105 protein-coding genes, 2 tRNA genes and 2 pseudogenes (2 of these 109 only partly in view) are annotated in these 111956 nt (G+C 67.7%); 73 read left to right on the top strand and 36 right to left on the bottom strand.

Annotated features, from left to right (window positions below; all coding sequences use genetic code 11):
- The 3 genes from dnaA to mutM all read right to left on the bottom strand — a co-directional run.
- Positions 1-446, bottom strand: the start of a protein-coding gene (gene dnaA, locus ACP7C5_RS16335) for a chromosomal replication initiator protein DnaA (RefSeq protein WP_426265050.1). 955 nt of this gene lie to the left of the window's left edge; the window shows 446 of its 1401 coding nt (coding positions 1-446); the start codon lies at positions 444-446; its stop codon lies beyond the left edge, outside the window.
- A 499-nt stretch (positions 447-945) separates the two neighbouring features.
- Positions 946-1209: a 30S ribosomal protein S20 gene (gene rpsT, locus ACP7C5_RS16330; protein ID WP_133191840.1), complete on the bottom strand. Its 264-nt coding sequence runs from the start codon at positions 1207-1209 to the stop codon at positions 946-948.
- Positions 1210-1300: 91 nt separating this feature from the next.
- A complete protein-coding gene (gene mutM / locus ACP7C5_RS16325) occupies positions 1301-2110 on the bottom strand; it encodes a bifunctional DNA-formamidopyrimidine glycosylase/DNA-(apurinic or apyrimidinic site) lyase (RefSeq protein ID WP_426265036.1) in 810 nt (269 codons plus the stop codon).
- A gap of 264 nt (positions 2111-2374) precedes the next feature.
- Between mutM and ACP7C5_RS16320 the strand changes: the two genes are divergently transcribed.
- The 4 genes and pseudogenes from ACP7C5_RS16320 to coaBC all read left to right on the top strand — a co-directional run bounded on the left by ACP7C5_RS16320 (position 2375) and on the right by coaBC (position 7105).
- Positions 2375-3118, top strand: coding sequence for a class I SAM-dependent methyltransferase (locus ACP7C5_RS16320; protein ID WP_189675979.1), 744 nt, complete (start codon positions 2375-2377; stop codon positions 3116-3118).
- A gap of 124 nt (positions 3119-3242) precedes the next feature.
- Positions 3243-4778 (top strand): 2-polyprenylphenol 6-hydroxylase, encoded by a 1536-nt coding sequence (gene ubiB, locus ACP7C5_RS16315; protein WP_322162308.1) that lies wholly within the window; start codon positions 3243-3245, stop codon positions 4776-4778.
- 37 nt (positions 4779-4815) lie between these two features.
- A complete protein-coding gene (locus ACP7C5_RS16310; RefSeq protein WP_426265035.1) occupies positions 4816-5934 on the top strand; it encodes a hypothetical protein in 1119 nt (372 codons plus the stop codon).
- Positions 5931-7105: pseudogene (gene coaBC / locus ACP7C5_RS16305) on the top strand (bifunctional phosphopantothenoylcysteine decarboxylase/phosphopantothenate--cysteine ligase CoaBC). Before ACP7C5_RS16310 ends, coaBC begins: the two are co-directional and overlap by 4 nt.
- 142 nt (positions 7106-7247) lie before the next feature.
- On the opposite strand, the gene ACP7C5_RS16300 reads toward coaBC, so the two are convergent.
- A complete protein-coding gene (locus ACP7C5_RS16300) occupies positions 7248-7472 on the bottom strand; it encodes a DUF3072 domain-containing protein (RefSeq protein ID WP_133191834.1) in 225 nt (74 codons plus the stop codon).
- A gap of 108 nt (positions 7473-7580) precedes the next feature.
- On the opposite strand from ACP7C5_RS16300, the gene dut reads away from it, so the two are divergent.
- The 6 genes from dut (at position 7581) to ACP7C5_RS16270 (ending at position 12516) form a co-directional block, all read left to right on the top strand.
- Positions 7581-8039, top strand: a complete 459-nt coding sequence (gene dut, locus ACP7C5_RS16295; RefSeq protein WP_426265034.1) for a dUTP diphosphatase — start codon at positions 7581-7583, stop codon at positions 8037-8039.
- Positions 8036-8416, top strand: a complete 381-nt coding sequence (locus ACP7C5_RS16290) for a hypothetical protein (RefSeq protein ID WP_426265033.1) — start codon at positions 8036-8038, stop codon at positions 8414-8416. The genes dut and ACP7C5_RS16290 overlap by 4 nt, the downstream gene beginning before the upstream one ends.
- Complete coding sequence (locus ACP7C5_RS16285) at positions 8413-9162, top strand: HesA/MoeB/ThiF family protein (protein WP_426265032.1); 750 nt, start codon at positions 8413-8415, stop codon at positions 9160-9162. The genes ACP7C5_RS16290 and ACP7C5_RS16285 overlap by 4 nt, the downstream gene beginning before the upstream one ends.
- Positions 9163-9196: 34 nt before the next feature.
- Positions 9197-10336, top strand: coding sequence for a non-hydrolyzing UDP-N-acetylglucosamine 2-epimerase (gene wecB / locus ACP7C5_RS16280; protein WP_426265031.1), 1140 nt, complete (start codon positions 9197-9199; stop codon positions 10334-10336).
- Between the two features lie 76 nt (positions 10337-10412).
- Positions 10413-11714, top strand: a complete 1302-nt coding sequence (wecC, locus tag ACP7C5_RS16275) for a UDP-N-acetyl-D-mannosamine dehydrogenase (protein ID WP_426265030.1) — start codon at positions 10413-10415, stop codon at positions 11712-11714.
- Between the two features lie 61 nt (positions 11715-11775).
- Positions 11776-12516, top strand: a complete 741-nt coding sequence (locus tag ACP7C5_RS16270; RefSeq protein WP_426265029.1) for a metallophosphoesterase family protein — start codon at positions 11776-11778, stop codon at positions 12514-12516.
- 157 nt (positions 12517-12673) lie between these two features.
- Here the strand turns inward: ACP7C5_RS16270 and galU are convergent, their stop codons facing one another.
- The 4 genes from galU to rpsU all read right to left on the bottom strand — a co-directional run bounded on the left by galU (position 12674) and on the right by rpsU (position 15067).
- Positions 12674-13543, bottom strand: a complete 870-nt coding sequence (galU, locus tag ACP7C5_RS16265) for a UTP--glucose-1-phosphate uridylyltransferase GalU (RefSeq protein WP_426265028.1) — start codon at positions 13541-13543, stop codon at positions 12674-12676.
- A 91-nt stretch (positions 13544-13634) separates the two neighbouring features.
- Entirely contained in the window at positions 13635-14192 is a 558-nt protein-coding gene (locus ACP7C5_RS16260; protein WP_426265027.1) for an FKBP-type peptidyl-prolyl cis-trans isomerase, read from the bottom strand.
- A 1-nt stretch (position 14193) separates the two neighbouring features.
- A complete protein-coding gene (locus ACP7C5_RS16255) occupies positions 14194-14781 on the bottom strand; it encodes an FKBP-type peptidyl-prolyl cis-trans isomerase (protein WP_322162291.1) in 588 nt (195 codons plus the stop codon).
- Positions 14782-14860: 79 nt separating this feature from the next.
- A complete protein-coding gene (gene rpsU / locus ACP7C5_RS16250; protein WP_010162663.1) occupies positions 14861-15067 on the bottom strand; it encodes a 30S ribosomal protein S21 in 207 nt (68 codons plus the stop codon).
- A gap of 153 nt (positions 15068-15220) precedes the next feature.
- Here rpsU and cysS point away from each other — a divergent pair, with 153 nt between their 5' ends.
- Complete coding sequence (gene cysS / locus ACP7C5_RS16245; RefSeq protein ID WP_426265026.1) at positions 15221-16648, top strand: cysteine--tRNA ligase; 1428 nt, start codon at positions 15221-15223, stop codon at positions 16646-16648.
- Between the two features lie 203 nt (positions 16649-16851).
- Positions 16852-17787, top strand: coding sequence for a D-2-hydroxyacid dehydrogenase (locus tag ACP7C5_RS16240; RefSeq protein WP_426265025.1), 936 nt, complete (start codon positions 16852-16854; stop codon positions 17785-17787).
- 42 nt (positions 17788-17829) lie between these two features.
- Here ACP7C5_RS16240 and ACP7C5_RS16235 read toward each other — a convergent pair whose 3' ends face one another.
- Both ACP7C5_RS16235 and ACP7C5_RS16230 read right to left on the bottom strand, forming a co-directional pair.
- A complete protein-coding gene (locus tag ACP7C5_RS16235) occupies positions 17830-18135 on the bottom strand; it encodes a hypothetical protein (protein WP_354289219.1) in 306 nt (101 codons plus the stop codon).
- A 237-nt stretch (positions 18136-18372) separates the two neighbouring features.
- The gene (locus tag ACP7C5_RS16230) at positions 18373-19659 is read right to left on the bottom strand and encodes a hypothetical protein (RefSeq protein WP_426265024.1); all 1287 of its coding nucleotides are present in this window, start codon (positions 19657-19659) and stop codon (positions 18373-18375) included.
- Positions 19660-19819: 160 nt separating this feature from the next.
- Here ACP7C5_RS16230 and ACP7C5_RS16225 point away from each other — a divergent pair, with 160 nt between their 5' ends.
- Positions 19820-21406, top strand: a complete 1587-nt coding sequence (locus tag ACP7C5_RS16225; protein ID WP_426265023.1) for a class II 3-deoxy-7-phosphoheptulonate synthase — start codon at positions 19820-19822, stop codon at positions 21404-21406.
- Between the two features lie 21 nt (positions 21407-21427).
- Here the strand turns inward: ACP7C5_RS16225 and ACP7C5_RS16220 are convergent, their stop codons facing one another.
- Complete coding sequence (locus ACP7C5_RS16220) at positions 21428-21574, bottom strand: lmo0937 family membrane protein (protein ID WP_426265022.1); 147 nt, start codon at positions 21572-21574, stop codon at positions 21428-21430.
- A 159-nt stretch (positions 21575-21733) separates the two neighbouring features.
- Between ACP7C5_RS16220 and ACP7C5_RS16215 the strand changes: the two genes are divergently transcribed.
- The 3 genes and pseudogenes from ACP7C5_RS16215 to ACP7C5_RS16205 all read left to right on the top strand — a co-directional run bounded on the left by ACP7C5_RS16215 (position 21734) and on the right by ACP7C5_RS16205 (position 23382).
- A tRNA-Glu gene (locus ACP7C5_RS16215) sits at positions 21734-21808 on the top strand.
- A 129-nt stretch (positions 21809-21937) separates the two neighbouring features.
- A pseudogene (locus ACP7C5_RS16210) lies at positions 21938-22162 on the top strand (MFS transporter); the annotation flags it as partial.
- Positions 22162-23382 (top strand): alginate export family protein, encoded by a 1221-nt coding sequence (locus ACP7C5_RS16205; protein ID WP_426265049.1) that lies wholly within the window; start codon positions 22162-22164, stop codon positions 23380-23382. The pseudogene ACP7C5_RS16210 and the gene ACP7C5_RS16205, both read left to right, overlap by 1 nt.
- A gap of 240 nt (positions 23383-23622) precedes the next feature.
- Here the strand turns inward: ACP7C5_RS16205 and ACP7C5_RS16200 are convergent, their stop codons facing one another.
- The 3 genes from ACP7C5_RS16200 to ACP7C5_RS16190 are packed head-to-tail and all read right to left on the bottom strand — an operon-like array spanning position 23623 to position 25422.
- Positions 23623-24768 carry a glutathionylspermidine synthase family protein gene (locus ACP7C5_RS16200; protein WP_426265021.1) on the bottom strand — a complete coding sequence of 382 codons (1146 nt, stop codon included), beginning with the start codon at positions 24766-24768 and terminating at the stop codon, positions 23623-23625.
- The gene (locus ACP7C5_RS16195; protein WP_426265020.1) at positions 24765-25175 is read right to left on the bottom strand and encodes a hypothetical protein; all 411 of its coding nucleotides are present in this window, start codon (positions 25173-25175) and stop codon (positions 24765-24767) included. Before ACP7C5_RS16195 ends, ACP7C5_RS16200 begins: the two co-directional genes overlap by 4 nt.
- A 43-nt stretch (positions 25176-25218) precedes the next feature.
- Complete coding sequence (locus tag ACP7C5_RS16190; protein WP_426265019.1) at positions 25219-25422, bottom strand: hypothetical protein; 204 nt, start codon at positions 25420-25422, stop codon at positions 25219-25221.
- Between the two features lie 220 nt (positions 25423-25642).
- Between ACP7C5_RS16190 and ACP7C5_RS16185 the strand changes: the two genes are divergently transcribed.
- The 6 genes from ACP7C5_RS16185 to ACP7C5_RS16160 all read left to right on the top strand — a co-directional run bounded on the left by ACP7C5_RS16185 (position 25643) and on the right by ACP7C5_RS16160 (position 33578).
- Positions 25643-25732, top strand: a complete 90-nt coding sequence (locus ACP7C5_RS16185) for a potassium-transporting ATPase subunit F (protein ID WP_081476845.1) — start codon at positions 25643-25645, stop codon at positions 25730-25732.
- 13 nt (positions 25733-25745) lie between these two features.
- Positions 25746-27437, top strand: coding sequence for a potassium-transporting ATPase subunit KdpA (gene kdpA, locus ACP7C5_RS16180; RefSeq protein WP_426265018.1), 1692 nt, complete (start codon positions 25746-25748; stop codon positions 27435-27437).
- Positions 27438-27451: 14 nt separating this feature from the next.
- Positions 27452-29479, top strand: a complete 2028-nt coding sequence (gene kdpB, locus ACP7C5_RS16175; RefSeq protein ID WP_426265017.1) for a potassium-transporting ATPase subunit KdpB — start codon at positions 27452-27454, stop codon at positions 29477-29479.
- 11 nt (positions 29480-29490) lie between these two features.
- Positions 29491-30090 carry a potassium-transporting ATPase subunit KdpC gene (kdpC, locus tag ACP7C5_RS16170; RefSeq protein WP_426265016.1) on the top strand — a complete coding sequence of 200 codons (600 nt, stop codon included), beginning with the start codon at positions 29491-29493 and terminating at the stop codon, positions 30088-30090.
- Positions 30091-30223: 133 nt separating this feature from the next.
- Positions 30224-32863: a DUF4118 domain-containing protein gene (locus ACP7C5_RS16165; protein WP_426265015.1), complete on the top strand. Its 2640-nt coding sequence runs from the start codon at positions 30224-30226 to the stop codon at positions 32861-32863.
- A gap of 37 nt (positions 32864-32900) precedes the next feature.
- A complete protein-coding gene (locus ACP7C5_RS16160) occupies positions 32901-33578 on the top strand; it encodes a response regulator (RefSeq protein WP_426265014.1) in 678 nt (225 codons plus the stop codon).
- Between the two features lie 48 nt (positions 33579-33626).
- Here the strand turns inward: ACP7C5_RS16160 and ACP7C5_RS16155 are convergent, their stop codons facing one another.
- From ACP7C5_RS16155 to ACP7C5_RS16145, 3 genes are all read right to left on the bottom strand, one after another.
- Positions 33627-34841 carry an outer membrane beta-barrel protein gene (locus ACP7C5_RS16155; RefSeq protein ID WP_426265013.1) on the bottom strand — a complete coding sequence of 405 codons (1215 nt, stop codon included), beginning with the start codon at positions 34839-34841 and terminating at the stop codon, positions 33627-33629.
- Positions 34842-34983: 142 nt separating this feature from the next.
- Positions 34984-35658 carry an anti-sigma factor family protein gene (locus ACP7C5_RS16150; RefSeq protein ID WP_426265012.1) on the bottom strand — a complete coding sequence of 225 codons (675 nt, stop codon included), beginning with the start codon at positions 35656-35658 and terminating at the stop codon, positions 34984-34986.
- The gene (locus tag ACP7C5_RS16145) at positions 35655-36140 is read right to left on the bottom strand and encodes a sigma-70 family RNA polymerase sigma factor (protein WP_426265011.1); all 486 of its coding nucleotides are present in this window, start codon (positions 36138-36140) and stop codon (positions 35655-35657) included. The genes ACP7C5_RS16150 and ACP7C5_RS16145 overlap by 4 nt, the downstream gene beginning before the upstream one ends.
- A gap of 87 nt (positions 36141-36227) precedes the next feature.
- Here ACP7C5_RS16145 and ACP7C5_RS16140 point away from each other — a divergent pair, with 87 nt between their 5' ends.
- Together ACP7C5_RS16140 and ACP7C5_RS16135 are read left to right on the top strand one after the other, a co-directional pair.
- Positions 36228-37469 (top strand): S8 family serine peptidase, encoded by a 1242-nt coding sequence (locus ACP7C5_RS16140; protein WP_426265010.1) that lies wholly within the window; start codon positions 36228-36230, stop codon positions 37467-37469.
- A gap of 69 nt (positions 37470-37538) precedes the next feature.
- Positions 37539-38429 (top strand): hypothetical protein, encoded by an 891-nt coding sequence (locus tag ACP7C5_RS16135; protein ID WP_426265009.1) that lies wholly within the window; start codon positions 37539-37541, stop codon positions 38427-38429.
- Positions 38430-38811: 382 nt separating this feature from the next.
- Here the strand turns inward: ACP7C5_RS16135 and ACP7C5_RS16130 are convergent, their stop codons facing one another.
- From ACP7C5_RS16130 to ACP7C5_RS16100, 7 genes are all read right to left on the bottom strand, one after another.
- Positions 38812-39591, bottom strand: coding sequence for an enoyl-CoA hydratase-related protein (locus ACP7C5_RS16130; RefSeq protein ID WP_426265008.1), 780 nt, complete (start codon positions 39589-39591; stop codon positions 38812-38814).
- Complete coding sequence (locus ACP7C5_RS16125; protein WP_426265007.1) at positions 39588-39875, bottom strand: type II toxin-antitoxin system RelE/ParE family toxin; 288 nt, start codon at positions 39873-39875, stop codon at positions 39588-39590. The genes ACP7C5_RS16130 and ACP7C5_RS16125 overlap by 4 nt, the downstream gene beginning before the upstream one ends.
- Entirely contained in the window at positions 39875-40123 is a 249-nt protein-coding gene (locus tag ACP7C5_RS16120) for a hypothetical protein (RefSeq protein WP_426265006.1), read from the bottom strand. Before ACP7C5_RS16120 ends, ACP7C5_RS16125 begins: the two co-directional genes overlap by 1 nt.
- Positions 40124-40140: 17 nt before the next feature.
- Complete coding sequence (gene mce / locus ACP7C5_RS16115) at positions 40141-40584, bottom strand: methylmalonyl-CoA epimerase (protein ID WP_426265005.1); 444 nt, start codon at positions 40582-40584, stop codon at positions 40141-40143.
- Between the two features lie 10 nt (positions 40585-40594).
- The gene (locus tag ACP7C5_RS16110) at positions 40595-41149 is read right to left on the bottom strand and encodes a hypothetical protein (protein WP_426265004.1); all 555 of its coding nucleotides are present in this window, start codon (positions 41147-41149) and stop codon (positions 40595-40597) included.
- Positions 41149-42171: a cobaltochelatase subunit CobS gene (gene cobS / locus ACP7C5_RS16105; protein ID WP_133191799.1), complete on the bottom strand. Its 1023-nt coding sequence runs from the start codon at positions 42169-42171 to the stop codon at positions 41149-41151. Before cobS ends, ACP7C5_RS16110 begins: the two co-directional genes overlap by 1 nt.
- Before the next feature lie 70 nt (positions 42172-42241).
- Positions 42242-42919, bottom strand: coding sequence for a winged helix-turn-helix transcriptional regulator (locus ACP7C5_RS16100; RefSeq protein ID WP_426265003.1), 678 nt, complete (start codon positions 42917-42919; stop codon positions 42242-42244).
- Between the two features lie 80 nt (positions 42920-42999).
- Between ACP7C5_RS16100 and ACP7C5_RS16095 the strand changes: the two genes are divergently transcribed.
- Genes ACP7C5_RS16095 through ACP7C5_RS16080 form a run of 4 tightly spaced genes read left to right on the top strand, consistent with a single transcriptional unit; the run spans position 43000 to position 44900 of the window.
- On the top strand, positions 43000-43431 hold the full coding sequence (locus ACP7C5_RS16095; RefSeq protein WP_426265002.1) for a VOC family protein: 432 nt from the start codon (positions 43000-43002) through the stop codon (positions 43429-43431).
- Positions 43432-43456: 25 nt separating this feature from the next.
- The gene (locus tag ACP7C5_RS16090) at positions 43457-44110 is read left to right on the top strand and encodes a glutathione S-transferase family protein (RefSeq protein WP_426265001.1); all 654 of its coding nucleotides are present in this window, start codon (positions 43457-43459) and stop codon (positions 44108-44110) included.
- Positions 44111-44123: 13 nt separating this feature from the next.
- On the top strand, positions 44124-44351 hold the full coding sequence (locus tag ACP7C5_RS16085) for a hypothetical protein (RefSeq protein WP_426265000.1): 228 nt from the start codon (positions 44124-44126) through the stop codon (positions 44349-44351).
- A 57-nt stretch (positions 44352-44408) separates the two neighbouring features.
- Positions 44409-44900 (top strand): VOC family protein, encoded by a 492-nt coding sequence (locus tag ACP7C5_RS16080; protein ID WP_426265048.1) that lies wholly within the window; start codon positions 44409-44411, stop codon positions 44898-44900.
- Positions 44901-44924: 24 nt separating this feature from the next.
- Here ACP7C5_RS16080 and ACP7C5_RS16075 read toward each other — a convergent pair whose 3' ends face one another.
- Entirely contained in the window at positions 44925-45545 is a 621-nt protein-coding gene (locus tag ACP7C5_RS16075; RefSeq protein ID WP_426264999.1) for a J domain-containing protein, read from the bottom strand.
- Positions 45546-45585: 40 nt separating this feature from the next.
- Between ACP7C5_RS16075 and ACP7C5_RS16070 the strand changes: the two genes are divergently transcribed.
- The 5 genes from ACP7C5_RS16070 to ACP7C5_RS16050 all read left to right on the top strand — a co-directional run bounded on the left by ACP7C5_RS16070 (position 45586) and on the right by ACP7C5_RS16050 (position 48976).
- On the top strand, positions 45586-45900 hold the full coding sequence (locus ACP7C5_RS16070) for a BolA family protein (protein WP_426264998.1): 315 nt from the start codon (positions 45586-45588) through the stop codon (positions 45898-45900).
- Positions 45897-46628 (top strand): glutathione S-transferase, encoded by a 732-nt coding sequence (locus ACP7C5_RS16065; protein WP_426264997.1) that lies wholly within the window; start codon positions 45897-45899, stop codon positions 46626-46628. The genes ACP7C5_RS16070 and ACP7C5_RS16065 overlap by 4 nt, the downstream gene beginning before the upstream one ends.
- Positions 46625-47068, top strand: coding sequence for an NUDIX hydrolase (locus ACP7C5_RS16060; RefSeq protein ID WP_426264996.1), 444 nt, complete (start codon positions 46625-46627; stop codon positions 47066-47068). The genes ACP7C5_RS16065 and ACP7C5_RS16060 overlap by 4 nt, the downstream gene beginning before the upstream one ends.
- Entirely contained in the window at positions 47065-47967 is a 903-nt protein-coding gene (locus ACP7C5_RS16055) for a pirin family protein (protein WP_426264995.1), read from the top strand. Before ACP7C5_RS16060 ends, ACP7C5_RS16055 begins: the two co-directional genes overlap by 4 nt.
- A 121-nt stretch (positions 47968-48088) precedes the next feature.
- Positions 48089-48976 carry an alpha/beta fold hydrolase gene (locus ACP7C5_RS16050; protein WP_426264994.1) on the top strand — a complete coding sequence of 296 codons (888 nt, stop codon included), beginning with the start codon at positions 48089-48091 and terminating at the stop codon, positions 48974-48976.
- 22 nt (positions 48977-48998) lie between these two features.
- On the opposite strand, the gene ACP7C5_RS16045 is transcribed toward ACP7C5_RS16050, so the two are convergent.
- The gene (locus tag ACP7C5_RS16045; RefSeq protein WP_426264993.1) at positions 48999-50099 is read right to left on the bottom strand and encodes a DUF2332 domain-containing protein; all 1101 of its coding nucleotides are present in this window, start codon (positions 50097-50099) and stop codon (positions 48999-49001) included.
- Between the two features lie 63 nt (positions 50100-50162).
- On the opposite strand from ACP7C5_RS16045, the gene hisG reads away from it, so the two are divergent.
- The 5 genes from hisG to ACP7C5_RS16020 all read left to right on the top strand — a co-directional run bounded on the left by hisG (position 50163) and on the right by ACP7C5_RS16020 (position 54577).
- A complete protein-coding gene (gene hisG / locus ACP7C5_RS16040) occupies positions 50163-50825 on the top strand; it encodes an ATP phosphoribosyltransferase (protein WP_133191786.1) in 663 nt (220 codons plus the stop codon).
- A 46-nt stretch (positions 50826-50871) separates the two neighbouring features.
- Positions 50872-52158 carry a histidinol dehydrogenase gene (gene hisD, locus ACP7C5_RS16035; RefSeq protein WP_426264992.1) on the top strand — a complete coding sequence of 429 codons (1287 nt, stop codon included), beginning with the start codon at positions 50872-50874 and terminating at the stop codon, positions 52156-52158.
- Between the two features lie 243 nt (positions 52159-52401).
- Positions 52402-52872 carry a transcription antitermination factor NusB gene (gene nusB, locus ACP7C5_RS16030; RefSeq protein ID WP_133191784.1) on the top strand — a complete coding sequence of 157 codons (471 nt, stop codon included), beginning with the start codon at positions 52402-52404 and terminating at the stop codon, positions 52870-52872.
- A gap of 2 nt (positions 52873-52874) precedes the next feature.
- A complete protein-coding gene (locus ACP7C5_RS16025) occupies positions 52875-53051 on the top strand; it encodes a DUF4169 family protein (RefSeq protein WP_133191783.1) in 177 nt (58 codons plus the stop codon).
- 164 nt (positions 53052-53215) lie between these two features.
- A complete protein-coding gene (locus ACP7C5_RS16020; protein ID WP_426264991.1) occupies positions 53216-54577 on the top strand; it encodes a S41 family peptidase in 1362 nt (453 codons plus the stop codon).
- A gap of 272 nt (positions 54578-54849) precedes the next feature.
- Here the strand turns inward: ACP7C5_RS16020 and ACP7C5_RS16015 are convergent, their stop codons facing one another.
- Positions 54850-56361: a hypothetical protein gene (locus ACP7C5_RS16015; protein ID WP_426264990.1), complete on the bottom strand. Its 1512-nt coding sequence runs from the start codon at positions 56359-56361 to the stop codon at positions 54850-54852.
- Between the two features lie 300 nt (positions 56362-56661).
- On the opposite strand from ACP7C5_RS16015, the gene ACP7C5_RS16010 reads away from it, so the two are divergent.
- The 14 genes from ACP7C5_RS16010 (at position 56662) to ACP7C5_RS15945 (ending at position 70417) form a co-directional block, all read left to right on the top strand.
- Positions 56662-56961 carry a hypothetical protein gene (locus ACP7C5_RS16010; RefSeq protein WP_426264989.1) on the top strand — a complete coding sequence of 100 codons (300 nt, stop codon included), beginning with the start codon at positions 56662-56664 and terminating at the stop codon, positions 56959-56961.
- Between the two features lie 60 nt (positions 56962-57021).
- Entirely contained in the window at positions 57022-57372 is a 351-nt protein-coding gene (locus tag ACP7C5_RS16005) for a hypothetical protein (protein ID WP_426264988.1), read from the top strand.
- Between the two features lie 60 nt (positions 57373-57432).
- Positions 57433-58383: a thiamine-phosphate kinase gene (gene thiL / locus ACP7C5_RS16000; RefSeq protein WP_426264987.1), complete on the top strand. Its 951-nt coding sequence runs from the start codon at positions 57433-57435 to the stop codon at positions 58381-58383.
- 112 nt (positions 58384-58495) lie between these two features.
- Positions 58496-60652: a sodium-translocating pyrophosphatase gene (locus ACP7C5_RS15995; RefSeq protein ID WP_426264986.1), complete on the top strand. Its 2157-nt coding sequence runs from the start codon at positions 58496-58498 to the stop codon at positions 60650-60652.
- A gap of 357 nt (positions 60653-61009) precedes the next feature.
- Positions 61010-61474, top strand: a complete 465-nt coding sequence (locus ACP7C5_RS15990) for a hypothetical protein (protein ID WP_189676027.1) — start codon at positions 61010-61012, stop codon at positions 61472-61474.
- Between the two features lie 91 nt (positions 61475-61565).
- Complete coding sequence (locus ACP7C5_RS15985) at positions 61566-63518, top strand: alpha/beta hydrolase family protein (RefSeq protein WP_426264985.1); 1953 nt, start codon at positions 61566-61568, stop codon at positions 63516-63518.
- A 299-nt stretch (positions 63519-63817) separates the two neighbouring features.
- Positions 63818-64036, top strand: a complete 219-nt coding sequence (gene infA, locus ACP7C5_RS15980; protein WP_010162480.1) for a translation initiation factor IF-1 — start codon at positions 63818-63820, stop codon at positions 64034-64036.
- 136 nt (positions 64037-64172) lie between these two features.
- The gene (locus ACP7C5_RS15975; protein WP_189676029.1) at positions 64173-64742 is read left to right on the top strand and encodes a Maf family protein; all 570 of its coding nucleotides are present in this window, start codon (positions 64173-64175) and stop codon (positions 64740-64742) included.
- A gap of 6 nt (positions 64743-64748) precedes the next feature.
- Positions 64749-65705, top strand: a complete 957-nt coding sequence (locus tag ACP7C5_RS15970; protein WP_426264984.1) for a ribonuclease — start codon at positions 64749-64751, stop codon at positions 65703-65705.
- Complete coding sequence (locus ACP7C5_RS15965) at positions 65705-65893, top strand: DNA gyrase inhibitor YacG (protein ID WP_133190620.1); 189 nt, start codon at positions 65705-65707, stop codon at positions 65891-65893. The genes ACP7C5_RS15970 and ACP7C5_RS15965 overlap by 1 nt, the downstream gene beginning before the upstream one ends.
- Before the next feature lie 30 nt (positions 65894-65923).
- Positions 65924-65999: transfer RNA gene (locus ACP7C5_RS15960), tRNA-Phe, on the top strand.
- 22 nt (positions 66000-66021) lie between these two features.
- Entirely contained in the window at positions 66022-66780 is a 759-nt protein-coding gene (locus ACP7C5_RS15955) for an SDR family NAD(P)-dependent oxidoreductase (RefSeq protein WP_426264983.1), read from the top strand.
- Between the two features lie 113 nt (positions 66781-66893).
- Positions 66894-69365 (top strand): DegT/DnrJ/EryC1/StrS family aminotransferase, encoded by a 2472-nt coding sequence (locus ACP7C5_RS15950; RefSeq protein ID WP_426264982.1) that lies wholly within the window; start codon positions 66894-66896, stop codon positions 69363-69365.
- Positions 69362-70417 (top strand): glycosyltransferase family A protein, encoded by a 1056-nt coding sequence (locus tag ACP7C5_RS15945; RefSeq protein WP_322161166.1) that lies wholly within the window; start codon positions 69362-69364, stop codon positions 70415-70417. Before ACP7C5_RS15950 ends, ACP7C5_RS15945 begins: the two co-directional genes overlap by 4 nt.
- 12 nt (positions 70418-70429) lie before the next feature.
- On the opposite strand, the gene ACP7C5_RS15940 is transcribed toward ACP7C5_RS15945, so the two are convergent.
- The 4 genes from ACP7C5_RS15940 to ACP7C5_RS15925 form a co-directional block, all read right to left on the bottom strand.
- Positions 70430-71794 (bottom strand): cation:proton antiporter, encoded by a 1365-nt coding sequence (locus ACP7C5_RS15940; RefSeq protein ID WP_322161168.1) that lies wholly within the window; start codon positions 71792-71794, stop codon positions 70430-70432.
- 60 nt (positions 71795-71854) lie between these two features.
- The gene (locus ACP7C5_RS15935; RefSeq protein ID WP_426264981.1) at positions 71855-75442 is read right to left on the bottom strand and encodes a M1 family aminopeptidase; all 3588 of its coding nucleotides are present in this window, start codon (positions 75440-75442) and stop codon (positions 71855-71857) included.
- A 12-nt stretch (positions 75443-75454) separates the two neighbouring features.
- Entirely contained in the window at positions 75455-76366 is a 912-nt protein-coding gene (locus ACP7C5_RS15930; RefSeq protein ID WP_426264980.1) for an ABC transporter ATP-binding protein, read from the bottom strand.
- 95 nt (positions 76367-76461) lie between these two features.
- A complete protein-coding gene (locus ACP7C5_RS15925; protein WP_426264979.1) occupies positions 76462-77874 on the bottom strand; it encodes an alpha-amylase family glycosyl hydrolase in 1413 nt (470 codons plus the stop codon).
- Positions 77875-78117: 243 nt separating this feature from the next.
- Between ACP7C5_RS15925 and ACP7C5_RS15920 the strand changes: the two genes are divergently transcribed.
- From ACP7C5_RS15920 to guaD, 4 genes are read left to right on the top strand one after another with little or no spacing between them, the layout of a single operon-like run.
- Positions 78118-78609 carry a bile acid:sodium symporter gene (locus ACP7C5_RS15920; RefSeq protein ID WP_426264978.1) on the top strand — a complete coding sequence of 164 codons (492 nt, stop codon included), beginning with the start codon at positions 78118-78120 and terminating at the stop codon, positions 78607-78609.
- Positions 78606-79982 carry an NCS2 family permease gene (locus tag ACP7C5_RS15915; protein ID WP_426264977.1) on the top strand — a complete coding sequence of 459 codons (1377 nt, stop codon included), beginning with the start codon at positions 78606-78608 and terminating at the stop codon, positions 79980-79982. The genes ACP7C5_RS15920 and ACP7C5_RS15915 overlap by 4 nt, the downstream gene beginning before the upstream one ends.
- Positions 79983-79986: 4 nt before the next feature.
- The gene (locus ACP7C5_RS15910) at positions 79987-80286 is read left to right on the top strand and encodes a hypothetical protein (protein ID WP_426264976.1); all 300 of its coding nucleotides are present in this window, start codon (positions 79987-79989) and stop codon (positions 80284-80286) included.
- Positions 80283-81575, top strand: coding sequence for a guanine deaminase (guaD, locus tag ACP7C5_RS15905; RefSeq protein ID WP_426264975.1), 1293 nt, complete (start codon positions 80283-80285; stop codon positions 81573-81575). The genes ACP7C5_RS15910 and guaD overlap by 4 nt, the downstream gene beginning before the upstream one ends.
- A 10-nt stretch (positions 81576-81585) precedes the next feature.
- Here the strand turns inward: guaD and ACP7C5_RS15900 are convergent, their stop codons facing one another.
- Positions 81586-82116 carry a phosphoribosyltransferase gene (locus ACP7C5_RS15900; RefSeq protein WP_426264974.1) on the bottom strand — a complete coding sequence of 177 codons (531 nt, stop codon included), beginning with the start codon at positions 82114-82116 and terminating at the stop codon, positions 81586-81588.
- A gap of 245 nt (positions 82117-82361) precedes the next feature.
- On the opposite strand from ACP7C5_RS15900, the gene ACP7C5_RS15895 reads away from it, so the two are divergent.
- A complete protein-coding gene (locus ACP7C5_RS15895) occupies positions 82362-82844 on the top strand; it encodes a c-type cytochrome (RefSeq protein WP_426264973.1) in 483 nt (160 codons plus the stop codon).
- Between the two features lie 634 nt (positions 82845-83478).
- On the top strand, positions 83479-84315 hold the full coding sequence (locus ACP7C5_RS15890; protein WP_426264972.1) for an alpha/beta fold hydrolase: 837 nt from the start codon (positions 83479-83481) through the stop codon (positions 84313-84315).
- An 89-nt stretch (positions 84316-84404) separates the two neighbouring features.
- On the opposite strand, the gene ACP7C5_RS15885 is transcribed toward ACP7C5_RS15890, so the two are convergent.
- Positions 84405-85334: a LysR family transcriptional regulator gene (locus tag ACP7C5_RS15885; RefSeq protein ID WP_189676042.1), complete on the bottom strand. Its 930-nt coding sequence runs from the start codon at positions 85332-85334 to the stop codon at positions 84405-84407.
- A 92-nt stretch (positions 85335-85426) separates the two neighbouring features.
- Between ACP7C5_RS15885 and ACP7C5_RS15880 the strand changes: the two genes are divergently transcribed.
- Positions 85427-86125, top strand: a complete 699-nt coding sequence (locus ACP7C5_RS15880) for a pirin family protein (protein WP_426264971.1) — start codon at positions 85427-85429, stop codon at positions 86123-86125.
- A 62-nt stretch (positions 86126-86187) separates the two neighbouring features.
- Here the strand turns inward: ACP7C5_RS15880 and ACP7C5_RS15875 are convergent, their stop codons facing one another.
- Together ACP7C5_RS15875 and ACP7C5_RS15870 are read right to left on the bottom strand one after the other, a co-directional pair.
- Complete coding sequence (locus tag ACP7C5_RS15875; RefSeq protein ID WP_426264970.1) at positions 86188-88908, bottom strand: Tat pathway signal sequence domain protein; 2721 nt, start codon at positions 88906-88908, stop codon at positions 86188-86190.
- 11 nt (positions 88909-88919) lie between these two features.
- Complete coding sequence (locus ACP7C5_RS15870; protein WP_426264969.1) at positions 88920-89570, bottom strand: DUF6250 domain-containing protein; 651 nt, start codon at positions 89568-89570, stop codon at positions 88920-88922.
- A gap of 191 nt (positions 89571-89761) precedes the next feature.
- Between ACP7C5_RS15870 and ACP7C5_RS15865 the strand changes: the two genes are divergently transcribed.
- From ACP7C5_RS15865 to ACP7C5_RS15850, 4 genes are read left to right on the top strand one after another with little or no spacing between them, the layout of a single operon-like run.
- Entirely contained in the window at positions 89762-90562 is an 801-nt protein-coding gene (locus tag ACP7C5_RS15865; RefSeq protein WP_426264968.1) for a rhamnogalacturonan acetylesterase, read from the top strand.
- Entirely contained in the window at positions 90553-91779 is a 1227-nt protein-coding gene (locus ACP7C5_RS15860) for a rhamnogalacturonan acetylesterase (protein WP_426264967.1), read from the top strand. Before ACP7C5_RS15865 ends, ACP7C5_RS15860 begins: the two co-directional genes overlap by 10 nt.
- A 1-nt stretch (position 91780) precedes the next feature.
- Entirely contained in the window at positions 91781-92770 is a 990-nt protein-coding gene (locus tag ACP7C5_RS15855) for an alpha/beta hydrolase (RefSeq protein WP_426264966.1), read from the top strand.
- Positions 92771-92797: 27 nt separating this feature from the next.
- Complete coding sequence (locus ACP7C5_RS15850) at positions 92798-94102, top strand: oligogalacturonate lyase family protein (protein WP_426264965.1); 1305 nt, start codon at positions 92798-92800, stop codon at positions 94100-94102.
- A 41-nt stretch (positions 94103-94143) separates the two neighbouring features.
- Here ACP7C5_RS15850 and ACP7C5_RS15845 read toward each other — a convergent pair whose 3' ends face one another.
- A complete protein-coding gene (locus ACP7C5_RS15845) occupies positions 94144-96051 on the bottom strand; it encodes a rhamnogalacturonan lyase (protein ID WP_426264964.1) in 1908 nt (635 codons plus the stop codon).
- Positions 96052-96363: 312 nt separating this feature from the next.
- Between ACP7C5_RS15845 and ACP7C5_RS15840 the strand changes: the two genes are divergently transcribed.
- From ACP7C5_RS15840 to ACP7C5_RS15795, 10 genes are all read left to right on the top strand, one after another.
- Positions 96364-99624 carry a TonB-dependent receptor gene (locus tag ACP7C5_RS15840; protein ID WP_426264963.1) on the top strand — a complete coding sequence of 1087 codons (3261 nt, stop codon included), beginning with the start codon at positions 96364-96366 and terminating at the stop codon, positions 99622-99624.
- 137 nt (positions 99625-99761) lie between these two features.
- Complete coding sequence (locus ACP7C5_RS15835) at positions 99762-100565, top strand: IclR family transcriptional regulator (protein ID WP_133190658.1); 804 nt, start codon at positions 99762-99764, stop codon at positions 100563-100565.
- Between the two features lie 29 nt (positions 100566-100594).
- Complete coding sequence (locus tag ACP7C5_RS15830; protein WP_426264962.1) at positions 100595-101356, top strand: SDR family NAD(P)-dependent oxidoreductase; 762 nt, start codon at positions 100595-100597, stop codon at positions 101354-101356.
- Position 101357: 1 nt separating this feature from the next.
- Entirely contained in the window at positions 101358-102863 is a 1506-nt protein-coding gene (locus ACP7C5_RS15825) for a rhamnogalacturonidase (RefSeq protein ID WP_426264961.1), read from the top strand.
- Between the two features lie 86 nt (positions 102864-102949).
- A complete protein-coding gene (locus ACP7C5_RS15820) occupies positions 102950-103264 on the top strand; it encodes an L-rhamnose mutarotase (RefSeq protein ID WP_426264960.1) in 315 nt (104 codons plus the stop codon).
- Positions 103257-106274: a beta-galactosidase gene (locus tag ACP7C5_RS15815; RefSeq protein ID WP_426264959.1), complete on the top strand. Its 3018-nt coding sequence runs from the start codon at positions 103257-103259 to the stop codon at positions 106272-106274. The genes ACP7C5_RS15820 and ACP7C5_RS15815 overlap by 8 nt, the downstream gene beginning before the upstream one ends.
- Entirely contained in the window at positions 106271-107500 is a 1230-nt protein-coding gene (locus ACP7C5_RS15810; protein ID WP_426264958.1) for a glycosyl hydrolase 53 family protein, read from the top strand. The genes ACP7C5_RS15815 and ACP7C5_RS15810 overlap by 4 nt, the downstream gene beginning before the upstream one ends.
- Positions 107501-108616, top strand: coding sequence for a glycoside hydrolase family 88/105 protein (locus ACP7C5_RS15805; protein ID WP_133190668.1), 1116 nt, complete (start codon positions 107501-107503; stop codon positions 108614-108616). It begins immediately after the preceding gene.
- 116 nt (positions 108617-108732) lie between these two features.
- Positions 108733-111120 carry a glycosyl hydrolase 115 family protein gene (locus ACP7C5_RS15800; RefSeq protein WP_426264957.1) on the top strand — a complete coding sequence of 796 codons (2388 nt, stop codon included), beginning with the start codon at positions 108733-108735 and terminating at the stop codon, positions 111118-111120.
- Positions 111121-111125: 5 nt separating this feature from the next.
- A protein-coding gene (locus tag ACP7C5_RS15795; RefSeq protein ID WP_426264956.1) for an MFS transporter crosses the window boundary here: on the top strand, positions 111126-111956 show its 5' portion. The gene runs 714 nt beyond the window's last position; only the first 831 of its 1545 coding nucleotides appear in the window; it begins with the start codon at positions 111126-111128; its stop codon lies off the right edge, out of view.

Below are 111956 nucleotides of genomic sequence, written 5' to 3'. Positions count from 1 at the left end.
AACGCGACCCGGTTCGACGCATCGACGACGAAGCGGTCGAAGGTGAAGCGCGGGTCGAGCGTCGGACGGTCGGCGATGACCACGGGCTCGGCCGGCGCGACGGGCGCGAGCGCTGGCTCGGCCTTGAGCACGGGCGTCGGCGCCGCCGCCATCCCGGTCTCGATCGCCACGCTGCGGACGCTCGGCACCAGCGCGCGGAATTCCTGCAGCAGCCGGTCGCCGTAATGGTTGCGCACCCAGTTCGTCATGAACGCCGACGGCAGCGTCAGCCGTACCGTCTCGCCGTCTCCACCCGCGACAAGCGCGATCGGCTTGAGCCATTGATCGAACAACCGCACCCCGGCCGATTCGCGCAGATGCGTCCGCACCGTGTTCCAGGCGCGCGCGACCGTATCGGCCTGCCCGCCGGCAAAGTCGGTATCGTGCGCGTCACCCCCCCTGTTCACCGTCAAGACCACGCCAAAACCTTTGCATTGCGAGCTGCGGGAGACCCCGCACCGCTGAAATTACGACAGACAAACATCCCCCCAGGCGGAATCACGATCCGTCTGACGCTTGCCATTCAAAGTAGGTCGCGAGCCAGAAACACCGCTCGCGGCGGAGGGCCATTTATGAAGATCGCAGCGAGTCGAGCAAGGCCCCGACCTGTCACATTTTCTAAATATACCCGGTTGACTCGGATTGAGCGAAGGTTTCGCGTCGAAAATCTCACAAGCCTATGAAATCAGGACGTTTCGTCAGTGACACTTTGATGAAGGTTCTGCGAATCGCGGTAAACTGCGCCTTTGCCGTTTGGACGGTCAAAAGCGTTCGCGCAACGTTCCTTGATGGGGGTTAAGTCGACACTGCGAGACCCATCGCCGCGTCGAAAAACGTAGACCACGACAAAAAGCCCGCCGGACCTGTGTCCAGCGGGCGATCAGCCGTTGCGTAACCCGATTGGGATTAAGCGAGCGCGGTGAGGCGCTTGGTCAGGCGCGAGAACTTGCGGCTCGCGGTGTTCTTGTGCAGCACGCCCTTGGCGACGCCGCGCATCAGCTCGGGCTGAACCATCGCCATCGCGGCGGTTGCAGCAGCCTTGTCGCCCGCTTCGAGCGCAGTCTCGGCCTTCTTGACGAAGGTGCGGATGCGGCCGGTACGGTTGCCGTTCACGATGGTCCGCGCGGCGTTACGACGGATGCGCTTTTTCGCCTGTGGCGTGTTCGCCATGAAGCCCTCTGATCTGTAAATAAGAAAGGGCGGGAGATCGCTCCCGGCCCCGGAAGCCGTGCGCCTTACGCAGAACGGGGGGGTCGGTCAATCATTTCTGGCATTTCGGGCACCAGAAAGTCGAGCGGCCGCCTTCGGCATAGCGCTCGACGGTGCCGCCGCAGCTGCACGGCTCACCCTCGCGGCCATAGACGGCGAATTGCTTGGAGAAATAGCCGAGCTCGCCGTCGGGGCGGGCATAATCGCGCAACGACGAGCCGCCTGCGTCGATCGCCGCGAGCAGCACCTCGCGAATCGCCGGCACGAGTCGCGCGAGCTTGGCGCGCGAGACGGTCCCGGCGGCGCGCTTGGGCGAGATTCGCGCGGCGAACAGCGCTTCGCACACATAGATATTGCCGAGCCCCGCAACGAGTCGCTGGTCGAGCAGCATCAGCTTGATCGAGGCGATTCGCCCGGCGAGTTTGGCGTGGAGGTAGGGGACGGTCAGTTCGGGGCCGAGCGGTTCGGGGCCGAGGGCCTTGAACGCGGGGAAATCGGCAAGCGATTCGGTCGGCAGCAGATCGACCGAGCCGAAGCGCCGCGGATCGTTGAGCGCGAGGCGCTGAGTCGCGGTTTCGAGAATCAAATGATCGTGCGGCAGCAGCTCGGACGGATCGACTCGCCAGCGCCCCGACATGCCGAGGTGGAAGATCATCGTGTCGCCGCGATCGGTCTCGATCAGCCCGTATTTCGCGCGGCGCGACAGGCCCGTCACGGTCGCGCCGGTCAGCCGCTGCCCGAGATCGTCGGGAAACGGCCGCCGCAGGTCACCGCGGCGGGTCTGCACCAGCGTGATGCGCTGGCGCTCGAGCACGGGCCGGAGCCCGCGCACGGTGGTCTCGACTTCGGGAAGTTCTGGCATCCCCCGTCCCTGCCCGCTTCCACGCCCGCCGCGCAAGCGGCGACCCACACCAAGGCCACTTGGCGCTCGGGCCAAAGCGCGCTTCCACTGCGTAGCACCCGCCGCGCCCTTCTTCTTCTCCGCGTCTCCGCGTGAAAAGAAGATTGGATTCACGCGGAGACGCGGAGACGCGGAGAAGAAGGATGAATGGGCCGCGCGAGACGATTTGTCCGAGCTGCAACGCAGCGGTTTGCGCCGCCGCTTTGCTCGGCTAGAGCGTGCGACATGAACGATCCAAACTCTGGCACCGTCTCCTTCGGCTACGAAGACATCCCCGCCACCGAAAAGACCGCGCGCGTCGGCGGCGTCTTCTCGAGCGTCGCACGCAGCTATGACATCATGAACGATGCCATGTCGGGCGGGATGCACCGCGTGTGGAAGGACCGCTTCGTGCGCCGCGTGAAGCCGCGCGACGGCGAGCAGATCCTCGACATGGCCGGCGGCACCGGCGACATCGCCTTCCGCCTCGCCGAATCGGGCGCGAGCGTGACGGTCGCCGACATCAACCCGCAAATGCTCGAAGTCGGCGTCGACCGCGCGGCCAAGCGCGGGATCGACGGCCTGGTGTGGACCGAGGCGAATGCCGAGACGCTGGTCTTCCCCGACCGCTTCTTCGACGCGTACACGATCGCGTTCGGCATCCGGAACGTGACCGACATCCCCAAGGCGCTGCGCGAGGCGAACCGCGTGCTACGGCGTGGCGGGCGGTTCTTCTGCCTCGAATTCTCGACCACGCTGTGGCCGGGATTCGCCGACGTCTATGACGCCTATTCGCACAAGCTCGTGCCAAAGCTCGGCAAGCTGCTCGCGCAGGACGAGGACAGCTATCGCTATCTGATCGAATCGATCCGGCGGTTCCCCGACATGCCGACCTTCGAGGGGATGATCCGCGATGCGGGCTTCGTGCAGACGGGGGTCGAGCCGATGCTAGGCGGGCTGGTCGCGATCCACCACGGGTGGAAGATTTGATGGGGCGCGAAACAAAAGCCCCTCCCCTTCAGGGGAGGGGTTGGGGTGGGGCCGTAACAGGTGCTGCGCTCTGCGAGGCGTCCCCCACCCCCAACCCCTCCCCTGAAGGGGAGGGGCTTACGATATGACCGCCCCCGCAACCCACGTCTGGCGCTTGCTCAAATGGGGCCGCATCCTCGCGCGCCACGGCGCGCTGAGCGGCATCGAGCGCGATCAGAACACCCCGCTGCCGATCCGTCGCCTTGCGCGAATCGCCCGGATCGGCGCGCGCGTTCCAGCCGTGCCGCGCTATGCCGACGCGCTCCAGGCGATCGGCCCCGCCGCGATCAAGCTCGGCCAGACGCTCGCGACGCGCCCCGACATCGTCGGCGAGGCGGCGTCGAACGATCTGATGCGGCTCCAGGACGCGCTCCCGCCCGTCCCCTATGAGACGATCCACGCCGCGATGACGCGCGCCTTCGGGCGCGATCCGGCCGAGCTGTTCGCCTCGATCGATCCCGTGCCCGTCGGCGCCGCGTCGATCGCGCAAGTCCACCGCGGCGTCACCACCGATGGCCGCACCGTCGCGATCAAGGTGCTGCGCCCCGGCGTCGAAGTCGATTTCGCGCGCGCGATCGAGACATATCAATGGGCCGCGGCGCAAGTCGAGGGCTATGGCGGCGAGCTCGCCCGCCTGCGCCCACGCCTCGTCATCGAAACCTTCAAGCGCTGGACCGCGCGCGAGCTCGATCTGCGGCGCGAGGCTGCCTCGGCGTCCGAACTCGCCGATGCGATGACTGCCGAGCCCGATTTCCTGGTGCCCAAGATCGACTGGCAGCGCACCACCGGCAAGGTGCTGACGCTCGAATGGATCGACGGGATCAAGCTGTCGAACCGCCCCGCGCTGGTCGCGGCGGGCTATGACTTGCCGCTGCTCGCCAACACACTCGTCCACGCCTTCCTGCGCCAGGCGATCGCCGAGGGGTTCTTCCATGCCGACATGCACCAGGGCAACCTGTTCGCGCTGCCCGGCAACAAGATCGCCGCGATCGACTTCGGCATCATGGGGCGGATCGACCGGCGCGCGCGCGTCTGGCTCGCCGAGATCCTCTACGGGCTGATCACCGGCAATTATAAGCGCGTCGCCGAAATCCATTTCGAGGCGGGCTATGTCCCGCCGCACCACAGTGTCGCCGAGTTTGCGACGGCGCTGCGTGCGGTCGGCGAGCCGATGCGCGGCATGTCGGTCAAGGATATGTCGATCGGGATGATGCTCGACGGGCTGTTCAACATCACGCGCGACTTCGATATGCAGACGCAGCCGCATCTGCTGCTGCTGCAGAAGACGATGGTGATGGTCGAAGGCGTCGCGACGAGCCTCGATCCCGAGATCAATCTGTGGGACGCAGCGTCACCGTTCGTGCGCGAATGGATCCGCACCGAGCTTGGCCCCGAGGCTGCGGTCGCCGACCGGTTGGTCGAGGATTTCCGCACGCTCGCGCGACTTCCCGACCTGATCCGCAACATCGAACGGCGCTTCCCCAATCCGCCCGGCGCGCCGCCCGAGCCCCCCTTGCGCGAAATCGAGGTCGTGCGGATCGGCGGCGGCTGGCGCTATGCGCTCGTCGCGGTGCTGAGCGCGGGTGCCAGTCTGGGTCTGGGGTGGATGCTGTGGGGGTAAGGCGGCGCCTCCGCTCGCCGCGGCGCGACGCGCTGGCGTGAGTCCACGGCCGCCCTTCTGGCTGGCCGAGCCATCGCGCTATGCCGCGCTGTCGCAACCGCGCGCGCGGATCGCCGCGGCTTTGCTCGCCTTGCTGCTGCTTGCGACGCTGCTCGCGCTCGCCAGCCCCGGGCCGCCGCCGGTGAGCCACACGCCCGCCTCGCGCGCCGACGTCCAGCGCGACGTCATGCTGTACGAGACGATCGTCCAGGGCATCCGCGGCGGGGGCGATTATTACAGCGTGACCGCACAGGCGCTGCGCACCGGCGACTATCCGATGCGCCCGTTCGTGACCTTCCGCTTGCCGACGCTCGCCGTCGTCCAGGCCGCGCTGCCGCGCTTTGCGACGATGGCGTTGCTCTACGCGCTCGTCGCTGGCGTCGGCTATGCCTGGTACCTGCGGCTCGGCGGGGTGTTCAATCGCCCCGCGCCGCGCCTCATCGCGCTTGCGCTGCTCGCCAGCGGACTGATGGCGTTCGTGCAAAGCGATCTCATCGCCTTCCATGAGATCTGGGGCGGGCTGCTGATCGCGCTGTCGCTCGCGGTACGGCGCGAGGACAAATGGATCGAGGCGGTCGCGTTCGGGCTGATCGCGATGCTGATCCGCGAGACCGCCGCGCTCTATGTCGGGGTGATGGTGCTGTTCGCGCTCGCCGAGGGGCGGCGGCGCGAGGCGATCGGCTGGGCGGCGACGCTCGGCGTGCTCGCGATCGTCGTCGCGCTCCACGCGCATGCCGTGGCGATGGTGGTGCGCGAGACCGATCCCGCCTCGCCCGGCTGGGCCGGACTGCTCGGCTTCGGTTTCTTCGTGAAGACGATGCAGATCTCGACCGCGCTCGATCTTGCGCCGCTGTGGATCGCCGCGCCGCTCGTCGGGTTGGCGCTGTTCGGCTGGTCGGCGTGGCGCAGCCCGGTGGCGCTGCGCGCGCTCGGCGTATTCGTCGCCTATGCGCTGCTGCTGGCGCTGTTCGGGCGGACCGACACCTTCTATTGGGGACTGATGATCGCCCCCACGCTCCTGATCGGCCTCGCCTTCGCGCCCGACGGCCTGCGCGACCTGATCGCCGCTGCGCGCGAGCCGCGACGGAAAATCATCGTGACTCGGGTGACGCGGTGAAGATCCTGCTGATCGTCGGCGGCGGGATCGCCGCGTACAAGGCGTGCGAGTTGATCCGGCTGTGCCGCAAGGCGGGGATCGGTGTGAAATGCGTGCTGACCGCGGGCGGCGCGCATTTCGTCACGCCGATGACGCTCGCGGCCTTGTCCGAGAACCAGGTCTATACCTCGCTGTGGGATCTCAAGGACGAGGCCGAGATGGGGCATATCCAGCTCAGCCGCGAGGCCGATCTGGTCGTCGTGGCGCCTGCGACCGCCGATTTGATGGCGAAGATGGCGGGGGGAATCGCCGACGATCTTGCGACCACGCTGCTGCTCGCGACCGACAAGGCGGTGCTCGCGGCGCCCGCGATGAACGTGCGGATGTGGCAGCACGCCGCGACGCGCCGCAACGTCGCCACGCTGCGCGGCGACGGGATCACCGTGCTCGAGCCCGACAAAGGTGCGATGGCGTGCGGCGAATTCGGCCCGGGGCGGTTGCCCGAACCTGCGGCGATCTTCGCGGCGATCCAGGCGGCGCTCGCCCGGTGAGCGCGCTTGCCGGACTGCACATCCTCGTCACCGCCGGCCCGACGCACGAGCCGATCGATCCGGTGCGCTATCTCGCCAATCGCTCGTCGGGGAAACAGGGTTTCGCGATCGCCGCGGCGCTTGCCGCGCGGGGCGCGCGCGTCACGCTGATCGCGGGGCCGGTGACGCTCGCGACGCCCGTCGGGGTGACGCGAGTCGATGTCGAGACCGCGCTCGAGATGGAGGCGGCGGTCGCGGCCGCTCTGCCCGTCGATGCGGCGGTGCTCGTCGCGGCAGTCGCCGACTGGCGCGTCGACAGCGCGGGGCAGAAGATCAAGAAGGGCGCGGGCGGTCCGCCGGTGCTGCATCTCGTCGAAAATCCCGACATTTTGGCGGGCCTTGCGCGCAGTCCGCTGCGGCCGCGGCTCCTGATCGGCTTCGCGGCCGAGACCGAACATGTGATCGACCACGCCACCGCCAAGCGCGTGCGCAAGCAGGTCGACTGGATTGTTGCGAACGATGTGTCGGGGGATGTGATGGGGGGTTCGGCGAACACGGTGCATATCGTCACAGAGCACGGTGTCGAGAGCTGGGCGCGGATGGCCAAGGAAGCGGTCGCGGAACGGCTTGCGGAGCGGATCGTCCAAGCCTTGGCCGGCTAACGAACCGCCTCCCCCCTCCCCGTCACCCCGGCCTTGTGCCGGGGCCCACCGTGCCGCGAATAGTGGCCGTCATGGCGCGCGGCACGGTGGACCCCGGCACGAGGCCGGGGTGACGGTTTGGGCGCACGGGGAGGGCAAACCCTTACAGGTCGAGCTTGCCCTTCAATTCGTCGATCCGCTTCGACGCATCGGCCTTGCTCAGATCGGGGCTTGGCGGCTCGACATGCGCTTCTTCGCTGAGCGTCGTCAGATACGATTCCTGCGCGCCGGTCATTGGGTCACCGCCCGAAACCCACTGGTCGGGGTTCTTCTCGGTGTTCGATCCCGGATGCTCGTCGAGCTTCGGATTGTGCGGGGTGTCGGCCATGGGATACTCGCATGTTTCTGGTATGTTCTGAACCACCGAGACGCCGCGCGGTTCCGTTGCGCGCGGCAGGCTTCGACACCGAGTGCCAGACTTGCTAAGGCCGTCCGCATGCATACGCCTGCCACGCCGCCGATCACGATTGCGCTCAAGCGCTTGCCGCACGGCGAAGACTTGCCCCTGCCCGCGTATGCGACCGATGGCGCCGCCGGGCTCGACGTCGTCGCCGCCGAGGCGTTGACGCTCGCGCCAGGCGCGCGTGCCGCGGTCGCGACGGGGTTTGCGATCGCGATCCCGCATGGCTTCGAGGTGCAGGTTCGCCCGCGCTCGGGGCTCGCGCTCAAGCACGGTGTGACCTGCCTCAATACTCCCGGCACAATCGACAGCGATTATCGCGGCGAAGTGAAGGTGATCCTCGCCAATCTCGGGCAGGCGCCGTTCGAGATCGCGCGCGGCGACCGGATTGCCCAACTCGTTCCGGCCCCGGTTCAACGCGCGATCCTCGACGAAGTCGCCACGCTCGACGATACCGAGCGCGGAACCGGGGGCTTTGGATCGACCGGACGATGATACTTTTCCTGCTGCTGCAGGCCGTGGAGCTTCCCGCGGTCCCCGCCGACTGGGCGACGCTCGCGCCGCTGCCCTATGTCGCGGCGCCACGCCTCACGCCGCAATTGACGAGCTTCGTCGCGAGCGAGATCACCGCCAATCGCTGCCCGATGGCCAAGCCCGCAGACGGGCATTACGTCGTCAAGGTCGACGTCGCGACGCTGGTCGGCGCGGACGGGATCGTCCGCCGCACCGTGCCGCACGCGATCAACTGCCCGACGGTCGAGCAATATGCCGCGGGTCTCGTGACGGGGTTCGCGCGCGGCAACCTCGCGCTGCGCGCCGGGACGACCGATCATTGGTACCGCGCGACCATCGTGTTCGACTGGCGCGGATGACGCTCTCCGACGCCGAGCTCGAGCGCTATGCGCGCCATATCGTGCTGCGCGAGGTCGGCGGTGCGGGACAGCTTGCACTCAAGGCAGCGAGCGTTGCGCTGATCGGCGCGGGCGGGATCGGCAGCCCGGCGATCCAGTATCTCACCGCAGCGGGTGTCGGACGGCTCGTGCTGATCGACGACGATACGGTCGATCGCTCCAACCTCCAGCGCCAGACGCTGTTCGGCGAAGGTGACATCGGCGCATCGAAAGTCGCCGCCGCAGCGACCGCGGCACGCGCGATCAACGCGCATGTCGTGATCGACGCGCGCCCCGCACGGCTGACGCCCGCCAATGCCGGCGATCTGCTCGGCGGGGTCTCGGTCGTGCTCGACGGCAGCGATTCGTTCGCGACGCGGCTCGCGGTGTCGGATGCGGCACACGCGCTGCGCATTCCGCTGGTGTCGGCCTCGGTCGGGCAGTTCGAGGGCCAGCTCGGCGTCTATCGCGGCTGGGAGCCGGACAAGCCCTGCTACCGCTGCTTCGTCGGCGACGCGCGCGACCGCGCGGGCGACAGTTGCTCCGAGCAGGGCGTGCTCGGCGCGATGGCGGGCGTCATGGGCAGCCTCGCCGCGCTCGAGGCGCTCCGCGCGATCGTCGGTTTCGGCGAGGATACGGCGGGCAAGTTGCTGCTCGTCGACGCGCTCGCCTTCCGCTTTCGCACGATCGCCTTGCCCAAGGATCCCGGCTGCCCGGGCTGCGGTTAGCAGCGCCTTAAGGGTGGCACGCTAGGACAGTCTCATGAAACGCGCGCGCATCCTCGTCATCTTCGGCACCCGCCCCGAAGCGATCAAGCTCTTCCCGGTGGTCGCCGCGCTCAAGGCAGTGTCCGGGCTCGACGTTCGCACCTGCGTCACCGCGCAGCATCGCGGGCTGCTCGACCAAGTGCTCGCGATCGCCGGGCTCACCCCCGACGTCGATCTCGATTTGATGGAGCCGGGCCAGTCGCTCGACCGCCTCACCGCGCGGTTGCTCACCGGCCTCGGTGACGTGATGGACGCCGAGAAGCCCGACCGCGTGATCGTTCAGGGCGATACCGCAACCGCGATGGTCGGTGCGCTCGCGGCCTATTACCGCAAGGTCCCAGTCAGCCATGTCGAGGCGGGCCTGCGCTCGGGCGACATCTACCAGCCCTGGCCCGAGGAAGTGAACCGCCGCATCGTCGCGCAGATCGCCGACCAGCATTTCGCGCCGACGCAGACCGCCGCCGATGCGCTGTTGCGCGAGAATATCGATCCGGCGATGATCCATGTCACCGGCAACACCGTGATCGACGCGCTTCACGCAACGCGCGCGAAGCTCGCCGCCGATCCGTCGCTCGCCGCCGGGCTCGACGACATCGCGACACGCTTTGCGGGCAAGAAGATCGTGCTCGTCACGACGCATCGGCGCGAGAATTTCGGCGGCGGGATGGACAATATCGCGCACGCGCTCGGGCAGATCGCAGCGCGCGATGACGTTGCGATCGTCTTCCCGATGCATCCCAACCCCAATGTCGTCGAGGCGATGAACCGCGTGCTGGGGAATCGCCCCAATATCGCGCGGATCGACCCGCTCGATTACCCGCACTTCATCCGCGCGCTCGGCCTGTGCCATATCGCGCTGACCGATTCGGGCGGGGTGCAGGAGGAAGCCCCCGCGCTCGCCAAGCCCGTGCTGGTGATGCGCGAGACGACCGAACGCCCCGAAGGCGTCGTCGCCGGCACCGCCAAGCTGATCGGCACCGACCCGGAGCGCATCGTCGCCGAGGTCACCACGCTGCTCGACGACCCCGCCGCTTATGCCGCGATGGCACGCGCGCACAATCCGTTCGGCGACGGCCACGCGAGCGAACGGATTGCCAGCATCGTCGCCAACGGTTTTGGTGTGGCGACGCCGTGAGCGCACGCCGCGTTTCCGAAATATCAACGCTCCGCGCGCATGAGCCGGAGCGTGAGCAAGTAAAGGCGCAGGATCGATGATGTCGCACGCTGACCTGAAGGTCGTTGTCGTTGGTCTGGGCTATATCGGCTTGCCGACCGCTGCGGTGATTGCGCGGACCGGCGCGAGCGTGCTCGGCATCGATGTGTCGGCGCATGTCGTCGAGACGGTCAATTCGGGCAAGGTGCATATCGAGGAGGTCGATCTCGACGGCCTCGTCTCGGGCGTCGTCGCGCGCGGTACGCTGCGCGCATCGACGCGGATCGAAGCCGCCGACGTGTTCGTCATCGCGGTGCCGACGCCGTTCGCCGCCGATCATGCGCCCGATATCGGCTATGTGCTCGACGCCGCGAAGTCGATCGCGAGCGTGTTGAAGGCCGGCGACGTGGTGGTGCTCGAATCGACTTCGCCGGTCGGCACGACCGAGAAGGTGCGCGATCTGCTCGCCGAGCTGCGCCCCGATCTCAAGGTGCCCGGCAAGAGCAACGGCGACAGCCCCGACGTCGCGATCGCCTATTGCCCCGAGCGCGTCCTGCCCGGTCGAATCCTCGTCGAGCTGATCGACAATGACCGCGTGATCGGCGGCATCACCCCGCGCTGTGCGCGCAAGGCGCTGCAATTCTACCGGCGCTTCGTGCGCGGCGCGTGCGTCACGACGACGAGCCGCGCCGCGGAAATGACCAAGCTCACCGAGAATGCGTTCCGCGACGTCAACATCGCCTTCGCCAACGAACTCAGCCGCGTCGCCGACACGATGGACGTCGATGTGTGGGAGGTAATCCGCCTCGCCAACCGCCATCCGCGCGTCAATATCCTCTCGCCCGGCCCCGGCGTCGGCGGGCATTGCATCGCGGTCGACCCGTGGTTTCTGGTCCATGCCGACCCCGCCAACACGCCCTTGATCCGCACCGCGCGCGAAGTGAACGACGCCAAGATCGACTATGTCGTCGAGCGCGCCGAGGCGATGGTCGCGGCCAATCCCGGCGAGCGCGTCGCCTGCCTCGGCCTCGCGTTCAAGGCCAATATCGACGATTTCCGCGAGAGTCCGGCGTTGAAGGTCGCGCTCGCGCTGGCGGCGCGCTTCGGCGACCGGCTGTGTGTCGTCGAACCCTATACCGACACGCTCCCGCCGAGCTTCGATGGCAGCGGCGCGACGCTGATCGACGTGGACAGCGCGATCGAGACGTGCGGGATCATGATCGTGCTGGTCGACCACGACGTTTTCAAATCGGTCCCGCTCGACGAGCGCGCCGACAAGCACGTCTATGACACGCGCGGTATCTGGCCCGATCAACCGCGCAGCGTTCCGCGCGGCGAAGCGTTACGACTGGCGAGCTGACGCGCGTGGCCGCCGATCCGCGCGGTTGCTGCGAGTCGGGTCGCGATGAAAGGTCCAACGATTGCTGACGACTGACCCCCGCCCGCCCAGCGGACCACCCGAATCGCGCGCGTATGCGATCGGCGACGTCCATGGCCGACTCGACTTGCTCGACGCACTGCTCGAACAGATCGCGGCGGATCGCCAGGCCCGGCCTTGTGCGCGCGAATTCCTCGTCCTGCTCGGCGACGTGATCGATCGTGGTCCCGATTCGCAAGGGGTCATCGCGCGGCTGCGCGGGCTCGATGACCCGACGCTCCACACGGTCATCCTGATGGGCAATCACGAGGAAATGCTGGTGCGCGCGCTTGGCGCGCAGCCGCAGCGGCTGCGCGACTGGCTCAAGTTCGGCGGTGCCGAATGCGTCGAGAGCTACGGCGTCGATGCAGGCGACGTCGCCGAGCTCGATCCCGCCGCCGCCGCCGCGGTGATCCGCGCGGCGATCCCGCGCGGCGATCTCGCCTTTATCGACGGTTTTGCCGACAGCTTCCGCTTCGGCGACTATCTCTTCGTCCATGCCGGCATCCGCCCCGGCATCGCGCTCGAGCATCAGCGGACCGGCGACCTGCGCTGGATTCGCGAGGATTTCCTCGACAGCGAGGCCGCGCATCCGCTGTTCGTGGTCCACGGGCATACGATCAGCGTGGGGCCCGAGGAACGACCCAACCGGATCGGGATCGATACCGGCGCCTATGCCAGTGGCGTGCTGACCGCGCTGTGCATCGAGGGCACTGGGCGACGGTATCTAGCGACTGGGAGCTGACAGCGGGCCATCGCTCAGCTGAAGTGCCAGGCCCTTTCGTCACCCCGGCCTTGTGCCGGGGCCCACCGGGCAGCGTATCCTCCGCAGACAGCATGTGCGTCTCGGTGGACCCCGGGACGAGCCCGGGGTGACGAAGCGTTGGTGCCGTGGATCGCCGCTAGCGCAGCAGATCCACCGCGAACGCGCGCACCGTTTCGCCGATATCCTCGCGCCCGATCGCGACCGACAGATTGGCGGTGACGTACCCGGCCTTGTCGCCGCAATCATAGCGCTTGCCGTCGAAGGTCAGCCCGTGGAACGGCTGGTCGCCGATCATCCGCGCCATCGCGTCGGTCAGCTGGATCTCGCCGCCCGCGCCTTTCTCCTGATTTTCGAGCACGCGCATCACCTCGGGCTGGAGGATGTAGCGGCCGATCACCGACAGATTCGACGGCGCGGTGCCCTTGGCCGGCTTCTCGACCAGACCTTTGACCTCGGTCAGCGGCCCGTTGCGGACGCCCGGCGTGATCACGCCGTACATGTGCGTCTGGTCCTCGGGGACTTCCTGCGCGCAGATCAGATTGCCACCGACCTGCATGTACGCATCGACCATCTGCTTGAGGCAGCCTGGCTTGCCGAGCATGAAATCGTCGGCGAGCAGCACCGCGAACGGCTCGTCGCCGACGATGTCGCGCGCGCACCACACCGCATGGCCGAGCCCCATCGGCTCCTGCTGGCGGACATAAGCGACCGCGCCCGGCGCGAGACGCGTCTGATCGAGCACGTCCAACGACTTGCCGCGCGCCGCCATCGTCGCCTCGAGCTCATAGGCGATGTCGAAATGATCCTCGATCGCCGACTTGCCGCGCCCGGTGACGAAGATCATCTGCTCGATCCCCGCTTCGAGCGCTTCGTCGACCGCATATTGGATCAGCGGACGATCGACGATCGGCAGCATTTCCTTTGGCATCGCCTTGGTCGCCGGCAGGAAGCGCGTCCCAAGCCCGCCTACGGGAAAAACGGCCTTACGCAGGGGTTTAATCGGCATCGATGTCTTTCGAATTCAAAGCACTTGGTACGCTTGATACGCCGCGTGCGACGCCAAGGAAAGCAACGACGCGCAGTCCGTTGCGGAGCGCTCAGGGCGCGGCGGGCGCTGGCGCGGCAGCCTGTTGCTGCATCTGCTGGAATTGCGCGCCGGAGACGAAATCGAGCAGTTCGATATCGAACGCCAGTACCGATCCAGCCGGGATCGGCCCGGTCGCCCGGTCGCCATAGCCGAGGCTCGGCTTGATCCAGACGCGGTATTTCGCACCCTTCGGCATCAGCTTCAACGCTTTGCTAAAGCCCGGGACGACGCCGGAAACCGGCATCGGCGTCGGGCGCGCGCTCTGGTCGAAGGTCGTGCCGTCGATCAGCTTGCCGACATAATTGACCAGCGTGACGTCCGCATCGGTTGGCTTGGCGGGGCCGACGCCGGGGGTCAGCACGCGATATTGCAGACCCGACGCCGTCGTCACGACGCCGCGCTGCTTGCCGTTGCTGGCGAGAAAGGCTTCAGCCGGGTTCAGCGGCACGGCCACCGCAGCGGGCTTCGCCTTGACCGCACGGTGCACCACCTTGTGGGTCGCCGCGTGCAGTGGCGCCGCTGGGAGAAGAATCGCGCCGATCACGCCGGCAATCGCGAGGTTGCGCATCTCAGCGGCCGGTCGGCGGCCCGCCCGCCCCCGGCGGCATGCCACCGGCCCCACCCTGCTGCTGCATCATCTGTTGCTGCTGCTGGATCTGGCGATAGGTGCTCATCGGGATGAATTCGAGCATCTCGACATCGAAGGCGAGCGTCGAATTGGCCGGGATGCCGGGAGGCGATTTGTCGCCATAGGCCAAGGTCGGCTTGAGCCAGATGCGATACTTCGCACCCTTGCGCATCAGCTTGAGCGCTTCGCTGAAGCCCGGCACGACGCCCGCAACGGGCATCGGAGTCGGCTGCTGCGACTTGTCGAACACCGTGCCGTCGAGCAGGCGGCCTTCATAGTTGACCAAGGCGACATCGTCGTCGGTCGGCGACGCGCCGGTCCCCGGGGTCAGAACCTGATACTGCAGACCAGACGGCGTGGTCATGACGCCCGCCGCACGCGCGTTGCGCGCCAGGAAGCTGGTCGACGGATCGACCGGCGTCTGGAACGCCAGCGCGATCGCGGCGATCACCAGCACGGCGATGCCGATCCACAGGTACACCAAAATACCCCGCTTCACGGGCTTTAGCGGGACAGCGGTGATCGACATGGTGGCTCCCGGGCGGGGGTCGTGAGGTCTTTACGGACTTGAGGCAGGCAAAGCGGGCGCGACGGCCCGCTTTAACGTCTTACCGTGCGCCGTCGCGTTCCATGCGCTTGCGCTCGAGCTTGCGCGCGCGACGAACCGCAGCGGCACGCTCGCGGGCGCGCTTCTCGCTCGGCTTTTCGTAATGCCGGCGCAGCTTCATCTCGCGATAGACGCCCTCGCGCTGCAGCTTCTTCTTGAGCGCGCGCAGCGCCTGGTCGACATTGTTGTCGCGTACGATGATTTGCATAAAACCGAACAGCTCCGAATCGATAGAAAAGCGCCGCCGCAAACCCACGGCCCGCGTCGCAAGGCAGGCGCCCTACACGGGAGGTGCCCAACTTTCAAGCGATCCGTCACCTTTTACGTGACTTTGGGCTCGCCCGGTCTGTAAGCGAGCGGGATGACCGCAACCCCGCTCACGCTCTACAACAGCCTCACGCGAAGCCTGACGCCGTTCGTCCCGATCGATCCGGCGCTGGTGCGGGTCTACACCTGCGGGCCGACGGTCTACAATTATCAGCATATCGGCAACATGCGCGCCTTCCTGTTCGCCGACACGCTCGGGCGCGTGCTGCGCTGGAAGGGGTATCCGACCAAGCATGTCATCAACATCACCGACGTCGGCCATCTGACCTCGGACGCCGATGCCGGCGACGACAAGATGGAGAAGGCCGCCGCGGCCGAGGCCAAGTCGATCTGGGAGATCGCGGCGCACTATACGCAGGCGTTCAAGGCCGACGTCGCGCGGCTCAACATCGATCCGCCCGCCGAGTGGACCGTCGCGACCGAGCACATCCCGCAGATGATCGCCTTCGCGCAAGCGATCGAGAAGGACTGCTACCTGATCGAAGGCGGGCTCTATTTCGATACGACGCGCGTGCCGAACTATGGCAGCCTGGCGCGTGCGGTTTCGGACGAGGGCGAAAGCCGGATCGACCCCGTCTCGGGCAAGCGCCATCCGCAGGACTTCGCGATCTGGCGGCGCTCGCCGCCGGGCGAGCAGCGCCAGATGGAATGGGAGTCGCCGTGGGGGCCGGGCGCACCGGGCTGGCATCTCGAATGCTCGGTGATGAGCCGCCAGCATCTCGGCCATCCCTTCGACATCCACACCGGGGGAATCGACCACCGCGAGATCCACCATCCCAACGAGATCGCGCAGAATCAGTCGTTCTGCGGCTGCGACGACAGCGGCGCGCGGATCTGGATGCACAACAATTTCCTCGTAGACCGCGGCGCCAAGATGTCGAAGTCGACCGGCGACTTCCTGCGGCTGCAGACGCTGGTCGACGCCGGGGTCCATCCGCTCGCCTATCGCCTGATGTGCCTGCAGGCGCAGTATCGCAGCGAATTGGAATTCACCTGGGAGAACCTCGCCGCCGCGTTCACGCGGCTCAAGCGGCTGGTGATCGCGCGCGACGCCTTGCGCGCGCGCGACGATTATGTGCTCAAGGGCGATCCCGAGCCGTATCTCGCGCAGCTCGACGCCGCGGTGAGCGACGATCTCAACACCCCGCGCGCCCTGATCGCGCTCGACGAGATGCTCGCCGACAAGCGCCTGTCGCCCGCGACGCGGCTTCGCGCGCTCGAGGATTTCGATGCGGTGCTCGGGCTCGAGCTCGTCACGCTCAAGCGCGCGGCGCTGCGGCTGCGCCCGATCGACGCGACGCTCGACGACGCCGCGATCGATGCGCAGCTCGCGGCGCGCAAGGACGCGCGTGCGGCAAAGGATTTCGCGGCATCGGATGCGATTCGCGACGCGCTCGCCGCAGCGGGCGTCGAAGTGATGGACGGCGATCCGCTCGGCTGGGACTGGAAACTCGCGCTCTGAACCCGTCGCCCCGGCGCAGGCCGGGGCCGCTTCGTAACCGCGCGCGTCGGTTCGACCAACGGGACGGCCCCGGCCTTCGCTGGGGTGACGACGAAACGGTCCCCACGCGGAGCGCACCGCTTCCCTTCTCGCCCGTGCGCGCTACGCTCTTGCGCTATCGAGGGCGACGGTACCTGCTCACCGCGCCTATTTGGAGCCTCGCCATGAAAGTCGTCCTCCCCGCCCTCGCCCGCGCGCTGCTCGAGCCCAAGCTTCCCGCCGGGCTCGACATCAATTGGGTCCTGACGCGCGAAGAGGCGACCGCGGCGATGGCCGATGCCGATATCGGCTGGGTCGACCTCTATCCGCACGGGCTGACCGAGGAAGCCGTCGCCGCGGGCACCGCGCTCAAATGGCTGTTTACCGCGATCGCCGGGCTCGATTCGCTCGATCTGCCTGCATTGGCGCGGCGCGGGACGATCGTCACCAACGGCACCGGGATCAACGCGATCGCGGTCGCCGAATACACCGTGCTCGGCGTCCTTGCCGCGGCGAAGCGCTTCGACCAGGTGGTACGGATCGCCGACCGCCACGAATGGCCCGATTCGGCGCCCGGACGAATCGAATTGTTCGAAAGCCGCGCGCTGATCGTCGGCTATGGCGCGATCGGCACGCTCGTCGCCGAGCGGCTGCGCGCGTTCGGCGTCGCGGTGACTGGCGTCACGCGTTCGGGGCGCGACGGCACGCTGACCCCCGATGCGTGGAAAGCCCAGCTCGGCGAGTATGACTGGGTGATCCTCGCCGCCCCCTCGACCGACACGACCAAGGCGATGATCGGCGCCGAAGAGCTCGCCGCGATGAAGCCCAGCGCCTGGCTGATCAACATCGCGCGCGGCGATATGATCGACCAGGACGCGCTGATCGCCGCGCTCACCGCAAAGACGATCGCCGGCGCCTATCTCGACACCGTCACGCCCGAGCCGTTGCCCGCCGATCATCCGCTGTGGTCGGCGCCCAACACGATCCATTCGATGCATCTGTCGGGCCGCAGCCAGACCAAGATGTTCCAGCGGGCGGCTGCGCTCTTCCTGCGCAACCTCGATGCGTTCCTGGCGGGTAGGCCGATGGAAAATGTGGTCGATCTCGACGCCGGCTATTGAGGCGACAACGGCGCCCGATCCATTCGGGCGCCGTCCTGCCGATCAATAGCCGTCGTTGCGCCAATCGCGACCGCGGCCCCAGCCGCCATGCTCGAAGCGCTCGCGCTGCCAGTGGCGACGGCGGGCCTGCTCCTGCCAGCGACGATGCTCGATCCAGCGCTGACGGGCATAGCCCCCGCCGCGATAGCCGCGATCGTCATACCGGCGGTCGCCGCGGTCGTGGTAGCCGTCCTGATACTGCGACTGGCTGTTCCAGCCATCATAGCGCTGTGCCGAGGCCGCGCCGGGGATGATCGCCAGCAGGGCCGTCAGGCCGAGCGACGCCGGAAGGATCAATTTACGAAACATGCGCGAACTCCTCGTCGGCAAGAGGCCGATTGCCATCGTCTAGCAATCGCGCGATGCGCCGAGGCTGAACGCAGGATGCAGCCAAGGTTAACGTCGCCGATCGCCAAGACGACGAATGCCCCGCCATTGCTGACGGGGCTTCGAATACAGGAAGCGACATTTTAAGGTTCGCCAGAGTCTTCGGCACCGAGCGTCGGCACATCGAGAAACTCGACGCGCAACCTCACACGGCGCGTCTCAACAGCCGCCAAGCCCGGTGACCGCACCGAGCAGGCTTGGCTTGCAGCGTTTCCGCGGGCGTTCGCTGCTCGAACGGTCGCCGTTCGAGCGCTCACCCCCCGATTCGTCGTCCATTTCGGGCATGCCGGGGAAGAAGGTCGCCGAGGTGCGGAAGCGCACGCGCGCGCTCCATTCCTGGTTCCACGGTCCGGTCGCGGGCCGCTCGGGATAGACGAAGGTCGATTCGGGACCGTAGCCGATCAGCGTCCCGAACATCATCTCGCCCGCCGCCTGCTTCACCTCGGCGGGCACGACACAATTGGTCTGGCTCGGCGCGAGCAGCGTCCCGTCCGCCACGAGTCGCTGCGCAATGGTCGGGCTGATCCAGTCCCACAACGCACCGCCGAATTCACGACTGGTCGAGGACGACCACCAAACGATGTCGCCGGTGTCGGTGTTGCCGCGCCGCCCGGCGTCCTTCGCCCCCATCATCCACGCGTAATAGCCCGTCGCCATCGGCACCCCGTTCCACGAGAGCTGGACCGCGCCATCGGGGCCGCCCCCGCTGCGGACGTGGAGCCCCTGCAGATAATCCTGCTGGAGGTTGAAATTGATCGACGGTGCGAAGGTCGATTGGACGCGGTGGTCGCCGAGCAGCGACCCGCCTTGCGGCTGGCGGCCCGAGCGCGGGTTGGGCCATTCGGCATAGCCGCGGCTGTTGGCGAGCGTCGGCCCGCGATCGACCGGAACGCGCGCGCTGAACAAATCGGGCGGCATCTGCCCCGCCGCGAGCTTCGCGAAATCGATCACGACCGGCTGGCCCGGCCGCGCATGCGCGCCGCATCCCCAGAAGATCAGCAAGCGCCCCTTGGGTCGCTCGAACGATTCGGGCACATCCTCGCGCCCGCCGGTGCGCTGTGGCGCGAGTAGCGGGACCGATGCGCCCATCGCCGCTTGCGGGAGGAAATAATGGTCGCCCTGCGCCGCGCCCGTCGCGGCAAGCGTCGATCCGAGACGCAGGCGAAGTTCATGCTGGTCGCCGCCGCGGCGCCCGCCCGTTCCCGCCATCATCTCGCCGATGTTGGGTCGGCCGCCACCGCCGGCCATGCCACCCATGCCGCCGATGCCGCCGATGCCGCCGATGCCCGTCGTCGTCCCGACATCCATCGCATAGCGCGCCTTGGGCCCCGTGACGGTCTGGCTCGATGCGGGTCTGGCGGTTTTCGGGGCGGGCTTGCGTTGCGCCAGGACAGAACTGGCCGTCAATACCGCAGCTGCGGACGCGATCACGATCAGACGGCGCATAACGACCCCCTTCGAAACGGTCTCGAAACAATAGTCCCAAAACGGTCGTAAATCCAGCGCCGGTTTCGCGGCAGGGACGATCTGCCATGCGCCCGCCGATTTACCCCGTCAGGGAAAATCACGCTTGCCTGCTTTACCCCGACTGGGTAACACCCCACCCATGACGACGATGGCCGGCCTCAAGATCAAACGCTTCCGCGAAGAACGCAGCCTTACCCGCGCCGCGTTCGGGGCGTGGTACGGCGCGCCGGGCTCGACCGTCCAGGGCTGGGAAGAAGATGGCAAGCGCGCCAGCGGCCCGGTCGTCAATCAGATCGCCGCCAACGCCATCGCCAGCCACGCCGATTGGTACGTACAGATTCGCACGGAGAATGACATGAGCAGCTGGGCCCCCGATAGCTGGACGCGCGCCGACGCGCGGCAGATGCCGACCTATCCCGACGCCGCCGCGCTCGACGCCGCGACCGACCAGCTCGCCTCCTTCCCGCCGCTCGTCTTCGCGGGCGAGGCGCGCAACCTCACCGCCGATCTCGGCCGTGTCGCCGAGGGCAAGGCGTTCCTGCTGCAGGGCGGCGACTGCGCCGAATCGTTCGCCGAGCACAGCGCGAACAACATTCGCGACACCTTCCGTGTCATCCTGCAGATGGCGGTGGTGCTCACCTTCGCCTCGAAGCTGCCGACGGTGAAGCTCGGGCGCATGGCGGGCCAGTTCGCCAAGCCGCGCTCGGCCGATACCGAGACGATCGGCGACGTGACGCTGCCATCCTATCGCGGCGACATCGTCAACGACATCGCCTTCACCCCCGAGAGCCGGCAGAACGACCCGCAGCGGTTGATCCGCGCGTATTCGCAGTCGGCCGCGACGCTCAACCTGCTGCGCGCGTTCGCGACGGGCGGGTACGCGAATCTCCACCAGGTCCACCGCTGGACGCACGATTATATGGGCCGCAGCCCGTGGGCCGAGAAATACAGCCATGTCGCCGACCGGATCGGCGAGGCGCTCGACTTCATGGAAGCGTGCGGGATCAGCCCCGAAACGGTGCCGCAGCTCGCGCAGACGCAATTCTACACGAGCCACGAGGCGCTGCTGCTGCGCTACGAACAGGCGCTGACGCGGCAGGATTCGCTGACGGGCGACTGGTACGACACGTCGGCGCACTTCCTGTGGATCGGCGACCGCACGCGTTTCGAAGGTTCGGCGCATGTCGAGTATCTGCGCGGCATCGGCAATCCGATCGGGATGAAGTGCGGCCCGAGCCTCGAGCCCGACGCGCTGCTGCGCCTGCTCGACACGCTCAACCCCAACCGCGTCCCCGGCCGGATGACGCTGATCACGCGCTACGGTCATGACAAGATTGAGGCCAACCTGCCCAAGCTGGTGCGCGCGGTGCTGCGCGAGGGGCATCCGGTGGTGTGGAGCTGCGACCCGATGCACGGCAACACCGTCAAGGCCGCGACGGGTTACAAGACGCGGCCGTTCGACCGGATCCTGGCGGAGGTGCGCGGCTTCTTCGCGGTCCACCGCGCCGAAGGCTCGATCGCGGGCGGCATCCATGCCGAGATGACGGGGCAGAATGTGACGGAGTGCACCGGCGGTGCGGTCGACGTCACCGAGCAGTCCTTGGCGGACCGGTATCATACGCATTGCGACCCACGGCTGAATGCCGGTCAGTCGCTCGAGCTCGCGTTCCTGCTGGCCGAAATGCTCAACGAGGAAATGGCCGAACGGCGGCGCGCGGCGGCCTGAGCCGCCCCGCGCCGCCCGGGATCAAAGCGCGCTGCGGCCCTGCAGCAGGCGGACGACGACGACGATCAGCGCGATGACGAGCAGCAGATGGATCAAGCCACCGCCGAAATGCACGGCAAACCCGAGTGCCCAGAGAACGAGCAGAACGACGACGATAGTCCAAAGCATTGGAGAACCCCTTTATTTGCAGCCGGAAATTCAAACCGCATCTGAAACGAAAACGTCCGTCCGCGCGGCAAGTTCCGCTTCATCGGTGAATTGCCCCGGCTCGACCGCACCGTCTTGACGGCGCGTGCGCCGATGCGTATTGCGCCGTTTCGCGCAAGCGGCCCCTTCGTCTAGCGGTTAGGACGACGCCCTCTCACGGCGTAAGCACGAGTTCGATTCTCGTAGGGGTCACCAGCGCCGTATGGCGTGCCAGCCACGCCACATTCTCTTCGCCCTTTTCAGCTCGTTACGGCTCAGCGCTACGCGTTCGGCAGGTTGCCTGTCGTCGAAACCGTATAGCTTGTCGCCGCATCGGAATGGGGGATTGCGAGGCTCGGACCGCGGCGATTCCGCAGCGAGATCGGCGTGATGACCGGCCTTGTCGGCTTTGGCGGCGGGATCGGCGGCTTCGCCAAGCGATGGACCGGCCGCGCCTCGCCTGGCTTCCTGATCTTTGCCGCGCTAGCGGTCCCGGCCTTGGTCGGCATCCTTGCCATCAAGACCCACTGGCGCGGCACGTGGACGGCCGCCAACGGAGCACGAATTTGATGCGCGCGATCTCGGTATCCCTTCTTTCGCTGGGAGGGCTGGTGGCGACCCCGGCTCTTGCAGACCCCCTCGCCTTTACCCCGCTGATCGATGCGCAGCTGCGCTACGAACATGTCGAACAAGCACCGCTGACCAAGGATGCCAATGCCGTCACGCTCCGGCTGCGCAGCGGCTTCGAGGCGAAGCTCAGCGACTTCAGTCTCCTCGCCGAATCCGAAGCCAATCTGGCGATCGACCCGAGTTACAATAGCGGGCTCAACGGCAAGACCGCCTTTCCCCAGGTCAGCGACCCGCAGACGATCGAGCTCAACCGGCTCCAGCTGCAATATCGCGGGCTGCAGCACACGGTCGTCACCGTCGGGCGCCAAGTGATCAATCTCGATGACCAGCGCTTCGTCGGCGCGGCGGCGTGGCGCCAGAACGAACAGACCTACGATGCGGTTCGCGTCGAATGGTCGGGGATCAAGAACCTCAAGGCCGACCTGACCTATGCCAACACCGTCAACACGATCTACGGGATCGACGGCGGCAACCGCTTCGGGCCGACGCGGCTGGGGCATATCGGCGGCGACAACGTCTTCGCCAATCTCGGCTACAAGACCCGCTTCGGCACGCTGACCGGCTTTGCCTATCTGGTCGACCAGGATCAGGCGCCGGTGTTCGTCGAATCGAGCCAGACCTATGGCGGCCGCTTTGCCGGCGCCTATCCGCTGAGCAAGACGGTGACGCTCACCTACCTGGCGAGCTTCGCCTCGCAGAGCGACTATCACCGCAATCCCAACCGCTATCACGCCGACTATTATGCCGGCGAGCTCGGCGTCGCGGTCACCGCGCTGACGCTGACGGGGGGCTATGAAGTGCTCGGCGCGGACCAGGGCGTGGCGGTCACCAGCTTCCAGACGCCGCTCGCCGCGCTCCACAAGTTCAACGGCTGGGCCGACAAGTTCCTCGTCACGCCGCCCAACGGCCTGCGCGATGCCTATGGGTCGGTCAGCTATGGCTGGAAGAAGGTCGCCGGGCTCGACGCGATCGCGCTGAGCGCGGCCTATCACCGCTTTGACAGCGATCGGCTCGGCCAGCATTACGGCAACGAGGTCGATGCGCAGGTCAGCGTCAAGCAGGGCCGGTACACCGCGCTCGTCAAATATGCCGATTACCGCGCCGACCGCTTCGCGACCGACACCAAGAAATTCTGGCTTTCGCTCAACTGGGTATATTGAGACGACGACCGCGCATTTGATCGTGATCGATAACCGAAGGGCGGGCCGCCGCGCGGTATCGCATCACGATCGTCGGTGCGGCGCCCCATCGAAACGACAACCCCACGCTCGGGCCGGGTCGAGCGCGATGACACGCTGATCCTCGCGACCGGCTCGGACCGTTCGTCATCCCGGTGCCGGGGCATGATTTGCAAGGCGTCGGCTATGTCGGCGCCATGCGCGGCGGCGCCGGCCGGGCTGTCAGCCTTCGATCACATGTGGCACGAAGCGCGCCGTATTGCCCGTGATCAAGCCATCCTCGCGAATCCCGATTCCCGCCGGCGTGCCGTCGACAACCCAACTGCCGATGACCGGAAACACACCGGGCGCCGTCTCGGGCAAGGGGTATAGCGCCTGGTAGACGTATCCTTCGTCGCCATAATCGCCGTCGCTTTGCGCGACGACGGCGCCGGCTTTGCGGATCGACACGTTCGCCCCTTCGCGCGCGAGCAGCGGCTTGGCGACGGCATCGCCGCCGGGCGCCGTCATCGTCGCCGCGAGCAAGTTCGGGTGATCGGGGAACAGGTCCCACAGCACCGTGAGAATCGCCTTGTTCGACCAGAGCATCTTCCAGATCGGCTCGATCCAGACCACCCCGTCGGCAAGGCTTGTGACCAGATTCGGCGCGAACGCTTCGTTCACCAGCCATTCCCACGGATACAGCTTGAACAGCGCGGCGATCGGCTGGTCGTCCAGATCGACGAAGCAGGCGCGGTCGCTGTCCCAGCCGAGGTCGTCGATCACGATCGCGCCGGTCTCGATCCCGGCGGCCTCGGCGGTATCGCGCAGATACGACGTCGTGATCGTATCCTCGCCGGCGCTGTCGGCGACATGGGCGAACAGCACGCCCGGCGGGAGCAGCGGCGCGATGTCGGCCCATTTCGCGACGAGCATGTCGTGCAGGCTGGTGAACTGGTCGAGCTGCGGGAAGCATTCCTCCTTCCAGCTCCACTGCACGACGGCCGCCTCGAGCAGTGACGTCGGCGTGTCGCAGTTGAACTCGAACAGCTTGGGCGGGCTCTTGCCGTCATAGCCAAGGTCAAAACGGCCATAGTTGAGCGCCGGGGGTTCGGCATTCCACGCATCGCGGATCGGCTGGTGGAAGGCGCGCGGGATGCCGAAGCGGTCGAGCAGCGCCTGGTCTTCGACGATCGCCTGTCCGGCGAGCAGCAGCAAGCGGTAGAGCTCGGCGGTGCTCGCCTCGAGCTCGGCGATCTGCGCGCCGGTGAAGGCGTAATAGGCGCTTTCGAACCAGTACGGATCGCCGGCCGCGGTGTGCCAGATCAGCCCGTCCGCCTCGACCTTTGCGCGCCAGTCTGGCCGCGCCGCGATGTCGCGCCGGATCATTCGCCCGCGCCGCCGTGGCCGCCACCAAAGCCCCGTGCCGACGCGCCGAAGCCACCACGCGAGATCGCCGCGGCGCGCGTCATCGCCGATGCCGCGGGTGCGCGGAAATAGGGCGTGTTCGCGCTGCGTTGAAACGACCCGCCCCCAACGCGATCACCGTAATACGGGATCACGCTGCTGCGCGCGAGATAGTACCACAGGAAGGCGTTTGCGGCCCCGCCGCCCCCGCCGCCTGCGACACGCTGCTGCTGGCAGTTCGCGTCGGGGACACGCTGCCCGTTGCGGTCGGTACAGATCGCCGTGGCGCGTTGCGCGGTCTCGCCCCAATCATTGTCGTTCTGCTGGCTACACGCACCCGCAAGCAACGCCGCGGCAATCGCGGTCGTGATCCTCAACTCGGTCTTCATCTCGATCCCCGTGCCAGTCGAACCCGGTGCGCGTGCGGACGCGTCAGCGTTGCGGCGCCCAGAACATCCGGTGGTGCCCGGGGCGATTGGTTGTTCCGCCGAACGCCCCGATGAAGATTCCGCCGCGGGCGCCTTCGGATACCGCTTTCGCCGGGGGCGATACCCGGTGGTGCGTGTGCCGGGCGCCGATCGCTGCAGGCATCCCTATCCCAAGTGCGGTAACCGCCACCAAAGCCAGCGTCTTCATGATCCCCTCCAAGCGACGGGTTCGTCGCCCCGGCGATAGGTGCGCGCATTCGCCGTTCGCGGTCAATCCGCAACACGCCCGCGCCGACACGCGCGCATCACGGCACGCGCGCCGCGCCACTTTACGATGTCTTTATGCGAATCGATCGTCTTCCACCGCGCGCGCTAACGCCGATCCGCCGCACAGCGGCCGCCTGAAAACCATAACAGGCGGGCTCCCCATGTCCTTCGACCTTATCCTCGGCGGCATCGTCGCCGTCTTAGTCCTTATCTACCTGCTCGCTGTGCTCGCACAGCCCGAGCGGTATTGAGGAGCGCGGCACCATGACGCTTGCCGGCTGGAGCATGATCCTCCTCTTCGTTGTGCTGATCGTCGCGCTGGCCAAACCGGCCGGCGCCTGGATGCACGCCCTGTATGCGCGCGAGACGCTGCCGTTGGGCTTTGTCGAACGCGGCTTTTACAAGCTTGCCGGGATCGATCCCAAGGCCGAGCAGAGCTGGGTCGGCTATGCCGCCTCGCTGATGATGTTCAACCTCGGCGGGATCGCGCTGCTGTTCGCGATCCTCAAGCTCCAGGGCGTGTTGCCGATGAACCCGCAAGGCTTCACCGGCATGGAAAGCCTGCTCGCGTTCAACACCGCGGTCAGCTTCGTCACCAACACCAACTGGCAGAATTACGGCGGGGAATCCGCGCTGTCGAACCTCAGCCAGATGGCGGGCCTGACGGTGCAGAACTTCCTGTCGGCCGCGGTCGGCATCGCCGTCGCCTTCGCCTTCATCCGCGGCTTTGCGCGCAAGCAGGCGAGCGGAATCGGCAATTTCTGGGTCGATGTGACGCGCGCCACGCTCTACCTGCTGCTCCCGATCTCGATCGTGCTCGCGCTCGTCTATGTCGTGATGGGCGTGCCGCAGACCTTCGGCCCGTCGGTCGTCGCGACGACGCTCGAAGGCGCCAAGCAGACCATCGCGGTCGGCCCCGTAGCCTCGCAGCTCGCGATCAAGATGCTCGGCACCAATGGCGGCGGCTTCTTCAACGCCAACTCGGCGCATCCGTTCGAGAACCCGACCGCGCTCAGCAACTTCCTGCAGATGCTGTCGATCTTCGTCCTCGGCGCGGGGCTGACGCTCACCTTCGGCAAGGCGGTCGGCAATGTCCGCCAGGGCTGGGCGATCCTCGCCGCCATGCTGCTGCTCTTCATCGCCGGTGTCGCGGTCGCGTACGGCGCGGAAGCCGCTGGCAACCCGATCCATCACGCACTCGGCGTCGCTGGCGGCAATATGGAGGGCAAGGAAGTCCGCTTCGGGATTGCCGCGACGGCGCTGTTCGCGGTCGTCACCACCGCCAGCTCGTGCGGCGCCGTGATCGGCATGCACGACAGCTTCACCGCGATCGGCGGTCTGGTGCCGCTGTTCAACATGCAACTCGGCGAGCTCGTCATCGGCGGTGTCGGCTCGGGGCTCTATGCGGTGCTGATCTACTGCATCCTCGCGGTGTTCATCGCAGGACTTATGGTCGGCCGCACGCCCGAATATGTCGGCAAGAAGATCGAATCGCGCGAGATGAAGCTTGCGGTGATCGCCATCGCCGTCCCGCCGCTCGCGATCCTCGGGCTGACCGCGGTGGCGTGCGTCACCGGCGCGGGGCTTGCCGGCCCGGCCGCAAAGGGCGCGCACGGGTTCAGCGAGATCCTCTACGCCTTCACCTCGGGTGCGGCCAATAACGGCTCGGCATTCGGTGGCCTCAGCGGCAACACGCCGTTCTACAACCTGCTGCTCGCGCTCGATATGTTCGTCGGCCGCTTCGGGGTGATCCTGCCCGTCCTCGCGATCGCCGGTGGCCTCGCCGCCAAGCGGCGCGTGCCCGAGGGCGCGGGGTCGTTCCCGACCACCGGGCTGCTGTGGATCGGCCTGCTCGCGGCGATCATCGTGATCGTCGGTGGCCTCACCTTCCTGCCCGCGCTCGCGCTCGGTCCGATCTCGGACCAGGCACAAGTCGCCGCCGGCACCTTGCTCTAAAAGGTCATAGCCCCATGGCAAACCAGAACGCTTCGCTCTTCACCGGCCCGCTGCTCGCCGCAGCGGCCCGGGATGCCGTCCTCAAGCTTGATCCGCGCAAGCTGATCAAGACCCCGGTGATGTTCGTGACGGCAATCGTCGCCGGCCTGTCAACGATCCTCCTCGTTAAGGGGCTCGTCACCGGCACTGGCCACCCGCTGTTCGAAGGCCAGTTGGTCTTCTGGCTGTGGCTGACGGTGCTGTTTGGCAACGTCGCCGAGGCGCTCGCCGAAGGCCGCGGCAAGGCGCAGGCCGCGTCGCTGCGCGCCACCAAGGCCGAACTCCGCGCCAAGAAGCTGATCGGCGTCGCGGGCGCCTGGGAGATGGTCGATGCGACCAGCCTGCAGGTCGGCGACGAAGTGCTCGTCGAAACGGGCGACCTCGTCCCCGCCGACGGCGAAGTCATCGCCGGCGTGGCCTCGGTCAACGAGGCGGCGATCACCGGCGAGAGCGCGCCGGTGATCCGCGAGGGCGGCGGCGACCGCTCCGCCGTCACCGCGGGGACACGCGTGATTGCCGATGCGATCACGGTTCGCGTGACCGCAGGCGCTGGCCAGGGCTTTCTCGATCGCATGATCGCCTTGGTCGAGGGGGCGCAGCGCCAGAAGACGCCGAACGAGATCGCGCTGACGATCCTGCTCGCCGGCCTTACCCTGATCTTCCTGATCGCGGTCGGCACGCTGCCGGCGTTCGCCTCCTATGCCGGCGGGATGCTCGCCATTCCGGTGCTCGTTGCCTTGTTCGTCACGCTGATCCCGACGACGATCTCGGCCTTGCTTTCGGCGATCGGCATCGCAGGCATGGACCGGCTCGTGCGCTTCAACGTGCTCGCCAAATCGGGCCGCGCGGTGGAAGCCGCGGGCGACATCGACACGCTGCTGCTCGACAAGACGGGCACGATCACGATCGGCGATCGCCAGGCGACCGCCTTCCTCCCCGTCCCCGGCGTGACCGTTGCAGAACTGACCGCCGCCGCCCGCCTCGCCAGCCTGTCGGACGAAACGCCCGAGGGTCGCTCGATCGTCGTGCTCGCCAACCAGGACGGCAGCGCCGCCGTCGCGATGCCGGCAGGTGCCGAGGAGATCAAATTCACCTCGCAGACCCGCGTCTCGGGTCTCCAGATCGGCGACCGCGCGCTCGTCAAGGGCGCGGTCGATGCGATCCTCAAGCGGCTTCCCGATGCGCCCAACGGCGAGGCACTGCGGAAAATCGCCGACGAGATCGCGCGCGGCGGTGCCACCCCGCTTGCGGTCGCCGATGGCAATCGCCTGCTCGGCGTCGTCCAGCTCAAGGACATCGTCAAGGCGGGCATCCGCGAGCGCTTCGGCGAGCTGCGCCGGATGGGCATCCGCACGGTGATGATCACCGGCGACAACCCGCTCACCGCCGCGAGCATCGCCGCCGAAAGCGGGGTCGACGATTTCCTCGCCGAGGCGACGCCTGAGGACAAGCTCGCGCTGATCCGCAAGGAACAGGAGGGCGGCAAGCTCGTCGCGATGTGTGGCGACGGCACCAACGACGCGCCGGCGCTCGCGCAGTCGGACGTGGGTGTCGCGATGAACACCGGCACGCAGGCCGCTCGCGAAGCGGGCAACATGGTCGATCTCGACAGCGATCCGACCAAGCTGATCGAGATCGTCGGGCTCGGCAAGCAGCTCCTCATGACGCGCGGCGCGCTGACCACCTTCTCGATCTCGAACGACGTCGCCAAATATTTCGCGATCCTGCCGGCGATCTTCGTCGCGCTCTATCCGGGCTTGGGCGGGCTGAACGTGATGCGGCTCGCCAGCCCCGAGAGCGCGATCCTGTCGGCGATCATCTTCAACGCGCTGATCATCCCGGCGCTGGTGCCGCTCGCGCTCAAGGGCGTGAAGTATCGCCCGGCCCCGGCCGGCACGCTGCTCGCGCGCAACCTCGCCATTTACGGCGTCGGCGGGCTGATCGCGCCGTTCATCGGCATCAAGGCGATCGACCTCGTCGTCGCCGCTTTGCACCTTGCTTGAGGATTCTTGAGATGTTGACCGAAACCCTCCGCGCGCTGCGCCCCGCCGCCGTCCTGCTGCTGCTGATGACGCTCGTCCTCGGCCTGCTCTACCCCGCCGCGATCACCGGCGTCGCGCAAGTCGCGCTGCCGGTGCAGGCCAATGGCAGTTTGCTGAGCGATGTTCACGGTCAGCCGATCGGCTCCGCGCTGATCGCGCAGAATTTCACGGGGCCGACCTATTTCCATCCGCGTCCCTCGGCCGCCGGCAAGGATGGCTACGATGCGAGTGCGTCGGCCGCGACCAACCTCGCGCCGGGTTCGAAGGACCTGCGCGATGCCATCGCCAAGCGCGTTTCGAGCGCGCGGGCGGAAGGGATGACCGGGGATCTCCCCGCCGATCTGGTCACCACGAGCGCCTCGGGACTCGATCCCGATCTCAGCCCCGAGGCGGCGTTGCTGCAAGCCCCGCGTGTCGCCAAGGCACGCGGCCTCGCTGTCGCCAAGGTCAAGTCGCTGATCGAAGCGCAGACCGATACGCCGGTGCTCGGCATCATCGGCGAGCCCCACGTCAATGTCCTGCTGCTCAATCGACAGCTCGCTACGCTTTCCGCTACCACGCCGGGTCAATGACCCTGACGCGCCTCCCCTTCTACCGTCACCCCGGGCTCGTCCCGGGGTCCACCGTGCCGCGCGCGGACCGGCTTCGGCTTGCGCGGCACGGTGGGCCCCGGAACGCGTCCGGGGTGACGGAAGGGGCCGCGCAATGACCGACACCCGCCCCTCCCCCGACGCGCTGCTGAAAGCCGCCCGCCGCGAGGGACGTGGCCGCCTGAAGATCTTCCTCGGCGCAGCACCCGGCGTCGGCAAGACCTTCGAGATGCTGCGCGAGGGCGCCGAACTGCTGCGCAGCGGCACCGACGTCGTCGCCGGCGTGATCGAGACGCACGGCCGCGCCGACACCGACCGGCTCACCGCTCCGTTCGAAATCCTGCCGCGCGCGAAGATCGAGCACGGCGCGCATACGCTCGAGGAATTCGATCTCGACGCGATGCTCGCGCGGCACCCCACGGTCGCGCTGATCGACGAATTCGCGCACACCAATGCGCCGGGTAGCCGCCATCCCAAGCGTTGGCAGGACATCGAGGAACTGCGCGAGGCCGGGATCGACGTGCTGAGCACGCTCAACATCCAGCATGTCGAGAGCCTCAACGACGTCGTCGCGGGCTTCACCCGCGTCCGCGTGCGCGAGACGGTGCCCGATGCGGTGCTCGACGATGCCGAGATCGAAGTCGTCGACGTCCCCCCCGACGAGCTGATCGCGCGGCTGAAAGAAGGCAAGGTCTATATCCCGGCCGAAGCGACGCGCGCGCTCGGCCATTTCTTTTCCAAGTCGAACCTGTCGGCGCTTCGCGAACTCGCGCTGCGCCGCGCCGCGCAGACCGTCGATCGCCACTTGCTCGACCATGTCGCGAGTCTGGGCGAGAGCGGCACCTGGGCGGGCGGCGAGCGCCTTGTCGTGGCGGTCGGCGACCAGCCCGGCAGCGACGTGCTGATCCGCTCGGCCAAGCGGCTCGCCGATGCGCTGCACGCGAGTTGGACCGCGGTGGTGGTCGAGACGCCGCGCTCCGCCACGCTCTCGGCGCCTGCGCGCGCGCGGATGGCCGCGGCGCTCGACCTCGCCACCGGGCTCGGCGCGACGATCGCGACTGTGCCGGCGGGCAACGTACTCGAAGGGCTGTGCGCGCATATCCGCGAGGCACGCGCGACCGCGGTGGTGATCGGCAAGTCGCGGCGCTCGTGGTGGTTCGAGCTGCGCCACGGTTCGGTGGTCGATCGGTTGGTGCGCGCGCTCGATGGCGTCGCGATCCACGTCGTCCCCGTCGCGGAAGCCAGCGAGACGCGGCGCGAAACGCCGACGACGCGTCCAATCCTGGCGCGCGGCAGCGCGATCGGGCTCGCCTTCGTCGCCGCGAGTACCGCGCTGTCGCAGTTGCTGCTGCCGGTGGTCGGGGCCGATGCGATCGACTTGCTCTATCTGCTCCCGGTGATCGCCACCGCGACGCTCTACGGCCTGCGCTCGTCGCTGATCGCGAGCGTCGGCGCGGCGCTGGCCTACAATTTCTTCTTTCTGCCGCCGCTCTACACGCTGACGATCACCGACCCGCACAATGTCGTCACGCTGACCGTGTTCGTCATCGTCGCGGTGGTGGCGAGCCAGCTGGCGGGACAGGTGCGGCGCGAGGCCAATGTCGGCGCGCGCACCGCGACCGAGAATGCCGCGCTCGCCGCGTTCGGCCAGCGCCTTGCCGGCGTCTCCGACGAGAACGGCACCGCGACCGCGACCTGCGAGGAGATCGCCGCGTTGCTCGGTGTCTCGACGATCCTGCTCGCCAATCGCGACGGCCGCCATGTCGCGATCGCCGCCGCGCCGTCGATGGTCGAGCTGAGCCCGATCGATACCGCCGCCGCCGAATGGGCGTTTGACCGCGGCGAGGTCACCGGGCGCGACAGCGGCACGCTCACCGCGAGCGAGTGGCAGTTCCATCCGCTCAAGACCGCTTTGGGCGTACTCGGCGTGCTCGGCGTCGCACGCGAAGGCGGCGACCCGATCCCGGCGGACAAGCGCGTGCTGTTCTCGACCTTGGTCGGTCAGGCCGCGCTGGCGCATGAGCGGCTCCAGCTCGAGGCGCAGGCACGCGAGGTCAATGCGCTCAAGCAACGCGACGATCTGCGCGCGACCCTGCTGTCCTCGATCGGGCACGATCTCAAGACGCCGCTCACCGCAGTCGTCGCCGCCGCCGACGAACTCGCGGTCGCACACGGCACCTCCCCCGCCACCGCGACGCTCAAGAGCGAAGCGCGGCGGTTGCGGCGCGTGTTCGACGATCTGGTCGAGATGACGCGGATCGAAGCGGGCGCGCTCGTCGTCAAGCGCGAGGCCACCGACCTGACCGACGCCGTCGCCGCCGCCGCGCGCGATTTGCGCGCCGAACTCGCGCGCCACCGGCTGGTGCTCGACGTGCCGCCGACGCTGCCGCTGGTCGAGGCCGATCCGCGGATGCTGCATCACGTGCTGATCAACCTGCTCGGCAACGCCGCCAAGTTCGCCCCCGCCGATACCGACATCGTGATCGAGGGCCGCCGCACCCCCGACGGGCTGACGCTCGGCGTGCTCGATCAGGGGCCCGGCCTTCCGGTCGGCAGCGAGGCGCATCTGTTCGACCGCTTCACCCGCGTCGACGGCAATGATCGGACCGGCGGCACCGGGCTCGGCCTCGCGATCGTTCAGGGCTTTGCGCAGGCGATGGGATTGCGCGTCAGCGCCGCCAACCGCGACGACGAGGGTTCGGCGTTCGTCGTCACCTGGCCGAATGCCCTGATCCGACGCACGACATCGGAATGAGGCCCATGAGACGACAGCTGATCGCGGTGCGGCTCCCATGACCGGCCAGATTTTGATCGTCGACGACGAAGCGGCGATCCGCCGTCTGGTGCGCGGCGCTATCGAGCGCGGCGGGCTGAGCGCGGACGAGGCCGCCAACGCCGCCGAGGCGCTCACCTGTGCGCGGCGCCCCGGCTGCGAGCTCGTCCTGCTCGATCTGGGGCTTCCCGATCGCGACGGAATCGAACTCATTCCCCATCTCAAGGCGCTCGAGCGTACCGTCATCGTCCTCACCGCGCGCGACGCGATCACCGAGAAGGTCGCGGCGCTCGATCTGGGTGCCGACGACTATATCGTAAAGCCGTTCGACACCGACGAACTGCTCGCCCGCGTCCGCGTCGCGCTGCGCCGGCACACTGTGTCCTCGGTCGGTCAGAACCGTCTCCGTGCCGGTCCCGTCGAGATCGACCTTGCCGCGCACCAGGTCTGGCGCGACGGCGCGCCGGTCAAACTGACGCGCAAGGAGTTTGCGCTGCTGGCCGAACTCGCGCGCCACGCCGGCAAGCTGCTGACGCACACGCATCTGCTGCGTCGCGTGTGGGGCGACGGGCATGTCGAGGATGTCGCCTATCTCAGGGTCGCGATCCGCGCGCTCAGGCTAAAACTCGAGGCCGATCCCGCAGCACCCAGCTTCCTCCTGAACGAGCCGGGGATCGGCTATCGCTTGATCGCGTAAAGTGCGCGGGGCGGCAGCTTGGAGCTGGCCGCCCCGCGCGCTCGAGCGTCAGAACAGGAAGCCGGTTTCGAGCAAGCCGCGAACTTGATCGCGCCGATTGGCATCGGCCCCGAAGCCCAGACCGGGTTCGAGCTTGCCGATCCGGGTATAGGAGACTTCGCCCCGCGCGAAGAAGATCCCCTTCTGATAGGTCGGCGTGAAGGTCGCCGACCAGGCATCGCTGTGCGGCCCGTAAAGCAGGTTGGTCGGCACACAGCCGCTCGCCAGCCCGCAATCCTTTCCCGAAGACTTCAGATATTCGCCCCGCGCCGCGAGCGAGAAGCCCTTGGGAAGCGTATATTTGGCGAGCAGGGCGCCCCCGAACGTCGCTGCCGAGCGGTTGAGACCCAAAGCGTCGTCGCGCTCGACCCGGTTGTATTGGAGATAGGGGGTAAGGGTGAGCGGCCCCTTGCTATAGGTGTAGATGATATTGAAAATGCTGCCGTTGTTTTGCGCCAGCGGCGTTGCATAAGACGCGTGCCGCGACCGCGAAACGCTGCCCGCGCCGATCAGCGTAAGCGTGTTCGAGCCGTCGAACGCATAGGCCACAGTTCCCGAGACCCAGTTGAACTTGCCCGAATAGTAACCGTCGTTGAGCGAGACCGCCGCGCTCAGCTTGCCATGCGCGTAATTGACCTGCGCACCGCGGCTGATCGAGGGTTCCTGGTTCCAGAGAAGGCCGCGCTCGACGTTCATGTTCTGGAAGGTGAAGGTCGATTCCGCACCGATCATGGTCGGCAGCAGGCCCGCGGTGATCGACAGATCCTTGCTGAGCACGGCCTTGGCATAGGCCACGGGAACGGGACCGAAGAGCAGGTCCTGCGCCTTGCCCGACCGAAGGTACGACGTGCCGAGCGCGGGCAGTGAATAGGCGCCGGCCTGTACATAGAGCTGGAGCGGACCGGTGGTGGTCTGGATCTCGACCTGCGCGTTCGAAATGTCGGCCGCCGTATCCGACGTCACGGTGCCGGCCGCATTCGTCACATGGCTTTGCGCGATCGCGAGACCGCTGACTTGGCCGGTAACCGTCACGTCGCCAAAGGGTCCGGCATTCACCGCGATCGGATGCGGATTGGGGGCGAGCGGCCCGGAGAAGCCGGGCGACGCCGCCGGATCGGCGAAGGCGGCAGACGACGCGAAAAGCAGCGCGCCACCGCCGACCAGCGCGAGACGGCGCGGACCGAGCGCGCCGCGAGCCCGCGTCGCTAGTATACAAAAACGCACGTGTAGAATCCTTTGCCGGGGTCGATGCCCAGCGCGGTATCGATCCCGCCGTAAAGATTCCCGAGGGAAGTCAGCCGCTTTCCATAAAGAACGCGTATACCTTCGCGCTACCGCGTGAGCGCACTCACCAGCGCCTGACGCATCACCGCCACCCCCCGGCCCGCGCGGTGCGCTCGGCGGTCGCGTCGAGCGGATCGCCTGCCATCAGCGCTTGCGCATTCGCCATCAACGCCGCGTCGCTCGATCCGGCCTGTCGGTACTCGGTCGTCGCGCCGGTCGCGCCGTTGCGCGTCTGGCGCAGCGCCCAGCCTGTCGCGTCATGGCAGGCGATGCCGTCGATCGCGGTCGCGCTGAAGACGCGGCAATAGCGGCCTGCCTGATCCTTGAAGCTGACCGGAACGCGCACCGCGCCCGCAGCCGACGCCAGCTGCGTGTCGAGGGCGGTCGCGAGCGGTCCCGCTGCATACAGCCGACCGCCCTGCGTCGTGACCGGACCCCGATCCCAGCCGAGCCCGACCGAAACGCCGATCACTAGGCACGCCGCCATCGCAATCGCCTCGCGCCAGCGCGTCGCGATCGGGCGCCGCACCGGCAGCGCAACCGGCGCCGCACGGATCAGCGCCGCGAGCCGATCGGGCACTTCTTCCGCGGCGACCGGCGCAAAGCGGCCCGCAATCCGCGCGCGCAGTTCGCGGTGGCGCTCGACTTGCGCGGCGAGCGCCGGATCCTGCGCGATCGCGCGCTCGACGCGCTTGGCGCTGAGCGGGTCGAGCTCCCCATCGGCATAGGCCATCAGAAGTTCGGGATCGACCGTCACGCCGCTTCTCCCAAGTGCGCCATCAGCGCCTGGCGCCCGCGCACCAGCCGCGAGGTCAGTGTTCCCATCGGAATGTCGAGCACGGCTGCCGCCTCCTTATATGCGAGCCCCTCGACCAGCACGAGCGCGACCGCCTCGCGCTGTTCGTCGGGCAGGGCCTGCATCGCCCGGTCGATTTCGCCAAGCGCGACGCGCGCCTCGCCCCCGCCGTCGCTGCCGATGCCGAGCCCGGCCGCTTCGGCGACGAAGGTCTGCGCCGCGCGGCTTCTCGCGCGCGCCGTATCGATCCAGCTATTGCGCATGATCCGGTACATCCAGCTATCCATCCTCGTGCCCGCCTGCCACTGCGCCCGCGCCAGCAACGCCTTTTCGACCGTCACCTGGCACAGATCGTCGGCATCCGCCGCGTCGCGGGCGAGCGCGCGGGCGAACCGCCGCAAGCGCGGCAGCAGTCCCAGCAGATCGTCCTCGAACGCGGCCAATAGTGTTTTCCTTCTCGAGCGGATGAAACGGATGGCGTCGCCCGTTTAATCCACGCACAGGCCAAAAGGCCAATACGGGGATCCGCCTTGCCCAAACGACTCGTCTTGCTCGCGGCGATCCTGCCGCTCGGCCTCGCCGCGGCGCAGGCGCAATTGCTGCCGCAAGTGCCGGTGGTCGGCGCATTGCCGCGGATCGAGGGGCTCGCCGACAGCGCGCTGCGCTTGCCCGCCGCCGCGATCGACCGTCTCGAGGACGTCCGCCGCGCGACGATCGACCGGCTGGTGCGCCAGCATCCGCGCGAGATCGCGCGCGATCCCGACGGGTTCGCGGCACGCGCCGGAGAGATCGTCGTCGATGCGCCGAGCGACGCCTGGCTCGCCGCCGCGCAAGCCAAGGGCTATCGGCTGCTCGAACGCGGCGACATTCTCGGCGTCGGCTTCGCGCGCCTGGCTGTCCCGGCCAACCGCTCGCTGAAAGCGGCGATCGGCGATCTTCGCCAGCTCGGCGATGCAGAGGTCAGCGCGGACCAGCTGCATTTCGCCAGCGGCGTCGCGCCTGTCGCTGCCGCGGCGGCCGCGCGCGGTGCGGGGCCGCTGGTCGGGGTGATCGACGGTGGCGTCGCGGGGGCGGCGCTGTCGCGCGGCTTTGCGACGGGCGCACCGCGCGCGAACGACCATGCCACCGCGGTCGCATCGTTGATCTCCGGATCGGGGATCGCCGGATCGGGCAGCGTGCGCGGTGCCTTGCCCGGCGCGCGGATCGCCTCGGCCGACGTCTATGGCGCCGATCCCGCCGGCGGCAACGCGACCGCGATCGCCAAGGCGCTCGGCTGGATGGTCGCGCAGCGCGTCGCCGTCGTGACGATCAGCTTGGTCGGCCCGGCCAACCCGTTGCTCGGCCGCGTCGTCGCGGCGGCGCAAGCGCGCGGGCTGATGATCGTCGCCGCGGTGGGCAATGACGGCCCGGCCGCGCCGCCGAGCTACCCCGCCTCCTATCCCGGCGTGATCGCGGTGACCGGCGTCGACGCGCGCAACCGCGTGCTGATCGAGGCGGGGCGTGCGCGGCATCTCGATTATGCCGCGCCCGGCGCCGATTTGCGCGCCGCCGCGACCGGCGGCCGCAGCATGACGGTGCGCGGCACCTCGTTCGCCGCGCCGCTGGTCGCCGCGACGATCGCGCGCGTGTACCCGGCGCTTGATCCCACTGCGATGCCCGCTGCGCTCGCGCGGGTCGATGCCGGTGCGGTCGATCTCGGCGCGCGCGGGCCCGATGCCAAATATGGCCGCGGGCTGGTCTGCGGCACGTGTCGCACGCCGCCCGCGAAATAATTTTCGCACAGCGCGGGATTAAATCGCAAGCGGGCCCCGTTCTCCCTGCAGCAGCAACGGAGACTCATCATGATCAAGACCCTGTTTGGTACCGCAACGCTTGCCCTCGCCATCGCGGCGTCGCCCGCTTCGGCGCAGCTTCTCGGCGGCGGTGGCGGCGGCGGCCTCGGTGGCGCGCTCGGCGGTTCGCTCGGGGGCGGATTGGGCGGCGGATTGGGCGGGCTGAGCGGCTCGACCAACGGCATGCTCGGCAGCACGCTCGAGCGCGGACCGCTCAGCACCGACAGCGTCACGCGCAGCACGCATTCGACGCGCACGAGCAAGACGGTCGATACGCGCAAGGGCACGGTGAACGCCTCGAACACCACGAGCAGCGCGTCAGCGCTCGATTCGACCAACCGCATCGGCGACCGCTCGCTCACCGGTAGCGGCAGCGGCAGTGCTTCGCTCGGCGGCAGCGTCGACGCGCAACTGATCGGCACCGACGCGGTCCGCAGCACCGCGGGCCAGGCGACCGGCGCGGTCCGCTCGGGCGCGGATCGTGCGGTCGGCGCGACGCGCAGCATCGCCGATCGCGGCCGGAGCGCGGCAGGCACCGCAGCCTCGCGCGCGACCGGCGCGGTCAATCCGGTCGGGGCTTCGGGCAACGGCATGGCCTCGGGCGCGGCATCGACGATGGGCAATGCCGCCAACGCGACCGGCAGCCTCGCGCTGGCGGGATCGGGTGCGGCGAGCGCCGGGGCCTTCCCGGTCGCGCCCGGTATGGCGATCCGCGACACTGCAGGGCGCGCGATTGGCACGGTCCAGGCGGTCCGCGCAGGGGCGAACGGGGCACTGAGCGATGTGCTGGTCCGCGTCGGCAATCGCGTCGCCACGCTTCCTGCGGCCAATTTCTCGGGGTCGGGCGACGTGCTTGTCTCGGCGATGGGCAAGGGCGACATCAAGAACGCCGCGCAGTAACGCGCGCGGCATCGATCACGGCATCGATCACGGCGGGGCGCGTCCGGCTTTCACCAGCCGGGCGCGCTTTTTCCATATCGCGTCCCGCGATCATCCGCAGCACGCGATCGGCTCGCCATCGGCGATCAGGCCGAGCGCTTCGGCCTCGGGCGTTGGGATTATCGTCCCGCGCGAGGATCACACGATCCGGCGATCTGCTCGCGTATGACGTCGCTGCTGTCGATCGCCGCGCCTGTGACCGCACAGGCGCCTGCCCCCGATCCGACCGTCTCCGCCCCCGCTGCAGACGTCGCGGCAGCGGTTGACGCGCAAGCCCGCGGTGCGAGGCGGGTCCTGACTCACCACGCGCTCTACGGCGTCACGCTGCTCTGATCGCCGCGGCTCAGGCGCCCTTGAAGGCGGCTTTGCGCTTCTGCAGGAAGGCGATCCCGCCCTCCATCGAATCGGCCGATCCCCGCGCGGTACGCTGGTTCTCCGCCTCCTGCAGCATTGCCGCAGCATAATCGCCTTCATACGCGCTGCGGATCTGGCGGCGCATCAGCCCGATCGCGACCGTCGGCCCCGCCGCGAGCCGCTCGGCCAGCGCGAACGCCGTCGCGTCGAGCGCGTCGTCGGCGACGACGCTGTGGATCATCCCCCAGTCGAGCGCCTTGGCCGCGGGCACCTTCTCGCCGAGCAGCATCATCTCGCACGCGCGCGCCTTGCCGATCAGGCGCGGCAGCATCCAGCTCGCGCCGCCATCGGGCACCAGCCCGATATTGACGAACGCCTGGAGGAAATAGGCCGTCTCGCTCGCCACGCAGAAATCGGCGGCGAGCGCGAGGCTGCAGCCGATCCCCGCCGCCGGCCCGCGCACCGCGCTGACGACGGGCACCGCCAGATCGGCGATCGCCGCCATCGTCGGATTGTAGCTCTCCGTCAGCGCCGCGAACGTCGCATTGCCCGGATCCTCACTACCGAGCGCCCCGCCGCCGACATCGGCCCCCGAGCAGAAAGCGCGCCCCGCCCCGGCGATCAACACCGCCCGCGCGCCGTCGAGCGACGCCAGTGCCGCGCGCAATTCGACGAACATCGCGGGCGGCGCAGCGTTCAGCCGCTCGGGCCGGTCGAGCGTGAGGACAAGCACGTCGCCGCGCCGTTCGGACTGGATCATCGTGGTCATGGCCTCTCCTGCCGGTTTTCCCGTGTATGGCGAACGTTCACGATTGTGATGTCACCCGCCGCATCGATTCGATAGCGCACGACATACTGAATGTCGCTGAGCGAGCGCTTTCGCACGTTCGTGCCGGCAATACGACGCCCGATCCTGGGGTTGCGCTCGATCAGTTCGGCCGCACCGAACAAGCGAGCGTCAATCCGCTCGGCATATTCGGCGCTATAGGCGGCGTTGAATTCAAAAATCCGCGTGAGGGCACTGCGCGCCGCGGCCGACCAGCGAACCGCCACTACTCAGCCGCTTGGATGCGAGGTCGCCTGCGCGCCTCCATATCCTTCCGGATTTCGGCGTGCGAAACGACCCGCCCGCCACGTACGTCCTCGAGCCCCGCAATGATTTCCGCAAGATCCTCGCGCGCAGCCTCAACCGAGGCAAGATCGGGATGGCGCGTCAGATAGGCCGCCAGTCCCGCATCCGGACCATCGATCATGCCGCGGAGTATCGCGATGTCGCTATCGATGGTGTTCGACGCTGCCATGGCACATCATATCAAGATCAATGCCCGTGCGCCACCGCAGGCGTCTCCATCAGCTCGACCAGCAGCCCGCCCATGTCCTTGGGATGGACGAACACGATCGGCGTGCCATGCGCGCCGATCCGCGGGGTCCCAAGCACGGTCGCGCCCTTGGCCTGCAAATCGGCGACCGCGACGTGGATGTCGGGCACCTCGAAACAGACGTGATGCTGCCCGCCCGCCGGGTTCTTGCGCAGGAACCCCGCGATCGGCGAGCTCTCGTCATACGGCTCGATCAGCTCGATCTGCGTGTTGGGCGTGTCGATGAAGCAGACCTTCACGCCTTGCGCGGGGAGGTCGAACGGCTCCCCGATCTGCGTCGCGCCAAGCAAGTCGCGGTACAGCGCGATCGAGCGCTCGATCGAGGGCGTCGCAACGCCGACATGGTTGAGGCGCCCAAGCGTGGTGGCGGCGGAATCGGTCATCGTAACGGCCTTATTCGTCTTCGGGAGCAGGGGCTTTCTTGGCCGTCGCCGGATCGGCGGGCACGCGCGTCGCGGGTGCCAAGACGCGCGCCGGCGCCTTGCCGAATTCATAGCCGCACGCCGAAAGCACTTGCCGGATCGGTGCTGGCCCCGGTCCGACAAACACCGCATCGACCGGCTTGTTGTCGGGATCGATCACGCGCACGCGGATCGACTTGCCCCCCGCGATCATCGCTGCGAGATTGGTGACGACGACATCGTCGCTGATGAACGCGCCGCTCCCCGGGAACTGCCAGTTGGTGCCAAGCCAGCCCCCGTCATCGACGTTGATCGACACCGGCCGCGGCAGCGCGGCGGCAAAGCCGGCCTTGGGGATGAACTGGAGCGAGACGATCTTCTCGCCCGTCGTGTCGCAGCGCACCACCAGCCGCGCGCTGTTGTCGGTCGACCAGTCCGAGCTCGAGGTCGCGATCGTCTTGCCGCTCGGACGCGTCTGCACCGCCCAGGGTGCCGGCGTCGCCGGAGCGGCGGGCGCTGCCGCCTGGAGCAGGAGCAGCGCCAACATCACTTTGCGCCGGCCTTGGTGGGCGCACCGACCACGCTCTCGGGCAGATCCTTGCCGAACACGCGCTGGTAATATTCCGCGACCAAGCTGCGCTCGGTCTCGTCGCACTTGTTGAGGAACGACAACCGGAACGCGAAGCCGACATCGCCGAAGATCAGCGTGTTCTGCGCCCAGGTGATGACGGTCCGCGGGCTCATCACGGTCGAGATGTCGCCGTTCATGAAACCACGGCGCGTGAGGTCGGCCACGCGCACCATGTTGTCGACTTGGCGTTTGCCCTCGGGCTGGTCATATTCGCCCGACTTGGCGAGCACGATCTGCGCCTCGACCGCAGCCGGCAGATAGTTGAGCGTGACGACGATGTTCCAGCGGTCCATCTGGCCCTGGTTGATCTGCTGCGTGCCATGATACAGGCCCGACGTATCGCCGAGCCCGACCGTGTTGGCGGTGGCGAACATGCGGAAGAACGGGTTCGGGCGGATCACGCGGTTCTGGTCGAGCAGAGTCAGCTTGCCCTCGGTCTCGAGCACGCGCTGGATCACGAACATCACGTCGGGGCGGCCCGCGTCATATTCGTCGAACACGAGCGCGGTCGGCGTCTGCAGCGCCCACGGCAGCAGACCCTCCTTGAATTCGGTGACCTGCTGGCCGTCCTTCAAGACGATCGCATCGCGGCCGACGAGATCGATGCGGCTGATATGCGCGTCCAAGTTGATGCGGATGCACGGCCAGTTCAGCCGCGCCGCGATCTGCTCGATATGCGTCGACTTGCCCGTGCCGTGATAGCCCTGCACCATCACGCGGCGGTTGAACGCGAAGCCAGCGCAGATCGCGAGCGTCGTGTCCTTGTCGAAGACATAGGCCGGGTCGAGATCGGGCACGCGCTCGTCGGCGAGCGAGAAGGCTGGGACTTCCATGTCCGAATCGATCCCGAACAGGTCGCGGACTTTCTTCATCTGGTCGGGCGCGTCGAGGATCGTCGTCTCGCGGCTGTCGGGCTGGGTGTTCGGAATCGTGGTCATGCTGAAAATGCTCTGCAAGAAGGTCGTCCCTCCCTAGCCGGTCGGATTGCGCCAAGTCGAGACGCGAGTTTCACGCAATCTTGGCGGGTAGCGCAAACAGCGTGCAGAAATGGGCGGCAAGCGCCACGTCGCCGCTGACCGCAAGCCGCCCCGCCGCGATGAGTTGGGCGAGCGGCGTCGTTCCGAACAAAGCGGGCAGGAACGCGTTGGGCTCGCCGGCCAGCACCGCGTCCGCCTGCGCGATTCCGTCGCGGGCGAGCGTCAGACCGCCATCGCCGATCGCCGCCACATAGCGCTCGCTCCCCAGCGAAAATCCGATCCGCGCGGCAAAGCCCTCTGCTTTTGCGGGATCGAACATCATCCGCAGCGCAAGCATCAGTGCGACGCGCGAGAACGGCAGCGACGGGTCGTGCGCGGGCGAGCGCAGCGCCCAGCGGCCGAGCGCCATGACGATCGGCTCGGCCTCATACCCCCACGGCGTCAAGGCGTAGACCTTCACATTGGCCGGCGGCGGCAGCGTCTCGCGCGTCAGCACGCCCGCCGCCTCAAGCCCCTGCAGCCGCTGCGTCAGCACGTTCGCGCTCAGCCCCGGCAATCCGCTGCGGATCTCGCCGAAGCGCCGCGGGCCGAGCAGCAACTCGCGGATCACCAGCAGCGACCAGCGCTCGCCGACGAATTCGAGCGCGAGCGCGGTGCCGCACGCATCGTCATACCAGCGCTTGATTGTCCCACTGGGTGCTTCAGTCACTTTTGCTAACTTCATGGTTGCAATTTGTAACTATCGACCGCATCCTTTGCAAACGTCGAATCGCACCGGAGAGTGGCGCCATGACACAGCGGATCTTCATCAGCCTGCCGGTTGCCGACGTCGCGGCGTCCACCGCCTTTTACGAGGCGATCGGCTGCACCAAGAACCAGGCCCTCTCCAGCGATGCCGCCGCCTCGATGGCGTGGTCCGACACCATCACCTTCAACCTGCTGAGCCACCCGGTCTATCGCGGCATCTCGCCCAAGCCGCCGGGCGATGCGCGCGCGACCGGCGGCCCGCTCTTCGCGCTGGCGCTCGATTCGCGCGAAGCGGTCGATGCCTTCGCCGCCGCCGCGATCGCGGCGGGCGGACGCGAAGTCCACGGCGCCGAGGACGAAGGCTTTATGTATTCGCGCGGGGTCGAGGATCCTGACGGCCACGGCTTCGGGCCGTTCTGGATGGACGCGGCGGCCGCGCCCGCGGCGCCTCCCGAGGCGGCACTCGCCGACTGATCCGGCCAATCGAGGAGCGGTACCGATGACTCCGACCATCACCACCTTCGCCTGGGTACCCAAATTTGCGCGCGGCCAGGTCCGCGATCTTCGCGCGCGCTGGGCGTTCGAGGAAATTGGCGAGCGCTACACGGTCGACCTGATCCGCGACGCCAAGACGCCCGAGTATCGCCGCCTGCAACCCTTCGGCCAAGTGCCGACCTATCGCGACGACGGCGTCGCGCTGTTCGAATCGGGCGCGATCGTGCTGCACATCGCGCGTCGCGGCGCGGGGCTGCTCCCCGACGATGCCGCGGGCCGCGCGATCGCCGAGCAATGGGTCATCGCCGCGCTCAATTCGGTCGAGCCGGCGGTGATGGATCTGGTGCGCTGCGACCTGTTCGAGGCCGACAAGCCGTGGTCGGCGCAACGCCGCCCGAGCGTCCTGGAAACGGCGCGCGCGCGGCTCGGCGGGGTCGCGGCGGCGCTCGGCGCCCAGCCCTATCTCGGCGGCGACGCCTTCACCGTCGGCGACCTGATGATGGCAGCAGTGTTGCGCATCGGCCCGACCGACGAACTGTTCGAAGGCCTCCCGACGCTCGCCGCCTATCTCGCGCGCTGCACCGCGCGGCCCGCCTTCGAACGCGCGCTCGCCGACCAGCTCGCGGTGTACGCCGAGCAAGCCGTCCCCGCCGTATGAGGAAGCCCGAGCGATGACCAACCTGCATGGCACGCCGATCTGGTACGAATTGCACAGCGCCGATCCGCCCGCGTCAAAAGCGTTCTACGATCATGTCATCGGCTGGCGGATCGGCGAACCCGCCCCCGACATGGACTATCGCATGATCGAGACCGGCCACGGACTCGTCGGCGGCGTGATGCGGCTCATGCCCGAAATGGCTGCCGGCGGGGCAAAACCTGGCTGGCTGTTCTACATCTGAGTCGACGATGTCGATGCCTCGGTCGAGGCGATCAACGCCGCCGGCGGCGCGGTGCAGATGGGCCCGTGGAGCATCCCCGGCGTCGGCCGTATGGCGATGGTCACCGATCCGCAGGACATTCCCTTCTACATCATGCGCGGCGACAGCGACGAAGACAGCACCGCCTATGACCGCAGCGGCATGGGCAAATGCAACTGGAACGAGCTGATCACCCCCGATCAGGACGCCGGCGACGCCCTCTACCGCCACATCTTCCACTGGAGCTATCCCGACGTGATGCCGATGGGCCCGATCGGCGAGTACCGCTTCATCGCGGTCGGCGAGCAGACCTTCGGCGCGACGATGCGACATTCCGGCGAAGCGCGGCACCCCGGCTGGCGCTTCTATTTCCGCGCGCCCGATATCGAGGCCGCCGCCGTGCGCGTGGCCGAGGCGGGCGGCAGCGTCCTGTCGGGTCTGATGGACGTGCCCGGCGGCGACCGCATCATCGTCGCGAGCGATCCGCACGGCGTCGTGTTCGGCGTGGTCGGTCCGGGGGCGGCGGGCTGAGCGTCGCGATCGCGCCCGGCCGCATCACGCGAACGCCGGTGCGCCCTTCAACTGCGTATAGGCGGCAATCACCTCCTGCAGCTTGGTCTCGAAACCGCGGTCCCCGCCGTTGCGATCGGGATGATATTTGCGCACCAGCTCGGCATAGCGCTCGCGCAACCCCCGCCGGTCGACATCCGCTGCCAGCCCGAGCACCTTGAGCGAGCGCCGGTCGACCTCCGACAACGGCCGCCCGTCCTTGCGCGCCGGCTCGGCCGCGCGCCGGAAGCGCGCGCCGATCGCATCGAGCGGATCGCTGAAATCGCCCCATTTCGGCGGCACGTCGGCGCCCGAATGCGCAAAGGCACGCGTCTCGCGCTCCCATCCGGCGAACGGGCGCTGCTGCGCGTGGATTTCCTCGGCGCTCATGCCCGTGAAGAAATTGTAGCGCGCATTGAACGCGCGGACATGATCGAGGCAGAACCAGCGATACGGCCGTGGCCCGTCGCCGCTGATCCGCGGCGAATCGCCTGCGGGCGCGCGGAATTCGCCCGCTTCGTCGCACCCCGGTTCCTCGCACACGCGCCCGGTCCCCTCGACCCGGCCGTGGAAGCGCGGGGCGGGCCGCTCTCTCGCGCCATCTTTCTTGTCGTCCTCGCGCGCCACGCGGGGCTCCCTAACTGCAAAAACGGCCTATATAGGCGCGATGACCGACCCTGCCACCGCCCCCGCCCCGATTCCTGGCGCACCCCCGCGCCCGCTCGTCGATGAGATCCGCGAGCGCCTCGTCGCCGCGCTCGCCCCCACCGCGCTCGACGTGTCGAACGACAGCGCCCAGCATGCCGGCCATCTCGGCGACGACGGCACCGGCGAATCGCATTTCAGCGTGAGCGTCGAATCGCCCGCCTTTGCCGGCCTGTCGCGCGTCGCGCGGCAACGCCTCGTCAACACCGCGCTCGCCGATCTGCTGCGCGACCGGATCCACGCGCTTGCGATCCGCGCGCGGGCGCCGGGCGAATGAGCGCGCGCTACAGGCTGTGGTACTGGCCCGACCTTCAGGGCCGCGGCGAGTTCGTTCGGCTCGCGCTCGAGGCGGCGGGGATCGGCTATGACGATTGCGCGCGGCAGCACGGCGCCGAGGCGCTGCTCGACGACATGGAACGCCACGCGGCGGCGCGCGGGCCGTTCGCTCCGCCGTATCTGGAACTCGACGGAATGGTGATCGCGCAAGTCGCCAACATTCTGCTCTACCTCGGCGACCAGCACCATATCGGGGGCGCAACAATTGCCGACCGGCTGTGGCTCAACCAGCTCCAGCTGACGATCGCCGATGTCGTCGCCGAGGCGCACAACGTCCATCACCCGCTCGACGGCAACGCCTATTACGAGGACCAGCAGGACGCCGCACTGATCGCCGCGGCCGCGTTCCGCGAAGATCGCATCCCCAAGTTCCTCGGCTATTTCGAACGCGCGGCGAAGGCCAATCCCGGCGAATGGCTGATCGGCGATCGCTGGAGCTATGGCGACACCTCGCTGTTCCAGCTGGTCGAAGGCCTGCGCTACATGTTTCCCAAGCGGATGGCGGCGATCGAGGGCGCGTATCCGGCGGTGCTCCGCATCCACGATCAGGTCGCCGCACTGCCGGGTATCCGCGCCTATCTCGAGAGCGACCGGCGCATCGCGTTCAACGAGCAGGGCATCTTCCGCCACTATCCCGAGCTCGACGCCGCCGGAGACGAGCGGGCATGAGCCGCGTCCCCCGCCCGGCGGCGCGCATCCTGCTGCTCGACCAAGCCGATCGCGTGCTGCTGTTCCGCTTCGATCCCGACGATCGCCCGCCCTTCTGGTGTACGCCGGGCGGCGCGGTCGATCCGGGCGAGAGCTATGAAGCCGCCGCGCGCCGCGAGCTGCGCGAGGAGACCGGGCTCGAGCTCGATTGCGGGCCGCAAGTGCTGCAACGCCATGTCGAGTTCCTGACGATCGAGGGCGTCGAAGTCAGCGCCGACGAGCGCTATTTCCGCGTCCGCGCGCCGCACGATGCGGTCGACACGAGCGGCCATACCGCGCTCGAACAGCGCGTGATGACGCGCTTCCACTGGTTCACGCGCGCCGAACTCGCCGCCGCCACCGAACCCTATTTCCCCGAGGATCTCCCCGCGATCCTCGACGCGCTGGAGGTCTCCGAATGACCAACGACGACCTCATCCTGCAGACGATCACGCCCGTCACGCACGACCTCGGTGGCTTCAAGGTCCACCGCACGCTCCCCTCGCGACCGCGCACGATGGTCGGGCCGTTCATCTTCTTCGACCAGATGGGGCCATCACGGCTCGGCATGGGCGAAGGGATCGACGTGCGGCCGCACCCGCACATCAATCTGTCGACCGTCACTTATCTGTTCGGCGGCGCACTCGGGCATCGCGATTCGCTCGGAAGCGACGTCGTGATCGAGCCCGGCGCGGTCAATCTGATGACCGCGGGGAACGGCATCGTCCATTCCGAGCGCACCCCCGACGCGGCGCGCGCCGACGGCCCCGAGCTATCGGGCATCCAGACCTGGCTCGCCATGCCCGAGCAGGACGAGGAGATGGCGCCCGCGTTCGAGCATGTCGCGCGCGCCGATCTGCCGACGGTCGAGGTCTCGAACGCCCGCGCACGCGTCGTGATGGGGAGCCTGTGGGGCGCGACCGCGCCGACCACGACCTATGCCGAGACGATCTACGCCGACATCGTGCTCGACGCGGGCGGATCGATCCCGATCGATGCGGAGGCCGACGAACGCGCGCTCTACATCGCGCTCGGCGAGGCGACCTTGGATGGGATGACGCTCGAGCCGATGACGCTCTACGTGCTCAAGCCCGGCACCACTGCCACCTTGCGCTCGACGACGGGCGCCCGCGCGATGCTGTGCGGCGGCGAGGCGTTCACCACGCCGCGCCACGTCTGGTGGAACTTCGTCTCCTCGCGCCGCGACCGGATCGACGAAGCCAAGCGGGCGTGGACTGCGGGGGAATTTCCGAAGGTACCGGGCGACGACAAGGAATGGATCCCGATTCCGGCCATTCCCAAGACTGTCAGCTATCCGTAATGCCTCTCCCCTCCCGCTTGCGGGAGGGGCTGGGGGTGGGCTCGCGCTATCGAAACGAACCGCATGTGGAGGCCGGGCGCCCACCCCCGACCCCTCCCGCAAGCGGGAGGGGAGTATCAAAATGACCGCCTTCACCCTGAACCGAATCGCCCTCCCCACCGGCGTCGAGCTCGATGTCGCCACCGCCGGCAAACCTGCGCACCCGCCGATCCTCCTGCTCCACGGCTTCCCCGAATCGCACCGCACCTGGCGCCACGTCATCCCGCAGCTCAGCGCCGATCATTTCGTCATCGCCCCCGACCAGCGCGGCTTCGCCCGTTCCTCCAAGCCCGCCGCGATTGGCGACTACACCCCCGACAAGATGGTCGCCGACCTGCTCGCGCTCGCTGACCATTTCGGGCTGACCACCTTCACGCTCGTCGGCCACGACTGGGGCGGCGCGATCGCGTGGATGGCGGCGTTGCAGAACCCCGGCCGCATCACCCGCCTCGTCATCGTCAACGCACCGCACCCCTTCGTCTTCCAGCGCACGCTGTTCGACGACATGGCGCAGCGCGAGGCGAGCCAGTACATCACCGCCTTCCGCAATCCCGGGTTCGAGACCTATATCGACAGCATCGGACTCTCCAATTTCTTCGACAGCAGCTTCCTGCGCCACACCGATTTCTCAAAGATCGCCGATGAAAAGCCGGTCTATCTCGACCAATGGAGCCAACCCGGCGCGATGACCGCGATGCTCAACTGGTACCGCGCGAGCCCGATCCTGGTGCCGGCAATGGACGAGACGCCGCCGCGTCCGGCGTTCCTCGACGGCGCGTTCCCGCCGGTGACGCAGCCGACGCTGGTGGTGTGGGGTCTCGGCGACGCAGCGCTGCTGCCGAGCCAGCTCGAGGGGCTCGAGACGCTGGTGCCCGATCTCACGCTGGTAAAGGTCGATGCCGGGCATTTCGTCCCGTGGGAAAACCCCGACGCGATCGTCGCCGCGATCAAGGCGTGGGAAGCCACCTAAATCCTCCCCGGCACGGGGAGGATCAAACCCTTACCCGCGCCGCCTCCGGCAAATCCACCAGCGGCGCAGCCCCCGCGCCAGCCCCCGTATCGATCCACGCCCCATGCGCATGGCTCGTCGCCACCGTCGTCCACTCCGCGCGCCCCGGCCACCACCGCGCCCGCACCACCTGGTGCCCGACCGACCGATCGGGCTCCATCGCAACCCACCCAAGCGGGCGCTCGACCGTCGCACGCGCGCCCGCTGCGGCCATCGCCACGCGCACGCGCTCGGCCACCGGCTCGGGCAGATACTGCCACACCACCGAATGCATCAGCACGCGAGTCACGCCTTCCGCCTGTGGCTCGGCCAACCGCGCCTCGATCCAGTCCGCGGCATCCGCCCGCTCCAGCGCTACGCCATGCGCGCGCACCATCTCCACCGCCGCGCGCACCCGCGCCAGGCGTTCGGGCGTCTCGGGCCAGACATAGGCCGCGAGCCGCGCCGCCACCGCCGGATCGGTCGCATCGATCGGCGCGGTGTCGCACCCGCGCACCGACACGATCTCGAGCGGCACCGGATCGGGCGGCGGCCCGCTCCAGCGCGGCGTGATCGTCACCAGCGAGTCGGCCGGCCCGAACCAGGCGCCCCCAAGATCGAACCGATACCGCCCGATCAGCAGGTTGAGCCCAGCACTCGAGCCGATCTCGAGCACCTCCACGCGCGGCCCGCACGCCCGCGCAATCTCGAGCAACCCGAGCAGCAGCGCCGCCGACCGCCCCGGCTCATTGGTCTGCGGCGGCCCGTCGAGCCACGGCAGCAACGCCGCCTCATGCACGGCGAGTACCCGCTCGATCGTCGCGAGGATAGCGCGCGCATCGGTCACCGCCCCCGAATACACCGCCGCCAACCCGGCATCGTCCCCCGCCTGCACCAGCGCATGCAGTCCCCCGAACAGCCGCAACGGCAAGGCATCGCGCGTCGGCTCGCCCGCCCAGTCGAGCACCCGCGCCCCGATGACCGATCGCCGCGTCAGCCCGTCGACGAGCGCCGCGCACATCCGGGCATAGACCGGCGCGGCATTGGCCTCGCAATACTGCTGCTGGATCCGGAACGCGTCACGATTGGTCTGCTCATCGGCCATGATCGATTTTCTCCGTCGGTCGCGTTGTTGCGCCCACCCCCGCCGCCAAGTAAAGCCCGCGGCATGGCAGACCCGATCATCATCGCCGTCCCCAAGGGCCGCATCCTCGCCGAAGCGATCCCCTTGCTCGAACGCGCCGGAATCGTCCCCGAAGCCGCGTTCAGCGACGAGAACAGCCGCGCGCTGCGCTTCACTACCAACACCCCCGGAATCGACCTCATCCGCGTCCGCGCGTTCGACGTCGCGACCTTCGTCGCGCACGGTGCGGCGCAGCTCGGCATCGTCGGGTCCGACGTGCTCGCCGAGTTCGACTATTCCGAGCTCTACGCGCCGGTCGATCTCGGCATCGGCCATTGCCGCCTGTCGGTCGCGGAGCCCGCCGACATGGCGGCGAACGACGATCCGCGCGGCTGGAGCCACGTCCGCGTCGCGACCAAATACCCCCACGTCACCGAAGCGCATTTCGCGCGCCGCGGCGTGTCGGCCGAGTGCGTCAAGCTCAACGGCGCGATGGAGCTGGCGCCGCTGCTCGGCCTCGCGCCGCGGATCGTCGATCTGGTGTCGTCGGGCCGCACGCTGAAAGAGAACGGCCTGGTCGAGGTCGAGGTGATTTGCGAGGTCACCTCGCGGCTGATCGTCAACCGCGCGGCGTTCAAGACGCGCGGCGAAGTCGTACCGCTGGTCGAGGCGTTCCGGCAGGCTGTTGCACAGGAGATGGCGGCATGAGCGCCTTTACGACTCGCCTCGCTGAAAGGGAGGAGGGGAGCATCTTATGATCAAGCTCACCACCACATCGCCCACCTTCGCCGCCGACTTCACCACGCTGGTCAACGCCCGCCGCGAAGCCGATGCCGACGTCGCGCGCGACGTCCGCGCGATCATCGCGCGCGTCCGTTACGAAGGCGATTCCGCGGTCCACGCCTATACGCAAAGCTTCGACCGCCACGATCTCGACGCCACCGGCTGGCAGATCGACCCCAGCGAATGGCGCGCCGCGTATGACGGCCTGGCCCCCGATCTCCGCGCCGCGCTCGAGCTCGCGGCAGAGCGCATCGCCACCTATCACGAGAAGCAGAAGCCGCAGGGCACCGACAGCACCGACGCCAACGGCATCCGCACCGGCGCGCGCTGGAATGCGATCGAACATGCCGGGATCTACATCCCCGGCGGCCGCGCGGCCTATCCGAGCTCGGTGCTGATGAACGCGATCCCCGCCAAGGTCGCCGGCGTCGATCGCATCGTCATGGTCACGCCGACCCCCGACGGCGAAGTCAATCCGCTGGTGCTCGCCGCCGCGCACATCGTCGGCGTCGACGAGCTGTGGCGGATCGGCGGCGCGCAGGCGATCGCCGCGCTCGCCTACGGCACCGATCGGCTCCGCCCGGTCGACGTCATCACCGGCCCGGGCAACGCCTGGGTCGCCGAGGCCAAGCGCCAGCTCTACGGCGTCGTCGGCATCGACATGGTCGCAGGCCCCTCCGAGATCGTGGTCGTCGCCGACGGCGAGAACCGCGCCGACTGGATCGCCGCCGATCTGCTCAGCCAGTCCGAGCACGACCCGACCAGCCAGTCGATCCTGTTTACCGACTCGGCCGAATTCGCCGAAGCCGTCGCCGCCGCGGTCGACGCCCAGATCGAGACGCTCGCAACCGCGAAGGTCGCGCGCGCGGCATGGGACGCGAACGGCGCGATCATCGTCGTGCGCACGCTCGAAGAGGCGCTCCCGCTGGTCGATCGCCTCGCCGCCGAGCATCTCGAACTCGCGTGCGACGATCCGCAGGCGCTGTTCGACAAGCTGCGCCACGCCGGCTCTGTGTTCCTTGGCCGCCACACGCCCGAGGCGATCGGCGATTACGTCGCCGGGCCGAACCACGTGCTGCCGACCGGGCGCCGTGCGCGCTTTGCCAGCGGGCTGTCGGTGCTCGATTTCATGAAGCGCACGAGCTTCCTGCAGTTAGGCCCCCAAGGCCTCGCCGCCATCGGCCCAGCCGCGGTAGCGCTGGCCGAAGCCGAGGGCCTCCCCGCCCACGCAAGATCGGTCGCGCTCCGGCTCGGCTAAGCCTTAAGCCCCTCCCCTTCAGGATTGTCGGGTCGGCCATGCCCCCGGCATGGCCTAAAGGATGCGGGGCATCCTTCACCCGACAATGGGTTGGAGTGGGGCCGTGCCGCGAACGCGCGCGCCAGTCTCTGCGAGACACCCCCCACCCCCATCCCCTCCCCTGAAGGGGTGGGGCGCGCTTGATGCGCGCCCCCCACACACCAATCTTCCCGTTCCCCGCTTTTTCCCCTATGGCGCCCGCCCATGTCCTCCCACGCCACTCCCCGCACCGCCGCCCGCTCCAAAGCGCGCGCCGCCGCCCGTCTCGCCGCCGTCCAGGCGCTGTACCAGCACGACATGGAAGCAACGCCCGTCGCGCAGCTGCTCAACGAGTTCCACAACCACCGCCTCGGCGCGACGATCGAGGACGCCGAATATGCCGAGCCCGAGGTCGATTTCTTCGACGATGTCGTAAAGGGCACCGAGGCGCGCCTCGCCGAGATCGACACGACGATCGCCGCCAAGCTCGCCAAGGGCTGGAACCTCGCGCGGCTCGACAAGGCGATGCGCGCGATCCTGCGCGCGGGCACCTACGAGCTGCTCGCGCGCGCCGACGTGCCCGTCGGCACCGTCATCACCGAATATGTCGACGTCGCGCACGCCTTCTTCGACAAGCGCGAGGCGGGCTTCGTCAACGGCCTGCTCGACGGTATCGCCAAGGACGTCCGCGCCTGACCATGGGCGAGGTCGTCAACCTCCGCCGCGCGCGGAAAGCCCGCGCCCGCGACACCGCCGAGACGACCGCCGCCACCAACCGCGCCGCGTTCGGCCGCAGCAAGGCCGAACGCGCCGCGACAGCGCACGACGCGGCACGCGCCGAACGCGCGCTCGACGGAGCCAAGCGCGAGGAATGACCCTGCGGTCGTGACCGCCGGGCGATCCCCACGCTTCCGCGCGCCTCGCCGCCAGGCGGGAGGAGGATGCGCGCTCGCAAACAGAGTTTGGGAAAGCAAAACACCCGTAACTGTATTGCCGCAGCAAGACACCGCGCTTATGGTTCGATGGAAAGGCGATTGCGGTGACACTGACGGGGAAGCTCATCCGATATGCCGCGTGGGCGACGCTCGTCGCAGCGGGCATGTCTCCCGCCTTGGCCGGCCCATGGGTGCCGATGGCAACAGCGGGCAAGGCTGCCGACGGAGTTTGGCGATCCCGCGGCTACGGGCATATCCTCGTGGTGCACGGCGGCGCGCGCACGCTGTATCACGTCGCCGGCGCGTTCTGTTATCGTGATCCGACCGGCGAAACCGACGACGATACGTATCGGCTCGTGTCGATCGTAAGCCCGACGCACATCGTATTCGCCGCCTCGGCCGACCAGACGCGCTATGGCTTCGATCGTATCGCCGCGCTTCCGCGGCGCTGCACCGTGCAACGAGGTTGGACGGCGCACGATCTTGGCGAGGTGATCGCAGCCACCTTTGCCGATCTGTATCCCGGCTTCGGCCGACGCGGACGAACGTTGGGCACGCTCACCGCTGACCTCGCCACTCCGGACACCTCACCTCCCGACCTCGGCTTTTTCCAGCGCACGACCCGGGCGCTCGCGCGGCTCGACGATGCGCATGTGGGCTTGCAGGCCACGATCGCCGGTGTCGATCACGCTTTCGAAGGCGGTGAAGCGCCAACCATATCGAGCGCACGAGCCAACCCGGCATTGGGGGCCGATCCCGCCGAGAGGGAGCGAGCCTGGTCCAAATCGTACCGAGAGGGGATTACCGGTCTGCTCGACGGCGGCGGGCATCACGTCGCGAACCGCCGCATCCTGTGGGGCACGACAGGTCGGATCGGCTACCTCAACATCGTTGCGATGGGCGCGTTCGACAAGGATGCTCCACCCGACGACATGCGCGCACTGGACGCGGCGCTCGATGATGCCCTCACCGCCTTCCAAGGGCTTCCGGGGATAATCGTGGACGTGACCAACAACCGCGGCGGGTATGATGCGATCAGCCTCCACATCGCCCGCCGGTTCGCGAGCGAACGCCGGTTAGCCTTCTCGAAACGAGCGGTCGGCGCGAAGGGCGTCTATCAGCGGTTCGAAGTCGTGCCGAGCGATCGCGTGCGGTATATCAGCACGGTCGCGCTGCTGACGAGCGACGTGACGGTCAGTGCGGGCGAAACCTTCACCCTGGCGATGCGGGCGCTGCCAAACGTGAGGCAGATCGGCGGAACAACGCGCGGCGCGCTGTCCGATCAGCTCGCCAAGCCCCTGCCGAATGGCTGGACGTTGATGCTGCCGGCCGAGGACTATCGCGATCCCGCTGGCCGATCGCAGGAAGGTGTCGGCATCGATCCCGCGCGATCCTTGCCGCCCTTCGATCCCGATCACCAGACGATGATCCGGCGGGTCGTGGAGAGCCTGTCACCTCCGCGCTGAGCGGCATGATCCTGCCTTCCCGTTTCGGCATCCTTTCCGGGAAAGGCAGCAACGCCGCGCTGAGCTGGCTATCGCCATCCGCCTTCCCAAAGCGGCCGGGCCGTCTCCACCCCGTATCGCCGTTTCGCCGTTTCGCCCTCGAGACCGCGCGAGCATCGCCTGAAAGCCGACCGGCAGCGATCAGGCGGCAAAGCGGTCGGTCTCAAATCGCCCAGAAGCGGTCATTCGTTGGGTCGCGGCACACAAACCGGCAACTCTATCCGTGCCGCCGCTCAAATCGGCTCGCGTTGCAACGGAATGCGTCGGGTGCCCCCGGCGCGTGCGATCGCGGCCTTCATGTCGGCGCGCCGCTCAAGCGCGGGCAGGCGGCTGTAGATGGGATCGGGCGGCAGCGTCCCCACTGGCGGATCATAATCGCTGAGCATAAGAAGCACGGTCGCGCGTTGCTCAGGATCGTCGAGCCGCTGAATGAATTCTGCGGCGGCGCCATCGAAATCACCCGTGCACAGCAGCACGTCACCCAGTGCGCCAATATTCTCGCGCCGATGCGCCTTGACGAAGGCGATCGCCACGCTGGCGTCGACGGTCTTGCCGAGTTGCGCGGCCGCGCAGGCCTGAACCGAACGCATTTCCATCAGGCCATAGGCGCTCACATCGCGGCCCGGCACGTCGAACACCGCGAGCGTCGCCAGGGCATCGCTCGAATGACCCGAGCGCAACTGAGCCCAAGCGAGATTGATCGTCTGGCTGACGTTCAGACTACCGTGTTCTGCGGTCGCCTTGCCCTGGCCAAACGCCACGGCAGCGGCGTCGAAATGGCCGAGCGCTTGGTGTGTCCGCCCCACTCCATCCCACCACCAGTTAAGCTGCTCGTCGATATCGGTGTAGCTGCTCGCTTTTGGGCCTAGCGGCGCAGCCGCTTGCAGCGTGCCAAGCGCTGCATCGCCACGGCCTAATTCGCGCTCGCGCGCGGCGATCTCGATCACCACCTCGAGCGAATCGGGATGCAGGAGCGCTGCCGTCCGCAAAGTCGCAAGGAAACGCTCTACCGCCGCGCGCGGCGCAAAATCGGGGCCGAGTGCCTGGCGAAAGCGCGGATCGACGCTTAGCATCAATAGCATCGACGAATTCTCGATCTGACGGATCTGCGCGAGTGCGGCGTCCTTTTCACCGGCCTCGTAAAGCAAGCCGGCATAGTCACGGCGGAACGGGTCGATCACCGGCACCGCAGTCTGCGGTTGATAAGAGGGCGTGGTCAAGATCGCCAACAAACGGCGCCTTGCGGCAAGGCCGCCGCGGTCGCGCAACTGATGGGACAGCGCGAACATCCACTGGGCCGGTGCCGAGTTGAGCGCGCCGCCCCGCCCCTGCGTCATCGCGACGACCGTCGCGAGCGCGGCGTCGGGGGTCTTGGCATCGAGCTCCAGCGCCAGTCGGGTGCGCCAAATCCAGTCGCTGGCCTCGTCGAACCTAGTCGCGTCGAGAACGAAGCGATATGCGAGGGCGCTCTGCCGGGTTTGGAGGGCGCAAGTCACGCCCGCCTCAAGTACGGCCGCGCGAACGGACGGCGGCAATGTCGCCGACGCCGGCGCGGCGATGCCGACATCAATTAAGCGCAGTGCCTTCGCACAGTCCTTTGCGATGATGGCGCTTTCGGCCGCTTCTACCCATCCCGGCAGTTGGGCGTCACGCGCAATTGGGGCGGTATCAGAGGCCGCTACCACCGGGGTCGTACTCGCCGCCGTCAGCAGCAGCCAAGCGGCAAAGTGTTTGGCAATCGGCATCGGAGCTCCCAGCAGTGCTCACGTGGCTCGAAAACACGCGATCAGACGAAACAAGCCCAGTCGCCCGCCCGGGTCAAGTGCGCCCCGACGTAAGCCGGATCGAGTCGGAGTTGGACTAGAACGGCAGCTTTGATACTTTTGGTCCCGCAAGCCGAGGGTCGCCTAACCACCAATTGTACGCGTTCCTTATGCCTTTAGGCGTTCCGAATTCGCTTGAGCTGACTTAAAGGCATCAAATCACGAAGCTGCCGGGGCACAATCGACCAGTCGCGGACGTCAAATTTCCTGATAAGGTGTACCATGATCGTGTATAATCCAGAAGGCCTGCCGCAGCGACAATTGATCACCGGGGCCGTCGTTGCGGCCTTGGCCATTGGGGGGATGTTCTGGTGGGGTCTGCATTTCCACGTCTTCGGACGTGACATCAATTTTGCCGCTCACCCGGAACAGTTGGGCTTACCAATCCTGATTGCCGTTGCGGTGTTCGGGGGTGCTTACGCCGTATCGGGACTGTCGGGGGCTGTCAGGATAGTAGGCGGGTTTCTCTTACTTCTCGCCGGAGCCTATTTAATCGGTGTCGTGCGAAGGCTTTTTAGCTGACAAAGAAGGTCCGCTTCCCACCAGTAACAGGCATAGGCTGAACGCGAAAATGGCTGGGCGATGAAACTCCTACCCTCGCTTTTGCTAATCATGGCGTCGGCTTGTTCGCAATCTCCCGACGGCGGGCATATCGCGTTGATGGACGCTATTGATCGTAGGCTCGTGATGCCTCCGAAAGCCCATCCGCTCCGTGAATACGCACGGTATTATGCGCGCCGACAAGACGGCAAGATCGCGATATTCTTGACCGCATACGTTAATATGCCTTCGACGCCAGAAGCTGGCGAGCGGCGATGGATTGACCTTCGATTGATGCCCGACGCCAGCGACGGCGGCTGCGGGATCATCAACGCAGTTTATGACCCGTCGGTTGATCGCGTTGACCAAATCAGATGCAACGGTCCGAATTAGTCAACGACCGCTTCCCACCAAAAGCAGACATCCGCGCCGACCCCGGCTAGACCGGCGCGCATGACCGAAGCCGATTTCCTCGCCGCGGTGCGCGCGCTGCCGCTCCATCCCGGCGCGCTGGGCTTGCGCGACGATGCCGCGCGGCTCGGGCGGCTCGTGCTGACGAGCGATACGCTCGTCGAAGGCGTGCACTACCTCGCCGGCGATCCGCCGGGCGATGTCGCGTGGAAGCTGGTCGCGACCAACCTGTCGGATCTCGCCGCCAAGGGCGCGGTGCCCGTCGGGGTGATGCTCAACTACCCGCTGCGAAGCGCTGCCGTCCTTCCTCCAGGCGACGCGACAGCGGGCGAAGCCTCGCCGAGCGAAGACTGGGACAACGCCTTCCTCGCCGGCCTCGCCGACGCGCTCATCACCTTCGCCGCGCCGATCCTTGGCGGCGACACCGTCTCGCTCCCCGCCCACGCCCCGCGCGTCATCACGCTCACCGCGCTCGGCGACGCCGCACACGCGCCGACGCGCAGCGGCGCGCAGGCTGGCGACGCGCTCTGGGTCACCGGCACGATCGGCGATGCCGGCGCAGGGCTCGCCATCGCGTACGGCCAGCCAGGCCCCGCCGAGCTGCTCGCTGCCTATCGCCGCCCGCAGCCGCAGCTTGCCGCAGGTCAAGCGCTCGCCCCGCAGGTCCATGCGATGATGGACGTGTCCGACGGCCTGTTGATCGACGCGCAGCGCATGGCGGCGGCAAGCCGGCTCGCCGTCACGATCGACCTCGCGGCGATCCCGCTGTCCGACGCGTACCGCGCGCAGGCCGGCGACACTCGCGCCGCGCGGTGCGCCGCGGCGACCGCGGGGGACGACTATCAATTGCTTTTCGCACTCGCGCCGCACCGCGCGCCCGCCGCCCCCGCGACGCGGATCGGCGTCTTCGCGGCGGGCGCGGGCCTCACGCTGCACGACGCCGGGGCGCCGCTGTCGCTCCCCGCCGCGCTCGGCTATCAGCACGCGGGCTAACCCGCCCGAACCACGCCGCTTGCCAAGCCCCGCCGCCGCGTTACTCTGCCGGGCAAGCGTGGGGGCCGCCGTCGCGTACCGTCCCACCGATAATCCATGGGAAAGGACACGCATGACGATCGTCTATGCCGCCATCATCTGTGGCTTGCTTGCCGTAGCCTACGGCCTCCTCACCTCCGCCCAGGTCCTCCGAGCGCCCGCGGGCAACGAGAAGATGCAGGACATCGCCGCCGCGATCCAGGAAGGCGCCAAGGCCTATCTCGGCCGGCAATACCGCACGATCGCGATCGTCGGGGTGATCGTCCTTGTGCTCGTCTGGATCTTCCTCGACGGGATGCGCACCCCCGTCTCGGCGGTGAGCTTCGCGCTCGGCGCGGTTCTGTCGGGCGTGGCGGGCTATGTCGGGATGAACATCTCGGTCCGCGCCAACGTCCGCACCGCGGAAGCCGCGCGGACTTCGCTGCAGGGCGGCCTGACGATGGCGTTCCGCTCGGGCGCGGTTACCGGGTTGCTCGTCGCAGGCCTCGGCCTGCTCGCGATCTCGGGCACCTTCTGGTTCCTCGCCGGTCCGAACGGCGCCGATGCCGGCGCGCCGGTGGTGGTGAAGGCGCTCACCGCACTCGCGTTCGGTGCCTCGCTCATCTCGATCTTCGCGCGCCTCGGCGGCGGGATCTTCACCAAGGCGGCCGATGTCGGCGCCGATCTCGTCGGCAAGGTCGAGGCGGGCATCCCCGAGGACGACCCGCGCAACCCCGCCACCATCGCCGACAACGTCGGCGACAATGTCGGCGATTGCGCCGGCATGGCGGCCGATCTGTTCGAGACCTATGTCGTCACGATCGGCGTGACGATGATCTCGGTCGCGCTCGCGCTGCGCCAGGCCGATGCGCTGCTCCAGGTGATGACGCTCCCGCTGATCGTCGGCGGGGTGTGCATCCTGACCTCGATCATCGGCACCTATTTCGTCCGCTTGGGGCGCGGCCAATCGATCATGGGTGCGCTCTACAAGGGGTTCTGGGTCAGCATCCTGCTGTCAATCCCGGCGATCTACCTCGTCACGCGCTATGTGCTCGGCGACATGAGCGCGATCATCGGCGGCAACGCCTTCCTCGACGGCGGCACGCAAGTCGCCGCCGCCGGCGTCGCGGCGGCGACCTTCACCGGCTGGGAGCTGTTCTGGTCGATGATGGTCGGGCTCGCGGTCACCGGACTGCTGGTGTGGATCACCGAATATTACACCGGCACCAACTTCAGACCCGTCCGCAGCATCGCCAAGGCGTCGCAGACCGGCCACGGCACCAACGTCATCCAGGGCCTCGCGATCAGCCTCGAATCGACCGCGCTCCCAACGCTCGTCATCGTCGTCGCGGTGATCGCGGCGTATCAGCTCGCCGGCGTGATCGGCATCGCCTTCGCCGCGACCGCGATGCTCGCGCAGGCGGGGATGGTCGTCGCTTTGGACGCCTACGGCCCGGTGACCGACAATGCCGGCGGCATCGCCGAGATGGCGGGGCTCCCCGACGACGTCCGCCACCGCACCGATGCCTTGGACGCGGTCGGCAACACCACCAAGGCCGTGACCAAGGGCTATGCGATCGGCTCGGCGGCGCTCGCAGCCCTCGTGCTGTTCAACGCCTATACCTCGGACCTGGCGCGCGACTTCCCCGATCTCACGGTCAATTTCGCGCTGTCGAACCCGTACGTCATCGTCGGGCTGCTGCTCGGCGCGCTGCTCCCCTATCTGTTCGGCGCGATGGGGATGACCGCGGTCGGCCGCGCGGCGGGCGCGGTGGTCGAGGAAGTGCGCCACCAGTTCCGCGAGAACCCCGGCATCATGGCGGGCACCAGCCGCCCCGATTACGCGCGCACGGTCGATCTCGTCACCAAGGCGGCGATCAAGGAGATGATCGTCCCCTCGCTGCTCCCGGTGCTCTCGCCGATCCTCGTCTTCTTCGTGATCCGCGCCGTGGCGGGCCAAGCCGAGGGCTTCGCAGCCTTGGGAGCGATGCTGCTCGGGGTGATCGTCTCGGGGCTGTTCGTCGCGATCTCGATGACGAGCGGCGGCGGCGCGTGGGACAATGCCAAGAAATATATCGAGGACGGGCATTATGGCGGCAAGGGCTCGGAGGCGCACAAGGCGGCGGTGACAGGGGATACCGTGGGGGATCCGTACAAGGATACCGCGGGGCCGGCGGTTAATCCGATGATCAAGATAACGAATATTGTCGCGCTGCTGCTGCTTGCAGCCTTGGCTGCGAGCGCAGGCTAGGGCGAAAGCCCTAGCAGGCGCGACCGGCCGGCGGGGGCGCCCGACGCCCCCGACCGACGGCGTGGCTTTGCCACGACGCCCCTTCGGCTTTGGCAGCCGCCTAACGCAAAGCGTTAGAAGGCGATCAGCCAAAGCCCGGCCGGCGGGTGGACGAGCCTTTCTCGTCCACCCGACCGACGGCGTGGCTTCGCCACGACGCCCCTTCTTACCCCCTCCCCTCGTCACCCCGGCCTTGTGCCGGGGCCCACCGTCCCACGCAAACTCCGTCGGTTGCGCGCGCATCCCGGTAGGCCCCGGCACAAGGCCGGGGTGACGAAAGGGTGGCGGACTCCCCCCAGCCCGCGCTACCCAGCAAGAATGCCCCACCGCCCCCTCTCCCCCGGCGAGCTCGACCACGCGCAGGCGCTGTTCGGCGACGCGATCGCGTATGACGGCATCAAGGTCCACGCCCGCCGCTACCTCCCCTTCCAGCCGCGTAGCGTCGCGATGGCCCCCAACGGCCACATCTATTTCCCGAAGCCCAGCTACAAGCCGGACTTCTCGACCACCGTCCCCGATCTCGCCTGGATCCTCCACGAACTCACCCACGTCTGGCAGCACCAGCACGGCATGTGGGTCCGCCTGCGCGGCACGCTCGCCGCCGGGCGCTACCATTACGGTGACCTCGCCGACACCAACCGGCCCTTCACCCGCTTCAATATCGAGCAGCAGGCGGCGATCGTCGGCGATTACGTGCTGACCACCAACGGCTACCACGCCCAACACGGCCGCGGCGCGCGCGCCGATTACGAGCGCGTGCTGCCGTTCGTCGGCGGAGCGTAAGGCGCTGTAATACCGCCGCCCTGCCGCCTTGCCTCGGCCCCACGGGCGGCTAGGATGGCACCGGCGACGCGCTCGTCGGTCGGGGGACAACATGATGCGATATCGGGGATTTCGAGGCCTACTCGGCTGGACGGCGCTGTTTGCGGCAAGCCCGCTCGCCGCGACCGAGCCCGCCCCTGCCAACCCGCCCCCCGCGGTCGCGCCGATCCCCGTAGAAAGCTTCGGCCAGCTTCCCTTCATGGAAGCTCCCAAGCTTTCGCCGGACGGAAAGCGCGTCGCCGCAAAGATCGCGATCAAGGGTCAGCAGCGGCTCGCCATCTTCGCGCTGGATGACACGCAGCATGTCGGAGTCATCAATCCCGGCGCGTCGGACATCAATGGCTGGTCGTGGGTCAACAACGACTGGCTGATCGCCCAGATCGGCGCCACCGCGCCGGTTGAGGGTGACAGCTGGTACCTGCGTCGCACGCTCGGCATCAGCGCCGACGGCAAGACGATCACCATGCTTGGCAAGGATGACGCGGCGCAGAGCGCTGACGACGTGCTTTGGATCGCGCAGGATGGCAGCCCGCATGTTCGGATCGCGCTGCAAACCTCGATCTACAGCGATGCGGCAGGCTTCTGGCCCGAAGTGCGCGATTATGACGTGACCAACGGTCACAGCACGCTGGTCCAGCGATCGGTCGAGACCGTGATGGACTGGTATGCCGATCCTGCCGGGACCGTTCGGCTCGGCATGGGCTATGACGATGCGTCGCGCAGCTATCGCTTGCTCTACCGCGACACCGCCAAGCAGACCTTCCGCACCGTCAGCCGTGCGCGCGGACGCGATGCCGACCTTGGCAACACCCCCGCGATCTTCCTTCCCGAATCCGGCAAGGCGCTCGCCTTCGACGATGCCGACGGGTTCAACGCACTCTATCCGCTCGATCTCGCGACGCTCAAGACCGGACCGAAGCTGTTCGGCGTTCCCGGCTATGACATCGACAGCGTCATCACCGGAGATGGCGGGTCGCGGCTCGTCGGGGTGCGCTATACCGACACGCGCGAACGCACGCACTGGTTCGACTCAAAGCTGGCCGATGTGCAGGCCAAGATCGATGCAGCGGTCGGTGCGCGCACCGCACAGATCGTGTCGTGGAGCCGCGACTTCAGCGTGTTGCTGGTGCGCGTTGGCGGCGCCGATCGGTTGGGCGCCTATTACGTCTTCCGCCCCGAAGAAGGCGTGATGCACATATTTGCGACGCTTAACGATGGGCTCGGCATCAAAGCCTATGCGCCGGTCTCGACGATCCATTACAAGGCGCGCGACGGGCTAGACATAGCAGCGGTGCTCACGGTACCGCACGGCAAGCCCGCCAAAGCGCTCCCGCTGATCCTGATGCCGCATGGCGGCCCGTTCGCGCGCGATGACGAGCGCTGGGACTGGTGGGCGCAATTTCTCGCCAGCCGCGGCTATGCCGTGCTCCAGCCCAATTATCGCGGGTCTTCGGGCTATGGCGGGGATTTCACCAAAAAGGGTCGCGGGCAATGGGGCCTCGCGATGCAGGACGATCTGACCGATGCGGTCAAATGGGCGGCCGAAAGCGGGCTGGCCGACGCCAAGCGTGTCTGCATCGTCGGCGGCTCCTATGGCGGCTATGCCGCGTTCCGCGCAGCGGGGCGCGATGCCGCGGTCTATCGCTGCGCGGTGTCCTATGCCGGCGTCGCCGACATGCCCGCGATGCTGCGTTATGACGGCGCCTTCCTCAACGGCGGGCGCGCAAAGGATTATTTCCGCGAGCAGGCACCCGATCTAAAGGCGGTCTCGCCGGTCTATGACGCCGCGCATTTCGCGATGCCGATCCTGATCCTCCACGGCAAGAAGGACACCGTCGTGCCGGTTGCGCAATCGCGCAGCATGGTCGCGCGGCTCAAGGCGGCGGGAAAGCCGTACCGCTATGTCGAGCAGCCGCTCGGCGACCACCATTTCTCGCGCGAGGCCGACCGGGCGCAATTTCTCACCGAGCTCGAGGCGTTCCTGAAAGAGAACAATCCCGCCTGAGCGCCCCCCTCGAAAAACCGCTGTCCTACACGCCCCCTTTTTGTCATCCTCTCCCCCGACTCGCGCCCCACAGCGCCGCTCTTTCACAGCGTCAGCCCGTCAACCGCATCCCCCGCGCGCCCACCCCCGCGCGATCATCACGAAAACGGAAACGATCGAAGCCGATAACACCAGCTCCAGGGGTCAATCGAGTCAAGCACGGCTCGGTTCGTCGCACCGCTTTCCTTTTCGGGCGTGTTCGGCTATGCGCCGCGCTTCGCGAACACCGCACAAGATCACCCACATCCTCAGAGGTTTGTTTGGCAAAAGAAGAACTGCTCGAAATGCGCGGCCAGGTGGTGGAGCTTCTGCCCAACGCCATGTTCCGCGTGAAGCTTGAGAACGATCACGAAATCCTCGGTCACACCGCCGGCAAGATGCGCAAGAACCGCATCCGCGTGCTCGTCGGCGACGAGGTGCTGGTCGAGCTGACGCCGTACGATCTAACCAAGGGGCGGATCACCTACCGCTTCAAGTAAGCGCGCCGACCCCGTTCCGCCCCGGCGACGGCCGGGGTCCGGTTGTGGCCCGGTCGTGGACTGCCGCGGACTCTGCCGCGCGTGATGACAACGACCTGCGCGCTCGGCCGGCGGCCGTCGCCGGGGAAGGTATGATATGACCCTCGTCCTCGCTTCCTCCTCGCCGCGCCGCCGCGATCTGCTCGCGCGGATCGGGGTGACGCCGTCGCGAATCGAATCGCCCGACATCGACGAGAGCCCGCTGCCCGGCGAGGCGCCCCGCGTCTATGCGCTGCGGCTCGCGATCGCCAAGGCGCAGGCGGTGGCGCGCGCCGCGGGCGAGATCGTCCTCGCCGGCGACACCACGATCGCGTGCGGGCGCCGCATCCTGCCGCCCGCCGACACCGAGGAGATCCAGCGCGGCTTGCTCGGCCTGCTCTCGGGCCGGCGCCATCATTGCCTGAGTGCGGTGTGCGTCATCGCCGCCGACGGCACGCCGCGCACCCGGCTGTCGGACACGATCGTCGCGTTCAAGCCGCTCTCCGCGGCCGAGATCGACAGCTATGTCGCCAGTGGCGAGGGGCTCGGCAAGGCTGGCGGTTATGCCATCCAGGGCCGCGCCGAGGCGTTCGTGCGCTTCCTGTCGGGGTCGCATTCGGGCGTCGTCGGCTTGCCGCTGTTCGAGACGCGCGCGCTGTTGCTGGCAGCGGGCGTGGCGCTTGGCTGAGCGCAGATGAGCGAATGGCTCTATGAGGCCGGGATCGGCGAGCGCCGCGCGATCCTGGTCGCCGACGGCGCGATCGTCGAGGCGCGGATCGAGCTCGAGCGCGAAGGCCCGCGGATCGGCGCAGTGCTGCCCGCCCGGCTGGTCGAGATCACGGTGAAGGGCCGCGAGGGGCGCGTCGCCTTTGCCGGCGGCGAGGCGATGCTCGCGCCGCTCCCGCCCGGCATCACGCAAGGGGCCACGCTGCTCGTCGAGCTGGTGCGCGAGGCGATCCCCGAGGGCCGCCGCACCAAGCTGCCGCGCTGCGTCCCCGCTGACGGCCCCGAGCGCGCCGGGCCGAGCCTGTACGAGCGAATCTCCGCGAGCGGCATGGCCGTGCGGACGTGCCACGCGCACGAGCCCGACCATTTCGAGTCCGCCGGCTGGTCCGAAACGCTCGAGGAAGCGCAGACCGGCGACATCGTCTTTTCCGGCCCCGTCGGCGGCGCGCTGCGGATGAGCCCGACCCCGGCGATGACGCTGTTCGACGTCGACGGCTATCCCCCGCTCGAACCGCTCGCGCTCGCCGCCGCGCGCGCGGTTGCCGCAGCCATCGTGCGCTTCGACATCGGCGGGTCGATCGGCGTGGACTTCCCGACGCTCACCGGCAAGGCCGCGCGCGGCGCGGTCGATGCCGCGCTCGATGCCGGCTTGCCCCAGCCGTTCGAGCGCACCGCGATGAACGGCTTCGGCTTCGTCCAGATCGTCCGCCGCCGCGCCCGCGTGTCGCTCCCCGAACTCCTCCGCGCCGATCCCGCCGCCGCCGAGGCGCGTGCGCTGCTTCGCCGAATCGAGCGCACCCCGCCGCCGGCCCCGACGCAGCACCGCGTTTCGGCGCGCGTGCAAAGCGCACTCGCCGCCAATCCGCACTGGATCGCCGAGCTCGCCCGGCGTACCGGCGTCACCCCGGTCTTCGAGGTGGCATGATGGCGCGTTCCAAACCCTGTCCGCTCTGCGGCAAACCGCCGCTCGCGGCCTTCTCCCCGTTCTGCTCGCAAGGCTGTCGCGACCGCGACCTGCTGCAGTGGCTCGGCGAGGGGTATGCGATCCCGGTGCGCACTTTGCCGAGCGAAGATGATGAAGACGGGCTAGACACGCCCCAAGACCGCGACTAAGAGGCCGCTTCCCCGGAGCAATTCGGGAGTGCCCGAGTAGCTCAGTTGGTAGAGCATGCGACTGAAAATCGCAGTGTCGGTGGTTCGAATCCGCCCTCGGGCACCATTTTCCCGACAGCGTCGGAGACATGGTGATGACGATGCGTACGGTCTTCATCACGGGCGGAACCTCGGGCATCGGCGAGGCCGCGGTCCGCGTGTTCGCTGGCGCTGGCTGGCGCGTCGTCACCACCGGGCGCCGGGCCGATCGGCTGCAGGCATTGGCCGATTCGCTCGGTGACACGGTCCACACGCTCGCCTTCGACATTCGCGACCGCGCGGCGATGGAGGCCGCGATCGCCGGCCTGCCGCCCGAGTTCGCGCAGATCGACGCGCTCATCAACAATGCCGGCCTCGCGCTCGGCACCGCGCCCGCGCAGGACGCAAAGCTCGACGACTGGCAGACCATGATCGACACCAACGTGTCGGCGCTGGTCGCCGTCACCCGGGCGCTGCTGCCGGGCCTCGTCGCGCGCAAGGGCGCGATCCTCAATTTGTCGTCAGTGGCGGCGACCTACCCTTACGCGGGTGGCAACGTCTATGGCGGGACCAAGGCGTTCGTCCGCCAGTTCAGCCTCGGCCTGCGCGCCGATCTCCACGGCACCGGCGTGCGCGTCACCTCGATCGAGCCCGGCATGGTCGAAACCGAATTTACCGTTGTGCGCACCGGCGGCAACCAGGCCGCGTCGGACACGCTCTATGCCGGCGCCAACCCGATGACCGGCGACGACATCGCGGCAACGCTGCTGTGGATCGCCGAACTGCCGGCGCACCTCAACATCAACACGCTCGAACTCATGCCGGTCAACCAGTCGTTCGCGGGGTTTGCCGTGGCGCGCGAAAGCTGATCGCACCGCACACGGTCCGCAGCGGATCGCAGCATATGTCAGGCGTGTAACGAGATTTTAGGGGGCTAGACGCCACAAGGCGCGGGTCCGTAGTCCAGACAGGCCCGACCACCATGCGCTACCCCTTGATCGCTCCCAACCCTCCTCGGCTCAGCGATCATGTCGACGCACTGCAGCGCGTCGAGGCGTCGGGCCATTTCAGCAACAACGGCCCCGAGGTCCGCGCGTTCGAGGCCGAGGCGACCGCGCAGCTCTTCGACGGCCAAGGCGCCTGCCTCGCGGTCAACAATGCAACGCTCGGCCTGATGATCGCGATCCGTGAGGCCGCGGGCGAGCGCACCGCCGGCCGCTACGCGCTGATGCCCGCGCTGACCTTCGCCGCGACCGCGCAGGCGGCCTTGTGGGCCGGTCTGACCCCATTGATCTGCGACATCGACCCGGCCGACTGGACCGCCAGCGCCGAAGCCGAGGAGCGCTTGCTGCGCGACTATGGCGATCGCATCGCGGTGCTGCTGCCCTATGCGACCTTCGGCACCGCGATCGACCTCGACCGCTATGCCTGGCTCCAGCGCGAACACAGCGTCGGCGTGGTGGTCGATGCGGCCGCCTCGCTTGGCACGCGCGACGCCGGCGGCGGCGGGTTCGGCGCGGGGGCGCCGTTCGCGGTGGTGCATTCGATGCACGCGACCAAGACCTTTTCTGTTGCCGAGGGCGGGTTGATCCATTCGGGTGACACCGACTTGATCGCGCGGCTGCGCGCGATGACCAATTTCGGTTTCGAGGCCAATCGCAGCGCGACGTTGTTCGGGCTCAACGCCAAATTGCCCGAAGTGCTCGCGGTGATGGCGCGCGCCAAGCTCGCCGAGATCGACACGGTATGCGACCAGCGCGCCGCGCTCGAGCATGCCTACCGTACGCAACTAAAGGGCGTCGCGTTCCAGCAGGCGGAAGGCCAGCGCCGCGCCAGCCAGTTCATGCCGGTGCTGCTGCCCGAAGCGGTGGCGCACCGTCGGAGCGAAATTGCCGCCGCGCTCGCAGCGGTCGGGATCGGGTCGGGCCAGTATTTCAGCCCGCATCTCGGCGAACAGCCGTTGTTCCAGCGCACTGCGACGATCCTGCCGACGCCGGTCGCCGATTCGATCGGCGCGCGCTCGCTCTCGTTGCCCGTCACCGACGCGATGACCATCGCCGACGTCGCGGTGATCGCCAAGGCCTTCAACCGCATCCTGGCGCGCGAAACGCGCAGCGCCGCCCGGCCGCGCCAGCACGCGATCGCCTCGCTGCTCATCGTCGGCGGCGGCCCTGCCGGCACCGCGCTGCTCACCGCCGCGAGCAAGCGGGGTCGTCTGCCCGAGCTGGCAGCATCGGGACTGATCGTCGCCGAACGCGAAGCGACGCTCGGCGAAGGGCGGATCGGTCGCTACGCGATCACCTCGGACAGCACCGCCGAGACTTTTCTCAGCGCGGTGCGCGACAATCCGCATCCCGAACTCGCCGCGCTGGTCGATCATCCGACCGGGCAAGCCGTCGGTCACTATGTCGGCGCGCTCGGCGTGCCGCTCGTCGAAGTGGGCCCGTTCGTCCAGGCCACCGGCCATCGCCTCCAGACATTGGTGGCGCAGCATGGCGGGACGGTCCTGACCGGACACGACGTGCTCGGTACGACGCGCGTGGCAGGCGGGCTGTGGTCGAGCCGCATGCGGCGGCGCGCCGACGGGCACGAGTTCGACCAGCTCTCGAGCGCGGTCGCGATTGCGACCGGCGGCCACCAGCCGCTCGACCGGCTCGCGGCGCAACGCGTCGGCGGCGTATCGCTCGTGAGCGAGGTCGGCGATCGGCTGATGCAGTCGGACGAGGCGCTCGCGCTCGGCGGCCCGGCCAAGATCATCGATCTGCTCTCGACCAAGCGGAATCCCAAGATCGTCGTGATCGGCGGATCGACAAGCGCGATCGCGACGATCGTCCTGCTGCTCAAGACCGCGAGCCTCCCGCTTGGCGCGGGCGCGGTCACGCTGCTTCACCGCCGCCCGCTCCGCCCCTTCTATCCCACCCCCGCCGCGGCGCAGGCCGAGGGCTTCACCGATTTCGGGCCCGACGACATCTGCCCGGTCAGCGGCTTCGTCTATCGCCTCGCGGGCTTCCGGCTCGAGGCGCGCGAACTCGTCCTGCGCGAACTGCGCGTCGACGGACGCACGCCCGATCCACGGCTTACCGTCCATCAAGTGCGCGGCGACGACGATGCGGTCGCGCGCGCGCATCTCGCCGAGGCCGATCTCGTCATCGCAGCGCTCGGCTATCGCCCGCGCGCGCTGCCGGTGCACGATCAGGATGGCCGCGCGATCGCGCTCGCGGCGCACCAGGGCAGCGCGATGGTCGATCGGCATTGCCGCATCCTCGATGCGAGCGGTGCGGCGATCCCGGGGCTGTTCGGCATCGGCCTGGCGGCGGGCTTCGTGCCATGGGGCCGGCTTGGCGGCGAAGCGAGCTTCTCGGGGCAAGCGAACGGACTGTGGCAATGGCAGAACGATGTCGGCGCGATGATCGTTGACCAGGTGCTCGGCGATGGCGCACGAGCGGTGGCATGACTGCCCCTACCGTTAGTGTCATCATGCCCGCCTATAACGGGGCGGACTTGATCGGCGAGACGATCGTTTCGCTGCAGGCGCAGACGTTTGCCGATTTCGAACTGATCATCGTCGACGATTGCTCGACCGACAATACCGTCGCGGTCGCGCGCAGCTTTGCCGATCCGCGCATCCGCGTACTCGAGGCGCCGTCCAATCGCCGCGTCGTGCTGACGCGCAACGCCGCCTTTGTCGAGGCGCGCGGGCGCTACATCGCCGCGCTCGACCACGACGATCTGTGCCACCCGACGCGGCTCGCGCGCCAGGTCGCCTATCTCGACTCGCATCCTGAGATCGTGCTGGTCGGCAGCGCGGCGAACGTGCTGTTCGAGGGCGCGATTCTGCCGTCCGCGCTTGCGCCGCTATCGACCCCGGCGCTGATCGAATGGCTGATGCGGATCGAGAACCCGTTGGTCTGGTCGTCGGTGATGATGCGCGCCGACGTGGCGCGAAAGCTCGATCCGTTCCAGCGTCCCGAGCGCGTCTATGCCGAGGACTTCGATCTGTATCACCGTATCTCCGCATTTGGCGGAATCGCGCGGATCGACGACGAATTGCTGACCTATCGCCGGCATGGCGGCGGCGCGTCTCAGCGCCAGGCGACGGCGATGCGCGAGCGTGCGAGCGAAGTGCTGGCCGATGCCTATGCCCCGCTGTTCGGCGACGCGGCGGGTGATGCCGCGGCGTTGATCGGCCACTACGTAATGGCGCAGCAGCCGGTCCCCGATCGCGCGACCTTCGAGCGCGTCGGCGAGACGCTCGTCGCGCTGCAGGACGATTTCATCCGCCGCCACGCGCCCGACGCCGAGAGCCTCGCCCTGATCCGCTGGGAAACCGCGCGGCGCTGGGCGCGGATCGGGCGCGCCGGTTTGCGCACCGGCCGTCTGAAACTCGGCGACGCGACTGGCGTGCGCCCCGATCATCTCGGGATGGGCTATGCGGGGATCGAGGAGCTGATCCTGTCGCGGCTGGTCGGCACGATCCGCTCGGCGCAGCGGCGCAAGGCCGGCTGATCGCGCGCCGCGTCAGACCGTCGCCAAGTCCTCGTCGACCGCCGCCAGATCGCCGCGCGCGCGCGCCGCGCGGCCATAGACCGCCTCGAACAAGGGGGTCGCCATCACGGTGGTGACGATCGCCATCAGCACGAGCATCGCGAACAGCGTCGGCCCGATGATGCCCTTTTGCAGCCCGATATTGATGATGATCAGCTCCATCAGCCCGCGCGAGTTCATCAGTGCGCCGATGCCGAGCGCGGTGGAATTGTCCTCACCCGAAAGCCGCGCGGCGGCATAGCAGGCGCCGAACTTGGCGAGGATCGACACGACCAGAATGCCGAGCGCGATCAGCAGCAGCGACCCCGACGCGACCATGTCCATCCGCGTGTTGAGCCCCGAATAGGTGAAGAACATCGGCAGCAGCAGCACGACCGCGAGGGGCTCGACCTTGCGCTTGAGTTCCGCGACGAACAGCCCGCGCGGCATGCACACCCCCATAAGGAACCCGCCGAAGATCGCATGGATGCCGATCGCGTCCATCACGAACGCCGACAGGCAGAACAGCAGCAGCGCGACCGCGAGCATTCCGCTGGTCATCTCGCCACGCGCCTCGACGATCCGGCCGAGTGGCGCAAGCAGCCGCCGCCCGAGCAACAGCATGAAGCCGGTATAGAGCAGCGCCCCGCCGATCGCGAGCACCGCAACGCCCGCCCCCGCCCCGAAGGTCGCGAGCACGATGGCCAGCACGCACCACGACGCCGCATCGTCGAACGCGCCCGCGGTGAGCGACAGCGTGCCGAGCGCCGAATTGGCGAGGCCGCGCTCGTTGATGATCCGCGCGAGCATCGGGAAGGCGGTCAGCGCGATGCACGCGCCCATGAACAGCGTCGCGCTCGCGCGGTCGATGCCGGGCGCAAACAGGCCGGGCACGGTCAGCAGGAAGGGCGTGATCAGCACCGCGAGCAGGAACGGCGCGGCGATCCCCGCTGCCGAGACCATCGCCGCGCTGCGCGCCTTCGACTTGAAATGGTCGAGCTGGAGCGTCAGGCCGACGATGAACATGTACAGGCCGACGCCCAATTGCGCGCCGACATAGAGGACGTTGCGCGTCTCCTTGGGGAAGATCGCGAGCTGCAGGTCGGGCAGCAGCAGCCCGAACAGCGACGGGCCGAGCACGACGCCCGCGATCATCTCGCCGACGACTTGCGGCTGGCGCAGCAGCTTCTGCCCGAGCCACCCGACGACGCGGCACGCGAGGATGATCACCGCGAGCTGGAGGAAGAAATGGACGCTGAAATCGCCCGGCGTATAGCTCTTGACGGCATTTACCGCAGGGCCGTGTGCCCCCAGCACCCCGCCCAGCGCCTGCCACGCCTGGCCCAGCAATTCGCCCATCATCGTCCCCACATATCCCGCGCAGCGCTCCCCGCTGCGCCCGAGTGACGCGCTAGCGCATCACCCGGTCACCGGCACGATATTATCGTCCGAATTGCGATCGATATAGGTGGTGTAGGGATCGATCCCGGCAAACGCCGGCTTGCGCTTGCTGACGATGCGCAGCGTCTGCACGCCCGACCGCACGGGCAGGCGCTCCATCGATACGACGTCCTTGGACGAGAAGGCGCCGTAATCGGGCTTGTGGTCGAACAGCCCGACCGCGATCGTGTCGGACAGCGGCGCCGGCGTCTCCTTGCCCGTGCCGCTTGCGTAGAATTTCGCGGCATCGACGCTGAGCAGCGTCTCGAACGTCCCGTCGGGCAATTTCCGCACGGTCGCGGTCTTCGCCTTGAGATCGTAGAGCGTGATGCGATCGAGCACGTCGCGGACGAGCTCGCGCTCGGCGGGGGTCCGCGCGAGGCCGAGGAAGCCGTTCACCAGATCGAGCGAGCGCGGATACGGCTGGCTCTTGAAGCGATATTTGGCGAGCAGGTCGCGCAGCATCGCGTTGACGCGCGTCTCGCCGAGCCGGTCCTGAAGCAGGTACATCACCACCGCGCCCTTGCGATAATGAATGTATCCCTGGTCCTCGACACGGTCGAGCGGCAGCTCCTCGATCCGCTCCGATCCGCGCGACCGCAGATAGCTGTCGAGCTCGTACTTGAGGAAGCGGCGGATCTTGTCCTCGCCATTGAGGTGCTTCATCACCATCAGCGCCGAATATTGCGCCATCGTCTCGACCAGGATCGTGCCGCCCTGCATGTCGGCGCTGATGATCTGGTGCGCCCAATATTGGTGCCCTAGCTCGTGCGCGGTGACATAGGTGACATAGTCGATCTTGTCGGGCGCATTGGCATCGGCGAGGAAGCCGATCCGCTCGGAATACGGGATCGTCCCCGCGAACGCCTGGGCGAAGCTCGCATAGCCCGGGAATTCGATGATCCGCGCATAGTCGAACTGATACGGGCCGAAATTGGCGCGGTAATAGCCAAGCGCGCTCTTCATCGCAGCCAGCATGCGATCGACATTATAGGCGTGCTTCGCATCGTAGAAGACCGACAGCTTGACCCCATCGGCCATCTCGGACTTCTCGGCATAGGCCGCCGATTGCACCGAGAAGAACGCGAGGATCGGCGCGGGCGAAACGAAATGCGCGGTGCGTCGTCCGTTCGCGACGGTGTCGGACAGCTTGCGCCCCGGCGCGATCGGCGTCTGGCCGGCATCGGTCGAGACGGTGATGTCCGAATTCACCCAATCGGCATCGCCGATATAGTTGCGCCGCTGCGCCGACACGTCCTCGAGCTTGGCCTTTCGCAACTCCGGCGTCAGCCCGTATTTGCGCCGCTTGGCGCGGTCGCTGAGCAGGCCGTCGCGGTCCATCCCGATCTGCGGGGCGAATTCCGAATTGCTGAGGAAGGTGCCGTTGCCGACGAGCCGCGCGTCATCGCCATTGGCGCGCAGCGCGACCGTCTGGCGATGCGTCACGAACGACAGCGTCCCCGTCGCCCCCGGCGCGAGCGGCGTGGCGAAGCGGTAGATGCGGTATTTGAGATCGGCATCGTCCATCGCGAGCGTGGCGCCCGGAACCGCGATCGACACGATCGTGGTATCCTCGTTGGCGATCCGCAAGTGCAGGTCGCGCAACGGCGCGCCGGTATCGTTGACGAAGCGATAGCTACCCTTCGCCTCCATCCGGCGCTGCGCCGGATAGAGCGCGACATCGAGTTTGATGTCGGTGGTCGACGGCTGGAGGACCTTTTCGTACTTCAGATACTTCTTTTCATACGTCGCCAACCGCGCCTCGCGGTGCTCGCGCGTGCGGTAGACGTTAAGCACGTCCATCTGCCGATAGAGCCACACCCCCGTCACGATCGACACGAGCAACCCGCCGGCAAGCACTGCACCCGCCGGCCCCTTGAGCCGCGCCGGGAGCTGGCGGAGCCGCGGCGCGAGCCGCGTCTCGGTCCCGCGCCGCCACAGCAGATGCGCGACCACCGCGAGCGCGAGCGCGATCCCCGACCAATAGAGCCGCAGCCACCAGCTGAGCGGCCCGCCGATCTGGTCGCCGTTCATGTCCGACAGCTGGAGGTTGCCGCTGCTGCCGTAATTGTAGAGCGGATGCTCGAACCCGATATTCTGCAGCGTCAGTGTCGCGACGAGGTAGATCACCATGATCCCCCAGCCGACGAACTTGTTCGGGCTGAGCGCCTGGACGAACACCGACAGGATCGCGATCAGCACCATGTCGACCGTCATCGGCAGCAGATACCAGCCGAGATACTGCAGCGGCTCGAGCGCGGTCACGCCGCGCGCGAGCTGGACGAGCATCGCCGCTACCGCCGAGATGACCAGCGTCGCAAACAGCACGCCCGAAACCGCGAGTGCCTTGGGCACGATGTACGCCCAATTGGGCAGCGACGTCGCATCGATGATCTCGTGCATCCGCCGCTCGCGGTCGCGCCAGACGACCTCGCCGCCATAATAGATCGCGATGATCAGCGGGAAGACGCCGAACGCGCCCATCAGCGTGCCGATTACCGCAAAGGTCAGCGGGCGCGCTGCTGTGCCGTACATCTCGCCTGCGAACAGCAGCCCGCCAAGCGCGTTGAACAGCCCGATCAGCAGCAGCACGAAGAATGCCGGGCTGCGAAACACCAGCCCCATCTCGAAGCGGCAGCGCAACCACAGCCGCGCGCCGTTCGCTGCTGCCGGGCGGACCGGCGGCAGGCGATCGACGAGCAGCGGCGCCGACGCGGCGAGCTTGGCGTCCTTGCGCTGCTGTCGCCGCAACTGGCGCTTAGACGCGCCGCGTTCAGAAAAAGTGAAGCGCGAATAGGCAAGCGCGAGCGCGGCGAACGACACGACGAGCCAGATCAGCCGGTTCCACAACAGCACGCCGGCAAACGACGGCAGATGCGTGTTCGATTCGCTTGCGGTGAAATAGCGTGTCGTCTTGGCGAGTGCGCCGAGCCCGAACGGCTCGATATACGCGCCCAGCTCGCGATATTCGGGCTTCGCGCGGATCACGGTGTTGAGCACGACATAGGCGACGAGGAACACGACGACGCCGAGATACGAATACATCATCGACCGCGTCATCGTCGCGACCGCGAAGAAGATCGACGCCGTCAAAAACAAATTGGGCAGCGCCAGCAGGAAATAGACCGACACATAATCGAGCAGCTGGTTCGCGCCCATCGTATCGGCATCGACCCACGGCATCAGCGAGCCGATCCAGATCGCCAGCGGCACGACGATGAACGTGATCGCCGCGGCGACGAACGCGCCGAGGAAGCGCCCCATCAGATAATCGAAGCGCGAGACGCGCGTCGAGCGCACCATCGGCCCGAAGCCGCTCTCATCGTCGCGCACGATCACGTTGGCGACGAACGCCGTCGTCACGAACATGTAGAACAGCGTCAGGATCAGCGAGATCTGCGCGATCGCGACGGGCGCGTTCTTGTGGATGTTGCCGCCGCCGCCGATCTGGATCTGCTCGGTCGTCATCGCGCCGAACGGCAGCAGGAAGAACAGGACCGAGACGACCCAGAACACTGGGTTGCGGAATTGATAGCCGAGCTCGAAGCGCGCGATCTTGCCGAACATGCCCCGGCCCCCTTACGCAGCTGCGACGGTGGGATGGACCAAGGCTGCGTCGCCGCTGCGCGAGCGCGACAATGTCGAGAAATAGACATCCTCGAGCCCGCCGACCACGGGCGCAAAGCCGTCGCCCGGGTCGGTGTCGGACAGGACGTGGATGATCGTGCGGCCGGCGAACAGGCGGGTCGAGATGACCTTCTGCGTCTGCGCATAGTGCGCCATGTCGTCTCGCGCGATCGTCTTCGCCCAGACGGTGCCGCGCGACGCCTGGATCAGATCCTGCGGCGCGCCCTCGAGCTGGATCCGCCCGGCGGCGAGCACCGCCATGCGCGGGCACAGATCGGCGACATCCTCGACGATATGCGTCGACAGGATGATCACGACATTCTCGCCGATCTCGGCAAGGAGGTTGAGGAAGCGGTTGCGCTCCTCGGGGTCGAGGCCGGCGGTCGGTTCGTCGACGATGATCAGTTCAGGGTTACCGATCAGCGCCTGCGCGATGCCGAAGCGCTGCCGCATCCCGCCCGAGAAACCCGCGATCGCCTTCTTGCGGACGTTCCACAAATTGGTCTGGTTAAGCAGCGTCTCGACCGTTTGCTTGCGCTCATGCGCCGAGGCGACGCCTTTGAGCACCGCCATGTGATCGAGCATGTCGTACGCCGATACGCGTGGATAGACGCCGAAATCCTGCGGCAGATAGCCGAGCCGCTCGCGAAGCCGGTCGGGGGTCGCGAGGATGTCGATCTCGCCGAAGCGGATGCTGCCCGAGGTCGGGGCCTGCAGCGTCGCCACGGTCCGCATCAGCGTCGACTTGCCCGCGCCATTGGGGCCGAGCAGCCCGAACATGCCCTTGGGAATCGACAGCGTCACATCGTCGAGCGCCCGCGTTCCGTTGGCATAAACATGCGTAACGTGTTCGAGTTCGAGCATGATTTCCCCCTATGTCGGAGGAAAGCTAGCGCAGTGTATTACAAAGCTAAAGCGCAAAATGCATCGCGCATGCGCCGCAGTGCGGCCGGGTCAGATCAGCGTGCGCCGGCGAGCAGGCGATACCCCCATGCCGGCAAGGTGACCTTGCTTGTGGCATCGATCACCAGCGCCGATCCGTCCGCGGCATCGACATAGCGACCCGCGACCGGGCCGTCGCTGAACGACACCGTCTGCGGCGCACCCGACAGGTTGAACAGCGCGAGGACTTTGTCGCCGCCCTTTTCGCGTGCGAACGAGAAGACCTTGGTCGGCGCGCTGTTGACCACCGGCGTCATGCGCGCGCCCCACGGCGCGTTCCACAACGCCGGGTGCGCATCGCGGAATGCGATCAACTGGCGAAACAGCGCGGCATTGGGATGGTCGCGCCACGTGATCGGGTCGCGGTCGAAGAATTTGAGCCGCCGCGGGTTGCCCGCCTCCTGCCCGTTATGGATCAGCGGCATCCCCTCGCCGACGAACGACAGCGCGATCGCGGCGGGAAGCGCGGGACCGAAGCGTTCGAACTCGGTGCCTTCCCACGCATTCTGGTCGTGATTCTCGGTATAGGTCATCCGCATCGCCTCGGCCGGCCATGCGCTCTGCACTTCGGAATAATACCCGAACAGCGCGTTCACGTCGGCCTTGCCGGCGCCGATGTCGGCCATCGCATTGTTCCATTTCCAGGCATAGGACGCGTCGAACGCCTTGGCGTGGACATCGCGCTGGTCGAATTCGGCGAGCATGAAGACGGGCTTGATCGCGTCGAGTTCGGCGCGCGCCGTCTCCCAGAAATCGAGCGGCACATAGCCCGCGACGTCGCAGCGGAAGCCGTCGACGCCGACATCGCGCACCCAATATTTCATCGACTCGGTCATGTATTGCCGCAGCCCGGGCTTGGAATAGTCGAGATCGATGATGTCGGACCAATCCCAGAACGGCGTCGGCCGGTTGGCGCCCTTCCAGTCATGCTCGTACCAGTCGGGATGCGTGGTGTGGATGACATTGTCCCACGCGGTATGGTTGGCGACCCAGTCGAGGATGACGTGCATCCCCTGCGCATGCGCCGCCGCGACGAACGCCTTGAGATCGTCGACCGTCCCGAACTCGGGGTTCACCGCGCGATAGTCCTTGACCGCATAGGGGCTGCCGAGCCCGCCCTTGCGGTTCTTCTCGCCGATCGGATGGACCGGCATCAGCCACAGGATGTCGACGCCGAGCGCCTTCAACCGCGGCAGTTGCGCTTGCGCGGCGCGAAACGTCCCCTCGGGGGTGAACTGGCGCGTGTTGATCTGATAGAGCACCGCCGTCTTGGTCCAGGCGGGATGATGCAGCGAGACATAGGGCCGCGGCTGGTAGCGCGCGTCGATCGCGGCGCTGCCCGGAGCGGCCGCTTGCTTGGCTGAGGCCATGCCCGGGGACAGCAGCGCGACCATCGCCAGTCCAAGCGCACCCATCCGCATCGCCCGCATCGCATTCCTCCCGTTTTATCTTGGGGCGCTTATGCCACTGCTCGGGCGGGGAGCACGGTGAATACGTATGTGACAGCGCGTGCGGACGCCGCGGCGGGTTAGAGGCACCGAAGCAGACTTGCCCATGCCATCCCGGCCAGCGGACGCCCGACCACTGCCCCCTGCGAGTGCCCAGTTTTTTGCAGCGGAGCATGCCGGTCATTATGTTGGATCGTGCGCCTAAAGCAGGCCATGACGTACCCCATGTCGCGCGCCGTCAAACTTCTTCTTTCGATCGATCGCTTTCTCCTCTGGCTGATTGCCACCGTGGTGCTGGCAAGCCTGCTGCCCGCGCGCGGGGCGGCGACGGGCTGGGTCGATCCAGTGCTGCTCTCCGGCATGCTCTATCTCACGCTGCTGCCCTCGACGGTGCAATCGTCGATCGCGTTCACGGCAATGGCGCGCGGGAATGTCGCCGCGGCGGTGTGCAGCGCATCGCTGTCGAACCTGCTGGGCATTTTCCTGACACCGCTCTTGGTCGGCGTGTTCCTGCACGTCGCGGGCGCCGGCGCGGTCGCGTCGTCGCACTCGATCGGAACGATCGCGCTGCAATTGCTGCTGCCCTTGCTGGGCTTGCAGGTGATCCGCCGGCCGGGGGCCGAGCGGACGCTGTTCCGCTTTGCGGCGATGCTGGAGGAACGGGGGCTGACCGGGGTTTCCTCGCCGGGCGGGGCATTTCAGGGGGACTATCGATGACGCAAGCGACCCGACCGATCGATCCGGGAGCCCCGCCGATCGTGGGCGCGCACCGCCTCGACCGCTATTTCCGGATGAGCGAGCGCGGCACGACGGCGCGGACCGAGGTGCTGGCGGGGGTCACCACCTTCCTGACGATGGCCTATATCGTGCTGGTCAATCCCGCGATCCTGGGCCTGGCGGGGATGCCGGTCGCTTCGGTCGCCGCCGCGACCTGCTTTGCCGCCGCCTTCGCCTCGATCCTGATGGGTGTGATCGCCAATACCCCCTTGGCGCTCGCGCCGGGCATGGGGCTCAACGCCTATTTCAGCTTCACCGTCGTCCAGCAGATGGGCGTGCCATGGCCGGTCGCGCTCGGCTGCGTGCTGATCTCGGGCGTCGCCTTCCTGCTGCTGACGCTGACCGGCGTGCGGCAGATGATCGTCGCCGTCATCCCGCAGCAACTGTTCGCCGCGGTGGCTGGCGGGATCGGACTGTTCATCGGCTTTATCGGGTTGAAGAATGCCGGGATCGTCGTCGCAAGCCCGGCGACTCTGGTCGCGCTCGGCGATCTCACGGCACCCGGCGCAGCGCTCGCCTTGTTCGGCCTGCTCGTGATCGGCGCGTTGAGCGTGTGGAACGTGCGCGGTGCGATGCTGATCGGGATCATCGGCACCACCCTGGTCGGCTGGTTCGCGGGCCAAGTCGTGTTCAAACCCGAGCCCTACAGCCTCTCGGCGCTCACCGGCACCGCGTTCAAGCTCGATCTGCCCGGCGTGTTCGGGATCGGCGGGCGGCACGGGCTCGGGCTGATCGAGATCCTGTTCGTCTTCCTGTTCGTCGATCTGTTCGACAATATCGGCACGCTCGTCGCCGTGACCAAGCGCGCCGGGCTGATGGACGCCGCCGGGCGCATACCCGGCCTCAACCGTATCCTGATGACCGATGCCGTCGCGACGATCGTCGGCTCGCTCGCGGGCACCAGCACGGTGACGTCGTATGTCGAGAGCGCCGCCGGCGTGCAGGCGGGCGGCCGCACCGGGCTGACCGCGGTGGTGACGGGCGTGCTGTTCCTGCTCACCATGTTCGTCGCGCCCTATGCGCAGCTGATCCCGCTGGCGGCGACCGCGCCCGCGTTGATCATCGTCGGCGGGCTGATGCTGCTCCCGTTGCGCGAAGTCGACTGGGAGGATGCCTATTCGGCGATCCCCGCCTTCCTCACCGTGGCGATGATCCCGCTGACCTTCTCGATCGCCAACGGGCTCGCCTTCGGCATCACCGCGCATGCGCTGTTGAAGCTGATCCGCGGGCGGATCACCACCGCGGACTGGTTCCTGCTGCTGCTCGCCGGGTTGTTCGTCGTGCGCTTCGTCTGGATGAGCGCGGGGGCATGAGCTGATGCGCCACACTGTCCGATCCGATCGCGGCTTGGTCACCGCGCCGCACCATCTCGCCGCGCAGGCCGGGCTCGACGTGCTGCGCGACCGCGGGACCGCAGCGAACGCGCAAAAGCTAGCACGCTGCGCCGGCAGCGCCGCACCTATCCCGCGATCTTCGAGCGCGTCGGCCGGCCGTTACGCGAAGGCGAATGGCTACGGCAGTCGCTGTTTGCCGAGCATCGGCCAAGCGATCGTGCTCGTCGCTGCGACAAGCCGCAGCGCGGCGCGCAAGACCGGCCAGTTCGGCCGCGCAGCATGAGCGCGCGCGGCTTTCGCGGCGCGCTGCTCTCGGTCGCGCACGATCCGCGCGATCATGCCGATGCGATCCGCCACGAACCCGATGGACTGCTGATCGTCGAGAATGGGATCGTCGTCGCGCGTGGCGACTATCAGGACGTGGCGCCGCGCTATCCGGGACTCGCGATCGAGGCACTGCCCGGACTGATCGTCCCCGGCTTTATCGATGCGCATATCCACTATCCGCAGATGGATCGCATAGCGTCGCACGGTGCGCAATTGCTCGACTGGCTCGACACCCACATCTTCCCCGCGGAGAAGGCGTTTGCCGACCGCGCACATGCCGACGCCGTCGCCGCGGCGTTCCTCACCGAATTGCTGCGCAACGGCACGACCAGCGCGCTCGTGTTCGCAACCGTCCACCCGCAGTCGGTCGATGCGCTGTTCGAGGCCGCCGCGCGCCGCAATATGCGGATCGTAGCGGGCAAGGTGCTGATGGACTTGGGGCCAGAGGGCCTCGCTGATACCCCGCATTCGGGGCGCGCCGAGAGCGAGGTGCTGATCCGGCGCTGGCATGGCCACAAACGGCTCGGTTACGCGGTGACGCCGCGTTTTGCGCTAACCTCGTCCGATGCGCAATTGGCCGAGACCGGCGCGCTCCTCGCGGCGCATCCCAACGTCCTGCTCCACACGCATCTCGCCGAAAATCTGGGCGAATGCGCCGCGGTTGCCGAGCGCTTCCGCGACGCGCGCGATTATCTCGACGTGTACGATCGCTTCGGGCTGGTCGGCCCGCGCTCGATCTTCGCGCACGGCGTGCATCTGTCCGACCGTGCCTGCGCGCGGCTCCACGACAGCGGCGCGGGCATCGCGGTGTGCCCGAGTTCGAACCTGTTCCTCGGTTCGGGCTTCTTCGACTTCGGGCAAGCCGACCGCCACTCGCTACGGCTCGGACTCGGTACCGATGTCGGCGCGGGAACGTCGTTCTCGCTGCTGTCGACCGCGGGGCTCGCCTATCAGGCCGCGCTCGCGCACGGCGATCGGCTCGATCCGTTCCGTGCGCTGTATCTGGCAACCGCCGGCAGCGCCGGTTTGCTCCACATCGCGGACCGGGTCGGCAGCCTCGAACCCGGGCAGGAAGCCGATTTCGTCGTGCTCGATACCGCCGCGACGTCCTTGCTCGCACGCCGCACGACCGGCGCGAGCCTCGCCGAGCAGCTGTTCGCGCTGCAGGTCCTCGGCGATGACCGCGCGATCAGCCGGACCTATGTGCTCGGCGAGTGCGTGTGGGACAAACACGCCGATCGGTGACGCCCTCGCGTCAGGCGAGGCGATGCGGAACCGACAGCGCTTCCTCGACGATCGTCTCGCTCATGCCGACGGCTTCCCACGGGAAGACGAACCAGCGCTTGTCCTCGGCGCGATCGATCGTTCTGGCGTGATAATCGACGCGCACTTGCGAGCGGACATTGTCGAGCAGCACGGCGAATCGCACGTTGCCGGTGTCACACCCCGCCTCCGCGAGCAGGCGCCGGATGTCGGCGATCGTCCCGCCGCTGTCGTTGATGTCGTCGACGAAGAGCAGCCGGACGCCATCCGCGCTCTTGGCCGCGACCTTGCCGAGCAATTCGTCGGCAAAGCCCGTCACTTTCGACGAATGATCGATCGACAGCATGTGCACTTTCAGCGCGTGCGACAGGAACACCGCGGGCACGAGCCCGCCGCGCCCGATCCCGACGACGAAATCGGGCATCCAGTCCCCGCGCGCGACGGCGTGCGCGACGGCTTGCGTATCGGCGACGAAATCGTCGTGCGGAATGTAATAGAGCTGGGGGCTGGCGGCGGTGCTCATGACGCGACACTCCGTATGGCGGCGCGATGGCGGCCCGCCGAAGCGAGGCCGGTTATCGCGTCTGGTCGGCAAGGGCAACCGCCGCCGCGCCTGATGGCGGATGCCGACCTGTCGGGGATCAGAGCGGTTCCGCACGACCAATTTTCGGATCGCTCTGGCGTCAAACGCACAGATGCGGGACACAGGCACCCGGTGCCGGCGACGGCGCGGATGGATCGTTTTCTCTTTCATCATGGATATTCGCGATGCTGAGACTGCGTACCTTCAAGACTGTGTCGCTTACCGCCTGTGCGCTTTGCGCGACTATAGTGGCGGGATCGCTCGCCGCCGGTGCAGGCCCGGCGACCGACGCCGTGATCGCCACGCGCGTCGATGGCTTCAAGAAGATGGGTGGCGCGATGAAAGCGCTCAACGATGAGTTGAAGAGTGACGCGCCCGTCAAGGCGACGATGGTCGCCGCCGCGCAGATGATCGCCGAGACCGCGCGCGCGCAGGGCAAGCTGTTCCCCGCCGGCAGCGGGCCTGCGCCCGGCGTCAAGACCGATGCGCTGCCCATCATCTGGACCGACCGCGCGACCTTCGACGCGCAGATGGCCAAGCTCGTCACCGCCGCCGACACGCTCGTCGCGGTCGCGAACAGCGGCGACGCCGCGGCGATCGGCGCGCAGGCGAAGGCGACCGGCGCAGTGTGCGGCGGCTGCCATCGCCAGTTCCGCTCGAACACCTGAGGCATCGATGCTCGCCCGCGACTGCCGGCGCGTCTGTTCGATTCGCTGCGCGTAGCTCTGCTCGACGTTTCGGGGGGGAGCGAGTCGCAGCATCCGGTCGCGGAAATGGGCCAGTGACGACGGCTGAGCCGGCGACGGATCGTTCCTGGGCGTTGGTAACCACGCTCGGCGGAGTCGGTGCGGGGTTCATCGCGCTCGCCGTCGCGGGCGGGTTTTGCTTTTGCCGCTATTGCACGTGCTGCCCTGGGATATTGTCGAAGACGATCAGACCGTTGCGTTGTATAAACACCAAGACTCGGATCGCGATGACGTCGGCGCCTGCGAAAATGGCGTGCGACGATCCGCGATCTGCCACGCTTTCGACGATCGGCGTGAGGCCGAGCGAAAACCAACTGACCTTTTCAACTACATCGAATAGTCACGACAGTTTTATCTAGGTGATTTCGACAAGAGCACCGCTCTAAACCGCTCTCAGACGCACCGCTTCACACTGCCTCATCGGGGAACGCTGCCATGTCGAGCACTGCACACGCCGGACGCCATGCGCCGCTCGCCAGCAGCGCCGCCCCCGCCGAACAGGTGAACCGCTAACGCCTCCCGACCGAATTCCCCCCTGGCCAACAAGGACTGACCCATGAGCTATGTCACCACCCAAGACGGCGTCGAGATTTTCTTCAAGGACTGGGGCGCGAAGGACGCGCAGCCGATCATGTTCCACCACGGCTGGCCGCTGTCGTCGGACGATTGGGACTCGCAGATGCTGTTCTTCCTCGCCAACGGCTACCGCGTCGTCGCGCATGATCGTCGCGGGCACGGTCGCTCGACGCAGATCGGCACCGGCCACGATATGGACCATTATGCCGCCGATGCAGCTGCGGTGGTCGCGCATCTCGACCTCAACAACGTCATTCATATCGGCCATTCGACCGGCGGTGGCGAAGTCGCGCGCTATGTCGCCCAACACGGTCAACCGCAGGGCCGCGTCGCCAAGGCGGTGCTGGTCAGCGCGGTGCCGCCGCTGATGCTCCAGACCGAGGGCAACCCCGACGGCCTGCCGATGGCGGTGTTCGACGGGATCCGCGCCGGGCTCGCCGCCAACCGCGCGCAGCTGTTCCACGATTTTGCCGCAGGGCCATTCTACGGCTTCAACCGCCCGGGTGCGACCGTCGTCCAGGCGACGATCGACAATTGGTGGCGCCAGGGCATGATGGGCAGCGCACAGGCGCACTACGACGGCATCGCCGCCTTTTCGGAAACCGACCAGACCGCGGATCTCAAAGCGATCACCGTGCCGACGCTGGTGCTGCAGGGCGATGACGATCAGGTCGTGCCGTACAAGAACGCCTCCGTGATGCAGGCCGAGCTGCTGCCGAACGCGACGCTGAAAATCTATCCCGGCTTCTCGCATGGCATGCTCAGCGTGAACGGCGACGTGATCAACGCCGACCTGCTCGCCTTCGCGCGCAACTGACCCGGCCTCACACCGCGGCGGTATGGCAGCAAGCTCCAACGGATCGCGCCTGCGTCGATCCGTTGGGAAGCATCTTCCCGCCGCCGCGACTAGACGTCGCGCATCCCGTCCTCGCCACGATCGTCCGCGCCCAGCGCGACGAACTGGTCGAGCAACCACGCGGCGGCCGGTCCGGGCGGGGTGTCGCGCCGAAACACGCCCGCAAAGCGATAGGTGCCGCCGGGGTGATCGGGCATCGCGAGGCGTTTGAGCGTGCCCGCGATCAGATCGGGCTGGATCAGCGGCAGCGGCATGTTGCCCCACCCGATCCCCTCGCGCAGCAGCGCGTGCTTGGCGCCGAGATCCGCCAGCCGCCAGGTCCGCGGGCTCAGCACCGAGAAATCCTGTCCCTGCGTCAGCGGCGACCGGTCGGTCAGCACGAGCTGGACGTAATCGCGCCCTGCACCGGGCGCGATCCGCTCCATCTTGCCGAGCGGATGGTCGGGCGCTGCGACCGGCACGAGCACCACCGATCCAGCACCGACGCATTCGACCCCTTCGACCCCGGCGGCGAGCGGCCCGGAAATCCCCACGACCGCGTTGCGGTTGAGGACCAGTGACGTGATCGCACCCAAAGCCTCGACGTGCAGCCGCAACGTCACGGTCGGGAACGCCGCGGCAAAGCTGCGCAGCACCATGCCGAGCCGGTGCGTCGGCAGCATCACGTCGACCGCGAGATTGACCTCCGCCTCGAGCCCGTCGAGCAGCCCCTTCACCTTGGCGCGCAGCCCGTCGATCCCCTGCGCAACGGTGCGCGCCTCGGCCAGCACCGCGCGACCGGCATCGGTCAACTGCGGCTTGCGCGTGCCTTCGCGGTCGAACAGCGTCAGCCCGAGCTGCGTCTCGAGATTGCCGATCCCGTAGCTGATCACCGAGACCGCGCGGTTCAGTTTGCGCGCAGCGGCGGCAAAACTCCCCGTCTCGACCACGGTGAGGAACACGCGAAGCTGGTCGAAGGTCGGCGTACCGGGGTTGGACATATCAATTCCATCGAACGTTTCAGTCTATTTTATCCGACTTATCGGGCATGTCGAGGCCGTCTATATCCGTCGCAACACAACGGAGACACGCCATGATCGACATTCGCCCCTTCGCCAGCCTCGGTGGCGCCAACCACGGTTGGCTCGATGCCAAGCACCATTTCTCGTTCGCCAACTATTACGATCCGGCGCGCGAAAGCTGGGGCAATCTGCGCGTCTGGAACGACGACACGATCGCCCCGCAATCGGGCTTTCCGCCCCACCCGCACCGCGACATGGAGATCATCACCTATGTCCGCGAAGGCGCGATCACGCATCAGGACAATCTCGGCAACCTCGGCCGCACCGAGGCGGGTGACGTGCAAGTGATGTCGGCGGGCACCGGCATCGCGCATGCCGAATATAACAAGGAAGACGTGACGACGAAGATCTTCCAGATCTGGATCCAGCCGACGCAGACCGGCGAGAAGCCGAGCTGGGGCGCGCGTCCCTTCCCCAAGGATGATCGCGCCGGACAGTTCGTGGTGCTCGCCAGCGGTTTTGCCGACGACACCGACGCCTTGCCGATCCGCACCGATGCGCGCGTCGTCGGCGCAACGCTCAAAGCCGGCGAAACCGCGACCTATCCGCTCGGCAGCGACCGCCGCGGCTATCTCGTTCCCGCCACCGGCGCGATCGAGATCGAGGGCAAGCGCATTGCCGCGCGCGACGGCGTCGCGATCAGCGACCAGCCGACAGTGGTGATCACCGCGCTCGAGGACAGCGAGATCGTCCTGGTCGACGCGGCCTGAGCGATGGCCTTCCGGCGCGTGCCGGGCGGCCTCGCAGCATCGGGGCGAGTGTCCCGGCTCGCTTAATCGCGCCCGGCATCGCCCTGTCGCCGCCGCCCCGGAGCGTCCGGGGCGATGATCGTCGCGCGGTCGAGCGCTTCGGGCACCAGCGCGAGATTCTGGATCGCCGCGAGGCCCCATTGCGCCGAGGCATTGGTCGAAACGCCCGGCCATTCGAGTACCCCATCGACGCGATGCCGCGGGTCGGATGGCCAGGTACCGAGCCCGGCATCGCCCGACAGGAACTCGTCTGCGGCGCGCGTCGCGAGCGCCGCATCCTTCTCCGCGAACGCCGCATAAGCGGTGAGCCGCGAATGCCCCTCGCGCAGGTTGCGCGGGCCCAACGGTGCGCCGAACTTGGCGAGATACGCGCCCTGCGGCGCATTGTACCAGCGGCAATAGTCGAGCCATGCGGCACGGTAGCGCGGCACGTCGAGCAGGCGGATCAGCTCCGAACTCACCTCGACCGCGCCGAACACGGCGTTGAGATGCGAGAACTGGATGCCGCGCCCCTGGTCGAGAAAGCGTCCGCTCGCCAGGTCGAAGGGCGCGCTCCCCGTCATCCAGCCCTTGGGCAGCCGCCCGATGCTGTCGAGCCCCGCCGTTACGCGATCGCGCCAGCGCACGTCGCCGGTCCGCTCCCATTCGGTCAGCCACGCCGCGGCGAGCGGGCACCAAGTGGTGCCGAAGGTCATCTCGATCGTCCCCGCCGGCAGCGCGGGCTTCTTCGCGGCGTTCGGCACCTTGCGGCCGATCTCGACCGTGGTCAGCGTCTGGTCCGAGGTGATCAGATCGTGGAGCAGGTCGCCGACCCGCTCGTCGGCGGTGAGGTAGTAGAACGGCCGGCGATAGCTCGCATTGCTGACGCGCGGCTGTTTCGAGCTGTCGCTCCAATGCTGCACGCCGTGGCGCGTCCCCATCCCCTTGAAGCGGCCGCTATGATAGACGTCGACCTCGCCGGTATGCCGCGTCATCGCCTCGGCGAAGCGCCAGGTCTTCGCATCGCCGGTACGCAGCACCTGGTACCACAGCCACAGATCAGGCGAGAGTTCGCTATTGTCCCACGCAAAGCCGCCAATGTCGTAACGCCAGCGATGCCGGTCGCTGTCATAGGTATGCATCACGTCGCCATGGTTCCAGAAACCGTACCAGGCGCGGCGATCGACTTCGCCCGCGTAGAAATCGACGAGGTTGCTCAACTGGTTCTCGATCGCTGCGCGGTTGGGGGTCGACCGATCGGGCAGGCCCCAGTCGCCGAACACTTGTGCGGCGTGGAGGTGCGCGGGGGCGACCATCAACTGCGGCGGCGCGGCCTGCATCGTCGCGAGCCCCTGCAGCAGTGCGCTGTCGGGCGTTGAGGGGAACGCCCACAGCATCAGCTCGCTGGTCCGCGCGATCCCCGCGGCATCGTCCCAGCCGGGCTCGTAATCCTCGTAAGTGACCGACAGGCCTTCGTTCTGCGCATCGAAGCGCTCCATCCCCATCGTGCCGTGATACGGTCGCATGTCCATCGCCGCCGCCTCGAGCGACCACAGCCACGCCGTCAGCGCGGCGGCGTCGCCGGTCGCGCCATCGATGTGCAGCGCGGTCGGATGCCGCTGCCAGAAATAGCGCACGCCGAGCGCCGCGCCGCCCTGCGGCGAGCCGACATACGCCAGCCCCGGCGCGCGACGCCCTTCGTCGGCGTCGATCCAGCCCTGCTCGGGCGCGGTGCGCTTGGTGATCGCCCAGCCATTGGCGGTCGGCTGCTCGAGCCGGAAGTCGCCCCATGCGGGGATCCGCTCGAGCGTCGCGCGCACCGCCTTGGCCATCGTGTCGAGCGGCGGCACCGCGCGGCCGGCGACCTGTGCCGCCTTGAACGCCATTCCGGGATCGCGCCGCAACCCGGTCAGCGGGCGCACCCCTTCGGCGAAGAATTGCGCGTCGGTGGCGAAGCGCACGTGGCGATCGTGGAGCGCGGCGTCCTTCACCGGCACGCTCGCGCGCACGCCCAGCGCCGAGATGAAATCCTTCGACGCGGTGCCGTCGAACACGACGCTGTGGACCATCCGCAACCCGCTCGACCCGGCATAGGCATAGAGCCGGACGACGAACGGCAGCCAGCGGCGCTCGCCCGACACGTGCGCGCCCTCGATCTTCACGACCGCGCGCACCGGCCCGGTCTGCTCGACGGTGACGCGCTCGATCTGTCCCGCGAAGGGCAGGTCGGCGCCGTGGAGCGGCTCGGTGCGCGCGGCACCGATGAGGGTGACCGGGCCGAGCACCGCGCGGCCGGCGACGCTCGCTTGCTGCACCAGCGCCGCACCCGATTTGCCGATGCGCCATTGCAGATCGCCGACGCTGATCGTCACCGCATCGACGCTCTCGGTCACGCGGACGGGGCGGGCTGGCATCGCGGGGCGGCCGCGCGTGACGCTCAAGCCGTCGGGCGCGATGTCGGCGGGGATCGCGTGCGCGCTCCACTTGATCGAGCCGTCGGGCCAGCTCGCGGTGGTCCAGCCTTGCGACGGGACCGGCGTGCCGTCACGCGCCGTCACACTCAGCGCCGTACCGCGCTTGACCGCGCCGCGTGGCCAGGCGACGCCGAACGTCTGCCCAGGCTGGAGCGCGGGCGCCGCGCCGTCGATCCAGCGCACCGGCGCCGACTGAAACGCCGCGACCGGGGCAGCGCCCAACCGCGCCGGCAGCAGCGCGACGCCGCTCCCGAGCAAAGCCGCCTTGAGCGTCTCGCGGCGATTGAGCATGTCTCTCTCCATCAACGGTGCGTCACCGACACGCGCCGGATGCGCAGGTGGCTCCACGTGGTGCGCAGGCCCCAATGGCCGCGCGTATAGGGTTGGGTGTCGTCGAGCGTGAACAGCCGCTTCCCGTCTCGCTCGACCGCGACTGTGCGGCCGTCGGCGATCAGCGCGATCCGCGTCCAGCGATTGGCGACGAGCATGTCGGCGGGCGCGGCCTTGTCATGCTCGGGCAGGATCGGACGGTTGCCGGGCACGCCGATATAGCGGCGGAAGCGCGTCGTACTGTTCCGGTTGCCGCCGATCCCGACATAATAGGTGATGAGGTCGTCATAGCCGGCGAACGCGCCCGAGCGCGGCGTGGTCAGCACCGACGATCCGTCGCGGTTGTTCGCCATCCATAAGGCGTTGAGGTCGCTGACCTGGTCATTGGCACCGCCGGCGGACACCGCCGTCGCTTCGAAGGTGATCGTCGTCGGCGCGGTGATCGGCGTGGTCGACCACAGGGTCAGACCCTTGGGCGTGTCGATGTCGATAACGCCGTCGGCTTCGGTGACCCGCGCAGCCGGCGACTCGGCCTCGACCCGCCAGCCGTCGAGCGACGCCTGTGGCGAGGCGCCGAGCAGCGTCAGCGCGGCGATGCTGCCGAGGAGCTTTACGCTCTGCATACCCTCTCCCCGCCTCTGTTCAGCGTTTGCGTCAGCATAGGCCGACACAGGGTGCGTTGCCAAGCTATTCCCGTAATCTATAATCAATGGTCATATTGTGGAAACTTCTGCTCGACGTCAGCCGATATGAGATGTTGCGATTTATGGAATCAAATCGCATGATGCGGGACACAAAGAAAAGAGAGGATGCCATGAAGGCGAAAATCCTGCTGAGCACATTGCTGGCCATCGTCACCGTGCCAGCGATCGGCGCCAAAGCGCCGCCGCCGCTGCGCATCTTCATCGCCAGCGATTCCACCGCGCAGGATTATAAGCCCGAAAAATATCCGCAATCGGGCTGGGGGACGATGCTACGCTGCGCGCTCGCGCCCAATGTCACGCTCGAGAACCGAGCGATCGGCGGGCGCAGCACGAACAGCTTCATCCGCGAAGGCCGGCTCGACACGATCGCGGCCGATCTTCGGAAGGGCGACACGCTGATGATCCAGTTCGGGCATAACGATCAGAGCGCCGACAAGCCCGAACGCTACACCACGGTCGACCAGTACATCGCCAATCTCCACCGCTTCCTCGCCGTAGCGAAGACGGCCGGGGCAAAGGCGGTGATCCTCACCCCCGTCGCGCGCCGCGACTTCAAGGACGGGATCGAGCAGCAGACCTATCCGCTCTACGCCAACGCCGCGCGCCAGGTCGCGCGCGACACGCACACGCCGCTGATCGATCTCGGCAAGCTGTCCGAGGCGATGGTGCAGGCGCTCGGCGAACAGGCGGCAGCGGCCTATTACCTGCATTATGACGGCAGCGCCGGGGCGCCGGGCTATCCCAATGGCGTGCACGACAACACCCATTTCAGCGAACTCGGCGCGCGCCATGTCGCCGACCTCGTCGCGTTCGAGCTGCGCGCGCTCAAGCTGCCGGTGTCGCGCTACGTCACGCCGCACGTCCCGGCGCTGACACGCACGACGCCCGCCGGCGGCCCGTCTTGCGCCTGATCGCCGGTCTCGCGCTGAGCCTCGCCGTGGCGCTTCCCGCGCACGCGCAGACGCGCAACTTCACGCTCGCGGGCAACGCGGCACCCGGCGCGACGCCCGTCGCTCCCGATCACGCTTATGCCGACGGCGTCGGCTATGAACCCGGCTCGACGCGGTTGTTCTCGGTCGCTGCCACGCCGGGCAACTACAAGGTCACCGTCACGCTCGGCCTGCCCAGACAGGCGACCGAGACGACGATCAAGGCGGAGTCGCGCCGATTGATGCTCGATGCGGTCCGCGTGCCCGCCGGGCGCAGCATCACGCGCAGCTTCGTCGTCAATGTCCGCAATGCCGCGCTCGTCCCCCCGCCGCTCAACGCGCCCGGCGGCAGTGCGGTGCTCCTCAAGCCGCGCGAGCGGGGCTCGTTCAGCTGGGACGACAAGCTCACGCTCGAGATCCTCGGCGATCGCCCCGGCGTCACCGCGATTTCGATCGCTCCGGTGCAAGTGCCGACCGTCTTCCTGCTCGGCGATTCGACCGTCACCGACCAGGGCGCCGAACCCGCCGCGAGTTGGGGGCAGATGCTGCCCGCTTTCTTCAAACCCGACATCGCGGTCGCCAACCACGCCGAAAGCGGCGAGACGCTCAAATCGTTCATCGCCGAATTGCGCTTCGCCAAGGTGCTCGAGTCGGTGAAGCCCGGCGACTGGGCGATCATCCAGTTCGGCCATAACGACCAGAAGGCGAACTGGCCGCAGACCTATGCTGCGGCCGAGACGACCTATCGCGCCTATCTGCGCACCTGGACCGCCGAGTTCCGCCGCCGCGGCGTCACGCCGGTGCTCGTCACCTCGCCCGATCGCCGGATGTGGAACGGCACCAAGATCACGTCGACGCTCGCCGACTATGTCGCGGCGGTAAAGGCGGTCGGCGCCGAGCAGCAGGTTGCGGTGATCGATCTCAACGCCGCGAGCATCGCCTTCTACGAAGCGCTCGGGCCGAAACGCGCGCCGCTGGCGTTCAACGATGGCGGCAAGGACGCGACGCATCACGACAATTACGGCGCGTGGGTGCTCGCGCGCAGTGTCGCCAAGGGCATTGCCGACGCCGGGCTGCCGCTCGCCGCGCATCTCGCGCCCGATCTGCGGGCGTTCGATCCGGCGCAGCCGCCCGATCCCGCGACGTTCCGCCTCGCGCCCAGCATCGCCCACGACACCACCCGACCCGACGGAAGCTGACATGACCTCACGCCGCACCTTCCTCGCCTGCGGGCTCGCCGCGAGCCTTCCCCTTCCCGCCTTCGCGCAGGATCCCGGTGTCGGCGCGGGCGGGCGCGCCGGCAGCGGCACGGCCGAGCGCTTTCCGCTCTGGCCGAAGACGCCGCCGGGCGCCCCGCAGACCACGGTGACCGACGCCTGGGTCAAGCGTTCCCCCACGGGCGGCGCCGACGACATCGCCTGGCCGCATGTCGCGACGCCGATGCTCACCGTGCTCAAGCCTGCCCGGCCGAACGGCGCCGCGGTGCTGATCTGCCCCGGCGGCGGCTATGTCCGCGTCGCGGTCGGGCGCAATCCCGGCGCGATCTCGCAATGGTTCGCCGATCGCGGCGTGACCGCGTTCGAACTGCTCTACCGGCTGCCGCACGACGGCTGGGCAGCGGGGCCCGACGTCGCGTTGCAGGATGCGCAGCGCGCGATGCGCGTGATCCGCGCGGGCGCCGGCACGCGCTGGACGGTCGATCCCGCGCGCGTCGCGATCACCGGCTTTTCGGCGGGCGGCCATGTCGCCGCGAAGCTCGCGGCGCGCTCGACGCTCGCGGTCTACGATCCGCAGGACGCCGCGGACCGGCTGTCGGCGACGCCGACCGTCGCCGGGCTGTTCTACCCCGTCATCACCATGTTCGACGAAGGTGTCCACGCGCAGTCGCGCCGCGAATTGCTCGGCGCCAACGCCGCCAGCCTCGACTTCCAGCGCCGCTATTCGGCGCAGGTCGACTTGCCCGCCGACATGCCGCCGACCTTCATCGCGTGCAACGCCGACGATCCTGTCGTCCCCTTCCAGAACAGCCTGCTGATGATCGAGGCGCTCCACACAGCGAAGGTCCCGGCCTCACTGATGGTGTTCGAAAAAGGCGGGCACGGTCCACCCGCCAAGCGTCGCGACGGGACGATCGTCCCCTGGCAGCAGATGTTCGCCGACTGGGCCGGGGATCATGGCTGGCCCGCCTGACCCGACGCCACGACCAAGGAAATGACCATGCGTATCACCGTCGCGGCGCTCCTGCCGCTCGTCCTGCTCGCCGCGCCCGCCGCCGCGCAGACCGCCGACATGAAGAGCTGGGTCGATGCCAAGACCGGCCACAAGATCGTCCGCATCACCGATGCACCCGGCAACTACGCGCTATACTTCAACTACAACGCCTACACGCCCAACGGCGACACGATGCTCTTCTCGACCACCGAGGGCATCCAGGCGATGGACCTCAAGACGTGGACGCTGCGCACCGTGCTCAAGCGGCGCGGCGTCCGCTTGCTGTTCGCCGGCCACAAGACGCGCATCGCCTATTTCTCCGAGACCGACCGCAGCAAACCCGATGCACCGGTCACCATCTCGGCCGCCGACATCGATACGGGCGTGGTGCGCAAGATCGCCGAGGTGCCGCGCGGCAGCCAGATCGACACGATCAACGCCGACGAAACGCTGCTCGCCGGGCAGTTCACCACGCGCCCCGTCGAACTCCAGCCCGGCACCGCCGGTCGCGACCCGCGCACCGACCAGGCCGCCTATGCCGCCAACGGCCCCGACGGCAAGCCGCTACCCTATGCCGAGGCCAAGGAGGTGCGGCTCAACGATCGGCTCGAGGCGAAAATCCCGATGGAGATCTTCACGCTCGACGTGAAGACCGGCGCGCGCCGCACGATCGTCACCGCGACCGACTGGCTCAACCATTTGCAATTCTCGCCGACCGATCCGACGCTGCTGATGTATTGCCACGAAGGCCCGTGGCACAAGGTCGACCGCATCTGGACCGTCCACACCGACGGCAACCACAACACCAAGATCCACACGCGCACGATGAACATGGAGATTGCCGGCCACGAATTCTGGTCGCCCGACGGCAAGACGATCTGGTACGATCTGCAGACCCCGCGCGGCGAGGATTTCTGGCTCGCGGGCTATGACGTCGCCAGCGCCAAGCGCCGCTGGTTCCATCTCGAGCGCAACGAATGGTCGGTGCATTACAACGTCTCTGCCGACCAGACGCTGTTCTCGGGCGATGGCGGCGACCCCGAGATGGTCGCGCACGCGCCCGACGGCAAATATATGTACCTGTTCCGCCCGCGCGCGATCCCCGACGTTGCGGGCATCCATGCCGACAATGCCGGTGCACTGATCGCGCCGGGTACCTTCGCGACCGAGAAGCTCGTCGATCTCGCCAGGCAGGATTACAAGCTCGAGCCCAACGGGCGCTTCTCGCCCGATGGCCGCTGGCTGTTCTTCCGCGCCAATATCGAGGGCAAGGCGGCGATCTACGCCGTCGCGACGGACAAGGCGCGGTAGCGCGTCCGGCGGGCGTGACGCCGCGCCGGACGCTCCCCGGCTTACTCCGCCGTTTCGGACGCGGTCAGGCTGCCGGGGAAATAGCCGAGGTGCGGCGGCTGGTTATACGCCGTGTTCTGCCACGCCACCCCGGCGCGATAGACCGGATCCTGCTTCAGCGTGACCAGCCGGTGCGTGGTCGGATAGGGCGTGACGTAGATCCGCAATGCGCGATTGTCGGCGGTGCGCCACACCACTTCCTCGCGCCAGTCGCCCAATAGGTCGGCCTGCAGCGCCGGGGTTGCCTTGGTCCCGTTGTTCGACGCGAGCCCCTCGGGCGACAGCAGCGGGACGGCTGTGGCGGTCTTCCAGTCCCATTTGCTGATCGTCGTCTTGTCGAGCAGCTCCTGCAGCAGGTCGCCATCCCAATAGAGCGCGAAGTTGGTCTGGCGCGGTGCCGAGCCGATCGCATTGCCCTTCACGTCGAACAGGTCGCGACTGTTCGAGCCCCACAGTTCGGCACCGACATGCCGTGGGTCGATATCGGCGGCGAGCCCGCGACCGGTGTCGGTGTCGGCGGGCTTGGTCCACAGCACTTGCCCGGTCCGCGCGTCGAGCAGCGCCGAGCCGATCCCGCCATTGGTCTTCACCTGCTCGTGCACGCCCCATTTTTCGAGTCCCGGCCGCATCGGGTCGAGATCGGCGACGTGCATCGCATCGCCGTGGAACAGCGGATCGGTCCACAGCCCCTTGCCGTCATCGTCGAGCGCCATCGATCCGTAGATCACCTCGTCGCGCCCGTCGCCGTCGACATCGGCGATGCTGAGCTGGTGATTGCCGCGATCGGCATAGTCGCCATTGCCCGGTGCGGAGGAATCGAAGGTCCAGCGCTTGACCAGCTTGCCCGCGCGGAAATCCCAGGTGGCGACGACGGTGCGCGCATAATAGCCGCGGCCGAACACCATGCTCGGATGCTGCCCGTCGAGATAGGCGGTGCCCGCGAGGAAGCGGTCGGCGCGGTTGACATAGCCGTCGCCCCACGTGTCGCGCAGCTGCTCGAAGGTGGGGTTACCGCCGGGATAGCGCGGCGGATCATAGGGCTTGGTGTCGAGCGCGCGGCCGCTGCGGCCGTCGAACACGGTGAGATATTCGGGCCCCTTGAGGATCCGTCCGATCAGCGGCGCGACCTTGCTGCCGTCGGCAAGCACCTTCGCGCCGGTCCGGTCGGGCTGCGGCACTTCGCCGCCATGCTCGCGCCAGTCGGCCGTGGCGTCGCCGATCACCGTGCCGGTGCCGTCGACGGTCCCGTCGGCGGTCTTCATCGCGATCTCGGCGCGACCGTCGCCGTCATAGTCGGCGATCTGGAACTGCGTGTAATGCGCGCCCGCGCGGATGTTTTTGCCGAGGTCGATCCGCCACAGCCGCTTGCCCTCGAGCGTATAGGCATCGACGAACACGTCGCCGGTATAGCCCGCCTGGCTGTTGTCGTGGCTGTTGGTCGGATCCCATTTGAGCACGATCTCATAGCGGCCGTCACCGTCGAGATCGCCGACGCCGGCATCGTTGGCGGTGTAGCTGTACGCCTCGCCAGCGGGGGTCGTACCGCCCGGCGGCGGGGTCAGCGGGATCGACAGATAGCCGTTGGGCGCCATCAGGGCGGACCGCTTTTCAGGAGCGCCGTTCGCGACTGACAGCGTGTAGCGCGCGTCGGCACTCCCCTGCGGATCGACGAAAGCGGTGGCGTCGGTGACCGGGCGCGGCGTGATCTTGCGACCATCGCGATAGACGTCGAACGCGGTCGCGCGCGGATCGCTCGCCAGCAAACGCCAGCTCACCAGCCAGCCGCCACCCTTTGCTGGCGTCGCGACGAGCCCGCGATCGAGCGTCTCGATCGCACGCGGCGGCGGAGCCGCTGCTGCTGATGCCGCCACGGCACCGAGCGCGACGCTCGCCCAAAAGTAGCTGCGCATCCGGATCATCCTGTCTCTCCCGTGGCGACGGTCAGCCTCGCCATATCTCAACAATTATGATTGCATTTCACCAAATGGCAACATAGAACGGAACAGCGATCCACAATGTGGATGTTACAGAACGAAGTCGATGGCGCTGGCACGAACCGCGCTGCACTACGAGGGGGATGACGTGAAACGGCCAACGCATGCATGAACGCCGGTTCGATCCGCGCCGTCACGACAGCGCGCGGCATAGCTGAAGCAGAATCAGATCATAGCAGGACGTCCGAATGGTTCGAAAAGCCAGGACGCCCCAGGGGGAGGAATTTCATGACCATTATTCGTTCGGCACCGCGTCGGCAGCTTTTCCGCACGACCTCGGTCCTCGCATTGACGCTTGGCTGCGTCCTGCCCGCGATCGCCCAAGCACAGACTGCTCAGCCGCGGTCCACAACGCCCAACCCCGCGGTCCAGCCGCAGCCACAGACCGCGCCACAGAACGACCAGGCCATTGCGCCCTCTTCCGCCACGGTCGAGCCGGCCACGCGCGACCGCGCTTCGGGTGACGTGTCGCCGCCGGCCGAGTCGCAATCCGCGCAGGACGAGCCGCAGAACGCCGGACGCACCAGCCCCGACGTCGCGACCGCGCAGGACATCGTCGTCGTCGGCACCCGCGCTTCGCTCCAGTCGGCGATCAACCGCAAGCGCAACGCCGGCACGATCGTCGACTCGATCGTCGCCGACGACATTGCCAGCTTCCCAGACAAGAATGTCGGCGACTCGCTGTCGCATATCACCGGCGTCCAGCTCAGCCGCGATTTCGGCGAAGGGACGCAGGTGTCGATCCGCGGCGTCGAGCCCGATCTCAATCGCGTCGAGATCAACGGCGTCAGCCAGGTCTCGGCCGGCGGCAGCCGCGCCGGCGATTTCCGTGAACTCGCGACAGAACTCGTCAAGTCGATCGACGTCTTCAAGGGCTATGCCGCCGATTTGACCGAAGGCGGTCTTGGCGGCACCGTGCTGGTCGAAACGCGCAAGCCGCTTGAATTGAAGAAGGCGCTCGGCAGCGTCGTCGTGTCGGCGCAGCATCTCGAGACGACGCAGGACTGGCGTCCGCGTGGCACGCTCGTGCTCGGCACGCCGCGGTTCCTGATGGATGGTCTCGGCGTCCTGCTCAACGTCACCTATGACGACAAGTCGACGCGGCAGGACTACGCCAGCAACACCAACTATAACCGCCTTGCGGACTTCGACCATTCGGACAAGCCGACGGTCGCCAACGCCGCCTATTCGGCCTTTCCGACCTATGCGAGCTGCGGCAACGTCGGCACCACCTCGACCCAGACCTTCGCGACGCGGCGTGCGGCGTGCGAAAACCAGTTCTTCGACTGGGCGCCGACCGTGCCGCGCTACCGCAACCTCGTCCGCCGCGACAAGCGCCTGTCGGGCGACTTCACGGTACAATATGAGCTCGCGCACAATTTCCGCGCTTATGCCGAAGCGCAGATCAACAACCGCGACCAGCGGCTGTTCGACACCAATTACTCGCTCGATATGGGCCGGGTCCAACGCTACCAGCTCGACCCGGTGCTCGGCACCAGCTCGACCCAGCAGGTCAAGCTCGGCACCGCGACGATCAATCCCGACCATGTCGTAACGGGCTACACCACCGCGCTCAATTCGGTCGCGGTCAGCAGCACGGTCACCAGCGGCTCGAGCAATATCCTCGGCGTGCAGCGGCGCGATTTCCAGTACGACCAGAAGTCGCAATATTTCCAGGGCGGCTTCGACTGGAATCTCGATCGTTTCAAGGTCAAGGGCATGGTGTCCTATGCCAAGGCCAAGACGGTCGGCGAAACCAATCTGATCTCGATCAACACCGGCATCTCCGGCGTGAACGTCGATACGTCGAACGCGCTCGGCATCCCGGTGTTCACCTATCCGAGCAGCGTCAATCCGGCCGACCCGGGCATCTACACCGATCTCACGCGTCCCGGTAACGTCGCGCAATCGGGGCCGACGGTGCAGTATCGTCCGACGCAGACCTCGAACAGCGAGAAGCAAGCCAAGCTCGACGTCGATTGGGAGGTCGATTTCGGGCCGCTCAAGACCATCGAATATGGCGGCCAATATCGCGACCAGGACTATGTGTCGTACAATGGCGGCGGCTCGCGCTTGCTGACCGCGGTCGGTGTGACGCCGCAAGTCTATCAGGACACCGCGAACGTCTCCTATTCGACCAACATCGTCTCGGCGGTCACCGCGCGCACGACGAAGACGGGCAACGGCACCTACACCAACCAGCTGACACAGGCCGAATACGCGTCGCTCATCAACGCGCTCGGCGTCACCAGCGGCGGCGCGCCGCTGTTCACCGGGCTGCGCGGCGCCCCCGGCGGGATTCCCGACCGGATCGCCTTTGCCAATTTCAATGCCGGCGAGATTTCCAAATATTACGATCTGTCGGGGTTCGACCAGGATCTGACGCTTGCCGCCAATGGCCTGCCGCAGATCCCGTCCTACACGATCAACGAGAAGATCGCCGCGGGCTATCTCAAGGGCAATTTCGAAACGCGCGTGTTCGGCATGCGGCTGACCGGGAACGCCGGCGTACGCTATACCTACACGCGCGACGACGGCACCGGCGTCAACATCAGCCGCGTGACGCGCTTCACGCCGACCGGTGCGGTCGAGACGGTGGTGCTCAAGGCGCAGCAATCGACGCTCAAGAACAGCTATGGCGACGTGCTGCCTGCGTTCAACGCGGCGCTCGAATTCACGCCGAACCTGGTGCTGCGGGCGAACTGGGCAAAGAACCTCGCGCGCCCCAAGCCGACCGATCTGGTCGCGACGATCACCTGCACCGATGACGCCACCGTCGCCGCAGCCGATGACACCTGCACCGCGGGCAACCCCGATCTGGTGCCGTACCGCGCCGATCAGTGGGAGCTCAACATGGCCTGGTATCCGAACCGGGATACGCTCGTCAGTGTCGGCTATTACAAGAAGTACGAGAGCAGCTTCGTCGTGCCGAACGTCACCCGCTCGGGCGTCGATCTGTTCAAGGACGGCGTCCTCTATACCGTGCGCCAGCCCATCAACGGGTTCGGCGCCTTGCTCGACGGCATCGAAGGCAGCGCGCAGACCGCATTCACCTTCTTGCCAAAGCCGTTCGATGGCTTCGGCGCGTCGGCCAACGTCACCTTCGCGCGGGCGATCCGCACCAACCTGACCAACTCGGCGACCGGTCAGCCGCTGCTCGAATATCCCGGCCTGTCGAAGTGGACCTACAACGCCAGCATTTTCTACGACAAGGGCTTCCTCAATGCGCGGCTGAGCTACAATTATCGCTCCGACTGGCTGGTGACGGCGGCGGATTCGAACAACGGCAATTTGCCGATCTACCGCCAGGGCGAAGGCTATCTCGACGGGAAGATCACGCTGCGCTTCCCGAAATATCACACCAGCCTGTTCGTCGAGATGCAGAACATCAACAAGGCGTACTCGCGCTCCTTCGTGAAGGGGATCGGCACGTCGGAAGCCTATTACGCTGGCCAGCGGCTGTTCGCCGGCCTTCAGCTCAAGTTCTAGCGCTTGCGCGAAGCACCTTCCCTCCCCCCCTGCGGCTGGCTATCCTAACGGATGGCCAGCCGGTTTTTCCCGGGGGCGCTGGACCGACACTGGCTGGTCGATTGCCAACATACGGCGCGACATTCTAAGGGATGGACATGAACGCCCCCATCATCGACACCGAAATGCCCGAAACCGCAGGGCCAGCCGTCGGCGCCGGCAGCCAGACGCTGATGCGGGGGCTCGACCTGATCGAAGCGGTGAGCCACGAAGTGCTCACGCTGAGCGAACTCGCGGTCAAGCTCGACCTTACCAAGAGCACGACGCACCGCTTGCTGTCGGCGCTGGTCGATCGTGGCTACCTCGCCTTCACCCCGCGCGCGGGTTATCGCCTCGGGCCGAAACTGCTGCTGCTCGGTACGCTCGCGCAAGCGCAGGCAGATCTCGTCCAGGTCGCGCGGCCGTATCTCGAGGATCTTTCCGCCGCGACCGAGGATACGGTCCATCTCGGCATCCTCGATGGTGACTCGGCGCTGTATCTCGACAAGGTGCCCGGACGCCGGCGCATCACCATCTCGAGCCGGATCGGCGATCGCCAGCGGCTGACCTCGACCGGCCTCGGCAAGGCGCTGATCATCGATCACACGCCCGCTTACTGGCGCGAGCGTTTCGCCGCCGACCAGGCCGACGGCGCACCGCATGTCGACCCCGCTTTGTGGTTCGAGCGCATGTCCGGCTATGCCAGCCGCGGTCGCGCGTTCGATCTCGAGGAGAATGAGGATCAAGTGCGCTGCGTCGCCGCGCCGATCCGCGATGCCGGCAAGCGCATCGTCGGCGCGATCAGCGTGTCGAGCGCCGCGCAATATATGAGCGACGACCGCATGACCACGCTCACCGACGACGTCTGCGCGGTGGCGCTGGCGATCAGCCGCGAACTCGGCTTCGACCCCGCCGACGCCTGACCCTTCCTTCGTATCCCCAGGAGACCCGCATGTTACTCGCAGGCAAGACGGTGCTCGTCACCGGTGCATCGGCCGGCATTGGCCGCGCAGTGGCGATCGGCTGTGCGCGGCACGGCGCCGACGTCGCGCTCAACTTCGCGCGCGACGTGGCGGGTGCCGAAAGCGCCGTCGCCGAGATCGAGGCGCTCGGCCGCAAGGGCGTGGCGATCCAGGGCGACGTCGCCGATCCCAAGACCGCGACCGACTTCGTCACCAAGGCGGTCGCCGCGCTCGGGCGCGTTGACGTGTTCGTCAACAATGCCGGCATCTGCCCGTTCCACGCCTTTCTCGACATGCCGGTCGAGACTTTCGAGCGGACGATGCAGGTCAATCTGCACGGCGCCTATTTCATGGTGCAGGCTGCCGCCAACCAGATGGTCAAGCAAGGCGATGGCGGCTCGATCATCGCGATGTCGTCGATCTCGGCGCTGGTCGGTGGCGAGTATCAGACGCATTACACGCCGACCAAGGCGGGGCTCCACTCGCTGATGCAGTCGGTCGCGATCGCGCTCGGCAAGCACAAGATCCGCTGCAATTCGCTCTTTCCCGGCACGATCCTCACCGACATCAACAAGGACGATCTCGCCGACACCAAGAAGCGCGATTACATGGAGAGCCGCATCCCGCTCGGCCGGTTGGGCCAGCCCGACGATCTCGTCGGGCCGACGGTGTTCCTCGCATCCGACCTCGCGCAATATGTGACCGGCGCCTCGCTGCTGGTCGACGGCGGCGCCTACGTGAATTTGCAGTGAGATGAACTGGACGCGGCGCGACCTAGCCCTGGGGCTGATGGCGGCCGCGCTCCCCTTCCCGGCGCATGCCGCGCGCCTATTCGACGTGCGGCGCTTCGGCGCGCGCGGCGACGGGCGGACGCTCGACACCGCTGCCTTCAACGCCGCGATCGCCGCGGCGGCGGGCGGCGGAACCGTGATCGTCCCGCCGGGGCGCTATCTCTGCTTCTCGATCCGGCTGAAGAGCAAGGTCACGCTCCAGCTCGCTAAGGGCGCGATCATCGAGGCGGCGGATCCCGCACGGCACTCCGGCAGCTATGACCTGCCCGAGTCCGGGGTCGAACAGCTCTACCAGGATTTCGGCCATAGCCACTGGCACAACAGCTTGCTCTGGGGCGACGATGTCGTCGAAGTGGCGATCACCGGCCCCGGGCTGATCGACGGCGCCGGGCTTACTCGAAACGGCCCGGGCGCGCGCTGGAAGGCGCAGACCGGCGAGCGCCCGCTGTCGATGCAGGGCATGAGCCAGCGCCAGATCGACCAGCTTGAACCCGCCACCGCGGCGATGAACGGCCAGGGCAACAAGGCGATCGCGCTCAAGAACGGTCGCGACATCGTGCTGTCGGGGTTCACGATGCGCCAGTGCGGCCATTTCGCGATCCTCGCCACCGGCACGCGCCATCTGGCGATCCCCGACCTGACGATCGACACCGATCGCGACGGCATCGACCTCGATTGCGTGCGCGACGTCGTGGTCGAGCGCTGCCGCGTCAACACGCCCAATGACGACGCGATCGTGGTCAAGAGCAGCTATGCGCTCGGCCACGCCGTGGCGGCCGAAAACATCGTCATCCGCCACTGCGCCGTCTCGGGCTTCGATCTCGGCACGCTGCTCGACGGCACGCGCCGCACCACGCAGGCGTTCGCGCCCGATCGCGACCGCGTCACCGGGCGGATCAAGCTCGGGACCGAGAGCAATGGCGGCTATCGCAACGTTCTAATCGAGGATTGCAGCTTCACGCATTGCCGCGGCCTCGCGCTCGAGACGGTCGACGGCGGGGTGATGGAGCAGATCGTCGCGCGCCGCCTGACGATGACCGACGTCACCACCGCGCCGCTGTTCCTGCGGCTCGGCGATCGGCGGCGCGGGCCTGCCGGCACCGGCATCGGCGCGATCCGCGACGTGACGATCGAGGACGTCACCGCGACCGGGATCGACCATCGCTATCCGGCGGCGCTCGCCGGCTTGCCCGGCCATCCGATCGAGCACGTCACGCTGCGCAACATCGCGCTCACCTATCGCGGCGGCGGCACCCCCGCGGACGCCGCGCGCCGCCCGGAGGAACACGCCTCCGCGTATCCCGAACCGAGCATGTTCGGGACCTTGCCCGCCTGGGGCCTGTGGCTGCGCCATGCGCGCGACATCACCATCGACGGCATGCGGCTAGCGACCGCCACGCCCGACGCCCGGCCGCGCTTCCTCGCCGACGATGTCGACCGCGTGAGCGTACACGACAGCCCGCTCTGACGCGCTTTGGGTTTGACCTTCCCCGCATTCGACGGTACCAAATACTACAAATCGGTGCCATATAATGGCCTGAGAGGGAGAAGGCTGTGTCGATCCATGCGTTCAAGATGCAGCTGAAGCCCGGCGTTCTCGACGAATATCGCAAGCGCCATGACGAGATCTGGCCCGAGCTCTCCGCGCTGCTGACCGAGAGCGGCATCTACGATTATTCGATCTTCCTCGACGAGCAGACGCTGAGCCTGTTCGCCGTCCTGCGCGTCCGTGCGGACAGCAATCGCGATGCGCTGCCCGACCATCCGGTGATGAAGCGCTGGTGGGATTACATGGCGCCGCTGATGGAGGTCGAACCCGACAATCGCCCCAAGGAATGGGCATTGCCGCTGATCTTCCACCATGCGTAAGCTTCCCGCGCGCTCGATCGCCGCGCTCGCCATCGCGCTTGCCGCCCCCGCCGGCGCGCAAGTCGCGCGCCCGACGCAGAACCTGCAAGCCCCGGTCAAGACCTTTGGCCGCGTCAGCTACGACGCGCGCTCGCTGATGATCGACGGCCAACGCCGCATCATCTGGTCGAGCGAATTCCACCCATTCCGCCTGCCCTCGCCCGATCTGTGGCGCGACGTGCTGCAGAAAATGAAGGCGAGCGGCTTCAACACCGTCGCGCTCTATTTCGACTGGGGCTATCACTCGCCCAAGCAGGGCGTGTACGATTTCAGCGGCATCCGCGACATGGATCGCGTGCTCGACATGGCGGCGGAGGAAGGCCTCTACGTCATCACCCGCGCCGGGCCGTACGTGAACGCCGAACTGTCGCGCGGCGGCTTCCCCGGCTGGCTGGTCAACCAGAAGGCGCGCGCCCGCACCGACGATCCCGCCTATCTCGCCGCGGCCGATGAATGGCTGACGCGGATCAACGCGATCGTCGCGCGGCACCAGATCAACGGCGACGGCAAGGGCCATAGCGGCACCGTCATCCTCCACCAGATCGAGAACGAACTGGCGCTGACCACCCCGGCGCAGCGCCGCTACATGGACCATCTCGCCGCCAAGGCGCGCGCCGACGGCATCACCGTGCCGCTGTTCCACAACGACCAGGGCCGCAACGGCTATTGGGTGCCCGAAACGTCGAAGGTCGAAAACGTCGTCCACGGCCCGAATGATCTGTATGCGTTCGACGGCTATCCCGGCGGCACCTGCACCGTCGCAGGCAAGCCGACGCGCAGTTCGGCGGCGCCCGATTGGGGCTATTACGGCCCGGGCGGCGCCAAGGGCGGCGCGTCCGCCTCGCCCGACACCCCCGCCTTCCTCGCCGAGTTCGGCGGCGGCTGGTTCGATTATTGGGGGTCGAACGGCGGCTATGACTGCAACGCGATCCAGCGCGGCAAGCGCTTCCAGCGCGTGTTCTACGGCACCAACCTCGCCAACGGCATCGACATCCAGAGCTTCTACATGGGCTATGGCGGCACCAGCTGGGGCTGGCTGCCAGCGCCGGTCGTGTTCACCAGCTACGATTACGGCTCGGCAATCTCCGAAGCGCGCGAGCTGCGCGAAAAGGCCGGGGAGATGAAGCAGCTCGGCGGGATGATCGCCGCGGTGCCCGATCTCGCCGGCATGGTCCCGGCCGGCGCGGTGACGGTCTCGTCGCCCAATGTGCAAGTCTATCACGACCGCAACCCGCAGACCGACGCGCGCTTCCTGATGGTCACGCACAAGCCGTCGAACGGCCAAAGCGACGACAGCTTCACCGTCCCCGCGAACCTGCCCGACGGCGCGTACAGCTTTCCGATGCGGCTCAACGGCTTTGACGCCAAGTGGCTGCTTGCTGGGGTGACGCTCGGCGGCCAGCGGCTCGTCTATTCGACTTCCGAATTGCAGGCGACCCTGACCGCCGATGGCCGCGACCTGCTGCTGCTCTACGGCCGCGCGGGCGAAGCGAACGAGACCGTGCTGCGCTACGCGTCGGCGCCCAAGGTGGAGGTGCTCGAGGGCGCAGCCACCAGCGCGTTCGATGCCGCCAAGGGCGATCTCAAGCTGAGCTACACGCTGGCTGGGCGGACCGTAGTGCGGATCACCGGCGGCGGCCGACCGCCGCTGACGCTGCTGCTCGCCGACGAGGCCGAGGGCGTGCGCTACTGGCGCCGCGACACCGCCGCCGGCCCGGTGCTCGTCCGTGGGCCCGCGCTCGTCCGCCGCGCCGATGCGACCGGCGCGATGCTCGCGCTGACCGGCGACACGAAGGAGGCCACGCCGCTCGAACTGTGGACGCCCGGACGGCTCACCTCGGTGCGCTGGAACGGCGTCGCGGTGCCGCTCAAGACCAGCGCGATCGGCAGCCGTCGCGCGCTCCGCCCGCTTGCAGGCCCGACACCCGTCACCCTCCCCGTCCTCACCAATTGGCGTGTCGCCGCCGGGACGGCAGAGGCGCGCCCCGATTTCGACGATAGCGGCTGGCAGGCGATCGACCGGCGCGGGTCGGCGACGACCACCGCCAAGCCCGACGGCGAGCCGACGCTGGTGATGGACGCTTACGGCTTCCACGACGGCGATGTCTGGTATCGCGGCCGCTTCAGCGGCACGCCCGACGCCAAGCAGCTGGCTCTGTTCTACGGCGGCGGCGGCGCTGGCATGGTGCAGGTGTTCCTCGACGGGAAGCTGGTCGGCCAGGACGAACTTCCCGGCGGCCTGCCGCGCCCGATCACCACTGCGGCGCCGCGCTTCGACCTCCCCGCCGCCGCGCAGGCGCCCGGCGCGCATGTGCTGGCGATCATGGTCCGCAACAACGGGCACAATTGGGACTTGGATTCCGACGACTTCCACAAGGAAGCGCGCGGGCTCGTCTCGGCCTCGCTCGAGGCGCCGGGCGGGCGCAGCTTCGCCGTGCCGATCACGTGGAAGATCCAGGGCAAGCAAGGCGGCGAGGATCTGCCCGATCGCGCGCGCGGCGCCGCCAACAATGGCGGCCAATATGGCGAGCGGATGGGCTGGCATCTGCCCGGCTTCGACGACGCGCGCTGGACCACGGCGACGCTGCCCGCCGCCACGACGACCGCCGGCACCACCTGGTATCGCACGCGCTTCACGCTCGACCTGCCCAAGGCGCAGGATACCACCGTTGCGGTGACGTTCGGCGACACCACCACGCCGCGCTCGGTCGCGCGCTATCGTGCGCTGCTGTTCGTCAACGGCTGGAACATGGGCCAGTTCATCGCGCATGTCGGCCCGCAGCGCGTCTTCCCGATCCCCGAGGGCATCCTCAACCACCACGGCGCCAACACGATCGCACTTGCCGTCACGTCGGATGGCGCGGCGGGCAATGCGCTCGAACAGGTCAAGCTCGTCACGCTGCGCAGCGTGAAGGGCGGCGTGCCCGTCCAGATGGTCGCCGCGCCCAGCCGCCCGGACCAACTCCGATGAGCGACGCGCTTGTCACCCGCCGCGGCTTCGGCGGCATCGCCGGTGCAGCGGCGCTCGCAGCGATGACGCGCCCCGCCTTCGCTGCCGGAGCGGCGCGGCCGTGGCCGTATCTGATCGGCGCCGACGTCTCGTGGATCCCCGAGGACGAGGCGGTCGGCGCGACCTATTGGCAGGATGGCCGGCAACGCGATCCGCTCGCGATCCTCGCCGACGCCGGGTTCAATGCGGTCAAGCTGCGCACCTTCGTCGATCCCGCCAACGGCTATAGCAAGCGCAAGCCCGGCGGTCCGTGGTGCGACCTTGAGCAAACGCTGGCGTTCGGCCGTCGCATCAAGGCCGCCGGCTTCCATTTCTCGCTGACGCTGCACTATTCGGACGACTGGGCCGATCCGCAGAAGCAGACGAAACCCGCCGCCTGGGCCGACCTGCCGTTTCCCCGGCTGGTCGAGCGCGTCGGTGGCTATACCGCCGACACGATCGCCGCGCTCGTCCGCGGCGGGGCCGCGCCCGACATGGTGGTGATCGGCAACGAGACCACCTTCGGCATGCTCTGGCCCGATGGCCGCGTGCCGCTGACCATCCCGACCGGCAACCCGCAGACCGATGGTGTCCACCTCAACGTGGCCGGCGCGGGCGGCTATGACCAGTTCGCCGCGCTGCTCACGGCCGGTATCGCCGGCGCGCGCGCTGCGGCGCCGCGCGCCAAGGTGGTGCTGCACAACCATCTCGGCCGCCACTGGCCGATCACGCAATATTGGACGGACAACTTGCTCCAGCGCGGCGTCCGCCCCGATGCCATCGGCTTCTCCTGCTACCAGCAGGCGGCGCAGGGCGACTGGCAGCATACGTTCGCCGAATTCGCCAAGGCCTATCCCGATCTTGGCTTCCTCGCGATGGAATATTCCGCGCGCAAACGCTATCTCAACGATCTCGTCCATGCCGAACCGCACGGCTGGGGCAGCTATATCTGGGAGCCGACGCGCCACCAGGAGGCGATCTTCCGCCACGACGGCAAGCCCGCCGGCGAAGGCGCCCGCCCCGATCTGCTCAGCCAGGGCATCAACGCCGCGGAAGCCCCCGGCGCCGCGCCCGGCGTGCCGACCCAGACGCCGCCCGACGGCCATCAGGGCCGGTACGACATCGATCCCCAGTTCCGCACCCTCTATCGCACCATGGCGCACGATTACGGTCTGAAGCCCGTGCGCCTTCCTACCAGGAGAAGTTAATTGGCCGCCCTTACCCACGACGTGCCGCGTGCAGACGTGACCGCCGCGATCGCCCGACTGATGGACAATCTCGTCAACATCACGGACGAGACCGGCGAGTTCCTGCTCCATCTCGAAGACGGGCGCATCATCGACACCAAGGGCTGGGCCGGCTGGGAATGGACCCATGGCGTCGGCCTGTTCGGGATGTGGCGCTATTACGAGCAGACCGGCGATAGCACGGCACTGGCGATCATCAAGCAATGGTTCGAGGATCGCTTCGTCGAGGGCACGCCGACCAAGAACATCAACACGATGGCGCCGTTCATCACGCTCGCCTATTTGTACGAGCTCGAACGCGACCCGCGCTACATCCCCTATCTCGACACCTGGGCCGAATGGCTGATGGCGCCCGACGGCCTGCCCAAGACCGAGGAAGGCGGCTTCCAGCACATCGTCTACAATGACGAGAATCCCGGCGAGATGTGGGACGACACGCTGATGATGTCGGTGCTGCCGCTCGCCAAGATCGGCCTGCTGCTGAACCGTCCGCACTATGTCGAGGAAGCCAAGCGCCAATTCCTCGTCCACATCAAATATCTCTTCGATAAAAAGACCGGGCTGTGGTTCCACGGCTGGGACTTCAACGGCCGGCACAATTTCGCCGAGGCGCTGTGGGCGCGCGGCAATTGCTGGGTGACGATCGCGATCCCCGAGATCATCGAGATCCTCGATCTGCCGCAGGGCGACGCGCTGCGCACCTTCCTGATCGACACGCTCGCGGCACAAGTGAAGACGCTCGCCGAGACGCAGGACCCCGCGACGGGCCTGTGGCACACGCTGATCGTCGATCCGACCAGCTATCTCGAGGCGTCGGCGACGGCGGGCTTTGCGTACGGCATCCTCAAGGGCGTGCGGAAGGGCTATTTGCCGCGGCACTATGAGGCGGTCGGCATCAAGGCGGTGCAGGGCGTGCTCGCCAATATCGACGCAGCGGGCGAGCTCAAGCAGGTGTCGTTCGGCACGGCGATGGGCGACACGCAGCAATTCTACAAGGACATCGCGCTGACCTCGATGCCCTATGGGCAGAGCCTGGCGATGATCGCGCTCGGCGAGTTCCTGCGTACCTATATCTAATGCAGCGGGCGGCGCTTCCCGGCTTCCACCGCGTAGCGTCGCGTTGGGCCGCCTGGCGCCGTCCGGCCGGCGCGCTCGCGCTCCTTCTGGCGCTTTGCGGCGCGGCCCGACCGGCGGTGGCGGAGACGCTGGTCGCGTTCGATGCCGGGCCGGGCGTCGTGCTGGCGGATGCGCGCGGCGTCGCGCGCGTGGTGACCGACCCGCGCGACCATGCGGTGGTAAGGATCGCCGCCGCCGACCTCTCTGCCGATCTCGCCCGCGTGTCGGGCACGGCGACCGGTAACGGTACGCAGATCTGGCTCGGCACGCTCGGTCGCAGCGCCGCGATCGACGGCCTCGCGCGGCGCGGCTTGCTTGACGTAAGCAAATTGCGCGGCGCGTGGGAGAGCTTCGTGATCGCCACGATCGATCGCCCCGCCCCCGGTGTCGCCTCGGCGCTGGTGATCGTCGGCAGCGACCGCCGCGGCACCGCATTCGGCGCCTACGAACTGTCGCGCGCGATCGGCGTGTCGCCGTGGCATTGGTGGGCGGACGTCACGCCCGAACACCATGCGCTGTTGCGCGCGCCCGCAGGCGTCGCGCGCTTCGGTCCGCCCTCGGTCAAGTATCGCGGCGTTTTCCTCAACGACGAGGATTGGGGGCTGCAACCCTGGGCCGCGCACACCTTCGAGCCCGCGGCGGGCACGATCGGCCCAAAGACTTACGCCAAGCTGTTCGAATTGATGCTGCGGCTCAAGGCCAACCTCGTCTGGCCGGCGATGCACAAGGTGACGCGCCCGTTCAATGCCGACCCCGGCAATGCAGCGCTCGCCGATCGCTACGCCATCGTCATGGGCTCGAGCCATGCCGAGCCGATGCTGCGCAACAATGTCGGCGAATGGACCGCGCCGGCGGAGCGCTTCAATTACGCCACCAACGCTGCCGGTGTCGCGCGCTACTGGCGCGAGCGGGTGGCGACCAACGCGCGCTACGAGAGCGTCTGGACGCTCGGGATGCGCGGCATCCACGACAGCGGGATGGTCGGCCCGAGCGACGATGCCGGACGCCGCGCGCTGCTCGAGCGCATCTTCGCCGACCAGCGCGCGATGCTGCCGAAGGACGCGCCGCAGGTGTTCACCCCGTATAAGGAAGTGCTCGACGTCTATCGCAGCGGGCTGAAGGTGCCGCGCGACGTCACGCTGCTGTGGCCCGACGACAATTTTGGCTATATCCGCCACCTGCCCGACACCGCCGAACGCCAGCGGCCCGGCGGATCGGGCGTCTATTACCACCTCTCCTATCTCGGCGCGCCGCTGTCGTATCTGTGGCTGTCGACCACCCCGCCCGCGCTGATCCGCGAGGAACTGGGCCGCGCCTGGGATGCCGGCGCGCGGCAGATGTGGGTCGCCAATGTCGGCGATCTCAAGCCGGGCGAGCTTGCCGCCGACTATTTCCTGCGACTGGCGTGGGACGTTCCGGCGACGCGCGCGCAGCCGGTCGACGCCGTCGTGCGCGAGTGGGCGGCCGGCACGCTCGGCGCCGATGTCGCGGCGGACGCCAGGACGATCCTTGCCGAGCATCACCGCCTCAACTTCGTGCGGCGGCCCGAACATCTGCAATGGTGGCTGCCGGGCGAGCTGTCGCGCCCCAGCCCGCTTTCGCCGCGCGAGATCGCCACCCGCCTCGCCGCGTTCGACACGCTCGCCGCCCGTGTCCGCGCGCTGGCGCCGCGCATCGCTGCCGACCGCCGGGATGCGTTCTTCGAGCTGGTCGACTATCCCGTCACCGCCGCCGCGCTCGCCAATATTCGGCTGTTCGATGCCGAAGCCTATGATCGCCTACACGACAGCGATCCGGCAGCCGCGGCGCAAGCAGGCGCCCGCGCGCGGGCCGCCGATGCCGAGCTCACGCGACTGACGCGCCGCTACAATGAGACGATCGCCGGCGGCAAATGGCGCGGGATGCTCGCGATGGAGCCGGCCGATGGCCAATGGCGGCGCTATCGCTCGACCCCGCCGATCCTGCCCGCCGCTGCGCTCCTCCCGGCGGAGACGGTAGCCCGACCGCAAGTTGCCGCCGCGGCCACCACACCCGTCGTGGAAGCCGAAGCCGCCGAGGGCGCGCGCACCGGTTGGCGCGTGATCGACGGGCTCGGCCGCAACGGGGCCGCGGTCGGCGCGGCACTGCCGGCGCAGCTGTCCTATACGGTCGACCTGCCGCCCGGCCGCTGGCGCCTCGTCGCCGAGCTCCTGCCGACCTACGCGACGCACGACGGCGATCCGCTGCGCCTGACGCTCGCGCTCGACGATGCCGCGCCCGTCACGCTCGCCGCACCGCGCGTCACCGGCGATGCCGCCTGGGCGCGCGCGGTACTCGACAATCGGATCGAGCTCGCGCTGCCGACCGCGCTCGGGGCCGGCCGCCATCGCTTCACCGTCGGCCTCGCCGATCCCGCGCTGATCCTCGATCGCTTCCGCTTCGATCCGCTTCCCGCCAGCTTGCCGCCCGCCGGCGCAAAGGACTGACCGCCATGGCCACCGACCTTATCGCCGCCGCGCCCGCCAACCCGATCGCGCCGACGCGCCCGGTGCGCTGGTACACGCTGCTCGCCTATGGCTCGAATGACGTGCTCGGCGCGGGTTCGATGGCGGTGATCAGCACCTGGATCCTGTTCTTCTACACCACCTTCTGCGGGCTGTCGGCGCTGCAGGCGACCGCGATCTTCGGCATCGCGCGCGTGCTCGATGCCTTCACCAGCCCGCTGATCGGCCACCTCTCCGACAGCCTCGGCCGCTCGTGGCTCGGGCGCAAGTTCGGGCGGCGGCGCTTCTTCATCCTCGCCGCGATCCCGCTGCTGCCGTCGTTCGCGATCATGTGGGTCGCCGGGCAAGGCTTCTGGTATTACCTCGTCACCTATGTGCTGTTCGAGATGGTCTATGCGATGGAGATCATCCCGTACGAGACGCTCGCCAGCGAAATGGCGACCGACTACAAGACCAAGGCCAAGTTCGCCGGTGCGCGCATCCTGCTCGGCCAGCTTTCGGCGATCGGCGCGGCGTTCCTGCCCAAGGCGCTGATCCAGTATCTCGGCGAGGGCTCGCCCGACACCTATCTCTACATGGGCATCATCTTCTCAGGGCTCTTCATGGGCGCGGCCGGCCTGCTCTATGCGTTCAGTTGGGAGCGGCAGCGCCCGCCCGGGCTCGACGCCGAGGAGGATGCGCGCGCCAAGCCGACGCTCGGCGCGGCGTTCAAGGCGCTCTATCGCAATTTGTTCTCGACGCTGCGGATTCGCGCGTTCCGGCTGCATCTCGGCATGTATCTCGGCGGGTATATCAGCCAGGACATCTACAACGCGGCC

The organism is Sphingomonas sp. PWP1-2 (assembly GCF_049898305.1).
GTDB lineage: Bacteria > Pseudomonadota > Alphaproteobacteria > Sphingomonadales > Sphingomonadaceae > Sphingomonas > Sphingomonas glacialis.
The sequence above is the reverse complement of the archived record's forward strand: the minus strand, read 5'-3'. Positions and strand labels throughout refer to the sequence as shown.

Excerpts from the sequence above, each read along its gene's own strand:
- ACP7C5_RS15985 (WP_426264985.1), top strand. The coding sequence starts at position 61,566 with ATGATGCGATATCGGGGATTTCGAGGCCTACTCGGCTGGACGGCGCTG.
- nusB (WP_133191784.1), top strand. The coding sequence starts at position 52,402 with ATGTCCTCCCACGCCACTCCCCGCACCGCCGCCCGCTCCAAAGCGCGC.
- ACP7C5_RS16285 (WP_426265032.1), top strand. The coding sequence starts at position 8,413 with ATGACGCTCTCCGACGCCGAGCTCGAGCGCTATGCGCGCCATATCGTG.
- ACP7C5_RS15950 (WP_426264982.1), top strand. The coding sequence starts at position 66,894 with ATGCGCTACCCCTTGATCGCTCCCAACCCTCCTCGGCTCAGCGATCAT.
- thiL (WP_426264987.1), top strand. The coding sequence starts at position 57,433 with ATGACCGAAGCCGATTTCCTCGCCGCGGTGCGCGCGCTGCCGCTCCAT.
- ACP7C5_RS15890 (WP_426264972.1), top strand. The coding sequence starts at position 83,479 with ATGAGCTATGTCACCACCCAAGACGGCGTCGAGATTTTCTTCAAGGAC.
- ACP7C5_RS15925 (WP_426264979.1), bottom strand. The coding sequence starts at position 77,874 with ATGCGGGCGATGCGGATGGGTGCGCTTGGACTGGCGATGGTCGCGCTG.
- ACP7C5_RS16290 (WP_426265033.1), top strand. The coding sequence starts at position 8,036 with ATGATACTTTTCCTGCTGCTGCAGGCCGTGGAGCTTCCCGCGGTCCCC.
- ACP7C5_RS15900 (WP_426264974.1), bottom strand. The coding sequence starts at position 82,116 with ATGAGCACCGCCGCCAGCCCCCAGCTCTATTACATTCCGCACGACGAT.
- wecC (WP_426265030.1), top strand. The coding sequence starts at position 10,413 with ATGATGTCGCACGCTGACCTGAAGGTCGTTGTCGTTGGTCTGGGCTAT.
- ACP7C5_RS16255 (WP_322162291.1), bottom strand. The coding sequence starts at position 14,781 with ATGTCGATCACCGCTGTCCCGCTAAAGCCCGTGAAGCGGGGTATTTTG.
- ACP7C5_RS16065 (WP_426264997.1), top strand. The coding sequence starts at position 45,897 with ATGAGCGCGCGCTACAGGCTGTGGTACTGGCCCGACCTTCAGGGCCGC.
- ACP7C5_RS16085 (WP_426265000.1), top strand. The coding sequence starts at position 44,124 with ATGACCAACCTGCATGGCACGCCGATCTGGTACGAATTGCACAGCGCC.
- wecB (WP_426265031.1), top strand. The coding sequence starts at position 9,197 with ATGAAACGCGCGCGCATCCTCGTCATCTTCGGCACCCGCCCCGAAGCG.
- ACP7C5_RS15995 (WP_426264986.1), top strand. The coding sequence starts at position 58,496 with ATGACGATCGTCTATGCCGCCATCATCTGTGGCTTGCTTGCCGTAGCC.
- ACP7C5_RS16320 (WP_189675979.1), top strand. The coding sequence starts at position 2,375 with ATGAACGATCCAAACTCTGGCACCGTCTCCTTCGGCTACGAAGACATC.
- ACP7C5_RS16240 (WP_426265025.1), top strand. The coding sequence starts at position 16,852 with ATGAAAGTCGTCCTCCCCGCCCTCGCCCGCGCGCTGCTCGAGCCCAAG.
- ACP7C5_RS16220 (WP_426265022.1), bottom strand. The coding sequence starts at position 21,574 with ATGCTTTGGACTATCGTCGTCGTTCTGCTCGTTCTCTGGGCACTCGGG.
- mutM (WP_426265036.1), bottom strand. The coding sequence starts at position 2,110 with ATGCCAGAACTTCCCGAAGTCGAGACCACCGTGCGCGGGCTCCGGCCC.
- ACP7C5_RS16120 (WP_426265006.1), bottom strand. The coding sequence starts at position 40,123 with ATGGCAGCGTCGAACACCATCGATAGCGACATCGCGATACTCCGCGGC.
- ACP7C5_RS15880 (WP_426264971.1), top strand. The coding sequence starts at position 85,427 with ATGATCGACATTCGCCCCTTCGCCAGCCTCGGTGGCGCCAACCACGGT.
- ACP7C5_RS16205 (WP_426265049.1), top strand. The coding sequence starts at position 22,162 with ATGCGCGCGATCTCGGTATCCCTTCTTTCGCTGGGAGGGCTGGTGGCG.
- cysS (WP_426265026.1), top strand. The coding sequence starts at position 15,221 with ATGACCGCAACCCCGCTCACGCTCTACAACAGCCTCACGCGAAGCCTG.
- mce (WP_426265005.1), bottom strand. The coding sequence starts at position 40,584 with ATGACCGATTCCGCCGCCACCACGCTTGGGCGCCTCAACCATGTCGGC.
- ACP7C5_RS16110 (WP_426265004.1), bottom strand. The coding sequence starts at position 41,149 with ATGTTGGCGCTGCTCCTGCTCCAGGCGGCAGCGCCCGCCGCTCCGGCG.
- ACP7C5_RS15940 (WP_322161168.1), bottom strand. The coding sequence starts at position 71,794 with ATGGGCGAATTGCTGGGCCAGGCGTGGCAGGCGCTGGGCGGGGTGCTG.
- ACP7C5_RS16015 (WP_426264990.1), bottom strand. The coding sequence starts at position 56,361 with ATGCCGATTGCCAAACACTTTGCCGCTTGGCTGCTGCTGACGGCGGCG.
- hisG (WP_133191786.1), top strand. The coding sequence starts at position 50,163 with ATGGCAGACCCGATCATCATCGCCGTCCCCAAGGGCCGCATCCTCGCC.
- ACP7C5_RS15810 (WP_426264958.1), top strand. The coding sequence starts at position 106,271 with ATGAGCGACGCGCTTGTCACCCGCCGCGGCTTCGGCGGCATCGCCGGT.
- ACP7C5_RS15975 (WP_189676029.1), top strand. The coding sequence starts at position 64,173 with ATGACCCTCGTCCTCGCTTCCTCCTCGCCGCGCCGCCGCGATCTGCTC.
- ACP7C5_RS15930 (WP_426264980.1), bottom strand. The coding sequence starts at position 76,366 with ATGCTCGAACTCGAACACGTTACGCATGTTTATGCCAACGGAACGCGG.
- ACP7C5_RS16230 (WP_426265024.1), bottom strand. The coding sequence starts at position 19,659 with ATGCGCCGTCTGATCGTGATCGCGTCCGCAGCTGCGGTATTGACGGCC.
- kdpB (WP_426265017.1), top strand. The coding sequence starts at position 27,452 with ATGGCAAACCAGAACGCTTCGCTCTTCACCGGCCCGCTGCTCGCCGCA.
- ACP7C5_RS16160 (WP_426265014.1), top strand. The coding sequence starts at position 32,901 with ATGACCGGCCAGATTTTGATCGTCGACGACGAAGCGGCGATCCGCCGT.
- ACP7C5_RS16190 (WP_426265019.1), bottom strand. The coding sequence starts at position 25,422 with ATGAAGACGCTGGCTTTGGTGGCGGTTACCGCACTTGGGATAGGGATG.
- ACP7C5_RS15970 (WP_426264984.1), top strand. The coding sequence starts at position 64,749 with ATGAGCGAATGGCTCTATGAGGCCGGGATCGGCGAGCGCCGCGCGATC.
- guaD (WP_426264975.1), top strand. The coding sequence starts at position 80,283 with ATGAGCGCGCGCGGCTTTCGCGGCGCGCTGCTCTCGGTCGCGCACGAT.
- ACP7C5_RS16235 (WP_354289219.1), bottom strand. The coding sequence starts at position 18,135 with ATGTTTCGTAAATTGATCCTTCCGGCGTCGCTCGGCCTGACGGCCCTG.
- hisD (WP_426264992.1), top strand. The coding sequence starts at position 50,872 with ATGATCAAGCTCACCACCACATCGCCCACCTTCGCCGCCGACTTCACC.
- dut (WP_426265034.1), top strand. The coding sequence starts at position 7,581 with ATGCATACGCCTGCCACGCCGCCGATCACGATTGCGCTCAAGCGCTTG.
- ACP7C5_RS16005 (WP_426264988.1), top strand. The coding sequence starts at position 57,022 with ATGAAACTCCTACCCTCGCTTTTGCTAATCATGGCGTCGGCTTGTTCG.
- ACP7C5_RS16010 (WP_426264989.1), top strand. The coding sequence starts at position 56,662 with ATGATCGTGTATAATCCAGAAGGCCTGCCGCAGCGACAATTGATCACC.
- ACP7C5_RS16045 (WP_426264993.1), bottom strand. The coding sequence starts at position 50,099 with ATGGCCGATGAGCAGACCAATCGTGACGCGTTCCGGATCCAGCAGCAG.
- ACP7C5_RS16090 (WP_426265001.1), top strand. The coding sequence starts at position 43,457 with ATGACTCCGACCATCACCACCTTCGCCTGGGTACCCAAATTTGCGCGC.
- ACP7C5_RS15845 (WP_426264964.1), bottom strand. The coding sequence starts at position 96,051 with ATGCGCAGCTACTTTTGGGCGAGCGTCGCGCTCGGTGCCGTGGCGGCA.
- ACP7C5_RS15920 (WP_426264978.1), top strand. The coding sequence starts at position 78,118 with ATGTCGCGCGCCGTCAAACTTCTTCTTTCGATCGATCGCTTTCTCCTC.
- kdpC (WP_426265016.1), top strand. The coding sequence starts at position 29,491 with ATGTTGACCGAAACCCTCCGCGCGCTGCGCCCCGCCGCCGTCCTGCTG.
- ACP7C5_RS15885 (WP_189676042.1), bottom strand. The coding sequence starts at position 85,334 with ATGTCCAACCCCGGTACGCCGACCTTCGACCAGCTTCGCGTGTTCCTC.
- ACP7C5_RS16165 (WP_426265015.1), top strand. The coding sequence starts at position 30,224 with ATGACCGACACCCGCCCCTCCCCCGACGCGCTGCTGAAAGCCGCCCGC.
- ACP7C5_RS16135 (WP_426265009.1), top strand. The coding sequence starts at position 37,539 with ATGATCAAGACCCTGTTTGGTACCGCAACGCTTGCCCTCGCCATCGCG.
- ACP7C5_RS16060 (WP_426264996.1), top strand. The coding sequence starts at position 46,625 with ATGAGCCGCGTCCCCCGCCCGGCGGCGCGCATCCTGCTGCTCGACCAA.
- ACP7C5_RS16050 (WP_426264994.1), top strand. The coding sequence starts at position 48,089 with ATGACCGCCTTCACCCTGAACCGAATCGCCCTCCCCACCGGCGTCGAG.
- ACP7C5_RS15825 (WP_426264961.1), top strand. The coding sequence starts at position 101,358 with ATGAACTGGACGCGGCGCGACCTAGCCCTGGGGCTGATGGCGGCCGCG.
- ACP7C5_RS16025 (WP_133191783.1), top strand. The coding sequence starts at position 52,875 with ATGGGCGAGGTCGTCAACCTCCGCCGCGCGCGGAAAGCCCGCGCCCGC.
- ACP7C5_RS15935 (WP_426264981.1), bottom strand. The coding sequence starts at position 75,442 with ATGTTCGGCAAGATCGCGCGCTTCGAGCTCGGCTATCAATTCCGCAAC.
- ACP7C5_RS16070 (WP_426264998.1), top strand. The coding sequence starts at position 45,586 with ATGACCGACCCTGCCACCGCCCCCGCCCCGATTCCTGGCGCACCCCCG.
- ACP7C5_RS16080 (WP_426265048.1), top strand. The coding sequence starts at position 44,409 with ATGGGCCCGTGGAGCATCCCCGGCGTCGGCCGTATGGCGATGGTCACC.
- ACP7C5_RS16095 (WP_426265002.1), top strand. The coding sequence starts at position 43,000 with ATGACACAGCGGATCTTCATCAGCCTGCCGGTTGCCGACGTCGCGGCG.
- galU (WP_426265028.1), bottom strand. The coding sequence starts at position 13,543 with ATGCCGATTAAACCCCTGCGTAAGGCCGTTTTTCCCGTAGGCGGGCTT.
- ACP7C5_RS15855 (WP_426264966.1), top strand. The coding sequence starts at position 91,781 with ATGACCTCACGCCGCACCTTCCTCGCCTGCGGGCTCGCCGCGAGCCTT.
- rpsU (WP_010162663.1), bottom strand. The coding sequence starts at position 15,067 with ATGCAAATCATCGTACGCGACAACAATGTCGACCAGGCGCTGCGCGCG.
- cobS (WP_133191799.1), bottom strand. The coding sequence starts at position 42,171 with ATGACCACGATTCCGAACACCCAGCCCGACAGCCGCGAGACGACGATC.
- ACP7C5_RS16300 (WP_133191834.1), bottom strand. The coding sequence starts at position 7,472 with ATGGCCGACACCCCGCACAATCCGAAGCTCGACGAGCATCCGGGATCG.
- ACP7C5_RS16225 (WP_426265023.1), top strand. The coding sequence starts at position 19,820 with ATGACGACGATGGCCGGCCTCAAGATCAAACGCTTCCGCGAAGAACGC.
- ACP7C5_RS15945 (WP_322161166.1), top strand. The coding sequence starts at position 69,362 with ATGACTGCCCCTACCGTTAGTGTCATCATGCCCGCCTATAACGGGGCG.
- ACP7C5_RS15990 (WP_189676027.1), top strand. The coding sequence starts at position 61,010 with ATGCCCCACCGCCCCCTCTCCCCCGGCGAGCTCGACCACGCGCAGGCG.
- ACP7C5_RS15965 (WP_133190620.1), top strand. The coding sequence starts at position 65,705 with ATGGCGCGTTCCAAACCCTGTCCGCTCTGCGGCAAACCGCCGCTCGCG.
- ACP7C5_RS16130 (WP_426265008.1), bottom strand. The coding sequence starts at position 39,591 with ATGACCACGATGATCCAGTCCGAACGGCGCGGCGACGTGCTTGTCCTC.
- ACP7C5_RS15865 (WP_426264968.1), top strand. The coding sequence starts at position 89,762 with ATGAAGGCGAAAATCCTGCTGAGCACATTGCTGGCCATCGTCACCGTG.
- ACP7C5_RS16055 (WP_426264995.1), top strand. The coding sequence starts at position 47,065 with ATGACCAACGACGACCTCATCCTGCAGACGATCACGCCCGTCACGCAC.
- ACP7C5_RS15815 (WP_426264959.1), top strand. The coding sequence starts at position 103,257 with ATGCGTAAGCTTCCCGCGCGCTCGATCGCCGCGCTCGCCATCGCGCTT.
- ACP7C5_RS15955 (WP_426264983.1), top strand. The coding sequence starts at position 66,022 with ATGGTGATGACGATGCGTACGGTCTTCATCACGGGCGGAACCTCGGGC.
- rpsT (WP_133191840.1), bottom strand. The coding sequence starts at position 1,209 with ATGGCGAACACGCCACAGGCGAAAAAGCGCATCCGTCGTAACGCCGCG.
- ACP7C5_RS16200 (WP_426265021.1), bottom strand. The coding sequence starts at position 24,768 with ATGATCCGGCGCGACATCGCGGCGCGGCCAGACTGGCGCGCAAAGGTC.
- ACP7C5_RS15850 (WP_426264965.1), top strand. The coding sequence starts at position 92,798 with ATGCGTATCACCGTCGCGGCGCTCCTGCCGCTCGTCCTGCTCGCCGCG.
- ACP7C5_RS16185 (WP_081476845.1), top strand. The coding sequence starts at position 25,643 with ATGTCCTTCGACCTTATCCTCGGCGGCATCGTCGCCGTCTTAGTCCTT.
- ACP7C5_RS15835 (WP_133190658.1), top strand. The coding sequence starts at position 99,762 with ATGAACGCCCCCATCATCGACACCGAAATGCCCGAAACCGCAGGGCCA.
- ACP7C5_RS15910 (WP_426264976.1), top strand. The coding sequence starts at position 79,987 with ATGCGCCACACTGTCCGATCCGATCGCGGCTTGGTCACCGCGCCGCAC.
- kdpA (WP_426265018.1), top strand. The coding sequence starts at position 25,746 with ATGACGCTTGCCGGCTGGAGCATGATCCTCCTCTTCGTTGTGCTGATC.
- ACP7C5_RS15915 (WP_426264977.1), top strand. The coding sequence starts at position 78,606 with ATGACGCAAGCGACCCGACCGATCGATCCGGGAGCCCCGCCGATCGTG.
- ACP7C5_RS15895 (WP_426264973.1), top strand. The coding sequence starts at position 82,362 with ATGCTGAGACTGCGTACCTTCAAGACTGTGTCGCTTACCGCCTGTGCG.
- ACP7C5_RS15870 (WP_426264969.1), bottom strand. The coding sequence starts at position 89,570 with ATGCAGAGCGTAAAGCTCCTCGGCAGCATCGCCGCGCTGACGCTGCTC.
- ACP7C5_RS16195 (WP_426265020.1), bottom strand. The coding sequence starts at position 25,175 with ATGAAGACCGAGTTGAGGATCACGACCGCGATTGCCGCGGCGTTGCTT.
- ACP7C5_RS15875 (WP_426264970.1), bottom strand. The coding sequence starts at position 88,908 with ATGCTCAATCGCCGCGAGACGCTCAAGGCGGCTTTGCTCGGGAGCGGC.
- ubiB (WP_322162308.1), top strand. The coding sequence starts at position 3,243 with ATGACCGCCCCCGCAACCCACGTCTGGCGCTTGCTCAAATGGGGCCGC.
- ACP7C5_RS16260 (WP_426265027.1), bottom strand. The coding sequence starts at position 14,192 with ATGCGCAACCTCGCGATTGCCGGCGTGATCGGCGCGATTCTTCTCCCA.
- ACP7C5_RS15840 (WP_426264963.1), top strand. The coding sequence starts at position 96,364 with ATGACCATTATTCGTTCGGCACCGCGTCGGCAGCTTTTCCGCACGACC.
- ACP7C5_RS15830 (WP_426264962.1), top strand. The coding sequence starts at position 100,595 with ATGTTACTCGCAGGCAAGACGGTGCTCGTCACCGGTGCATCGGCCGGC.